General features: G+C 69.4%; 103 protein-coding genes, 3 rRNA genes, 10 pseudogenes and 1 riboswitch (1 of these 117 running past the window's edge). Of the genes and pseudogenes, 63 read left to right on the top strand and 53 right to left on the bottom strand.

Annotation, left to right across the window (positions count from 1 at the left end; genetic code table 11):
• The 9 genes from V1460_RS22205 to V1460_RS22165 form a co-directional block, all read left to right on the top strand.
• Window positions 1-453: the 3' end of a hypothetical protein gene (locus V1460_RS22205; RefSeq protein WP_338675377.1), read on the top strand. The gene continues 1,074 nt to the left of window position 1, outside the view; 453 of the gene's 1,527 nt are visible here — the last part of the coding sequence; its start codon lies off the left edge, out of view; the stop codon is at window positions 451-453.
• A complete protein-coding gene (locus V1460_RS22200) occupies window positions 450-587 on the top strand; it encodes a hypothetical protein (RefSeq protein ID WP_338675376.1) in 138 nt (45 codons plus the stop codon). Before V1460_RS22205 ends, V1460_RS22200 begins: the two co-directional genes overlap by 4 nt.
• The gene (locus V1460_RS22195) at window positions 584-1,498 is read left to right on the top strand and encodes a hypothetical protein (protein ID WP_338675375.1); all 915 of its coding nucleotides are present in this window, start codon (window positions 584-586) and stop codon (window positions 1,496-1,498) included. The genes V1460_RS22200 and V1460_RS22195 overlap by 4 nt, the downstream gene beginning before the upstream one ends.
• 84 nt (window positions 1,499-1,582) lie before the next feature.
• Window positions 1,583-6,856: a hypothetical protein gene (locus V1460_RS22190; RefSeq protein WP_338675374.1), complete on the top strand. Its 5,274-nt coding sequence runs from the start codon at window positions 1,583-1,585 to the stop codon at window positions 6,854-6,856.
• 4 nt (window positions 6,857-6,860) lie between these two features.
• Window positions 6,861-7,058 carry a hypothetical protein gene (locus V1460_RS22185; RefSeq protein WP_338675373.1) on the top strand — a complete coding sequence of 66 codons (198 nt, stop codon included), beginning with the start codon at window positions 6,861-6,863 and terminating at the stop codon, window positions 7,056-7,058.
• A gap of 517 nt (window positions 7,059-7,575) precedes the next feature.
• Complete coding sequence (locus V1460_RS22180; RefSeq protein ID WP_338675372.1) at window positions 7,576-10,425, top strand: nitrate- and nitrite sensing domain-containing protein; 2,850 nt, start codon at window positions 7,576-7,578, stop codon at window positions 10,423-10,425.
• Entirely contained in the window at window positions 10,422-10,856 is a 435-nt protein-coding gene (locus V1460_RS22175) for a roadblock/LC7 domain-containing protein (RefSeq protein ID WP_338675371.1), read from the top strand. The genes V1460_RS22180 and V1460_RS22175 overlap by 4 nt, the downstream gene beginning before the upstream one ends.
• Before the next feature lie 11 nt (window positions 10,857-10,867).
• On the top strand, window positions 10,868-11,326 hold the full coding sequence (locus V1460_RS22170) for a DUF742 domain-containing protein (protein ID WP_338675370.1): 459 nt from the start codon (window positions 10,868-10,870) through the stop codon (window positions 11,324-11,326).
• Window positions 11,307-11,918 (top strand): ATP/GTP-binding protein, encoded by a 612-nt coding sequence (locus V1460_RS22165; RefSeq protein WP_338675369.1) that lies wholly within the window; start codon window positions 11,307-11,309, stop codon window positions 11,916-11,918. Before V1460_RS22170 ends, V1460_RS22165 begins: the two co-directional genes overlap by 20 nt.
• A 56-nt stretch (window positions 11,919-11,974) precedes the next feature.
• Here V1460_RS22165 and V1460_RS22160 read toward each other — a convergent pair whose 3' ends face one another.
• Both V1460_RS22160 and V1460_RS22155 read right to left on the bottom strand, forming a co-directional pair.
• On the bottom strand, window positions 11,975-13,165 hold the full coding sequence (locus tag V1460_RS22160) for a lipid-transfer protein (protein WP_338678150.1): 1,191 nt from the start codon (window positions 13,163-13,165) through the stop codon (window positions 11,975-11,977).
• Window positions 13,162-13,638 (bottom strand): zinc ribbon domain-containing protein, encoded by a 477-nt coding sequence (locus V1460_RS22155; RefSeq protein WP_338675368.1) that lies wholly within the window; start codon window positions 13,636-13,638, stop codon window positions 13,162-13,164. The genes V1460_RS22160 and V1460_RS22155 overlap by 4 nt, the downstream gene beginning before the upstream one ends.
• 407 nt (window positions 13,639-14,045) lie before the next feature.
• Here V1460_RS22155 and V1460_RS22150 point away from each other — a divergent pair, with 407 nt between their 5' ends.
• Complete coding sequence (locus tag V1460_RS22150; protein WP_338678148.1) at window positions 14,046-14,576, top strand: NUDIX domain-containing protein; 531 nt, start codon at window positions 14,046-14,048, stop codon at window positions 14,574-14,576.
• Window positions 14,577-14,663: 87 nt separating this feature from the next.
• Here the strand turns inward: V1460_RS22150 and V1460_RS22145 are convergent, their stop codons facing one another.
• A complete protein-coding gene (locus tag V1460_RS22145) occupies window positions 14,664-17,063 on the bottom strand; it encodes a TIM-barrel domain-containing protein (protein WP_338675367.1) in 2,400 nt (799 codons plus the stop codon).
• 258 nt (window positions 17,064-17,321) lie between these two features.
• On the opposite strand from V1460_RS22145, the gene V1460_RS22140 reads away from it, so the two are divergent.
• Window positions 17,322-19,310 carry an acetoacetate--CoA ligase gene (locus V1460_RS22140; RefSeq protein ID WP_338675366.1) on the top strand — a complete coding sequence of 663 codons (1,989 nt, stop codon included), beginning with the start codon at window positions 17,322-17,324 and terminating at the stop codon, window positions 19,308-19,310.
• Between the two features lie 93 nt (window positions 19,311-19,403).
• Window positions 19,404-20,347, top strand: a pseudogene (locus tag V1460_RS22135) (hypothetical protein).
• Between the two features lie 69 nt (window positions 20,348-20,416).
• Here the strand turns inward: V1460_RS22135 and ptsP are convergent.
• The 3 genes from ptsP to V1460_RS22120 all read right to left on the bottom strand — a co-directional run bounded on the left by ptsP (window position 20,417) and on the right by V1460_RS22120 (window position 23,078).
• On the bottom strand, window positions 20,417-22,087 hold the full coding sequence (ptsP, locus tag V1460_RS22130) for a phosphoenolpyruvate--protein phosphotransferase (RefSeq protein ID WP_338675365.1): 1,671 nt from the start codon (window positions 22,085-22,087) through the stop codon (window positions 20,417-20,419).
• 1 nt (window position 22,088) lies between these two features.
• Window positions 22,089-22,538: a PTS glucose transporter subunit IIA gene (locus tag V1460_RS22125; protein WP_338675364.1), complete on the bottom strand. Its 450-nt coding sequence runs from the start codon at window positions 22,536-22,538 to the stop codon at window positions 22,089-22,091.
• 258 nt (window positions 22,539-22,796) lie between these two features.
• Entirely contained in the window at window positions 22,797-23,078 is a 282-nt protein-coding gene (locus V1460_RS22120) for a hypothetical protein (protein ID WP_338675363.1), read from the bottom strand.
• Between the two features lie 117 nt (window positions 23,079-23,195).
• On the opposite strand from V1460_RS22120, the gene V1460_RS22115 reads away from it, so the two are divergent.
• The 13 genes from V1460_RS22115 to V1460_RS22055 all read left to right on the top strand — a co-directional run bounded on the left by V1460_RS22115 (window position 23,196) and on the right by V1460_RS22055 (window position 38,774).
• Window positions 23,196-24,721 (top strand): 16S ribosomal RNA (locus V1460_RS22115).
• A gap of 304 nt (window positions 24,722-25,025) precedes the next feature.
• Window positions 25,026-28,147, top strand: a 23S ribosomal RNA gene (locus V1460_RS22110).
• A gap of 79 nt (window positions 28,148-28,226) precedes the next feature.
• A 5S ribosomal RNA gene (gene rrf, locus V1460_RS22105) occupies window positions 28,227-28,343 on the top strand.
• The 16S, 23S and 5S rRNA genes sit together here, the layout of an rRNA operon.
• Window positions 28,344-28,474: 131 nt before the next feature.
• A complete protein-coding gene (locus V1460_RS22100; protein WP_338675362.1) occupies window positions 28,475-29,083 on the top strand; it encodes a CDP-alcohol phosphatidyltransferase family protein in 609 nt (202 codons plus the stop codon).
• A 114-nt stretch (window positions 29,084-29,197) separates the two neighbouring features.
• Window positions 29,198-31,693: a mannose-1-phosphate guanyltransferase gene (locus tag V1460_RS22095; protein ID WP_338675361.1), complete on the top strand. Its 2,496-nt coding sequence runs from the start codon at window positions 29,198-29,200 to the stop codon at window positions 31,691-31,693.
• A 120-nt stretch (window positions 31,694-31,813) separates the two neighbouring features.
• Window positions 31,814-32,746 (top strand): DUF881 domain-containing protein, encoded by a 933-nt coding sequence (locus V1460_RS22090; protein ID WP_338675360.1) that lies wholly within the window; start codon window positions 31,814-31,816, stop codon window positions 32,744-32,746.
• Window positions 32,743-33,075 carry a small basic family protein gene (locus V1460_RS22085; protein WP_242332811.1) on the top strand — a complete coding sequence of 111 codons (333 nt, stop codon included), beginning with the start codon at window positions 32,743-32,745 and terminating at the stop codon, window positions 33,073-33,075. Before V1460_RS22090 ends, V1460_RS22085 begins: the two co-directional genes overlap by 4 nt.
• 23 nt (window positions 33,076-33,098) lie before the next feature.
• Window positions 33,099-34,043, top strand: a complete 945-nt coding sequence (locus V1460_RS22080) for a DUF881 domain-containing protein (protein WP_338675359.1) — start codon at window positions 33,099-33,101, stop codon at window positions 34,041-34,043.
• Window positions 34,044-34,124: 81 nt separating this feature from the next.
• Window positions 34,125-35,063: an FHA domain-containing protein gene (locus V1460_RS22075; RefSeq protein ID WP_338678147.1), complete on the top strand. Its 939-nt coding sequence runs from the start codon at window positions 34,125-34,127 to the stop codon at window positions 35,061-35,063.
• Between the two features lie 17 nt (window positions 35,064-35,080).
• Window positions 35,081-35,824 (top strand): MerR family transcriptional regulator, encoded by a 744-nt coding sequence (locus V1460_RS22070; RefSeq protein ID WP_338675358.1) that lies wholly within the window; start codon window positions 35,081-35,083, stop codon window positions 35,822-35,824.
• A 64-nt stretch (window positions 35,825-35,888) separates the two neighbouring features.
• Window positions 35,889-36,362: a bifunctional nuclease family protein gene (locus V1460_RS22065; RefSeq protein WP_026281837.1), complete on the top strand. Its 474-nt coding sequence runs from the start codon at window positions 35,889-35,891 to the stop codon at window positions 36,360-36,362.
• A gap of 180 nt (window positions 36,363-36,542) precedes the next feature.
• Window positions 36,543-37,142 carry a MerR family transcriptional regulator gene (locus tag V1460_RS22060; RefSeq protein WP_407077508.1) on the top strand — a complete coding sequence of 200 codons (600 nt, stop codon included), beginning with the start codon at window positions 36,543-36,545 and terminating at the stop codon, window positions 37,140-37,142.
• Between the two features lie 72 nt (window positions 37,143-37,214).
• A complete protein-coding gene (locus tag V1460_RS22055) occupies window positions 37,215-38,774 on the top strand; it encodes a DNA polymerase IV (RefSeq protein ID WP_407077507.1) in 1,560 nt (519 codons plus the stop codon).
• Between the two features lie 173 nt (window positions 38,775-38,947).
• Here the strand turns inward: V1460_RS22055 and V1460_RS36485 are convergent.
• A pseudogene (locus tag V1460_RS36485) lies at window positions 38,948-39,214 on the bottom strand (PRC-barrel domain-containing protein); the annotation flags it as partial.
• A riboswitch (glycine riboswitch) is annotated at window positions 39,181-39,286 on the top strand. (Overlaps the previous pseudogene by 34 nt.)
• Window positions 39,287-39,462: 176 nt before the next feature.
• On the opposite strand from V1460_RS36485, the gene gcvP reads away from it, so the two are divergent.
• Window positions 39,463-42,348, top strand: coding sequence for an aminomethyl-transferring glycine dehydrogenase (gene gcvP, locus V1460_RS22045; RefSeq protein WP_338675355.1), 2,886 nt, complete (start codon window positions 39,463-39,465; stop codon window positions 42,346-42,348).
• Window positions 42,349-42,433: 85 nt separating this feature from the next.
• Here the strand turns inward: gcvP and V1460_RS22040 are convergent, their stop codons facing one another.
• The gene (locus V1460_RS22040) at window positions 42,434-42,631 is read right to left on the bottom strand and encodes a DUF5999 family protein (protein ID WP_338678146.1); all 198 of its coding nucleotides are present in this window, start codon (window positions 42,629-42,631) and stop codon (window positions 42,434-42,436) included.
• Window positions 42,632-43,016: 385 nt separating this feature from the next.
• Complete coding sequence (locus V1460_RS22035; RefSeq protein WP_338675354.1) at window positions 43,017-43,607, bottom strand: hypothetical protein; 591 nt, start codon at window positions 43,605-43,607, stop codon at window positions 43,017-43,019.
• 503 nt (window positions 43,608-44,110) lie between these two features.
• Here V1460_RS22035 and V1460_RS22030 point away from each other — a divergent pair.
• Window positions 44,111-45,613, top strand: a complete 1,503-nt coding sequence (locus V1460_RS22030) for a glutamate-cysteine ligase family protein (RefSeq protein WP_338675353.1) — start codon at window positions 44,111-44,113, stop codon at window positions 45,611-45,613.
• Between the two features lie 139 nt (window positions 45,614-45,752).
• Window positions 45,753-46,562 (top strand): type II CAAX endopeptidase family protein, encoded by an 810-nt coding sequence (locus V1460_RS22025; RefSeq protein ID WP_338675352.1) that lies wholly within the window; start codon window positions 45,753-45,755, stop codon window positions 46,560-46,562.
• Between the two features lie 109 nt (window positions 46,563-46,671).
• Here the strand turns inward: V1460_RS22025 and V1460_RS22020 are convergent, their stop codons facing one another.
• The 3 genes from V1460_RS22020 to V1460_RS22010 all read right to left on the bottom strand — a co-directional run bounded on the left by V1460_RS22020 (window position 46,672) and on the right by V1460_RS22010 (window position 48,831).
• Window positions 46,672-47,493: a PhzF family phenazine biosynthesis protein gene (locus tag V1460_RS22020; RefSeq protein ID WP_338675351.1), complete on the bottom strand. Its 822-nt coding sequence runs from the start codon at window positions 47,491-47,493 to the stop codon at window positions 46,672-46,674.
• Between the two features lie 140 nt (window positions 47,494-47,633).
• Window positions 47,634-48,068, bottom strand: coding sequence for a VOC family protein (locus tag V1460_RS22015; protein WP_338675350.1), 435 nt, complete (start codon window positions 48,066-48,068; stop codon window positions 47,634-47,636).
• A gap of 88 nt (window positions 48,069-48,156) precedes the next feature.
• Window positions 48,157-48,831: an SUMF1/EgtB/PvdO family nonheme iron enzyme gene (locus tag V1460_RS22010; protein ID WP_338675349.1), complete on the bottom strand. Its 675-nt coding sequence runs from the start codon at window positions 48,829-48,831 to the stop codon at window positions 48,157-48,159.
• Window positions 48,832-49,109: 278 nt separating this feature from the next.
• Here V1460_RS22010 and V1460_RS22005 point away from each other — a divergent pair, with 278 nt between their 5' ends.
• Window positions 49,110-49,715, top strand: coding sequence for a PadR family transcriptional regulator (locus V1460_RS22005; RefSeq protein WP_338675348.1), 606 nt, complete (start codon window positions 49,110-49,112; stop codon window positions 49,713-49,715).
• Between the two features lie 54 nt (window positions 49,716-49,769).
• Here V1460_RS22005 and V1460_RS22000 read toward each other — a convergent pair whose 3' ends face one another.
• On the bottom strand, window positions 49,770-50,198 hold the full coding sequence (locus tag V1460_RS22000; protein WP_338675347.1) for an SRPBCC family protein: 429 nt from the start codon (window positions 50,196-50,198) through the stop codon (window positions 49,770-49,772).
• 202 nt (window positions 50,199-50,400) lie between these two features.
• Between V1460_RS22000 and V1460_RS21995 the strand changes: the two genes are divergently transcribed.
• The 3 genes from V1460_RS21995 to V1460_RS21985 all read left to right on the top strand — a co-directional run bounded on the left by V1460_RS21995 (window position 50,401) and on the right by V1460_RS21985 (window position 53,319).
• Window positions 50,401-50,940 carry a Clp protease N-terminal domain-containing protein gene (locus tag V1460_RS21995; RefSeq protein ID WP_338675346.1) on the top strand — a complete coding sequence of 180 codons (540 nt, stop codon included), beginning with the start codon at window positions 50,401-50,403 and terminating at the stop codon, window positions 50,938-50,940.
• Window positions 50,941-50,971: 31 nt separating this feature from the next.
• Entirely contained in the window at window positions 50,972-52,009 is a 1,038-nt protein-coding gene (locus V1460_RS21990; RefSeq protein WP_338675345.1) for an EamA family transporter, read from the top strand.
• Window positions 52,010-52,251: 242 nt separating this feature from the next.
• Entirely contained in the window at window positions 52,252-53,319 is a 1,068-nt protein-coding gene (locus V1460_RS21985) for a DMT family transporter (protein WP_338675344.1), read from the top strand.
• 101 nt (window positions 53,320-53,420) lie between these two features.
• Here V1460_RS21985 and V1460_RS21980 read toward each other — a convergent pair whose 3' ends face one another.
• Window positions 53,421-54,131: a pyridoxamine 5'-phosphate oxidase family protein gene (locus tag V1460_RS21980; RefSeq protein WP_338675343.1), complete on the bottom strand. Its 711-nt coding sequence runs from the start codon at window positions 54,129-54,131 to the stop codon at window positions 53,421-53,423.
• 39 nt (window positions 54,132-54,170) lie between these two features.
• Between V1460_RS21980 and V1460_RS21975 the strand changes: the two genes are divergently transcribed.
• Window positions 54,171-55,502, top strand: a complete 1,332-nt coding sequence (locus tag V1460_RS21975; RefSeq protein ID WP_338675342.1) for an aminotransferase class I/II-fold pyridoxal phosphate-dependent enzyme — start codon at window positions 54,171-54,173, stop codon at window positions 55,500-55,502.
• Here the strand turns inward: V1460_RS21975 and V1460_RS21970 are convergent.
• Window positions 55,493-56,485, bottom strand: coding sequence for a DMT family transporter (locus tag V1460_RS21970; RefSeq protein WP_407077506.1), 993 nt, complete (start codon window positions 56,483-56,485; stop codon window positions 55,493-55,495). The two genes, V1460_RS21975 and V1460_RS21970, sit on opposite strands and share 10 nt — an antisense overlap.
• A 72-nt stretch (window positions 56,486-56,557) precedes the next feature.
• Between V1460_RS21970 and V1460_RS21965 the strand changes: the two genes are divergently transcribed.
• On the top strand, window positions 56,558-57,466 hold the full coding sequence (locus V1460_RS21965; protein WP_338675340.1) for a LysR family transcriptional regulator: 909 nt from the start codon (window positions 56,558-56,560) through the stop codon (window positions 57,464-57,466).
• 56 nt (window positions 57,467-57,522) lie between these two features.
• Here the strand turns inward: V1460_RS21965 and V1460_RS21960 are convergent, their stop codons facing one another.
• Window positions 57,523-57,990: a pyridoxamine 5'-phosphate oxidase family protein gene (locus tag V1460_RS21960; protein WP_338675339.1), complete on the bottom strand. Its 468-nt coding sequence runs from the start codon at window positions 57,988-57,990 to the stop codon at window positions 57,523-57,525.
• A gap of 145 nt (window positions 57,991-58,135) precedes the next feature.
• On the opposite strand from V1460_RS21960, the gene V1460_RS21955 reads away from it, so the two are divergent.
• Complete coding sequence (locus V1460_RS21955; RefSeq protein WP_338675338.1) at window positions 58,136-58,786, top strand: cysteine hydrolase; 651 nt, start codon at window positions 58,136-58,138, stop codon at window positions 58,784-58,786.
• Between the two features lie 29 nt (window positions 58,787-58,815).
• On the opposite strand, the gene V1460_RS21950 is transcribed toward V1460_RS21955, so the two are convergent.
• A complete protein-coding gene (locus tag V1460_RS21950; protein WP_338675337.1) occupies window positions 58,816-59,289 on the bottom strand; it encodes a Rieske (2Fe-2S) protein in 474 nt (157 codons plus the stop codon).
• A gap of 318 nt (window positions 59,290-59,607) precedes the next feature.
• On the opposite strand from V1460_RS21950, the pseudogene V1460_RS21945 reads away from it, so the two are divergent.
• Window positions 59,608-59,831: pseudogene (locus V1460_RS21945) on the top strand (hypothetical protein); the annotation flags it as partial.
• A gap of 619 nt (window positions 59,832-60,450) precedes the next feature.
• On the opposite strand, the gene pspAB reads toward V1460_RS21945, so the two are convergent.
• The 8 genes and pseudogenes from pspAB to V1460_RS21905 all read right to left on the bottom strand — a co-directional run bounded on the left by pspAB (window position 60,451) and on the right by V1460_RS21905 (window position 66,600).
• Window positions 60,451-61,029, bottom strand: coding sequence for a PspA-associated protein PspAB (gene pspAB / locus V1460_RS21940; RefSeq protein ID WP_338675336.1), 579 nt, complete (start codon window positions 61,027-61,029; stop codon window positions 60,451-60,453).
• A gap of 15 nt (window positions 61,030-61,044) precedes the next feature.
• A pseudogene (locus tag V1460_RS21935) lies at window positions 61,045-61,272 on the bottom strand (zinc metalloprotease HtpX); the annotation flags it as partial.
• Between the two features lie 81 nt (window positions 61,273-61,353).
• Window positions 61,354-61,632: a PspA-associated protein PspAA gene (gene pspAA, locus V1460_RS21930; protein WP_338675335.1), complete on the bottom strand. Its 279-nt coding sequence runs from the start codon at window positions 61,630-61,632 to the stop codon at window positions 61,354-61,356.
• Window positions 61,629-62,405 (bottom strand): PspA/IM30 family protein, encoded by a 777-nt coding sequence (locus V1460_RS21925; RefSeq protein ID WP_338675334.1) that lies wholly within the window; start codon window positions 62,403-62,405, stop codon window positions 61,629-61,631. The genes pspAA and V1460_RS21925 overlap by 4 nt, the downstream gene beginning before the upstream one ends.
• Window positions 62,406-62,582: 177 nt before the next feature.
• Window positions 62,583-64,196 (bottom strand): multicopper oxidase family protein, encoded by a 1,614-nt coding sequence (locus V1460_RS21920; RefSeq protein ID WP_338675333.1) that lies wholly within the window; start codon window positions 64,194-64,196, stop codon window positions 62,583-62,585.
• 112 nt (window positions 64,197-64,308) lie between these two features.
• Window positions 64,309-65,412, bottom strand: a complete 1,104-nt coding sequence (locus V1460_RS21915; protein ID WP_338675332.1) for an ATP-binding protein — start codon at window positions 65,410-65,412, stop codon at window positions 64,309-64,311.
• A complete protein-coding gene (locus V1460_RS21910; RefSeq protein WP_338675331.1) occupies window positions 65,412-66,131 on the bottom strand; it encodes a response regulator transcription factor in 720 nt (239 codons plus the stop codon). The genes V1460_RS21915 and V1460_RS21910 overlap by 1 nt, the downstream gene beginning before the upstream one ends.
• A 142-nt stretch (window positions 66,132-66,273) precedes the next feature.
• Window positions 66,274-66,600 (bottom strand): hypothetical protein, encoded by a 327-nt coding sequence (locus tag V1460_RS21905; RefSeq protein ID WP_338675330.1) that lies wholly within the window; start codon window positions 66,598-66,600, stop codon window positions 66,274-66,276.
• Between the two features lie 44 nt (window positions 66,601-66,644).
• On the opposite strand from V1460_RS21905, the gene V1460_RS21900 reads away from it, so the two are divergent.
• From V1460_RS21900 to V1460_RS21890, 3 genes and pseudogenes are all read left to right on the top strand, one after another.
• The gene (locus V1460_RS21900; protein WP_338678145.1) at window positions 66,645-67,079 is read left to right on the top strand and encodes an MFS transporter; all 435 of its coding nucleotides are present in this window, start codon (window positions 66,645-66,647) and stop codon (window positions 67,077-67,079) included.
• Between the two features lie 87 nt (window positions 67,080-67,166).
• Window positions 67,167-67,829, top strand: a complete 663-nt coding sequence (locus V1460_RS21895; protein ID WP_338678144.1) for a TVP38/TMEM64 family protein — start codon at window positions 67,167-67,169, stop codon at window positions 67,827-67,829.
• 50 nt (window positions 67,830-67,879) lie between these two features.
• Window positions 67,880-67,969 (top strand): annotated as a pseudogene (locus tag V1460_RS21890) (multicopper oxidase domain-containing protein); the annotation flags it as partial.
• Here V1460_RS21890 and V1460_RS21885 read toward each other — a convergent pair.
• The 15 genes from V1460_RS21885 to V1460_RS21810 form a co-directional block, all read right to left on the bottom strand.
• Complete coding sequence (locus V1460_RS21885; protein WP_338675329.1) at window positions 67,963-68,220, bottom strand: DUF1326 domain-containing protein; 258 nt, start codon at window positions 68,218-68,220, stop codon at window positions 67,963-67,965. The pseudogene V1460_RS21890 and the gene V1460_RS21885 overlap by 7 nt on opposite strands.
• A gap of 78 nt (window positions 68,221-68,298) precedes the next feature.
• Window positions 68,299-68,706, bottom strand: coding sequence for a four-helix bundle copper-binding protein (locus V1460_RS21880; protein WP_338675328.1), 408 nt, complete (start codon window positions 68,704-68,706; stop codon window positions 68,299-68,301).
• Window positions 68,707-68,714: 8 nt separating this feature from the next.
• A complete protein-coding gene (locus tag V1460_RS21875) occupies window positions 68,715-68,954 on the bottom strand; it encodes a DUF3105 domain-containing protein (RefSeq protein ID WP_338675327.1) in 240 nt (79 codons plus the stop codon).
• A gap of 162 nt (window positions 68,955-69,116) precedes the next feature.
• On the bottom strand, window positions 69,117-69,518 hold the full coding sequence (locus tag V1460_RS21870) for a cupredoxin domain-containing protein (RefSeq protein WP_338675326.1): 402 nt from the start codon (window positions 69,516-69,518) through the stop codon (window positions 69,117-69,119).
• A 245-nt stretch (window positions 69,519-69,763) separates the two neighbouring features.
• On the bottom strand, window positions 69,764-69,994 hold the full coding sequence (locus V1460_RS21865; protein ID WP_338675325.1) for a hypothetical protein: 231 nt from the start codon (window positions 69,992-69,994) through the stop codon (window positions 69,764-69,766).
• 13 nt (window positions 69,995-70,007) lie between these two features.
• Window positions 70,008-70,871, bottom strand: coding sequence for a prolipoprotein diacylglyceryl transferase (lgt, locus tag V1460_RS21860; protein ID WP_338675324.1), 864 nt, complete (start codon window positions 70,869-70,871; stop codon window positions 70,008-70,010).
• An 18-nt stretch (window positions 70,872-70,889) separates the two neighbouring features.
• Window positions 70,890-72,494: an apolipoprotein N-acyltransferase gene (gene lnt / locus V1460_RS21855; protein ID WP_338675323.1), complete on the bottom strand. Its 1,605-nt coding sequence runs from the start codon at window positions 72,492-72,494 to the stop codon at window positions 70,890-70,892.
• Window positions 72,476-72,931, bottom strand: coding sequence for a hypothetical protein (locus V1460_RS21850; protein WP_338675322.1), 456 nt, complete (start codon window positions 72,929-72,931; stop codon window positions 72,476-72,478). Before V1460_RS21850 ends, lnt (V1460_RS21855) begins: the two co-directional genes overlap by 19 nt.
• Window positions 72,932-73,067: 136 nt before the next feature.
• Window positions 73,068-74,126, bottom strand: a complete 1,059-nt coding sequence (locus V1460_RS21845) for a hypothetical protein (protein WP_338675321.1) — start codon at window positions 74,124-74,126, stop codon at window positions 73,068-73,070.
• 388 nt (window positions 74,127-74,514) lie between these two features.
• Entirely contained in the window at window positions 74,515-75,717 is a 1,203-nt protein-coding gene (locus V1460_RS21840; RefSeq protein WP_338675320.1) for an Ig-like domain-containing protein, read from the bottom strand.
• Window positions 75,718-75,807: 90 nt separating this feature from the next.
• Window positions 75,808-75,987 carry a hypothetical protein gene (locus V1460_RS21835; RefSeq protein WP_338675319.1) on the bottom strand — a complete coding sequence of 60 codons (180 nt, stop codon included), beginning with the start codon at window positions 75,985-75,987 and terminating at the stop codon, window positions 75,808-75,810.
• 17 nt (window positions 75,988-76,004) lie between these two features.
• Window positions 76,005-76,403: a hypothetical protein gene (locus tag V1460_RS21830; RefSeq protein ID WP_338675318.1), complete on the bottom strand. Its 399-nt coding sequence runs from the start codon at window positions 76,401-76,403 to the stop codon at window positions 76,005-76,007.
• Between the two features lie 163 nt (window positions 76,404-76,566).
• Entirely contained in the window at window positions 76,567-76,983 is a 417-nt protein-coding gene (locus V1460_RS21825) for a hypothetical protein (protein ID WP_338675317.1), read from the bottom strand.
• Between the two features lie 577 nt (window positions 76,984-77,560).
• Window positions 77,561-78,472: a M56 family metallopeptidase gene (locus tag V1460_RS21815; protein ID WP_338675316.1), complete on the bottom strand. Its 912-nt coding sequence runs from the start codon at window positions 78,470-78,472 to the stop codon at window positions 77,561-77,563.
• Complete coding sequence (locus tag V1460_RS21810; protein WP_338675315.1) at window positions 78,469-78,837, bottom strand: BlaI/MecI/CopY family transcriptional regulator; 369 nt, start codon at window positions 78,835-78,837, stop codon at window positions 78,469-78,471. The genes V1460_RS21815 and V1460_RS21810 overlap by 4 nt, the downstream gene beginning before the upstream one ends.
• Window positions 78,838-79,062: 225 nt before the next feature.
• Between V1460_RS21810 and V1460_RS21805 the strand changes: the two genes are divergently transcribed.
• The 3 genes from V1460_RS21805 (at window position 79,063) to V1460_RS21795 (ending at window position 81,832) form a co-directional block, all read left to right on the top strand.
• Complete coding sequence (locus V1460_RS21805) at window positions 79,063-80,349, top strand: aminotransferase class V-fold PLP-dependent enzyme (protein WP_338675314.1); 1,287 nt, start codon at window positions 79,063-79,065, stop codon at window positions 80,347-80,349.
• A 355-nt stretch (window positions 80,350-80,704) separates the two neighbouring features.
• Complete coding sequence (locus V1460_RS21800) at window positions 80,705-81,100, top strand: DUF6153 family protein (protein WP_338675313.1); 396 nt, start codon at window positions 80,705-80,707, stop codon at window positions 81,098-81,100.
• Window positions 81,101-81,193: 93 nt separating this feature from the next.
• Window positions 81,194-81,832: a DUF305 domain-containing protein gene (locus V1460_RS21795; RefSeq protein ID WP_338675312.1), complete on the top strand. Its 639-nt coding sequence runs from the start codon at window positions 81,194-81,196 to the stop codon at window positions 81,830-81,832.
• A 64-nt stretch (window positions 81,833-81,896) separates the two neighbouring features.
• Here V1460_RS21795 and V1460_RS21790 read toward each other — a convergent pair whose 3' ends face one another.
• From V1460_RS21790 to V1460_RS21780, 3 genes are all read right to left on the bottom strand, one after another.
• Window positions 81,897-83,123, bottom strand: a complete 1,227-nt coding sequence (locus tag V1460_RS21790) for a DUF1015 domain-containing protein (RefSeq protein ID WP_338675311.1) — start codon at window positions 83,121-83,123, stop codon at window positions 81,897-81,899.
• 79 nt (window positions 83,124-83,202) lie between these two features.
• Window positions 83,203-84,498, bottom strand: a complete 1,296-nt coding sequence (locus V1460_RS21785) for an MFS transporter (protein WP_338675310.1) — start codon at window positions 84,496-84,498, stop codon at window positions 83,203-83,205.
• On the bottom strand, window positions 84,498-85,649 hold the full coding sequence (locus V1460_RS21780; protein ID WP_338675309.1) for a PLP-dependent cysteine synthase family protein: 1,152 nt from the start codon (window positions 85,647-85,649) through the stop codon (window positions 84,498-84,500). The genes V1460_RS21785 and V1460_RS21780 overlap by 1 nt, the downstream gene beginning before the upstream one ends.
• A 285-nt stretch (window positions 85,650-85,934) precedes the next feature.
• On the opposite strand from V1460_RS21780, the gene V1460_RS21775 reads away from it, so the two are divergent.
• Entirely contained in the window at window positions 85,935-86,117 is a 183-nt protein-coding gene (locus tag V1460_RS21775; RefSeq protein ID WP_338675308.1) for a hypothetical protein, read from the top strand.
• Between the two features lie 715 nt (window positions 86,118-86,832).
• Here the strand turns inward: V1460_RS21775 and V1460_RS21770 are convergent.
• The 3 genes from V1460_RS21770 to murJ are packed head-to-tail and all read right to left on the bottom strand — an operon-like array spanning window position 86,833 to window position 89,922.
• Complete coding sequence (locus V1460_RS21770) at window positions 86,833-87,657, bottom strand: hypothetical protein (protein ID WP_338675307.1); 825 nt, start codon at window positions 87,655-87,657, stop codon at window positions 86,833-86,835.
• Complete coding sequence (locus tag V1460_RS21765; RefSeq protein WP_338675306.1) at window positions 87,650-88,225, bottom strand: SigE family RNA polymerase sigma factor; 576 nt, start codon at window positions 88,223-88,225, stop codon at window positions 87,650-87,652. Before V1460_RS21765 ends, V1460_RS21770 begins: the two co-directional genes overlap by 8 nt.
• Complete coding sequence (gene murJ / locus V1460_RS21760) at window positions 88,225-89,922, bottom strand: murein biosynthesis integral membrane protein MurJ (RefSeq protein ID WP_407077505.1); 1,698 nt, start codon at window positions 89,920-89,922, stop codon at window positions 88,225-88,227. Before murJ ends, V1460_RS21765 begins: the two co-directional genes overlap by 1 nt.
• A gap of 146 nt (window positions 89,923-90,068) precedes the next feature.
• Here murJ and V1460_RS21755 point away from each other — a divergent pair, with 146 nt between their 5' ends.
• Window positions 90,069-91,247 carry a peptidoglycan bridge formation glycyltransferase FemA/FemB family protein gene (locus V1460_RS21755; RefSeq protein ID WP_338678142.1) on the top strand — a complete coding sequence of 393 codons (1,179 nt, stop codon included), beginning with the start codon at window positions 90,069-90,071 and terminating at the stop codon, window positions 91,245-91,247.
• A 211-nt stretch (window positions 91,248-91,458) separates the two neighbouring features.
• A pseudogene (locus V1460_RS21750) lies at window positions 91,459-92,181 on the top strand (CbtA family protein); the annotation flags it as partial.
• 59 nt (window positions 92,182-92,240) lie between these two features.
• On the opposite strand, the gene V1460_RS21745 reads toward V1460_RS21750, so the two are convergent.
• A complete protein-coding gene (locus V1460_RS21745; protein ID WP_338675305.1) occupies window positions 92,241-93,281 on the bottom strand; it encodes an NlpC/P60 family protein in 1,041 nt (346 codons plus the stop codon).
• 449 nt (window positions 93,282-93,730) lie between these two features.
• On the opposite strand from V1460_RS21745, the gene V1460_RS21740 reads away from it, so the two are divergent.
• The 9 genes from V1460_RS21740 to V1460_RS21700 all read left to right on the top strand — a co-directional run bounded on the left by V1460_RS21740 (window position 93,731) and on the right by V1460_RS21700 (window position 101,113).
• On the top strand, window positions 93,731-94,828 hold the full coding sequence (locus V1460_RS21740) for a site-specific integrase (protein ID WP_338675304.1): 1,098 nt from the start codon (window positions 93,731-93,733) through the stop codon (window positions 94,826-94,828).
• Window positions 94,801-94,998, top strand: coding sequence for an integrase (locus V1460_RS21735; RefSeq protein ID WP_338675303.1), 198 nt, complete (start codon window positions 94,801-94,803; stop codon window positions 94,996-94,998). The genes V1460_RS21740 and V1460_RS21735 overlap by 28 nt, the downstream gene beginning before the upstream one ends.
• Window positions 94,999-95,074: 76 nt before the next feature.
• Window positions 95,075-95,938: a HipA family kinase gene (locus V1460_RS21730; protein ID WP_338675302.1), complete on the top strand. Its 864-nt coding sequence runs from the start codon at window positions 95,075-95,077 to the stop codon at window positions 95,936-95,938.
• Window positions 95,935-96,327, top strand: coding sequence for a DUF3037 domain-containing protein (locus V1460_RS21725; RefSeq protein WP_338675301.1), 393 nt, complete (start codon window positions 95,935-95,937; stop codon window positions 96,325-96,327). Before V1460_RS21730 ends, V1460_RS21725 begins: the two co-directional genes overlap by 4 nt.
• A 186-nt stretch (window positions 96,328-96,513) precedes the next feature.
• A complete protein-coding gene (gene fabG, locus V1460_RS21720; RefSeq protein ID WP_338675300.1) occupies window positions 96,514-97,275 on the top strand; it encodes a 3-oxoacyl-ACP reductase FabG in 762 nt (253 codons plus the stop codon).
• 13 nt (window positions 97,276-97,288) lie between these two features.
• Window positions 97,289-98,056, top strand: a complete 768-nt coding sequence (locus tag V1460_RS21715) for an SDR family oxidoreductase (protein WP_338675299.1) — start codon at window positions 97,289-97,291, stop codon at window positions 98,054-98,056.
• A 120-nt stretch (window positions 98,057-98,176) separates the two neighbouring features.
• Window positions 98,177-99,760, top strand: a complete 1,584-nt coding sequence (locus tag V1460_RS21710; RefSeq protein ID WP_338678141.1) for an ABC transporter substrate-binding protein — start codon at window positions 98,177-98,179, stop codon at window positions 99,758-99,760.
• A 101-nt stretch (window positions 99,761-99,861) separates the two neighbouring features.
• On the top strand, window positions 99,862-100,545 hold the full coding sequence (gene ung / locus V1460_RS21705) for a uracil-DNA glycosylase (RefSeq protein ID WP_338675298.1): 684 nt from the start codon (window positions 99,862-99,864) through the stop codon (window positions 100,543-100,545).
• A 163-nt stretch (window positions 100,546-100,708) separates the two neighbouring features.
• Window positions 100,709-101,113, top strand: a complete 405-nt coding sequence (locus tag V1460_RS21700; protein ID WP_407077631.1) for a hypothetical protein — start codon at window positions 100,709-100,711, stop codon at window positions 101,111-101,113.
• Between the two features lie 16 nt (window positions 101,114-101,129).
• Here the strand turns inward: V1460_RS21700 and V1460_RS21695 are convergent, their stop codons facing one another.
• Complete coding sequence (locus tag V1460_RS21695; RefSeq protein WP_338675296.1) at window positions 101,130-101,642, bottom strand: DinB family protein; 513 nt, start codon at window positions 101,640-101,642, stop codon at window positions 101,130-101,132.
• Window positions 101,643-101,878: 236 nt separating this feature from the next.
• On the opposite strand from V1460_RS21695, the gene V1460_RS21685 reads away from it, so the two are divergent.
• Window positions 101,879-102,253 carry a hypothetical protein gene (locus V1460_RS21685; protein WP_338678401.1) on the top strand — a complete coding sequence of 125 codons (375 nt, stop codon included), beginning with the start codon at window positions 101,879-101,881 and terminating at the stop codon, window positions 102,251-102,253.
• Window positions 102,213-103,118 carry a Gfo/Idh/MocA family oxidoreductase gene (locus tag V1460_RS21680; RefSeq protein ID WP_338675295.1) on the top strand — a complete coding sequence of 302 codons (906 nt, stop codon included), beginning with the start codon at window positions 102,213-102,215 and terminating at the stop codon, window positions 103,116-103,118. The genes V1460_RS21685 and V1460_RS21680 overlap by 41 nt, the downstream gene beginning before the upstream one ends.
• Here V1460_RS21680 and lnt (V1460_RS21675) read toward each other — a convergent pair.
• From lnt (V1460_RS21675) to V1460_RS21665, 3 genes are all read right to left on the bottom strand, one after another.
• A complete protein-coding gene (gene lnt / locus V1460_RS21675; RefSeq protein WP_338675294.1) occupies window positions 103,042-104,682 on the bottom strand; it encodes an apolipoprotein N-acyltransferase in 1,641 nt (546 codons plus the stop codon). The genes V1460_RS21680 and lnt (V1460_RS21675) overlap by 77 nt on opposite strands.
• A gap of 139 nt (window positions 104,683-104,821) precedes the next feature.
• Window positions 104,822-105,283 carry a nuclear transport factor 2 family protein gene (locus V1460_RS21670; protein ID WP_338675293.1) on the bottom strand — a complete coding sequence of 154 codons (462 nt, stop codon included), beginning with the start codon at window positions 105,281-105,283 and terminating at the stop codon, window positions 104,822-104,824.
• 48 nt (window positions 105,284-105,331) lie between these two features.
• Window positions 105,332-107,347, bottom strand: coding sequence for an APC family permease (locus tag V1460_RS21665; protein WP_338675292.1), 2,016 nt, complete (start codon window positions 107,345-107,347; stop codon window positions 105,332-105,334).
• A gap of 594 nt (window positions 107,348-107,941) precedes the next feature.
• On the opposite strand from V1460_RS21665, the pseudogene V1460_RS21660 reads away from it, so the two are divergent.
• From V1460_RS21660 to V1460_RS21635, 6 genes and pseudogenes are all read left to right on the top strand, one after another.
• Window positions 107,942-108,160 (top strand): annotated as a pseudogene (locus tag V1460_RS21660) (ISAzo13-like element transposase-related protein); the annotation flags it as partial.
• A 303-nt stretch (window positions 108,161-108,463) separates the two neighbouring features.
• Window positions 108,464-108,691, top strand: a complete 228-nt coding sequence (locus tag V1460_RS21655; protein WP_338675291.1) for a hypothetical protein — start codon at window positions 108,464-108,466, stop codon at window positions 108,689-108,691.
• Between the two features lie 503 nt (window positions 108,692-109,194).
• The gene (locus V1460_RS21650; protein WP_338675290.1) at window positions 109,195-109,986 is read left to right on the top strand and encodes a MarR family transcriptional regulator; all 792 of its coding nucleotides are present in this window, start codon (window positions 109,195-109,197) and stop codon (window positions 109,984-109,986) included.
• Window positions 109,987-110,025: 39 nt separating this feature from the next.
• Window positions 110,026-110,400 carry a roadblock/LC7 domain-containing protein gene (locus tag V1460_RS21645; RefSeq protein WP_338675289.1) on the top strand — a complete coding sequence of 125 codons (375 nt, stop codon included), beginning with the start codon at window positions 110,026-110,028 and terminating at the stop codon, window positions 110,398-110,400.
• A gap of 4 nt (window positions 110,401-110,404) precedes the next feature.
• A complete protein-coding gene (locus V1460_RS21640) occupies window positions 110,405-110,833 on the top strand; it encodes a hypothetical protein (protein WP_338675288.1) in 429 nt (142 codons plus the stop codon).
• A 461-nt stretch (window positions 110,834-111,294) separates the two neighbouring features.
• Window positions 111,295-111,408 (top strand): annotated as a pseudogene (locus tag V1460_RS21635) (transposase); the annotation flags it as partial.
• Window positions 111,409-111,592: 184 nt separating this feature from the next.
• Here V1460_RS21635 and V1460_RS21630 read toward each other — a convergent pair.
• Window positions 111,593-113,176: an IS1182 family transposase gene (locus tag V1460_RS21630; RefSeq protein ID WP_338673703.1), complete on the bottom strand. Its 1,584-nt coding sequence runs from the start codon at window positions 113,174-113,176 to the stop codon at window positions 111,593-111,595.
• A 97-nt stretch (window positions 113,177-113,273) separates the two neighbouring features.
• On the opposite strand from V1460_RS21630, the pseudogene V1460_RS21625 reads away from it, so the two are divergent.
• A pseudogene (locus V1460_RS21625) lies at window positions 113,274-113,465 on the top strand (IS110 family transposase); the annotation flags it as partial.
• A 17-nt stretch (window positions 113,466-113,482) separates the two neighbouring features.
• Here the strand turns inward: V1460_RS21625 and V1460_RS21620 are convergent.
• A pseudogene (locus V1460_RS21620) lies at window positions 113,483-113,821 on the bottom strand (transposase); the annotation flags it as partial.
• Window positions 113,822-113,884 lie beyond the last annotated feature (63 nt).

Here is a 113,884-nt window from a genome sequence, read left to right as displayed (position 1 = left end):
GGCACCGGACTGCGCACCCCGGCGTCGGTGCGCCTCGGCGACCTTGTCGAGATGCTCCTCACCCCTCCGGTGGAGCGCGAGCACCTCGGCGCGGAGATGCCCGAACCCGATCTGATCGCCACCCCCGACGACAGCCGCTTCAGCGAGGAACAGCTCGCCCGAGCGATGGAACTGCTCGACCTGGAGCACGACGCGCCCCGCAGGCTCTCCGGTCTGCTGGCGGAGGCACGCCGCCGCGATCCGGACCTCCCCTATCTGGTCGCTCTTCTCGCCGTTCACGCGGCGAGCCCTCCGGTGGGCACCGCCTACCGCCAGGGCGAGCAGCGGCTGCTGTTCGCCGTCGACGACGGCACGGAGCTGGACGACCCCGAATTCGGCGGAGCCGACCTGATCGTGGGCACGGCCCTGCTGGACGCGGCCGGAATGGCCGCGGACCGCTCGGAGGCGGCATGAGAGCCGCCGTCCGCCCGGCGGGTCCCGTACTGCCGCCGGCCCACGCAGGTTCCGGAACACCGACCGGGCCGGTCCACGCCGAGCGCCGACACCACATCACCACACGCGAGAGCAGCGAGGAGCAGCAGTCGTGAGCGACCAGCACGCGGGGCACACCACCGCGTGGAGCGAGCCGGGAGCAGCGCCGCAGGGCCCGCCGGCCGGGCCGATGCCGGTGCCGTCCGGAGTCACGCCCGCGGACGCGGCGGACGCCGCACGGCTCGTCTCCTTCGGGCTCCAGCCCAAACTGCTGCCCGCACGCGACGCCGAATACGCCGACCTGCTGCGCCGGTACCGTGAAGAACCCGCCTTCGGACGCCTCGCCGACGCCGTCGCCACCGGACTCGGGCTCGTCGTGCTCGAAGTGTCCCCGCGCGCCGGGATGGCCGTGACCGCGGGCGAGGAGTCGGTCTTCGCCGTCCGCATGGGCGACTACGCCCGACGCGCCTCAACCGACTCCGCCGACCGTTTCCTGCACGGCCTCGCCCACCTCGCGGTCGCGGCCATGGCGTTCCCACGCCCCGAAGACCTCGCCGACGACGGCTACATCGGCAGGATCACCGTCAACGGCGTCGACGCCTTCGTCCGCCAGGCGTGCCGCCGGTTGGAGGAGCGCGCCGAGGAGCAGGGCGAGAACACCGACCCCGCGTCGGACGCCCCGGGGCTGGAAGCAGCCTGGCGGATCTACGCCCGCCGCAGCGCCACCGGGGCGACCAAGGACGCTCGACGGCTCGCCGGGTCCACCACCGGCATCATCGGCAAGGCCGTCGCCTTCCTCACCGACTCCGGCTTCCTGCAGCGCACCGGTGACGACGCCGGCGGCACCTACCGCACCACCGCCCGCTACCAGCTCCAGGTCCGAGACATGGCGGGCAGCGCCGCCATGGCCGAGCTGCTGGACCTCGGCGTGGTCCCCGTCACCGACGGCGTCGCCACGCTCGTGCCCGCGCCCGACGCCGACGATCTGGATCTCGCCGCCGACGCCGGCCTGCCCTTCCACGCCTGACCGACGCAACACCGGCGCCTCCGGGCGCCCGACCGACTTCCTGAGCACTCCGAGCATTCAGAGAAACGACGAGAGCCCTCCGCCATGTACGAGCTGTCCCGGGTACGCCTCTACTCCATCGGGCCTGCCGGTGCTCGCTACGCCGACACCGTGCTGGACCTGCGCGGGGTGGGCGGGCCGGTGCCCGACCCGGCCCCCACCCAGGCCGAGTTCTTCGAGGAGGAGCCGCTCGGCCCGCCGCGCCGGCCCGCTCCCGCCGGCGTCCTCTTCCTGGAGAACGGCGGCGGCAAGTCCGTACTGCTCAAGCTGATCTTCTCGGTGATGCTGCCCGGCCACCGCAACACCCTGGGCGGCGCCAGCTCCGGCGTGCTGCGCAAGTTCCTGCTGGCCGACGACTGCGGCCACGTCGCCCTGGAATGGCAGCACACCCTCACCGGTGAGCTGGTCGTCGTCGGCAAGGTCAGCGAGTGGCGCGGACGCCAGGTCTCCAACGACCCCCGCAAGTTCGCCGAGGCCTGGTACTCCTTCCGGCCCGGTGCCGGACTCAGCCTGGACTCCCTGCCCGTGGCCGAGGCCGGCACGGTCCGCCCGGCGGCCGAGGGAGCCTCCGGCGCCCGGGGCCGCCGCCGCACCATGAAGGGCTTCCGGGACGCGATCACCGACGCCGGAAAGGCGTACCCGCACCTCGACGTGTACTGGGAGGAGATCCACGACCGCTGGAACGAGCACCTCGGGGACATCGGGCTCGACCCCGAGCTCTTCCGCTACCAGCGCGAGATGAACGCCGACGAAGGCGAGGCGGCAGGTCTCTTCGCCGTCAAGAAGGACTCCGACTTCACGGACCTGCTGCTCCGTGCCGTCACCGACACCCGCGACACCGACGGGCTCGCCGACCTGGTCAGCGGTTTCGGCAACAAGCTGGGGCGGCGCGCCGAACTGACCGCGGAGCGCGACTTCACGGCGGGCTCCGTCGACCTGCTCGGACGGATCGTGGAGGCGGCCGAGACACGGGCCAGGGCGCGGGACATCCACGCCGGCGCCGAGCGCCGCACCCGCACGCTCGCCCGCAGGCTCTCCGCCCGCGCGGGCACCGAGCGCGCCCGCACAGCCGAGCTCGCCCGCCAGGTCACCGCCGCCGGCCACACCGTCACCGGGGCCGAGCAGGAGCGTGCCCGCAGCGCCATGATCGCGGCCGAACTGGCCTACCGGCACGCTTCGCTGGCACTCACCGCCGCCGAGAAGGGCGCCGCCGCGCAGCGCCGCGAGCTGACCGATGCCCGCACCCTGCACTCCGCCTGGCAGGCGGCCGAGGCCGTATTGAGGCACCGGGCCGCCGCGGACCGCTCCGCGCGGGTGGCCGCCGCCATCCGTGAGGCGGAGCGGGACGCCGCGCCCGCGCTGGCCGCCCGCGGCAAGGCCGCCGCCGACCTGGTCCGCGCCCTGCACACCGCCGCCGCGGACGGCGAACGCCTCGCCGACGAAGAGGAGGCGCGCTCCGCCACCCTCCAGGCAGCCGGCGAATCCGCCCACCGCGACGCCACCGCGGCCGCCACCGAGGCCCAGCGTGCGCGCAGCGAGGCAGGCCATCTTCGCCAGCGCCTCGTCGAGGTCGAGCAGGAGATGGCGGAGGCCGTCCGCGCGGGCTGGCTGGACGACACGGCCCCTGACGCCGACCCCGCCCGCGCCGCCCTTGCCGCGAGCGATGCGGAGAAGACGGCGGTCGCCGCGTGGGATACGGCCCGCGACGCGGCCAGGATCGCTGCCGACGGCGCCCGCGATGCCGCGGCCTCCGAAGCCCGTGCGGAGCTGGCCGCCGCCCGCGCGGCGGACGCGGCCCAGGCCGCCGAGCGCGCCCACGCCGCCGAGCGCCGCGCCGCCGCGTCCATCGCCGAGTCGGAACGACTCTCGGACCTGCTCAGCCTGCCCGCGGCGCCCGTGCCGGCCCCCGTCCCAGGCCCCCGGCGCGCCGACGGCACGCCCGGCGACCCCGCCGAGACGCCCGCGGGATCAGGGTCCGCCGATTCCGCTGCCGGTGCCCTTCCGGGCGAGGGGGTTCCGGACGGCGAGGGGGATGCCGGGCACACCCTCGACGACGCCGACACCACCACGGACTCGGTCCGGTCCGCCGGGAGCTTGTCCGCCCGGGACGACGCGGGCGACCCGGACGGCTGGGCACACCGGGTGCGCGTGCCAGGCCAGGGCGCGTCCACGGACCGACACCCCGGGGCGGCGGACGGGGCCGCCCCCGCAGGACGTGGCACCCGGCGGGGCCCGACGCGGTCCGCCGAAGGGCCGCTCAGCGCCGAGGAGCTGGACCGGTACGCGGACGAACTGAGCGCGCTGCTCGAACAGAGCGTCGCCACGGCCGAGCGCCAGCTCTTCGACCTCAGGACGGCCGCCGCCGACGACGCCCGAATCCTCGGCGCGCTCGGTGACGGAGGTCTGCTCCCTCCCGGCCCGGACGTGCTGGCGACCGTTGAGCTCCTCGGCGAGCACGGCATCCCGGCCCTGCCGGGTTGGCGGTACCTCGCCCAGGCCGTCGATCCCGCCGACCACTCGACGGTGCTCGACGCACGCCCCGAACTGGTCGACGGCGTCGTGATCACCGACCCCCTCTCGCACGCACGGGCGCGCGAGACGCTCTCCGCAGCGGCTCTGCTGCCGCGTTCCGCCGTCGCCGTCGGCACCGCGGCCGCCCTGCTCGCGCCCGTACCCGGGCCGAGCACGGGAACGGACAATCAGGTGTTCCTCGTACCACCGAACCCGGCCATGCACGACGAGCACGCCGCCGACGAGGAGCGCCAGGCGCTGCGTGCCCGGGCGACCACGCGCGACGAGGAGATCCGCGAGCTGGCGGCGCGCCTCGCGGAGGACCGGGCGCTCGCCGCGCGCCTCGCGTCCTGGCGCGTTGACTGCCCGACCGGGATGCTCGCCGATCTCGCCGAAGCCGCCCGGCGCGCCGGGCAGGCCGCCGAGGCTGCCGAGCAGGCGCTGACCGAGGCCCGGGCGGCGCGGGCCGAGGCTGACGAGTCCGCCGGTGAGGCCGCGACCGTACGCGATGAGCTCCAGGAGGCGGCACAGCGTGCCCGCCGTGCCGCCGATGCCCTGGCCGGGCTGGCGTTCCGGCTGAGGGAGCGGGCCGGTTGGCAGTCGAAACTGCGGGAACTCGCCGACGACGCCGCCGAATCCGATGCGCGGGCCGCCACCTGTCTGGAGCGGGCCCGAGCCGCGGACGAGGACCGCAGAGCCGCGCAGCGCGCCGCCGACGACGCCCACCGCACCGCCCGGGTGCTGCGCGCCGAGCGTGCTGAGATCGCCGGTGCGCCCGAGCAGCTACCCGACGCGGACCCCGACGCCCCGCGTGTCCCGCTGCCCGCGTTGCGCGAGGCCTACCGAGCCGCGTCCCAGCTGTACGAGAAGGTCGGCGTCGGCGCCGATCTGCGGGCCGAACAGGCCCGCGCCGAGAGCGACGAGAGCGCGGCTCTCGGCGAGCTGGACCGCCTCACCAACAAGGTCCGCACCAGGGCCGCCCAGCTCCTGGAAGGCACCGACGGCGCCGACGGACCATCCCGGCTGGCCGCGGCCGCCCGCGCCGAGGCTCTGGTGCAGATGCTGGAGACCCGAGCCTCGGAGGCGAGCGAGAAGCTCGGCAGGCTGCGCGGCGAGGCCGAACGCCTGGCCCCGGTCGACGGTGACGCTCACACCGAGCTGCCCGAAGAGCTGGTGCCCGCCGACGCCGAGCAGGCCCAGGCGCTGCTGCGATCCGCGACCTCCGAACTCGCCGTCCGCACGGAGGCGCTGGACACCGCACGCGAACGGCACAGCGAGCTGCTGCGTTCCCACCGCGCCGCCGAGGACGCCGCGGGCGGCTTCGACGAGACGGCGGCGCTGCTGCGCGATCTGCTCCGGGACCACGCGGACGAGGAGCACGACGAGCCCGAGCCCTACCCCGGCGGCCTGGACGAGGCCCGGCAGTCGGCCGCCGAGGCACGTCGTTCGCTGCGCGGCTGCTCATCCGATCTGACGGCCGCCGAGTCCGCCGTACGTGAGGCGAGCGACGTGCTGGTACGGCATGCAAACTCCTCCCGCTACGAGGCGGTCCGCACGCCCGCACGCCAGCAGATTCGGGAACTACCGGCTTCGGCCCTGCCCGAGCACGCGGCCAAGTGGGCGGACGCGTTCGCGCCGCGGCTGCGGGTGCTCACCGACGAGCTCGCCCAGCTGGAGCGCAATCGGGACTCCATCGTGGATCGGCTGCGCGGTCTGGTGGAGTCCGCTCTGACCACACTCCGCTCGGCCCAGCGGCTGTCCCGGCTGCCGGAAGGGCTCGGGGAGTGGTCAGGGCAGGAGTTCCTCCGTATCCGCTTCGATGAGCCCGACCAGGCGACTCTTGTCGAACGGCTCGGCGAGGTCATCGACGAAGCCACCAGGGCGGCGCTCAAGAAGAACTCCGATCTGCGCCGTGACGGGATGTCGCTGCTGCTGCGGGGTGTCCAGGCCGCGCTGCAGCCGAAGGGCGTCGCCGTGGAGATCCTCAAGCCGGACGCGGTGCTGCGCGCCGAGCGCGTGCCGGTCGGGCAGATGGGAGACGTGTTCTCGGGCGGGCAACTGCTCACCGCGGCGATCGCGCTGTACTGCACCATGGCGGCGCTGCGCAGCAACGACCGCGGCCGGGACAAGCACCGGCACGCCGGCACGCTGTTCCTGGACAACCCCATCGGCCGTGCCAACGCCACCTACCTGCTGGAGCTCCAGCGTGCCGTCTCGGATGCCCTCGGCGTGCAGCTGCTCTACACCACGGGTCTGTTCGACACGACGGCCCTCGCGGAGTTCCCTCTGGTGATCCGGCTGCGTAATGACGCGGACCTGCGGGCGGGGCTGAAGTACATCAGCGTCGAGGAACACCTGCGGCCCGGACTGCCGCAGCAGCGTGCCGACGGCGAGGCCGTGCACGGCGAGATCACAGCCACCCGTATGTTCCGGCGCGCACCGGAACAACGGGCAGACGCCGCCGACCAGTCGCGCCGGGCCGTGGACCGGCAACGGCAGGGCGTCGCCGACCAGCCGACGGAAGCGGACCGCCCCGAGGGGGGGGCCGGACGCAAGTCAGGCCTGAGACAGCCTGCCGCCCGCGCGCCCGCGCCGCCGTATCCGTGCGGCGGCACGGGCTGCGGTGCGTGCCGTCCGCTTGGCCTGGCGGCGCTCACGCCGCAACTGCCGTGCCGTGCTGCTCGGTACGGAGACCACTCCGTACCGCTGGTGCCACACCTGCCGTGTCACCCAGACATCCAGCACGGCCCAGGTCGCCACGACGGTACTGCCCACGCTGCTCAGCACCAGCGGGAACGCCAGCCATGAGCCCGTGACACTGAACAGGAACGCCATCACCGCCTGGGTCAGCGTCACCGCTGTCACGATCATGGCGCGCACCGCCGCGGTCCGCACCGGATCCGGCATCCGCCTGCGCGCCAGCGGATCCTCGACCCAGATGCTCCGCGGCGCACCCGACCCGTTGCCTGTATTCATCGTTCGCGCTCACTCCCCACCGCTGTCGGACTAGAGGGTGGCTGCCCGGATCCGGCCCGGTTAGGCAGGGGCACTCAGGCCCGTGCACCGGAACACTTCCTGCTCGGAAATCCCCCGTAACTCCTGTTCCCCATACGGAAAGACGTACGACGCGCCGGAAAGATTCCCCACAGAGGGGAGGATTCGAGTCATCCGCCAAGTAGCGGAACATTGCGTTCTACCTGGTGTCCTAGGCCACATCCGGGAAGCCCAACTCCTCGAATACCAGGACAAGCCATGATCAACACATCGTCACGCGGCCGAAAAAGGTCCGGACGCATCTTCGAGTTGTCACTCTGTCGGTAGTAGGCTCGCGCCGTTTCGTGACACAGACACTCGTGCCAGGCACGCGCTCGGTTCATGTCGCGGAGACGCGCGGACCTGCGTGAGCACACCGCCGCGCACGGACAAGCATGTCGGCGTACACAGCCGAATGTAGACGTACACAACCGTGCGCGGACACGAGCGGAACCACCACCCGCCCCCTCGTGGGCGCCGATCTGGGGGAGGCCATGCGCTTTCGCGGGACGTCCATCCGCAGGAAGATCGTGGCCTTGCTGCTGGTGCCGCTCTTGTCGCTCACCGCGCTCTGGGGATTCGCGACCGTCATCACCGGCCAGGAAGCCCGGCAGCTCATGGACATGAGCCGCCTCATCGACGATCTCGACACCCCGGTCGAAGCCACCGTCCGAGCCATCCAGCACGAACGCCGTCTGACACTGGTCTATCTGGCCGACCCGCGCGCTTCCGACAGCCTGGTGACACTGCGCCGCCAACGCGCGGCGACCGATGCCGCGGTCTCGTCGCTGCGCGAGCGCGCGCGCCAGGCCGACTCGCGCGACGTGATGCGCCCGGACGTGGCGCAGCGACTGGACTCGCTGCTCGGTGCGTTCGACGGTCTCGACTCGCTGCGCGTCCATGTCGAGCAGAACTCCATCACCCGGTTCGACGCGCTCGACTACTACGACGGAGTCGTCGATCCCTGCTACACCTTCCTCACCTCGCTCCACGCGCTGGAGGACGTGGAACTCGAGAAGCAGGGCCGTGCCCTCGTCGGTGTCTCCCGCGCCCGCGAACTGCTGTCCCGCGAGGACGCGCTGCTGACCTCTGCACTGATCACCCGCAAGATCACCGCCGACGAGATCCGCGCTGTCACCGACATGGTCGCCAACCGCACTCTGCTCTACGAGATCAGTCTTGAACTCCTCCCTCCATCCCAGCGTGAGGGCCTCGCACGGTACTGGAGTGACCCGAACGCCCAGTCCCTGCGCGAAGCCGAGGAACGGCTCATAGCCGACGGGCCCGCCAAGAACCCCCGGGCCGTCGACGCGCAGAGCTGGGAGGAGCTGAGCGGTGCCGTGCTGAGCGATCTGGCCCGGCTGAACACGGATGCGGGCGATCGATACCAACAGCGGTTCGAGCCCGTCGCCTACGGCGTGTTGCTCAAGGCGGGCGTCGCCGGCGTGGCGGGCTTCCTCGCCCTGCTGATCTCCGTCGTCGTGTCCGTCCGGATCGGCCGCGACCTGGTGCGCTCGCTGTCCAGGCTCCGCAAGGAAGCGCACGAGGTCTCCGGAGTCCGACTGCCCAGCGTGATGCGCCGGCTTGCCGCGGGCGAGAGCGTGGACGTCGAGACCGAGGCACCGCGCCTTGAGCAGGGCATCGACGAGCAGGGCGCCAAGGGTGCCAGGGACGAGATCCGTCAGGTCGCGCAGGCTCTGAACACCCTTCAGCGGGCCGCCGTCGAAGCCGCGGTCAAGCAGGCCGACATGCGCCGCGGCGTCTCCGAGGTCTTCGTCAACCTCGCCCGCCGCAACCAGGTGCTGTTGCACCGCCAGCTGACCCTCCTCGACACCATGGAACGGCGCACGGAGGACACCGAGGAACTCGCGGAGCTCTTCCGCCTCGACCACCTCACGACCCGTATGCGCCGGCACGCCGAGGGCCTGGTGATCCTTTCCGGCGCCGCGCCCTCCCGCCAGTGGCGCAAGCCCATCCAGCTCATGGACGTGGTCAGGGCCGCGGTCTCCGAGGTCGAGGACTACGAGCGAGTGGAGGTGCGCAGGCTGCCCCGGATCGGCGTGGCAGGCCCGGCCGTTGCCGACCTCACCCATCTGATCGCCGAACTGCTGGAGAACGCCACCGTCTTCTCACCACCGCACACCGGCGTCCAGGTGCACGGCGAGCGCGTCGCCAACGGCTTCACCCTGGAGATCCACGACCGGGGCCTCGGTATGACCCCTGAAGCACTCCTGGACGCGAACCTACGGCTCGCTGAGACCCCGGAGTTCGAGCTCTCCGACACCGACCGCCTCGGTCTGTTCGTGGTGAGTCGGCTCGCTCAGCGGCAGAATGTGCGGGTGTCCCTCCAACCGTCCCCGTACGGCGGGACCACGGCAGTGGTCTTCATCTCGGCCGCCCTGCTCACCGATGCCCCGGACACCGAGGGCACCGGCTTCCGCCTGGACCGCAGGAACGATCGCCAGCCCGTCGGCCCGGGCCGGGACCACGCACGCCGCCGAACGGACGACGGCAAGGTCACAGCACTCTCGCGTGGCACCGCGGGTCGCATCGGCCCCGTGGTGCTCGACGGACCCGTCGAACTCGAAGCCCCGGTGGGCACCTTGGGCGACGAGGACCGACCGATCCGCACAGGCGACGACGCGAAGTCGGGCACCGGGGTGAACACCGGCACCGTGAACGACACCGGTATCGGAAACGGCGACATCGAGGACACCGAGAGCGAGCGCGGCGGGCTGTTCCGTGCCCGTGGCTTCCTGCGGCCGTCCACCGGCGAACAGCACCAGCAGGCCGCGGACCAGCTTCCGCAGCGCCATCGCGCTCAGGGTCGGCGTCTCACAGGGCCGACGCCGCTGCCACGGCGCAAGCCACCGACACTCGTCACCGACCATGGACGCAGGGTGGACGAGCCGGGCCGGGGCCACCCGCCGCTGGGGCGCCCCGCGGATCCGACGGCGAACGGTTCGGCGGCTGACCGGGCACCCCACCCGGACCCGGTCAGGGAACAGCGGCAGCAGCCCGCCTCCCCGGCCACCCGGCGTCCGCCGTCCCCGATCACGGGCCAAGAGGCGGTGTCGCTCGGCGGGCTGCCCCGTCGGGTACGGCAGGCAAGCCTCGCTCCGCAACTGCGCCGGGAAGCGGACCCGTCTGGTGGCACAGAGAGCGGGGACCTCAGTACCGGACCGTCCGGAGGTGCGCCGGATGTCGAACGGGACGCCGAAGAAGTACGCGATCGCATGGCCTCGTTGCAACGCGGCTGGCAGCGCGGACGTCGCCAGAACGCCGAGGACGCCGCCACCGGCGGGCCGGCGCAGGGAACCACATCGGAGGGGAACGGTCGATGACCGCACCGAACGCCGCAGCGAACGACATCACCAGGGGCAGCGGGCTCGACTGGCTCCTTGACGAGCTGGTCGACCGGGTCGGATCCATCCGCAAGGCGCTCGTGCTCTCCGGCGACGGCCTCGCGACCGGTTCGTCCAGGGACCTCACGCGTGAGGACAGCGAGCACCTGGCGGCGGTCGCCTCCGGGTTCCACAGCCTCGCCAAGGGCGTCGGCCGGCACTTCGACGCCGGAGCGGTCCGGCAGACCGTCGTCGAACTCGACGATGCCTTCCTCTTCGTCACGGCGGCGGGTGACGGAAGCTGCCTCGCCGTGCTGTCCGACGCCGATTCCGATGTCGGACAGGTCGCCTACGAGATGACGCTGATGGTGAAGAAGGTGGGCGCCCACCTTGCCACGGCACCCAGGAGCGGGCTGACTTCCGGAGGGTGAGTGCAAATGAGATGAACGACGCCGGACAGCACATCCAGGGGCTCGGGAGGCCCAGACCGACCGAGCCGGGCGCCGAAACCCCGGAAGCGCGGCAGCGACACCACTGGTTCGACGACGAAGCCGGACCAGTGGTGCGTCCGTACGCGATGACCCGGGGCCGCACCAGCAGCACGACCAGGCAGCGGCTCGATCTGATCGCACTCGTCGTCCCCGAGGCGGGTGCGAACGATCCGGGCACGGACCAGACGCTGTCGCCCGAGCACGTCGATATCATCGACCGCTGCAGCATCATTCCCCAGTCGATCGCCGAGCTCGCGGCGGGTCTTGACCTGCCCGTGGGCGTGGTCAGGGTCCTCGTCGGCGACCTTGTCGAGGGCGCACTGGTCCATGTAACCCGTCCCGTTCCACCGGCCGAGCTGCCGGACGTAAGCATTCTCCGTGAGGTGATCGATGGTCTTCGGGCGCTCTAGCCGTGAAGAGATGCCGCTGCCGGTCGAACCGGTGACTCTCAAGCTCCTGGTGGCGGGCGGCTTCGGGGTCGGCAAGACGACTCTCGTCGGTGCGGTCAGCGAGATCAAACCGTTGCGCACCGAGGAGACCCTCAGCGAGGCGGGACGTCCCGTCGACGATCTGGACGGGGTGGAGTCGAAGAGAACCACCACCGTCGCCATGGACTTCGGCCGGATCACCCTGCGCGATGACCTGGTGCTCTACCTCTTCGGCACACCGGGCCAGGACCGCTTCTGGTTCCTCTGGGACGAACTGGCGCATGGCGCGCTCGGGGCCGTCGTGCTCGTGGACACCCGCCGGCTTGAGGACTCGTTCGCGGCCATCGACTACTTCGAGCGCCGGGGGATTCCGTTCACCATCGGCGTCAACTGCTTCGAGGACGCCGACCGCTTCTCCACGGAGACCGTACGGGCGGCGCTCGACCTCGATCCCGAGGTGCCGCTGATGATGTGCGACGCACGTGACCGTGAGTCGGTCAAGTCGGTGTTGGTGTCGGTGGTCGAGCACGCCCTGGTCTGGTCCACGCGCCGGCACGAGGCAGCCACTACCTGAGTGTCACGGGCCCGTATCCCGCTGCCGCCGGAGGTACGGGCCCGTGGCGCGGAGGGTCAGCGCACGGCGACGACTGCCGAACCGTGCCCGAACAGCCCTTGGTTCGCGGTGATACCGGCCCGGGCACCGGCCACTTGCCGGTCACCCGCCGCGCCGCGCAACTGCCAGGTCAGCTCGCAGACCTGGGCGATCGCCTGAGCCGGCACCGCCTCACCGAAGGACGCGAGGCCGCCGCTCGGGTTCACCGGGATGCGCCCGCCGATGGCCGTGGCGCCCTCTCGCACCAGCTTGGCACCCTCCCCTTCCGCGCACAGCCCGATGTCCTCGTACCACTCCAGCTCCAGAGCGGTGGACAGGTCGTACACCTCGGCCAGTGCAAGCTCCTCGGGCCCGATTCCCGCCTCCTCGTAGGCGGCGCGGGCGATCGAGGCACGGAAGCCGAGTGCCGGTGGAGCGACCGCGGCGGCCGAGTCGGTGGCGATGTCGGGCAGATCGATCACGGTCCGGGGATACACCGGTGTCACGGTCGAGACGGCGCGGATCCGCACCGGATCGGGGACCCCGTGCCGACGGGCGTAGTCGAGGCTCGACAGGACGAGTGCCGCTCCTCCGTCCGATGTGGCGCAGATGTCCAGCAACCGCAGCGGGTCGGCGACGACGGCCGACGCCGCGACTTCCTCGGCGCTCACCGCGGTCCGGTACCTGGCCAGCGGATTGAGCGCTCCCGCGGCCGCGTTCTTCACCTTGACCTGTGCGAAGTCCTCCGGAGTGTCGCCGTACACCGCCATGCGGCGGCGGGCGAAGAGGCCGAAGTACGCCGGATTGGTCGCGCCAAGCACACGGAAGCGCAGCCAGTCCGGATCGTCCGGGCGGTCGCCCCCGGCAGGGGCGAAGAACCCCTTGGGAGCGGAGTCGGCCCCCACGACCAGGACCACATCCGCGAGTCCCGACAGGATCTGGGCGCGGGCCGTGCCGATGGCCTGGGCCCCGGAGGCGCACGCCGCGTACACACTGGTCACCCTGGCGCCCTGCCAGCCCAGTGCCTGTGCGAACGTGGCACCGGCGACGTAGCCCGGATAGCCGGCTCGCACGGTGTCCGCTCCGACCACAGACCGGACCTGCCGCCAGTCGACACCCGCGTCCGCCAGGGCTGCCCTGGCCGCGACACTGCCGTACTCCACGAAACTCCGGCCCCATTTGCCCCAGGGATGCATTCCGGCTCCGAGGACCGCGACATCGCCCGTCATCGGGTACCCACCGGACGCCACCACCAGGTCGTCCATACGGTCCGCTCGTCCTCGTTCAGGATCCCGGGCACCACCTCGACCTCCGTTCCGACGGCGAGATCGGCGATCGTCACCCCGGGAGCGGCCTGGCCGAGTACGACCATCCGCTCCTCGGCGAGTTCGACCGCGACGAGTGTGTACGGCCGCCACTCCTCCGAGGCATCGGAGACATACGGCGCGGGTGGGCGGTATCGCCCGTCCGTGCAGGACCAGACCAGTCCGCTTTTGGACAACGGCACCTCCGTCAAGTCTCCGCCCCGGCAGTCCGGATTGCGGCACGCCGTGTCCTCGCGTGGGAAGAACACCGAGGAGCAGGCGGTGCATCGGGTGCCGAGCAGCCGGAACGAGCGCCGGGCGGCCTCCTCGTCCGCACTGCCGTCGGCGCCGGCGTCGGTGAACCATCCAGCCACCACCGGTGTGCGTGTGCGTGCCACGGTCCGACTCCTTCCCGTGAACGTCCTTCTCTCATTTCATTTCTGATGGAGTGTCAGAATTCTGCCATGAAAAGACGCCTGCGGACAGACAGGACCTGGTGCCGCGTCAGGCGACGTTTGCGCGTGAGGGAGCGGCGTCCGGCGCACGGGGTCTCCCCGGGTTCTCGCAGGCGAAGCTCTGGGGGAGTCGCGACGGGGTGGACCTTGCCTGACGTGGCACCAGCCCTCCCAGCGGTGGGAATCGTCAACCTCCGCGAGGAATCGTGGCGTTTCACCCTCGCAGCGGAACGGTTCCCTGACACCGACCACGACTTCCCGGTGTGCTGGATCTCGCCGATCCGGCCCTGAGAGCCCGGTCCCGCGTTACAGTCCGGCATGTGACCGAGCCTCGCGAGCCTCAGGCAGCCGTGTCCCGCACGGGCAGCGCCGTGCCCGTCCGGGACTCCCACTGTTCGAGCTGTGGGACCCGCTATCCGCAGGACATCACGGGTTGGCCCCGTCTCTGCGTCCACTGCGGCGACACCATCTACCGCAACCCTCTCCCGGTCGCCGTCGCCCTCCTCCCGGCCACCACGGCACACGGCACCGGACTCGTCGTCATCACACGGACCATCGAGCCCCGGTGCGGCGAGATCGCGCTGCCGGGCGGTTTCATCGACCACGCCGAGGAGTGGCAGCGCGCCGTCGTCCGCGAGCTGCGCGAAGAGACCGGCATCGAAGCCGACGACCGGGACGTCCGGCTGGCCGACGCGCTGAGCTCCCCCGGCGGCCACCTGCTGCTGTTCGGGCTGCTCCCGGAGTGCCGCGCGGACCGGCTCCCGCACTCCGCGCCGACCGACGAGACCGAGGGCTGGCACCTGCTCCACAAGCCCGCCGAGCTCGCCTTCCCACTGCACACGCTCGCCGTACGCCGCTGGTTCGCAGGCGACTACGCCTAGCGGCAGCCGTAGGTCCTTCGCTTGGATCTCGCCCGGACCCGGGCCCGCGCGTCCTGGAACCGCTCGCTGATCCGATCTGGCAAAGCACTACCGGGTCTGCCCCCTCAGCCGCACCGGCCGACTCGCCTCCACCACTCCGTGCGCCGTCACGAGCTCCACCACCACCCGTTCACCGGCCAGCCGCGAGGTGTACCGCTCCACGTCGAGCCGCTCCGCCTCAGGCCGCTCGCCCTGAGGACGTCCGGCCTCGGCCCGTGCGGACACACCGCCGCAGTCCCCGGCCACAGGCCCGCCGCCGGGGCGCCCCGCCACCGGCGCCCATACCTCCAGCTCGACACCGCCGTCCGCACCGCGCACCGGAAGCACCGCACCCGCCCGTGCCAGCACCGGAATCCGCGACAGCGGCGCGTCCAGCAGCACCTGTCCCGGCCCCTCGTGCGCCCTCCCCGTCACCGTGTCGTACCAGCGCCCGCGCGGCAGCCGCACCGCCCGCCGGTCCGCCCCCGGTTCCAGCACCGGCGCGACCAGCAGCGCGTCGCCCAGCAGAAAGGCGTCCTCGCAGTCCCGCAGCGCACGGTCCCGCGGCGCGTTCCACCACACAGGGCGCACATACGGCGCGCCTGTCAGCCGTGCCAGATGAGCCAGGGTGACGAAGTACGGGCGCAGCCGCTCCCGTTCCAGCAGCGCCGCCCGCGCATGACCGAGTACCTCAGGACCGAACTCCCACGGCTCCCTGCGGCCCGCGTCGATCGCCGAATGCGTCCGGAACAGCGGCAGGTACGCGCCCAGCTGGAACCAGCGCAGATACAGCTCAGGCGATGGGCTCCCATCGAAACCGCCCACGTCAGGACCCGAATACGGCACCCCGCACAGCCCCAGTCCGATCACCAGGGACAGCGCGGCCCGCAGCCCCGGCCACCCGGTCGACACATCCCCGGACCAGGTCCCGCCGTACCGCTGCATCCCCGCCCAGCCGGAGCGCGAGAACAGGAAGGGCCGTTCTTCGGGCCGCAGCCGTCGCAGTCCCTCGTAGCCCGCACGCGCCATCGCCAGTCCGTACACATTGTGGCCCTCGCGATGGTCGCCGCCACGCCCCTCCATGGAGTGCCGGGCCGAGCAGGGCAGCGTCGTATCGCCGAAGGCCGCGAAGGAGACGGGCTCGTTCATGTCATGCCACACCCCCGCGAAGCCCTGTGCCAGACGCTCCGCGTAGAGCCCGCCCCACCAGTCGCGCACCCGGGGGTCCGTGAAGTCCGGATAGACGCACTCACCCGGCCACACCACCCCCCGCACCCGCCTGCCCCGGGTGTCCCGCACGAAGGCGTCGGCCGCCGAACCGCTCTCGTATACCGCGTTCCCCGGCTCCTCCTTGACCGCCGGATCGACGATCGACACCAGTTTCACGCCATCCTCGTCCAGGTCCCGCGCGAGCCCCGGCAGATCGGGGAAGCGCTCCCGGTCGACGGTGAACACCCGATGACCGTCGTAGTGGTCGATGTCGAGATGCAGCGCGGACAGCGGAAGCCCGTGGTCCCGGTAGCCCGCCACCACCCGGCGTACCTCCCTGGCACTTCCGAAACCCCAGCGGGCGTGCTGCGGGCCCAGCGCCCACGACGGGGGCACCGCGGGGGCGCCGGTGAGGCCCGTCCAGGTGCGCAGCAGACGCGTCGGCGTCCCCACCACCACCCAGCAGCGGAGCGGACCACCGCTCGCCCGGACCTCCAGCGTGCCCGGCAGGTCATGACCCGAGCCCGCACCCTCCTCCCCCTCGCGCAGCACGATGCTGCCGTCCCAGGTGTTGTCGTAGAACGCCAGATGAGTGCCCGCGTCCGCGACCACCACCTGCACGGGCATGGTGATGTACAGCGGATCGTCACCCGGCCCGAAACCACCCCCGGGGTCCGTGTTCCACATCCGGTACGTGCCGTCCCGCAGCCGTGGCCCCGCCGAGCGCCCGCCCAGCCCGAAGAACCGAGCGTCCGCACCCACCTCGGCGCGCTGCGACCAGCGCGCCGAGCCCCCTGCCACCGGTTCCCACCAGCGCGGCGGCAGGTCCCTGCGCAGCACCACCCCACCCGGAGTGCGGACCTCCACAGCCCCGTGGCGCGACACCGCCACAGTCACCCGCTGGGAAACGACCCGCCAGCCGCCGTCCTTGTCCGGCTCCAGCTCGGCGCGCGGATCCACGGCCGGCGGAGGACCCGCCAACGCGTACGAGGGCTCGGGCTCCGCGCCGTCCCAGCCCCAGAAAACACTGCCGTCCACCGCCACCCGCACCCTCAGCCGGGAGCGCGCGAAGCGCACCACCCCGCCGCCCGGCAAAGGCTCGGCACCGACGCCCGTACCCGGCACCCGTGCCCGCTCGGCACCTCGCGGCGGCAGACCCCAGGCGTCCGTACGTCTGCGGCGCCATGCCGAACGCACCGCCCGCAGGCCCCGCACCGCCCCGAACACCTTCACCGAGCGCACCAGCTCCCGACCGTCCATGCCGCTCACCCTGCCATCCGCCGGGGCGACGGCGAGGACGGTTCAACTCCCGTTCACCCACGCCAGGAGAGCGGGGCAGGCGCACCGTGCCCCGTCCGCCACCGGCCCACCACGAGCGGGGAACCCTGGCGCGCAAGACGATCACATGGCATCGTCCCTGTCAGCAGCAGCCGCGTCACGCGCACACCCATGCCCGTGTGCGGGACACACGCCCACACGCGTACACGCACGACAGACACAGCCGCCGGGAGACGCCCCATGACCGCAAGCCCTGCCCCGCTCTGGCAGCCCGACGCCGACCGCGTCGCGGCAGCCCGGATCACCCGGTTCCAGACCTGGGCCGCGGAGCGGTACGGAGCCCCGGCCGGCGGAGGCTACGCGGCACTGCACCGCTGGTCCGTGGACGAACTGGAGACCTTCTGGCGGGCGGTCGCCGACTGGTTCGACGTACGGTTCTCCACCCCGTACGAGCAGGTCATCGGTGACCGCTCCATGCCCGGAGCCCGATGGTTCACCGGCGCCACCCTCAACTACGCCGAGCATGCACTGCGCGCCGCCGAAGACCCCGCTCGTGCCCATGAGCCGGCGCTGATCCATGTGGACGAGACCCAGGAGATGTCCCCGATCAGCTGGTCCGAGCTGCGCCGCCAGGTCGGTGCGCTCGCCGCGGAGCTGCGCGCCCTCGGCGTACGCCCGGGCGATCGGGTCAGCGGCTACCTACCCAACATCCCGGAGGCGGTGACCGCTCTCCTCGCCGCCGCCGCCGTCGGCGCGGTCTGGACCTCCTGCGCCCCCGACTTCGGGGCCCGCAGCGTCCTGGACCGCTTCCAGCAGGTCGAACCGGTCGTCCTGTTCACCGTCGACGGCTACCGCTACGGCGGCAAGGAACACGATCGCCGCGAGACGGTCGCCGAACTGCGCCGCGAACTGCCCACCCTGCGCGCCGTCGTCCACATCCCCCTGCTCGGCAGCCCCGCCCCCGACGGCGCCCTGTCCTGGGCCGACCTGGTCTCCGCGGACTCCGAGGCCGACCGGTCAGCCGAACCGGTCTTCGAGCAGGTCCCGTTCGACCACCCGCTGTGGGTCCTGTACTCATCCGGTACCACCGGCCTCCCCAAGGCCATCGTCCAGTCCCAGGGCGGCATCCTGCTCGAACACTTCAAGCAGCTCGGCCTGCACTGCGACCTCGGCCCCGGTGACCGCTTCTTCTGGTACACCTCCACCGGCTGGATGATGTGGAACTTCCTCGTCTCCGGCCTGCTCACCGGCACCACCGTCATCCTGTACGACGGCAGTCCCGGCTACCCCGGCACCGGCGCTCAGTGGGCCATCGCCGAACGCACCGGCGCCACTCTCTTCGGTACGTCGGCCGCCTATGTGATGGCCTGCCGCAAAGCCGGACTGCACCCAGGGCGCGACCACGACCTCTCCCGCGTCCAGTGCGTCGCGACCACCGGCTCCCCCCTGCCACCCGACGGCTTCCGCTGGCTACACGACGAGGTCCGTGAAGACCTGTGGATCGCGTCCGTCAGCGGCGGCACCGACGTGTGCAGCTGCTTCGCCGGAGCCGTACCCACCCTTCCGGTCCACATCGGCGAACTCCAGGCCGCCTGCCTCGGCACCGACCTCCAGGCCTGGGACCCGCAGGGCAAGGCCGTCACCGGCGAAGTCGGCGAGCTCGTCGTCACCAACCCCATGCCCTCCATGCCGATCCACTTCTGGAACGACCCGGACGGCAGCCGCTACCGGGACAGCTACTTCGAGACATACCCGGGTGTCTGGCGGCACGGCGACTGGATCACCATCACCGACCACGGTTCGGTCGTCATCCACGGCCGCTCCGACTCCACACTCAACCGCCAAGGCGTCCGCATGGGCTCCGCCGACATCTACGAAGCCGTCGAACGGCTCCCCGAGATCCGCGAGTCCCTCGTCATCGGCCTCGAAGAACCGAACGGCGGCTACTGGATGCCGCTCTTCGTCCATCTCGCCCCCGGCGCCACCCTCGACGACGACCTCCGCGAGCGCGTCAAGCGCACCATCCGCGAACAGCTGTCCCCGCGTCACGTCCCCGACGACATCATCGAAGTCCCCGCCATCCCGCACACCCTGACCGGCAAGCGGATCGAAGTCCCCGTCAAGCGCCTCCTCCAGGGCACACCCCTCGCCAAGGCGGTCAATCCCGGATCGGTCGACGACATCGACCTGCTCCGGTTCTACGAGGATCTGGCTCGTACCCGCGCCTGACCACGGTTCGCCCCGGTCCCGCCCTGTTTGTCAGTGCTCACGGTTACGGTGAGTGAGCACTGATCAGCAGGGCTCACGGGGACCAGGGGAACCATGACCAGCACCGGACACCACCGCACGCACAAGCGCCGCGCCCGCGACACGGCCGAAGCGCGCTCACCGAAGCCATCACCGCGCCGCGCCCTGCGGCGCGACGTGCCGACCACCGTGGGCCTGCTCGTGGACGAGCGGGACTTCACCGCCATGCGGAACTACCGCAGCTTCACCTTCGCCGACCATGCCGACTATCTGCACCACGTCGAGGGCCTGCTCAGAGCGCTCTCCGAACAGGGCGGCCACACCGCCGTGGCGCTTTTCGACCCGGAGGAATTCGCCCACTACTGCACCGAGACCGGTCTCGACCCGGACAGCTCCGCCAGCCGCAGCCGCTTCACGGCGGAAGTCGCTGCCCGGGCCCCACCGTCGCCTACACCGGCCAGCCCATCCAGCACCTCGTGCCCCTGCTCATCGACCACTCTGCCCGGCAGGCCACCTGGGAGTACGCGACCTCCCTGCTGAACGATCTGGGAGCCTGCGCCGGCTGCGGCGATGACATCGGACGCGCCGCCTTCGACCAGGCCTCGGAGCTGCTGCTGCGACTGCTCGCGTACGCGGGCCCCGGAACACACCACCTGGTGTGCAGTGTGCCCGCCGACGGCGAACAGCTCTTGGCCGCCCTCGACGTCGTGTCCGATCGGGCGAGCCCGGCCGTATTCGACTCCTCCCGAGGAGCGGAGTTCGTCGCCGTGCTCGCCGCGGGCCTCGCACTCGAAGGCCCCGGGGGACTGGTGCTGAGGACCTGCACCGACGACGCGCCTGACCAGCTGCGGGGCTGGCGCCTCCGAAACGGCGGGCTGTTTCCGCTGACAGAGGGCGAGGTCTTCAGCGCCTACTGCACGGACGCCGACACCGGGGAGCCGATCTCCCCGGATCCGCATGCCGAATACCGAGCCGGCTTCGACCTCGGCGACCCACCTGGCAGCAGCCCACACGACTGAACCGGAGGCAACGACACCGGGGGCTCCCCGTCGGCGCGGGCAGCCCCCTGGAAACCCCGAGCGGCCCGGCTACTCCCCGGAGAGCACTCCTTGGGCCGCTGCCCTGGCCTCAGCTGCACCATCGGCGGCCCGGGCGGCCGATGCGGCCCGCTCACACTGCGCCAACGTGTACTTCGCCAGTGCCGCACGCACATAGGGGATCGACGCCGCACCCATCGACAGAGAGGAAACCCCGAGGCCCGCAAGCACACACGCGAGCAGCGGGTCCGAAGCCGCCTCGCCACACACACCGCAGCCCTTCCCCCCGGCCCGCGCCGCCTCCGCCGCCACAGAGACCAGATCGAGCAGCGCGGGCTGCCACGGATCGTGGAGCCGCGACACCGCACCCACCTGCCGGTCGGCTGCGAACGTGTACTGCGCCAGGTCATTGGTGCCCAAGGACAGGAACTCCACTTCCTTGAGCACCGAACGCGCCCGCAAGGCGGCCGAGGGGATCTCGACCATCACGCCGAACTTCGCCTCCAACCCCACCTCACGGCATGCCCGCGCGAACGCCCTGGCATCGGCGCGGTCCGCCACCATCGGCGCCATCACCTCCAGGTACACCGGCAGGCCCTCGGCAGCCTTCGACAACGCCCTCAGCTGCGTCCTCAGCACCTCGGGGTGATCAAGCAACGCGCGCAGCCCGCGCACGCCCAGCGCCGGATTCGGTTCGTCGGACGGCGTCAGGAAGTCAAGCGGCTTGTCCGCACCGGCGTCCAGTACCCGCACGACCACCCGACGCTCGGGGAACGCCTCCAGCACCTCGCGGTACACCTCGACCTGCCTCGCCTCCGACGGCGCCGCGGTGCTGTCGTCCAGGAACAGGAACTCGGTCCGGAACAGCCCGACCCCTTCGGCCCCGGCCGCGACAGCAGCCGGCACGTCGGCCGGTCCGCCGATGTTGGCCAGCAGCGGCACCTTGTGTCCGTCGGAGGTCGCGCCCGGACCCGTTGCCGCACCCAGCGCGGCCTTACGCTCCGCAGCCACCCGCGCCAGCTCCGCACGCTCATCGGCACCGGGTTCCACGAACACCTCGCCCGTGCTGCCGTCGACCGCGATGACCGTGCCCTCGCCCAGCTCGCAGGCCCCGGTCAGCGCCACCACCGCCGGCACCCCCAGTGCCCGCGCCAGAATCGCGCTGTGACTCGTCGGGCCACCTTCCTCGGTGACGAATCCCAGCACCAGGCCGGGATCGAGCAATGCCGTGTCGGCCGGCGCGAGATCCCGGGCGATCAGCACATACGGCTCGTCGCTGTCCGGCACACCCGGCATGGGCACACCGAGCAGCCGCGCGACGATCCGATTGCGTACGTCATCCAGGTCGGCGACCCGCCCGGCCAGGTACTCCCCGGCGCCCGAAAGCAGTGCCCGGTACGCGGAGAGCGCGTCGTAGACCGCACGTTCGGCCGTACTTCCGACCGCGATCCGACGCTCCACATCGGCCATCAGTTCGGGATCCTGCGCCATCAGGGCCTGTGCCTCCAGGACATGCTGGGCCTCGCCCCCCGCCAGATGCCCACGCGCGTTCAGATCGGCAGCCACCGCTTTGACGGCCTGGCGAGCCCGTCCCTGCTCCCGCTGCGCCTCCGCCACCGGAATCTGCTTCGCCGGCGGCTCCAGCAAGGCGGTCCCCATGTGCCGTACCTGCCCGATCGCCACCCCATGGCTCACGCCGAGGCCCCGCAGCGTTGTCTTCATCTCAGCTCCAGCTGAACAACTCGTCGCCGATCTTCACATCCCCATCTTCGCGGAGCCCGTCCAGAGACCCGGCAGCACCCTCGAGCGCCACCACGGGGCAGATGGGCGACTTGCCTGCCTCTTCGACCGCCTGCGGGTTCCAGCGGATGACGGCCTGGCCCCGGGCCACCGTGTCTCCCTTGTTGATGAGCAGCTCGAAGCCTGCCCCGTTGAGCTGGACGGTGTCGATGCCCAGATGGATCAGCACGCCGTGCCCTTCGCGGTCCACGACGACGAAGGCGTGCGGATGAAGAGAGACGACGATGCCGTCCACGGGTGACACGGCCTCGGAAAGCTCACGTGGGGGGTCGATCGCCATTCCTGGACCGACCATCGCTCCGGAGAACACCGGATCTGGCACGGCAGCCAAACCGATCACACGGCCGGGCAGCGGCGACGTCACGACTGTCATGGGGAGCCTCCCAGGATGGACGGCGTGCTGCCTTCGAGCGTATGCCACCGGAAGTTCAGGTTCCGCCTGAGCGCCGGTAGTTGACGGTACGGCTCGCATGACGGGGCCGATTTGCCTCACTCGTGGGTGGCATGTACTGTCGTAGATCTGCCTGGCCGCGAGCGCCACTATGAGCCCGCAGGTGGGCAGCACCTTTGAAGCTTGATCCTCATCACTGATCGAAACCACTGATCTCAAGCAGGGCACAGTTTTGTGTGCTCACACGCTGACGAAAGTGGATCGGTCAGAGAGCAGGGAAAAGGCTGATATGGTTTGACCGCCGGAAAGGGAAATCGCGAAAGCGAAAGAACGGTCCGGCAGCCCGCTCCAGCGGGTGGCGGAAACGGAAATCGGATCTGCTAAGCTGGAAACACCGAAGGGAAGCGCCTGGAGGAAAGCCTCGGAGAATGTTCCGTGGGTGAGTACGAAGGAAGCGTCCGTTCCTTGAGAACTCAACAGCGTGCCAAAAATCAACGCCAGATTAGTTGATACCCCGTCCATCCGGTTCGGATGGTCGAGGTTCCTTTGAAAAAACACAGCGAGGACGCTGTGTGCGATCGGGACTATTCCTCCTGGTCGCACCGCTCTCGTGGTGTTCGCCCCGATTACGGGGAAGCATTCACGGAGAGTTTGATCCTGGCTCAGGACGAACGCTGGCGGCGTGCTTAACACATGCAAGTCGAACGATGAAGCCTTTCGGGGTGGATTAGTGGCGAACGGGTGAGTAACACGTGGGCAATCTGCCCTGCACTCTGGGACAAGCCCTGGAAACGGGGTCTAATACCGGATACCACTCTCCTCCGCATGGGGGAGGGTTGAAAGCTCCGGCGGTGCAGGATGAGCCCGCGGCCTATCAGCTTGTTGGTGGGGTGATGGCCTACCAAGGCGACGACGGGTAGCCGGCCTGAGAGGGCGACCGGCCACACTGGGACTGAGACACGGCCCAGACTCCTACGGGAGGCAGCAGTGGGGAATATTGCACAATGGGCGAAAGCCTGATGCAGCGACGCCGCGTGAGGGATGACGGCCTTCGGGTTGTAAACCTCTTTCAGCAGGGAAGAAGCGAGAGTGACGGTACCTGCAGAAGAAGCGCCGGCTAACTACGTGCCAGCAGCCGCGGTAATACGTAGGGCGCGAGCGTTGTCCGGAATTATTGGGCGTAAAGAGCTCGTAGGCGGCTTGTCGCGTCGGATGTGAAAGCCCGGGGCTTAACTCCGGGTCTGCATTCGATACGGGCAGGCTAGAGTGTGGTAGGGGAGATCGGAATTCCTGGTGTAGCGGTGAAATGCGCAGATATCAGGAGGAACACCGGTGGCGAAGGCGGATCTCTGGGCCATTACTGACGCTGAGGAGCGAAAGCGTGGGGAGCGAACAGGATTAGATACCCTGGTAGTCCACGCCGTAAACGTTGGGAACTAGGTGTTGGCGACATTCCACGTCGTCGGTGCCGCAGCTAACGCATTAAGTTCCCCGCCTGGGGAGTACGGCCGCAAGGCTAAAACTCAAAGGAATTGACGGGGGCCCGCACAAGCAGCGGAGCATGTGGCTTAATTCGACGCAACGCGAAGAACCTTACCAAGGCTTGACATATATCGGAAACGGCCAGAGATGGTCGCCCCCTTGTGGTCGGTATACAGGTGGTGCATGGCTGTCGTCAGCTCGTGTCGTGAGATGTTGGGTTAAGTCCCGCAACGAGCGCAACCCTTGTTCTGTGTTGCCAGCATGCCCTTCGGGGTGATGGGGACTCACAGGAGACTGCCGGGGTCAACTCGGAGGAAGGTGGGGACGACGTCAAGTCATCATGCCCCTTATGTCTTGGGCTGCACACGTGCTACAATGGCCGGTACAAAGAGCTGCGAAGCCGCGAGGCGGAGCGAATCTCAAAAAGCCGGTCTCAGTTCGGATTGGGGTCTGCAACTCGACCCCATGAAGTCGGAGTTGCTAGTAATCGCAGATCAGCATTGCTGCGGTGAATACGTTCCCGGGCCTTGTACACACCGCCCGTCACGTCACGAAAGTCGGTAACACCCGAAGCCGGTGGCCCAACCCCTTGTGGGAGGGAGCTGTCGAAGGTGGGACTGGCGATTGGGACGAAGTCGTAACAAGGTAGCCGTACCGGAAGGTGCGGCTGGATCACCTCCTTTCTAAGGAGCATTTCTTACCGGCTTCGGTCGGTCAGAGGCCAGAACATCGGCGAACGTCCGATGCTGGTTGCTCATGGGTGGAACGTTGATTATTCGGCACGATCAGGTAGAGGGACTGCTAGTACTGCTTCGGCGTGGAACGCAGGGTCTCGATCGGGTCGGGCCGGGCGCGCTGTTGGGTGTCTGAGGGTGCGAGCGTTGCTCGTCCTTCGGGTTGCCGGCCCCAGTGAACTCGCTGTTGCTCAGCGGGGTGGTGGGTGGCTGGTCGTTGCTTGAGAACTGCACAGTGGACGCGAGCATCTGTGGCCAAGTTTTTAAGGGCGCACGGTGGATGCCTTGGCACCAGGAACCGATGAAGGACGTGGGAGGCCACGATAGGCCCCGGGGAGCTGTCAACCGAGCTTTGATCCGGGGGTGTCCGAATGGGGAAACCCGGCAGTCGTCATGGACTGTCACCCGCTGCTGAACACATAGGCAGTGTGGAGGGAACGAGGGGAAGTGAAACATCTCAGTACCCTCAGGAAGAGAAAACAACCGTGATTCCGGGAGTAGTGGCGAGCGAAACCGGATGAGGCCAAACCGTATGTGTGTGAGACCCGGCAGGGGTTGCGCATGCGGGGTTGTGGGATTTCTTTTGACCAATCTGCCGGTTGGTCGGCGAGTCAGAAACCGTTGATGTAGGCGAAGGGCATGCGAAAGGCCCGGCGTAGAGGGTAAGACCCCCGTAGCTGAAACATCAGCGGCTCGTTTGAGTTATTCCCAAGTAGCACGGGGCCCGAGAAATCCCGTGTGAATCTGGCGGGACCACCCGCTAAGCCTAAATATTCCCTGGTGACCGATAGCGGATAGTACCGTGAGGGAATGGTGAAAAGTACCGCGGGAGCGGAGTGAAATAGTACCTGAAACCGTGTGCCTACAAGCCGTGGGAGCGTCGGAGTGTGTTTACACATTCTCGTGACTGCGTGCCTTTTGAAGAATGAGCCTGCGAGTTTGCGGTGTGTTGCGAGGTTAACCCGTGTGGGGAAGCCGTAGCGAAAGCGAGTCCGAATAGGGCGTTGGAGTAGCACGCTCAAGACCCGAAGCGGAGTGATCTAGCCATGGGCAGGTTGAAGCGGAGGTAAGACTTCGTGGAGGACCGAACCCACCAGGGTTGAAAACCTGGGGGATGACCTGTGGTTAGGGGTGAAAGGCCAATCAAACTCCGTGATAGCTGGTTCTCCCCGAAATGCATTTAGGTGCAGCGTCGTGTGTTTCTTGCCGGAGGTAGAGCACTGGATAGGCGATGGGCCCTACCGGGTTACTGACCTTAGCCAAACTCCGAATGCCGGTAAGTGAGAGCGCGGCAGTGAGACTGTGGGGGATAAGCTCCATGGTCGAGAGGGAAACAGCCCAGAGCATCGACTAAGGCCCCTAAGCGTACGCTAAGTGGGAAAGGATGTGGAGTCGCAGAGACAACCAGGAGGTTGGCTTAGAAGCAGCCACCCTTGAAAGAGTGCGTAATAGCTCACTGGTCAAGTGATTCCGCGCCGACAATGTAGCGGGGCTCAAGCGTACCGCCGAAGTCGTGTCATTGCAGTATGTACTCCTAACGGGGACTGTGATGGGTAGGGGAGCGTCGTGTGCCGGGTGAAGCAGCCGCGGAAGCGAGTTGTGGACGGTTCACGAGTGAGAATGCAGGCATGAGTAGCGATACACACGTGGGAAACGTGTGCGCCGATTGACTAAGGGTTCCTGGGTCAAGCTGATCTGCCCAGGGTAAGTCGGGACCTAAGGCGAGGCCGACAGGCGTAGTCGATGGACAACCGGTTGATATTCCGGTACCCGCTTTGAAGCGCCCAATATCGAATCCATTAATGCTAAGGCCGTGAAGCCGCCGGGTGCGTCTTCGGACAATCTCGGAGTGGTGGAGCCGCTGATCCAAGGTGGTAGTAGGTAAGTGATGGGGTGACGCAGGAAGGTAGTCCAGCCCGGGCGGTGGTTGTCCCGGGGTAAGGGTGTAGCCCGAGAGATAGGTAAATCCGTCTCTTGTCGAGGGTGAGACCTGATGCCGAGCCGATTGTGGTGAAGTGGATGATCCTATGCTGTCGAGAAAAGCCTCTAGCGAGTTTCATGGCGGCCCGTACCCTAAACCGACTCAGGTGGTCAGGTAGAGAATACCGAGGCGTTCGGGTGAACTATGGTTAAGGAACTCGGCAAAATGCCCCCGTAACTTCGGGAGAAGGGGGGCCACGTCTGGTGATCCGATTTACTCGGTGAGCTGGGGGTGGTCGCAGAGACCAGCGAGAAGCGACTGTTTACTAAAAACACAGGTCCGTGCGAAGCCGTAAGGCGATGTATACGGACTGACGCCTGCCCGGTGCTGGAACGTTAAGGGGACCGGTTAGCTCCATTTCGGTGGGGCGAAGCTGAGAACTTAAGCGCCAGTAAACGGCGGTGGTAACTATAACCATCCTAAGGTAGCGAAATTCCTTGTCGGGTAAGTTCCGACCTGCACGAATGGCGTAACGACTTCTCGACTGTCTCAACCATAGGCCCGGTGAAATTGCACTACGAGTAAAGATGCTCGTTTCGCGCAGCAGGACGGAAAGACCCCGGGACCTTTACTACAGTTTGATATTGGTGTTCGGTTCGGCTTGTGTAGGATAGGTGGGAGACTTTGAAGCGGCCACGCCAGTGGTTGTGGAGTCGTCGTTGAAATACCACTCTGGTCGTGCTGGATGTCTAACCTGGGTCCGTGATCCGGATCAGGGACAGTGTCTGATGGGTAGTTTAACTGGGGCGGTTGCCTCCTAAAGGGTAACGGAGGCGCCCAAAGGTTCCCTCAGCCTGGTTGGCAATCAGGTGTTGAGTGTAAGTGCACAAGGGAGCTTGACTGTGAGACCGACGGGTCGAGCAGGGACGAAAGTCGGGACTAGTGATCCGGCGGTGGCTTGTGGAAGCGCCGTCGCTCAACGGATAAAAGGTACCCCGGGGATAACAGGCTGATCTTCCCCAAGAGTCCATATCGACGGGATGGTTTGGCACCTCGATGTCGGCTCGTCGCATCCTGGGGCTGGAGTCGGTCCCAAGGGTTGGGCTGTTCGCCCATTAAAGCGGTACGCGAGCTGGGTTTAGAACGTCGTGAGACAGTTCGGTCCCTATCCGCTGTGCGCGTAGGAGTCTTGAGAAGGGCTGTCCCTAGTACGAGAGGACCGGGACGGACGAACCTCTGGTGTGCCAGTTGTCCTGCCAAGGGCATGGCTGGTTGGCTACGTTCGGGAGGGATAACCGCTGAAAGCATCTAAGCGGGAAGCCTGCTTCGAGATGAGGACTCCCACCCACTTGATGGGGTAAGGCTCCCAGTAGACGACTGGGTTGATAGGCCGGATATGGAAGCACGGTAACGTGTGGAGTTGACCGGTACTAATAGGCCGAGGGCTTGTCCTCAGTTGCTCGCGTCCACTGTGTTAGTTCTGAAGTAACGAACAGGCCGTTTGCTGGTTTGTGTTGGATATCTTCATAGTGTTTCGGTGGTCATAGCGTTAGGGAAACGCCCGGTTACATTCCGAACCCGGAAGCTAAGCCTTTCAGCGCCGATGGTACTGCAGGGGGGACCCTGTGGGAGAGTAGGACACCGCCGAACAATTCTTCAGCCGTGACCCCGGACATAGTCCGGGGTCACGGCTTTTTTGCATTACCCCTCTTTACGGGCACGCCAGGCCTGAAGGTAAGGTCAGGGGCATCATCGACACGTTCACCACAGGAGGCCCCCGGGTGGAGGTCCAGGAGACTCGCGTTCAGACGGACCGGGTGCTCACCATCCCCAACATTCTCAGCATGGCGCGCCTCCTCGGCGTGCCGCTGTTCCTGTGGCTGATCCTCCTGCCCGAGTTCGGGGGGCCGAAGGCCGATGGCTGGGCACTGCTCGTGCTCGCGCTCAGCGGCATCAGCGACTACCTCGACGGAAAGCTCGCCCGTCGCTGGAACCAGATCAGCAGCCTCGGGCGCATCCTCGATCCCGCTGCTGACCGTCTCTACATTCTTTCCACCCTCGTGGGCCTCACATGGCGTGGGATCCTGCCGCTGTGGCTTACCGCGGTCCTGCTGGCCAGAGAGGTGATGCTGCTTGTGATGGTGGCAATCCTCCGCCGGCATGGGTATCCCCCGCCGCAGGTGAACTTCCTCGGGAAAGCTGCAACCTTCAACCTGATGTACGCGTTCCCATTGCTCCTCTTGAGTGATGGAAACAGCTGGCTTGCATCACTTGCCCAGATTTTCGGATGGGCGTTCGCTGGATGGGGTACAACTCTGTATTGGTGGGCAGGGATCCTCTACGTGGTCCAGGTCCGCCGACTCGTCAAGGCGGATCGCATGGCCGATTGAGCCATCTGCCCGGAGTCGTGCAGAATCCCGCCGGCCCGTACAAGACCTACAGGGGCCTGCCCGGATGGGTGAAGTCGGCTAGACCGTCGTCTCTTCAAGGAGGACGCTTCCGACATGAAGGCCGTCGTGATGGCTGGTGGCGAAGGAACACGGCTTCGCCCCATGACCTCGAGCATGCCCAAGCCGCTCCTGCCGGTGGTGAACCGGCCGATCATGGAGCATGTGCTGCGCCTGCTGAAGCGGCATGGGCTCACTGAGACCGTCGTAACCGTCCAGTTCCTCGCATCCCTCGTCAAGAACTATTTCGACGATGGTGAAGAACTGGGGATGGAGCTCACCTACGCCCATGAGGAGAAGCCGCTCGGCACTGCCGGGAGCGTGAAGAACGCCGAGGACGCACTCAAGGACGACGCGTTCCTCGTCATCTCCGGAGACGCTCTCACCGACTTCGACCTGACCGACCTCATCGCCTTCCACAAGGAAAAGGGCGCGATGGTCACGGTGTGTCTGACGCGTGTGCCGAACCCGTTGGAATTCGGCATCACGATCGTCGACGAGCACGGAAAGGTTGAGAGGTTTCTTGAGAAGCCCACCTGGGGGCAGGTCTTCTCCGACACCGTGAACACCGGTATCTACGTCATGGAGCCCGAGGTCTTCGACTATGTCGAAGCCGATGTGTCCGTGGACTGGTCAGGCGATGTCTTTCCGCAGCTCATGAAGGAAGGCAAGCCGATTTACGGCTATATCGCGGACGGCTACTGGGAGGACGTCGGCACCCACGAGAGCTATGTCAAGGCGCAAGCCGACGTTCTCGAAGGCAAGGTCGACGTGGATATCGATGGCTTCGAGATCTCCCCGGGCGTATGGGTCGCCGAGGGGGCCGAGGTGCACCCCGACGCGGTACTCCGCGGGCCCTTGTATGTCGGCGACTACGCCAAGGTGGAAGCGGACGTGGAAATCCGCGAGCATACCGTGGTCGGCTCCAACGTCGTGGTCAAGAGCGGCGCTTTCCTCCACAGAGCCGTCATCCACGACAACGTCTACATCGGGCAGCACAGCAACCTGCGCGGCTGTGTGATCGGGAAGAACACCGACATCATGCGGGCCGCGCGCATCGAGGACGGCGCTGTGATCGGCGATGAGTGCCTCATCGGTGAGGAATCGATTGTCCAGGGCAATGTGCGGGTCTACCCGTTCAAGACGATCGAGGCGGGCGCCTTCGTCAACACCTCCGTGATCTGGGAGTCGCGGGGCCAGGCGAACCTGTTCGGCGCCCGCGGAGTCTCGGGGATCCTGAACGTGGAGATCACCCCGGAACTGGCCGTGCGGCTCGCGGGCGCGTACGCCACCACCCTGAAGAAGGGCGCGACCGTCACCACGGCACGTGACCACTCCCGTGGCGCGCGGGCACTCAAGCGGGCTGTCATCTCGGCGCTCCAGGCCAGCGCCATCGACGTACGCGACCTCGAGAACGTGCCGCTCCCCGTGGCACGTCAGATGACGGCGCGCGGCAGCGCCGGCGGAATCATGATCCGCACATCGCCCGGGGTGCCCGACTCCGTGGACATCATGTTCTTCGACGAGCGAGGGGCTGACCTGTCCCAGGCCGGGCAGCGCAAGCTGGACCGGGTCTACGCACGCCAGGAGTACCGTAGGGCCTTCCCCGGTGAGATCGGTGACCTTTCCTTCCCGGCCAGCGTCTTCGACTCGTACACGGGCACCCTGCTGCGGCAGCTCGACACGACGGGGATCTCCGACGCCGGCCTCAAGGTCGTTGTCGACGCATCGAACGGAAGTGCGGGCCTCGTCCTTCCCAGCCTTCTCGGTCGGCTCGGCGTGGACGCGCTGACGATCAACCCGGGGCTGGACGAATCACGGCCCACCGAGACCACTGACGCGCGCAGGAGAGGCCTGGTGAGGCTCGGGGAGATCGTCGCATCGGCTCGGGCCGCCTTCGGAGTGCGCTTCGACACGGTGGGTGAGCGGCTGTCGCTCGTCGACGAGCGTGGCCGGATCGTGGAGGACGACCGGGCCCTGCTCGTGATGCTCGACCTCGTCGCCGCGGAGCGGCGCAGCGGGCGGGTCGCGCTGCCGGTGACCACGACGCGTATCGCCGAGCAGGTCGCCGCCTACCACGGGACCCAGGTCGAATGGACCACGACATCGCCCGACGACCTGACCCGGGTCTGCCGGGAGGACTCCACGATCTTCGGCGGAGACGGACGTGGCGGGTTCATCATCCCGGAGTTCAGCAGCGTCTTCGACGGCACGGCGGCCTTTGTCCGGCTGCTGGGGCTGGTCGCACGTACTCAGCTCACACTCAGCCAGATCGACGCCCGGATTCCGCGGGCGCATGTGCTGAAGCGTGATCTGGCGACCCCGTGGGCGGTCAAGGGGCTTGTCATGCGCAGGGTGGTCGAGGCGGCGGGAGACCGTTCCGTCGACACCACCGACGGAGTGCGCGTGGTCGAGGCGGACGGACGCTGGGTCATGGTGCTGCCCGACCCGGCTGAGGCCGTCACCCATCTGTGGGCCGAGGGCCCTGATGACGCCTCTGCTCAGGCGCTGCTCGACGAGTGGTCGCGTGTCGTGGAGAGCGCCGGGAACTGAAGCCGCTGCCGTAGCCCCAGGCAGGCAGCTGTGTGCCGGAAGGCGGCGGCGAGGAACGCCTTCCGGCACACAGGTGGGGCCATTCGGCGGTAGCGGGGGCGACGTGCGACGATGTGCGGCATGCCGCAGCAGCCCCCCGTTCGGAGCACAGCCCCGCCAACTCGTCCTGATGCGTCGATGTCGCTGCTGACCAACGTGATGGACCACAGCCTGGATGACGGCTATGCGGAGGCGGCTGCTCGCAGGGACGCGGAGGGCGCAGTCCTGTCGAAGCCGCTGCGGGCCAAGCTCGGTCTTGCCGCGGGCCTGGTGCTGGCCGCACTTGTGGTGACGTTGGGCGCGGCTCAGGCGCGGATATCGGCACCGGTGGTGGCGAAGGAGCGTGAGGAGCTCATCGACCGCATCGATGCCGAGACGGCGGCCGCCGACACACTCGAAGCCGATGTGGAGCGCCTTCGTGACGAGGTGGGGGAGCGGCAGCGCAAGGCGCTGGAGAAGCACGGCGGTGACCGGGCCGAGCTGGTCGGTCTGCTTTCCGGCGACACGGAGGTGCACGGTCCGGGGGTCAAGCTCGTCGTGGACGACGCCAAGGGCACCGAGGCCGACGGCGGCGGGCCCCGTGAGAGCTCCGGGTTCTCCGACACGGGCCGAGTACGCGACCGGGACATGCAGCGCGTCGTGAACGGCCTGTGGGAGTCGGGTGCCGAGGCCGTCGCCATCAACGGCCAGCGGCTGACCGCCCTGTCCGCGATCCGGGCGGCGGGTGACGCCATACTGGTCGACAACAAGCCGCTGGTGCCGCCCTACACGGTCCTGGCCGTCGGGAACGCCAAGAAGCTGGGGACGGTCTTCCAGGACAGCGTCGACGGACAGTATCTGCACGCGCTGGAAGAGAACTTCGGCATCCGAAGCACCATCTCTCCCCAGGAAGAGGTGCGCCTGCCGGCTGCGCCGAGCCTGATAGTGCGTACCGCACAGCCGAGGACCGCTGATGCCCGGGCAGGCACGCGTCCGGGCACGGAAGACTCAGAGACAGGGAAGGGCACATCGTGATCGCCGTACTGGGCCTCGTCGTGGGAGTCGTGGCGGGACTGTTGCTCCGCCCCGAAGTACCGGCGGTGGTCGAGCCCTACCTGCCGATCGCCGTGGTCGCGGCCCTGGACGCGGTATTCGGCGGTCTGCGCGCCATGCTCGACGGGATCTTCGTCGACAAGGTCTTCGTGGTCTCCTTCCTGTCGAACGTCGTGGTCGCCGCCCTGATCGTGTTCCTCGGCGACAAGCTGGGCGTCGGTGCCCAGCTGTCGACGGGTGTGGTGGTGGTGCTGGGTATCCGGATCTTCTCCAACGCGGCTGCCATCCGCCGCCATGTCTTCCGGGCGTGAGACCGATGCAGGAGCACGAGCCGATGACCGCGCGGAACGCCGAGCACCCCGAGAACCACGGGCACCCTGGGAACCGCGAGCGCCACAAGCACCCCGAGAGCGCCGACCGCGTAGCGAGCACCGGGAGAGCTGGGCAGCCCGGGCCTGAGAGCGCCCACGAGCCGGTGAGTCCGGCGCGGGCCGCTGATGTGCCCGAGAGCGCCGATGGTCCGGAGGCCGCGGAGGAGCCGGGCACTCCCACCGATGCAGAGATGACCGGCCGTCAGCGGCTGATCGCCGGCCTGTGGCCGCCGCGTGTCACGCGCGCGCAACTGGTGGTCGCGCTGCTGCTGTTCGTCCTGGGGCTCGGTCTGGCCATCCAGGTCCAGTCCACGAGTGACAACAGCGCCCTGCGGGGAGCGCGCCAGGAGGATCTCATTCGCATCCTCGATGAACTCGATGACCGAACCAAGCGTCTGGAAGATGAGAAGCAGCGTCTCGAGGACCAGCGGACCGAGCTGGAGACCAGTTCGGACCAGGCCGAGGAGGCGCGTCGTCAGACCCAGGAAAAGGAGCGTCAGCTGGGGATTCTCGCCGGTACGGTGAAGGCTGAGGGCCCGGGCATCACCCTGACGATCGACAATGCCGGAGCCGTGGAGCCTGACATGCTGCTGGACGCCATCCAGGAGCTGCGCGCCGCGGGCGCCGAGGCTGTCCAGATCAACGACGTCCGGGTGGTCGCCGACACCTACTTCTCCGGCAGCGGTGGCGACATCCGGATCGACGGGACGAAGATCAGTGCTCCGTACGAGTTCAGGGTCATCGGCAAGCCGCAGGACCTCGAACCGGCGTTGAACATCCCCGGAGGCGTGGTTCAGACCCTGGAAAAGGAGCAGGCCACGGCTACGGTGACCCGGTCGGAGAAGATCGTTGTGGACGCCTTGCGATCGGTGGAACGGCCTGACTACGCTCAGTCGTCCTCTTCATGAGACGGGAGAGCATGAGGGGACCGGACAAGGGCATGAGGTTGCGGGGGGTCGGCGCATCGTAAGGGTGCTGAGTGGTGGAAACTGTCCGGAGGGTACGGACGTTGTGAAGTTGTCCGGGTCGGCAGGCGTGGTCAATCGGGATTCCTGCCTTACGGGCGGGTCTGTTTCGGTCAAGGGGAATCGCCCGTGAAGTTGTTTGCGAAGTTGTTCGGCAAGAGCGCACGCGAGGACGGCGGCTCCGCCCGTCATCGTGCACCGCGCCATGGCCAGGAGGCGGAGCAGGAGGGCGAGCGTCCGCTGTTCCGGGACGAGGCCCCCGGTGGAGCCGGTGACATTCCGGGCGGCCAAGGCGCGTCTGGTGTTGACCCTGCCGGTCCCGGCCGCATAGGTTTCGGAGAACCGTCAACCTCAAGTACGGGTGGAGGGTTTCCCTCGGATCCGTACGCCTCACAGGCCCCCGCGGGGCAGCCGCGGCAGGAGGATCCGTCCATGCCGGTATGTACGCGGTGCGGGCACCGCAACGCCGAGACCAGCCGTTTCTGCTCGAACTGCGGGGCACCGCTGCGGGCCGGGGCTCAGGCGGAGCGCGCGGCGGAGACCACGTCGACCATCTCCATCTCGGGTCTCGAGGCATACGACGCCGAGGTGACGGGCCAGACCGCCGTTCCCTCGCTGTCGCCCGAGGCGCAGGCCGCGGTCGACGCGCTGCCCATGGGCTCGGCGCTGCTGGTGGTACGGCGTGGGCCGAACTCCGGTAGCCGCTTCCTGCTGGACGGTGAGCTCACCACGGCGGGCCGGCATCCGCAGAGCGACATCTTCCTGGACGACTTCACCGTGTCCCGGCGGCATGTGGAGTTCCGCAGGACGCCTGACGGCAGCTTCACCGTCACCGACGTCGGCAGCCTGAACGGTACCTATGTCAACCGGGAGCCGATCGACTCGGTCCTGCTGTCGAACGGTGACGAGGTCCAGATCGGCAAGTACCGGCTGGTCTTCTACTCGAGCCAGCGGGGCGTGTGACCCCTCAGGGAAGGTCCATGCTGCGAACAAAACCGGCGGGCGGTGCCGCGCGCGGCACCGCCGGTGGCGACCGGCTGGTCAGCATCGGCTCGGTGCTGAACCAGCTGCGGGACGAGTTCCCCGAAGTCACCATCTCCAAGATCCGCTTCCTGGAGAGCGAGGGTCTGGTCGAGCCGCGGCGCACCGCTTCTGGCTATCGCAAGTTCAGCCCGGAGGATGTCGAGCGGCTCGCCCAGGTCCTGCGGATGCAGCGGGATCACTATCTGCCCCTCAAAGTGATCCGTGAGCAGCTCGATGCCCTGGAGCGAGGCGACCCGCCCGCTCATCGATCCCAGAGCACTCCGGACGGCATCTACCAGCCAGGGGAAGACCCGGAGCGCGAGGGGCCGACCGCGGCGCGGGTGGGCAGGTCGGAGCTGCTGGCCGCCGCTGAGATCACCGAGGACGAGCTGGCCACCTGGGAGTCGTACGGCCTGATCACCTCCGCTGCGGACGGTGCTTATGACGCGCAGTCCGTGACGGTGGCCAAACTGGTGGCGCACCTGGGTCGTTTCGGTCTGGAACCCCGACACCTGCGGGCCATGAAGGCTGCCGCCGACCGCGAGGCCGGATTGGTCGAACAAGTGGTCGCACCGTTGCGACGGCATCGCAATCCCCAGACCAGGGCGCATGCGGAGGCCACCACCAAGGAGCTCGCCGACCTCTCCGTCAGGCTGCACGCCGCCTTGGTGCAGACGGCCCTGGGTGTCAGGTTGCGCTGAGCTCGGGCTGATCTTGGGGGAACCCGACTACCCAAACCTGCCGGGCACGTCCTAGGGTTGCTGTGTGAACGAGCTCGATGTTGTGGGTGTCCGGGTGGAAATGCCTTCCAACCAGCCGATCGTGCTCCTGCGCGAAGTGGGAGGCGATCGTTACCTCCCCATTTGGATCGGCCCCGGCGAGGCGACCGCGATCGCCTTCGCCCAGCAGGGCATGGCCCCCGCCAGGCCGCTGACCCATGACCTTTTCAAGGACGTACTGGAGGCGGTCGGGCAGGAACTCACCGAGGTCCGCATCACTGACCTGCGTGAGGGTGTGTTCTACGCCGAGCTGGTCTTCGCCAGCGGGGTGGAGGTGAGTGCGAGGCCGTCCGACGCCATAGCGCTCGCGCTGCGCACCGGCACGCCGATCTACGGCAGTGACGGTGTGCTGGACGACGCGGGGATCGCGATCCCGGACGAGCAGGAGGACGAGGTGGAGAAGTTCCGCGAGTTCCTCGACCAGATCTCGCCCGAGGATTTCGGCTCCAGCAGTCAGTGAGCGGGCAACGCCGGTCACCGGTTCGAGTGGGGTCGCATAACCGGTGATTCCTTCCCGATGAGGGGTCATCGAAAACCACTCTTCGGGTGATTATCACTCGGCGTGCCGAGTGTGGCGATCGTTGACGCGCCCCGGGCGACTGCCTACCGTCGAGTTTGCAGGTCAAGGACGGAGGTCGGCGTGAGAACCAGCGGCGACGGTGCGGCAGGGGGGTCCCTCGGAGTCAATCCGGGGCACGGTGGGCCGTATCCGCTTCACATGAACGCGGCGTATGACGCCACGTCCGAGACCGTCGGCTACCGGGGGCCGACCGCCTGCGCCGCCGCAGGCATCACCTACCGGCAGCTCGACTACTGGGCGCGTACCGGTCTGGTGGAGCCGAGTGTCCGAGCGGCATACGGTTCGGGCACCCAGCGTCTCTACAGCTTTCGCGACGTGGTCGTCCTCAAGATCGTCAAGCGCTTCCTGGACACGGGGGTCGCCCTGCAGAACATCCGCGCGGCGGTGCAGCACCTGCGGGCACGCGGTTTCGCGGACCTTGAGCGGTTGACCCTGATGAGCGACGGCGCGACCGTCTACGAGTGCTCATCGCCCGATGAGGTGGTGGACCTCCTCCAGGGCGGGCAGGGCATCTTCGGGATCGCCGTGGGTGTGGTGTGGCGCGATGTGGAAGCGGCGCTGTCGGAGCTGCACGGTGAGCGTGTCGACACCGGTGAGACGCTGGTCGGGCACCATCCGTCGGACGAACTGGCCAGACGTCGTCGGGACAGGGCCGGCTGACCGGTCGGCGCGCGTACCCCGTTCGTACGCCTGTGCGGGCGATTGTCAGTGGCGTAGGGCAGCATCTGGGGTGTGAGATCCGCGCCGCTGATCCTGCATCTGGACATGGATGCGTTCTTCGCCGCCGCCGAGCAGGCGGCGAAGCCGAGCCTGCGCGGAAAACCGGTGGTCGTGGGTGGTCTCGGGCCCCGTGGGGTCGTGGCCACCGCGTCGTACGAGGCGAGAAGTTTCGGCGTGCACTCGGCGATGCCCATGGCGCAGGCGAGGCGCCGCTGCCCCAATGCCGCGTACCTCGTCCCGCGCTTCTCGCTCTACCGCTCGGTGAGCGACCAGGTGATGGGATTGCTCGCCCGCCTGTCACCGCTGGTGGAGCCGCTGAGCCTGGACGAGGCGTTCGTGGACCTGGAGGCGGGTGGTGCGGCCGATGGCTCCGGATCCGCGCGGGAGGCCGGTGAACGGCTGCGCAGGGACATCCTCGCGGTCACGGGACTGACCGGCTCCGTGGGCCTCGCCGGTTCCAAGATGCTCGCGAAGATCGCATCGGAGCAGGCCAAACCCGACGGCTTGGTGCTGATCGAACCAGGCACCGAACGCGAGCTGCTGGCGCCCATGCCGGTGCGCATCCTGCCCGGCGTGGGTCCGGCGACCGGGGAGCATCTGAGGCGGGCCGGCATGACCACCGTCGACGACCTCGCCGAAGCCGGCGAGGACGAACTCGTGCGGCTGCTGGGGAAGGCCCATGGCGCATCGCTGTTCAGGATGGCGCTGGGGCACGATGATCGCCCCGTGGTGGCCGAGCGTGACGCGAAGTCGGTGTCGGTGGAGGACACCTTCGACGTCGACCTGCACGACAGGGTCCGTATCAGGCTGGAAGTGGAGCGCCTGGCCGACCGCTGCGTCCGGCGGTTGCGGACCTCCGGGCATTCGGGGCGGACCATTGTGCTGAAGGTGCGCCGTTTCGACTTCTCCACCCTGACCAGGTCGGAGACCCTGCGCGGGCCGACGGACGACGCGGCCGTGGTGCGGGAGGCGGCGGCCCGGCTGCTGGACGCGGTGGACACCACGGGCGGGGTGCGACTGCTCGGGGTGGGTGTGAGCGGTCTCGCCGACTACACCCAGGAGGATCTGTTCGCCCAGGCCGCTGCCGAGGCCACCGGCGGCCAGGCCGGTGGGGACGAGGGAGTCCCGCGCGACACCGCCGACGAGGAGGCCGATCCGGGTCGGACACCGATCGAATCGCCGACGGAGCGGCACTGGCAAGCGGGGCACGATGTCCGACACGCCCGCTTCGGTGTCGGCTGGGTGCAAGGCAGCGGCCTCGGACGGGTCACGGTCCGCTTCGAGGAACCGTGGTCGACCGCTCCGGGCCGGGTGCGCACCTTCGCCGTGGACGATCCCGAACTGGCTCCGTCGGAGCCGCTGCCCCTGGTCATGCCCGGAAGTCCCCCCGCTGTTCCGGCGGAAGGAGCGTCACCGGGCGATGCGCGTGCTCAGCCCTCCCGGTCGTCGTTGCCGGCCAGCCGGCCGAAGTCGCGGTCGCCCGGAGCGCCGGGGGCCGGTGACCCACCGCCGCTCGGCGCGGGCGGCGGAGGTGTCGGGTTCTCCGAAGGCGTGGGGAGGTCGAGACCGTAGTGGTGGTACAGCTGGAGTTCCTGCTCCGGGGAGAGATGCCGGCCGACGCCGAAGTCCGGTGCATCCTTGATCAGAGCACGTTCGAAGGGGATGTGCAGTCCGTCGGTAGCCAGCTCGCTGGGTTCCAGTGGGACGAACGCGTCCCTGCTGAAGAGGCCGGTGCGCACGGCTGCCCACTCCGGGACACCGGTCGCGTCGTCGAGGTACACCTCGTCCACGGTCCCGATCTTGGTGCCGTTGCGGTCGAATGCCTTGCGGCCTATCAGGCTGCGCGGATCGATATCGGTCTGCACGGTCCCTCCACATGGTCGCACTGCTCCGTAAGTACTACGAAAGTGCACTTTTGTGGGGTCGGCCACTCGACCTTTCCGGTGAAGACCGCGCTGGTAGGCTGGCAGACGGCTGTTGACCCCGCGCGGGAGAGCGCCCCGGACATGCATGACGCGTACCGGAGCCGCCGAAGGAGCAAATCCTCCCCGGAATCTCTCAGGCCCAAGTACCGCACGGGTGAGGTCACTCTGGAAAGCAGGGCGGATGCCGCACGGCATACGCACTCACCGACGGTGAAAACCGGAATGCCAGTGAGCGGGCGGACCGGTGAAGCTCTCAGGTCAGATGACAGAGGGGGAGGCCGTCCGGGCACTCGCCGTGGTGCCCCTCGCAGGTCGCATCGACCAGGAGGCCTCACATGACCGCCAACCGCATTCCGCTCGTCCAACTGGAGCGGGGCATCCCCTTCGAGCAGCGTCACATAGGGCCCGACGCGGAGGCCCAGGCGAAGATGCTGGCGCAGGTCGGCTTCGGCTCGCTCGACGAACTCACCGACGCCGCCGTACCCGACGTCATCAAGAGCGCCGAGGCACTCGGATTGCCCGAGGCTCGCACCGAGGCCGAGGTCCTGGCCGAGCTGCGCACCCTCGCCGACCGCAACGAGGTCCTCGCCCCGATGATCGGTCTCGGCTACTACGGCACCTTCACCCCGCCGGTCATCCTGCGGAACGTCATGGAGAACCCCGCCTGGTACACGGCTTACACGCCCTACCAGCCCGAGATCTCCCAGGGCCGGCTCGAAGCCCTGCTCAACTTCCAGACGATGGTCGCCGAGCTCACCGGTCTGCCCACCTCCGGCGCCTCGCTGCTGGACGAGGGCACCGCGGCAGCCGAAGCCATGTCCCTGTCCCGGCGGGTCGGCAAGGTCAAGGGCGGTGTCTTCCTGGTCGACGCCGACGCTCTGCCGCAGACCATCGCCGTGATCGAGACCCGAGCCGAGCCCACCGGTGTCGAGGTCGTCGTCGCCGACCTCAGCGACGGAATCCCGGCGGAGATCGCCGAGCGGGGCGTCTTCGGCGTGCTGCTGCAATACCCGGGAGCCTCCGGTGCCGTCCGGGACCTCAAGCCGACCGTCGACCAGGCCCACGGGCTCGGCGCGATCGTCACCGTGGCGGCCGACCTGCTGGCGTTGACCCTGCTCACCTCGCCCGGTGAGCTCGGTGCGGACATCGCCGTCGGCACCACCCAGCGCTTCGGTGTCCCGATGGGCTTCGGCGGCCCGCACGCCGGTTACATGGCGGTCCAGGACAAGCACGCCCGCAGCCTGCCCGGCCGCCTCGTCGGTGTCTCGGTCGACGCGGACGGCAACCGGGCCTACCGTCTGGCGCTCCAGACACGAGAGCAGCACATCCGCCGTGAGAAGGCCACCAGCAACATCTGCACCGCGCAGGTGCTGCTGGCGGTGATGGCCGGGATGTACGCCGTCTACCACGGTCCTGACGGCCTGCGGACCATAGCGCGCCGCACCCACCGCTACGCCACGATCCTGGCCGCCGGTCTGCGCGCGGGCGGAGTGGAGCTCGTCCACGGCGCCTACTTCGACACGCTCACCGTCCGGGTCCCCGGCAAGGCCGCCGAAATCGCCGCCGCCGCCCGTGCCAACGGCGTCAACCTGCACCTCGCCGACGCCGACCGTGTATCGATCTCCTGTGACGAGACCACCGGCCGTGCCCAGCTCGCCGCGGTCTGGGCCGCCTTCGGCGTCGAAGCCGACGTCGAAGCTCTGGACGCGAGCGCCGAGGACACCCTCCCGGCCGCGATGCTGCGCACCGACGACTACCTGACCCACCCCGTCTTCCACCAGCACCGCTCCGAGACCGCGATGCTGCGCTACCTGCGCCGTCTCGCCGACCGCGACTACGCCCTCGACCGCGGCATGATCCCGCTCGGCTCCTGCACCATGAAGCTGAACGCGACCACCGAGATGGAGTCCGTGACCTGGCCGGAGTTCGGTCAGATCCACCCCTTCGCCCCGGTCGACCAAGCGCAGGGTTACCTCACGCTCATCCACGAGCTCGAGGAGCGCCTCGCCGAGGTCACCGGCTACGACAAGGTGTCGATCCAGCCCAACGCCGGCTCGCAGGGTGAGCTCGCCGGCCTGCTCGCCGTGCGCGCCTTCCACCGCGCCAACGGCGACGAGCAGCGCACGATCTGCCTCATCCCCTCCTCTGCGCACGGCACCAACGCCGCCAGCGCGGTCATGGCGGGCATGAAGGTCGTCGTGGTCAAGACCGCCGACGACGGTGAGATCGACATCGAGGACCTGCGCGCCAAGATCGAGCAGCACCGCGACGAGCTGTCCGTACTGATGATCACGTACCCGTCGACGCACGGTGTCTTCGAGGAGCATGTCGCCGACATCTGCGCGCAGGTGCATGACGCCGGCGGCCAGGTGTACGTCGACGGCGCCAACCTCAACGCGCTGGTGGGTCTCGCCAAGCCCGGCCGGTTCGGCGGCGACGTCTCGCACCTCAACCTGCACAAGACCTTCTGCATCCCGCACGGCGGCGGTGGCCCGGGTGTCGGTCCCGTGGCGGTCCGTGAGCACCTCGCTCCGTACCTGCCGAACCACCCCCTCCAGCCCGCCGCAGGACCGGAGACCGGCGTCGGACCGATCTCGGCCGCGCCCTGGGGTTCCGCGGGCATCCTGCCGATCTCCTGGTCCTACGTCCGGCTGATGGGCGGTGAGGGGCTGAAGCGCGCGACCCAGGTCGCCGTGCTCGCGGCGAACTACATCGCAAAGCGCCTTGAGCCGCACTACCCGGTGCTGTACACGGGCCCGGCGGGACTCGTCGCGCACGAGTGCATCGTCGACCTGCGTCCGCTCGCCAAGGCAACCGGCGTCAGTGTGGACGACATCGCCAAGCGGCTCATCGACTACGGCTTCCACGCCCCGACCATGTCGTTCCCGGTGGCCGGCACGCTGATGATCGAGCCCACCGAGAGCGAGGACCTGAACGAGCTCGACCGGTTCTGCGACACCATGATCGCCATCCGTGCGGAGATCGAAAAGGTGGCGTCGGGCGAGTGGCCTGCCGACGACAACCCGCTGCGCAACGCCCCGCACACCGCTGCCGCGCTCGGCGGCGATTGGGACCACCCCTACAGCCGTGAGGACGCGGTCTTCCCGGCCGGAGTGCAGGCGGCGGACAAGTACTGGCCACCCGTGCGCCGCATCGACGGTGCCTTCGGCGACCGCAACCTCGTCTGCTCCTGCCCACCGCTGGACGAGTACGACGCCTGACATCGCGGCGGCTGCGCTCTGATGCGCAAAGTGGCCGGTTCGGAGCGTGCACTTCTCCGAGCCGGCCCTCAGCCGTTTCGCCCGCTCAGGCGGCTGTGGCCACGGTCTGCGGCCGGTGCGGAGCGATGATCTGCCCGTCCGGGAGCAGCTCACCGGTGTCCTCGAACAGCAGGACGCCGTTGCACAGCAGGCTCCAGCCCTGCTCCGGGTGGTGCGCCAGGAGACGGGCGGCCTCCCGGTCGGGCGAGTCGGCTGAGGGACAGGGTGGCTGGTGCTGGCACATGGAGGGGTTCTTTCGCTGCGGTGTGGTGAGGAGTGTGCTGTGGCTTGATGCGGTGTTCATGACCGCCCCCGTATTCATCGGTCCGATCCGATCCCAGTGTTGCCCCACAGGCGTCGATCCGCAGGGATTTCACGGCAGCTCGTCTTACCACTTAATGACGTATCACCCGCGCGGACGGTTCAGCCGAAGCACACCATCCCTTCGGGTGGTTCGTGGGTACCGCTCTGACTAGTTCTTCTGGCTTCGCCGGGGCCCTCGGCCGCCATCGGGGACTATGCGGGCGGACTGGTATCCGACGCGGCAATGCCCCGTGGCCCGAGGGCCACGGGGCGTCGTGCGCTGTGCCGTCGCAGGTTCAGCCGTGGGCTGTCACGGTGCGAGAGCCTCAGGCAGGGGAGCCCAGGAGCGGTGCGCGTGTCGCCCGCAGGGTGAGGACGGGAAGCAGCTCGGCGGCCCGGTGGGGGCGGTGGGCCGCGATGCCCGGTGGGGCCGGTGCGAGCGGCACCAGCAGGTCGTCAGGCGCGGGTGCGCCTGACGAGGCGTCGGCAGTGATGTCCCCGTGCAGCCACAGCGTGAGCATGTAGAGCTCCGGTACGGACAGCAGCCGCGGCTGGTAGTCGGAGGTCAGGGCTTCCGCCTGGACCAGCGCCTGTTCCGTTGCGACGAGGTAGGGGCCTTCGAAGAAGTGCGAGAAGGCCCAGCCATCCTGGGTCAGCATCGTGTCAGCTGCGGCCACGGATCTCTCGCCGGCGCGGATCAGAAACCTCCAGCCGGCGAGCCTGGTGCGGGGAGCCTGGCCGGGCCGGGGCACGACCTGTTCCAACACGTACACGGGCAGGGGGAGTTCGGCACTCACCGCGCCCTGGACGGAGCGGAGGGTGGGTGTGGGAGCCTGGCGCACCGCGGCGGGGGAACCGAGAGCCGTGAGGACGCTGCGCAGGGCAGGCTGAGGGGCCGGGGGGGCATTCAGCGGCATGGTGGGTCGCCTCTCACTCAAGAGACACGGTGATGCGAGGGCAGATGCGGACGGCACTGTGATCGTGGTGCAGAGGGGGCTGGAAGGCCATGCCCGGGCGTCAACTCTCGCCCTCGTTTGCCGAGTTTATACGACGCGTGTTCACGCGGTGTTTCAGCTAGCTCTGCCCGATATTGCGGGCAAGGCCGAATCAGGACCTTTTTCGCCGGACGTTTTCCTGGCTCTTTCGTGAGTGCTGAGGTGTCACCTGGGGAGCGATCCCGGCAGTGGTCGGCCGGATCTCATCGGCGATTCTCACCACATCCGGGCGACTCCCGCGGTACGTCTGCATGAGAGTAACTGCGCGTTGCTTCATGCCGACGGAATGTGCCCCGTGAATGCCGCATCAACACTATCGCGTCGTCATCACTCCCGGGGCGTTATGGATCAGTGGGTCTGGGCATTATCGTCCGTGACGCGAACGGCCTGTGCCGCAGGCCGCCCACTCGAGGAAGGGTGCTTCGATGGGGGAGAAGGTCGTTGCAGGCACGTTCGACCTGTCGGATCGCCAGAGGTACCGGAGGAAGCTCCAGCAGTGTCTCGCGGGGCTGGGGAGGCTCCTGGCGGAGCAGAGGTTCGACCGGCCGAAGAACTTGATGGGACTGGAGATCGAGCTGAATCTCGCGGGTGCCGACGGTATGCCGCGCATGAGGAACGGTGAAGTGCTCGACCGGATAGCGAGCCGTGATTTCCAGACCGAACTCGGAATGTTCAACCTGGAGGTCAACATAGCCCCGCACCGGCTTGAGGGACGCGTCTTCGACCAGCTCGCCGAGGAACTGCACACCAGCCTGGGGTATGCCCACCGCAAGGCCGCCGAGCTTGATGCCGGAATCGTGATGGTCGGGATCCTCCCGACCATAGAGCCCAATGACCTGGTCTCCGCGAATCTCTCGGAGGTCGACCGGTATGTCCTGCTGAACGACCAGATCGTCGCCGCGCGGGGCGAGGACTTCACCCTCGACATCGACGGGGTGGAGCATCTCACCTGTTCGTCGACGTCGATCGCGCCCGAGGCCGCTTGCACCTCGGTGCAACTGCACCTCCAGGTGACGCCCGCCCGGTTCGCCCAGGTGTGGAACGCCGCGCAGGCCATCGCACCCGTCCAGATCGCGGTCGGTGCCAACGCGCCCTTCCTCTTCGGCAAGGAGCTCTGGCGCGAGTCACGGCCTCCCCTGTTCCAGCAGGCCACGGACACCAGGCCGCCGGAACTCCAGGCGCAGGGCGTCAGGCCCCGCACGTGGTTCGGTGAGCGCTGGGTGGAGTCGGCGTACGAACTCTTCGAGGAGAACCTGCGCTTCTTCCCCGCGTTGCTGCCTATCTGCGACGAGGAGGACCCGCTGCGAGTGTTGGACGACGGCGGCATCCCGCGGCTCCAGGAACTCGTGTTGCACAACGGAACCGTCTACCGCTGGAACCGTCCGGTGTACGGACTCGCCGACGGCGTACCCCACCTGCGCGTCGAGAACCGGGTGTTGCCGGCCGGACCGACCGTCAACGACGTGGTGGCGAACGCGGCCTTCTACTACGGGATGGTGCGCGCGCTGGCCGAGGAGTCCCGTCCGGTGTGGACCCGGATGCCGTTCGAGGTCGCCGCGGAGAATTTCGACGCCGCCTGCCGCCACGGCATCGACGTCGAGTTGATGTGGCCTCGTCCGGGCCGCGGAGGTGGAATGACACGGGTGCCGGCCGTCAAGCTCGTACGGGACGAACTGCTGCCGCTCGCCGCGGCCGGGCTCGAAGCGTGGAACGTGGAAGCCGTGGACCGCGACTTCTATCTCGGGATCATCGAAGGGCGCTGCCGCCGCAAGGTCAACGGCGCGTCCTGGCAGGTGGATGCCTTCCACCGGGCGATGGAGTCGGGGCTCGGCAGGGAAGCCGCGCTCGCCGCCGTGACACGGAGCTACACCGAGCTGATGCACCAGGGCGATCCCGTACACACCTGGCCCACTTGGTCGGCCGCCTGACGTCACCGTACCCGCCACCTGACCGCCACCGTCACCGCCCCGGCTACCGGACCTGCTCCGCTGTTCGGGCCCCGCCTTCGTGTCAGGCGCCCTCGTCGGGCAAGCTGTGATCCGCTGGACGAGGCAATGGGAGGCGCATGTGCAGGCGGAGGCGGGACGGGTGCCCGGATCGCTCCCTGAGGGGAGTCTGTCGCCCAGGACCCTGAGGTCCGAAACGCTGCTGGTGCTCGCGCTCTCGCTCGGCGCCAGCGCTCTGTCCTCGCTGATCAGCTTTGTGGGTTCGCTGACCAAACCGGGTGGGCTGAGGGACCAAGCCGCCACGCTCAACAGCTCCCACGCCCCGGGGCGGCCCTGGCTCGATCTGGCCTGGCAGCTCTTCGGTATCGCCAGCGCGCTGGTGCCCGTCCTGCTGGTCGCCCATCTGCTCTTCCGGGAAGGCGCCGGGGGACTGCGGGCCATCGGTTTCGACCGGACGCGGCCCTGGCCCGACCTCTGGCGGGGCGCACTCGTCGCGGCAGGGATCGGCAGCGCCGGTCTTGCGTTCTATCTCATCGCCAGGGCCGCGGGGTTCAACCTGACCGTGGTGCCCGAGGCACTGCCCGACGTGTGGTGGAAGCTTCCCGTGCTGATCCTCTCCGCGGTGCAGAACTCCGTGGTGGAGGAAGTGATCGTGGTCGGCTATCTGCTGCGCAGGCTGGGGCAACTGGGATGGACACCCATGGCCGCGCTGGCGGCGAGTTCCGTGCTGCGCGGCTCCTACCACCTCTACCAGGGGATCGGCGGGTTCATCGGCAACATGGTCATGGGTGCCGTCTTCGTGCTGCTGTACCGGCGCTGGGGCCGAGTGGGACCGCTGGTGGTCGCGCACGCGCTGCTCGACATCGTGGCGTTCGTCGGATACGCCCTGCTGGCCGGTCGGGTGAGCTGGCTGCCGACTCCGGGGCGGTGACCGGGGCGGAGCGTCAGGCCGAGCGAAGGCTGCCTCGGGGATTCGTCGGCAGAGCGCCCGAGGCGGCCGTACCACTTCGTGTTCCCAGTGGCGTCCGACGGCGAGTGCGTCAGGGAGTGCTGAGGAGTTCTCCGTCGATCACGGTCACGGCCCGCCCGGTGAGCAGGACGCGGTCACCGCGAAGAGCCGTGTGCACCAGTCCGGAGCGGGCCGAGGCCTGGAAGCCGATGAGTTCGTTGCGGCCGAGGCGAGCGGACCAGTACGGGGCGAGCGCGGTGTGGGCGCTGCCGGTGACGGGGTCCTCGTCGATTCCCACGTTCGGGAAGAAGCCCCTGGACACGAAGTCGTAGCCGCTGCCCGGGTCGTCGGCAAGGGCGGTGACGATGACGCCGCGCTGTGAGCACCGGGCGAGTTCCGCGAGATCGGGCGCCAGATTCCGTACTGACGCCTCGTCCTGGAGTTCCACGAGGAGATCGCCGATCTGCTCGCCGGTGTCCTCGACTGTCAGCGGCGCGGAGCCCAGAGCCGTGGCGAGCCCGGTCGGTGCTTCGGTGCGAGAGAGCGGGGCCACCGGGAAGTCGAGGGTGATCGTGCCGTCGTCGTGCGCCGTCGCCGTGAGGATTCCGCACCGTGCCAGGAAACGCACCGTGCCGGTGGCGGCACCGGTGGTGTGCAGGACATGCGCCGTCGCGAGGGTGGCATGGCCGCACATGTCGACCTCGGTCGAAGGCGTGAGCCAGCGCAGTGCCCAGTCGGCACGGCCGCCGGGCGGCAGCCGATGGGCGAAGGCGGTCTCCGACAGATTGACCTCACGTGCCACGTTCTGAAGCCATGAGTCCTCGGGGAACGTCGGTGTGTCGAGCACGAGCACCCCGGCCGGGTTGCCGGTGAACGACCGGTCGGCGAAAGCATCCACGATTCGTATCCGCATGCCGATGACGGTAGGGCCCGGTCAAGTCCGCGGGCCAAGGCCAATCCGATGACGGTGGATCGATCCTTGGCCTCCCGGATGCCGTGGACCGGCAGCTTCCAGGGGAGGGCCGGAGCTGCCGCCGGTCCGTCCGCGGCGTCTCAGTCGATGCAGAACTCGTTGCCCTCGACGTCGAGCATCGGGATGCACGACTCGTCGTAGCCATCGGCATACAGCGTTTGCACGTGGACGGCACCGAGCGCGACCAGTCGTGCGCATTCGGCCTCGAGTGCGGCGAGGCGCTCTTCACCCACCAGGCCTGTGCCGACCCGAACATCGAGATGCAGCCGGTTCTTGACGGCCTTGCCCTCGGGAACGCGTTGGAAGAACAGTCGCGGGCCCACACCTGAGGGATCGACGCAGGCGAACGCCGACCCCTGACGCTCGGGCGGCAGCGAGCGGTCGAAATCGTCCCAAGTGGTGAACCCCTCCGGGGGCGGCGGCACGACGTACCCCAGCACCTCGCACCAGAAACGAGCGACGCGCTCGGGGTCAGCGCAGTCGAAGGTGACTTGGAACTGCTTGATCGTTGTCATCCGGCCACCGTAGTGCGCCGGTGCCTGCGTTCGCCCGCGTACGCCGGGACAAGCCGGCGGCGACCTGTGCCAGTGATCACGAGGTGGATCAGCTCATGACGGAACGCGCTACGCGGAATCCCACGTCGTCGACCTGGAAAGTCGGGTGGCTGCGGCGCCGCGCCGAGGCCCGGCAACTCCAGTGCTCATCGAACCAACCACCGCCACGGAGCACCCGGTAGGCGCCGTAGACCTCGGCGTCGTAGACGTCCCAGCACCAGTCCCAGACGTTGCCGAGCATGTCGTGGAGTCCCCACGAGTTGGGGAGTTTGCCGCCCACCTCGTGGACGCGCTCGTGCGAGTTGCCGCGGTACCAGCCGATCCCGTCGAGATCCCCGTAGCGCGGCCCGGTCGTCCCGGCCCGGCAGGCGTGCTCCCACTCGGCTTCGGTCGGCAGTCGATACCCGTCGGAGGACGTGTCCCACTCGATGTCTTCGGTCTCGGCGCGGAAGTGGTACGCCGGTGTGAGGCCGGTGGACTGGGACAAGGCGTTGCAGAACCGCACCGCGTCCCACCAGGAGACGCACTCGACGGGGAATCGATCCCCGGGGGTGGTACTCGGCCGCTGGCCTGTGATCTGTGCGTACAGCCCCCCGGTGACGGGGAATGCCGCGAGCTGGTAGGGCGCAAGCTCGACCGACCAGCTGCGCTGTGTCCGCCGGTCCGACAGCGTCACCTGCCCCGGCGGGATGGCGATCATCTCGTTGCCCGTCATCACATCCATGATCAGGAGATCCTAACGAGACCTGTCAGTGCGGAACGACAGAGCCACCGATGGCCGACCTTGGCTGACACGAATCCGCAAGTCGTCACCCTTCACTGACACAGACAGCCATCGACCGTCCTTCAGCGGCAATCGATCAACGTTCGCCGTCACAGGTCAGCGGACTGCTGTGCTCGGCACTTGTCAAGCGATGTGTTCCGATATATCGTCGAGCCATCGCGACATTGCAACGATGGTGTCGCGTGGGAGCGCGGATCACCGATGGAAGGAGCAGAGCGATGCGTTCACATGGACATGGGCACGGCTATTGCGGGCCCGGCCATCACGGACCCGGCCACCAGGAGCGGGGTGAGTTCGAGGGGCGGCGTGCCGCCTTCGGGCCGTTCGGGCCGGGCTTCGGGGGGCCGTCGTGGGGTGGACGAGGGCGCGGTGGCGGTCGGGGGAGGGCGCGGCGCGGCGATGTGCGCGCCTCGATCCTGGCACTGCTGAAGGACCGGCCGATGCACGGTTACGAGATGATCCAGGAGATCGGCGAGCGCAGTGCCGGGGCGTGGAAGCCCAGCCCGGGGTCGGTCTATCCCACTCTCCAGTTGCTGGAGGACGAGGGGCTGATCACGAGCGAGAGTGACGGGGGCAAGAAACTGTTCACGCTCACCGACGCCGGACGTGCCGAGGCCGAATCGGTCCCGGACGCCCCCTGGGAGGGCGCGGGCCGCGGTGTCGACTGGGATGCCATGCACGAGATACGAGCGGCCGGCATGGGGCTGATGGAGGCGTTCGGTCAGGTCTGGAAGACCGGAACCGCCGAGCAGCGGACGAAGGCGATCGCCGTCATCAACGACGCCCGTAAGAAGCTGTATCTGATCCTGGCCGACGAGGGCTGAGGCGCGTACCGGCGTACCGGCTGCCCTGCATGGGTACGCCGGTCCCGGCGCTTGTCAGGAGACCAGTGAGCCCAGCTTCCTGAGTGATTCATTGAGTGCGGCGGTGGCGGAGTCCTTGAGCTTGCCGGCCATCAGGGACACCGCGGCGCCGGTGAACTCACCTTCGATGCGCACGGTCGTGGCGTCCCCGTCGGGGATGAGCGCGTACCGTGTGCCGACGGTCACTCCCATCGGGCCCTTGCCGGTGATGGCGAGGACCCGTTCGGGTTCGAGCTCGGCCACCGTCCACATCACCTCGGCCGGAAAGCCCATCAGCTTCATGCTCTCGGCGAAGGTGGCTCCGGTCTCCAAGGTGTCCGGCCCGCCCTGGGGGAAGTTCGTGTGGGTGGCATTCCAGCGGCCGTAAGCGGGGAAGTCCGTCAGCTGGGCCCAGATCTTCCCGGCTGGCGCATCGATGCGTGCCTGTGCGCTGACCTCGGCCATGGGGCCACCCCTCCGTGTCGGAAACCGGTGTCGCGGAACGTAGTGGCGCAGCCTTGAACATTCAATACTGATGAACAGTCAGATCTGCTCTCATCTCCTCCCCAAGGAGGAGATGAGAGAGACCTCGCCCACCTTCCGCGGGATGCCGAGATGATTCCGTGTGTCGATGACTCAGGCGCCCCCGGACTGATGGGGTGGCAGGGTGCACCTTCCTGTCCCTCGCCCGCCGCGCCAGCCTGCTCCGCTCCATGCGTCGACGTACGCGCGACTCACGGCGGGGCTGGCGTCGGTCGTCGCGGTCGCCCGTCGGCGTGCGCTGCGCGACGGCGACCGGCAGATCGACACCGCCCACCTGCTGCACTCCCTGCTGGAAGAAGACGCCGGTGTGCGCGCCGCATTCGAGGACGCGGGGCAGACGGCCCGGGTGCTCGGCTATCTCGTCCAGCGGAGCATCGGATACGGGCTGCGCTGGCAGGGGTCCGTCGAGGACTCGGGTGCTGTGCCGCTGCTGCGAGATGTCGAGTCCGCGGGATGGTCCCCCTCGGCGTCCGCTGCCCTCGACGGGGCTCTGGAGCGTGCGGCAAGGCGCGGCGAGGCGCGGGCCACCGGCCTCGACTTGTTCGCCGCGATCATGGCGGACCGGGACTGTCGGGCCGTCGAGGTGCTCAGGCGCGCGGGCGTTGACACCGGGCTGCTCGACGTGCGGATTGCGAAGCTGTCTCAACAGGTGTCACCGCCATGACGGTCCTGACATTCCCTGCCATGATGGGCCGATGCGCATGTCAGAGGGAAAGAACGCCGGCCTGGGCCTCGCCCTGGCCTCGGCGTTCGCGTTCGGTGGTTCGGGCGTCGCGGCCAAGCCGCTGATCGACGCGGGGCTCGATCCGCTGCATGTGGTCTGGCTCCGTGTGGCCGGCGCGGCGCTGCTGATGCTGCCCCTCATGTGGCGCCATCGTGACCTGCTGATACGCAAACCGGCGCTGCTCGCCGGGTTCGGACTGCTCGCCGTCGCGGGTGTCCAGGCGTTCTACTTCGCCGCGCTCTCCCGGATTCCGGTCGGGGTCGCCCTGCTCATCGAGTACCTCGCCCCCGCCCTGGTACTCGGCTGGGTCCGATTCGTCCAGCGGCGACCCGTCACCCGGGCCGCGGCGCTGGGGGCGGTGCTCGCAGTCGGCGGTCTCGCCTGTGTGGTCGAGGTCTGGGCCGGACTCGGCTTCGGCGCGGTCGGCATCCTGCTGGCGCTCTGCGCCGCCTGCTGCCAGGTCGGCTACTTCGTCCTCTCCGACCAGGGCAGCGACGGCGAGGACGCACCCGATCCGCTGGGGGTGATCGCGTACGGACTCCTCATCGGCGCTCTGGTGCTCACCGTCATCGCCCGTCCCTGGACCATGGTCTGGTCGGTGCTCGCGGGCGACGCCCGAATGGACGGCGCCGCCGTACCGGCCGCGCTGCTCATCGGCTGGATCGTACTGATCGCCACTGTCGTCGCCTACGTCACCGGCGTCGTCTCGGTCCGCCGGCTGTCACCTCAGGTTGCCGGAGTCGTCGCTTGTCTCGAAGCTGTCATTGCCACCGCCCTGGCGTGGGTTCTGCTGGGCGAGCACCTGTCGGCGCCGCAGATCGTGGGCGGTGCCGTGGTACTCGCCGGTGCGCTGATCGCGCAGTCCTCCACGCCGAAGGCCCCGTCAGGGCCGGTGGCGGGCGGGCCGGGCCCGGGAGTTCCCGGGAGCGTACCGGGGAGCCGGGGTGTCGAGGAGCCCGAGGACGCCGTCGCCGGAACACGGTTGTCCCAGGCTGCGGCCCGGACATAGGGTGATGACCGTGCATTCCACCGTGCTTCCCCCGCCCGCGCCGTAGCGCGGGCGGGCGACCGCTGATGAAGACCGGGCCCGGGGCGTGGTGTCCCCCCGGGCGGTTCGTCGCTGCCTGCGCGTGAAGCCCAGCGGCCACCAGTCCTGTCTTCAGTCGGCCCTTCGTGGACCTCCACGCCCCCCGTGACCCGGGGGAGGGCCTCTCGGGGCTACGCCCCGGACATTCAGCACGGAGAAGTCACGTGTCGAACCCTTCAACCGCCGCTGCCCTCGGCCTGACCGCCGGACGCAGCCTCTTCTATCTCGCCGTGGCGGGTGTCGCCTGGGGGACGGCGGGAGCCGCCGCGTCCCTCGTCTACACGGCCACCGATCTCGGGCCGCTCGCCCTGTCCTTCTGGCGCTGCCTGGGCGGCCTTGTCCTGCTCGCCGCTGTGTTGGCGCTGCGCCCGCGCCGGGTCCGCACGAGCGCGTCGGCATCTTCATCGCGCCGTGTATCGCACGTCCTCGTCACCGGTATCTGTCTGACGGTGTTCCAGAGCGCCTACTTCGCGGCGGTCCAGCAGACCGGTCTCGCCGTCGGAACGGTCGTCACACTGGGCGCGGGCCCCGTACTCATCGCACTCGGCGCCAGGCTCACGATGGGCGAGAGGCTCGGGCGCGGCGGATCCGCAGCCGTGGCCGGCGCGCTCGCCGGGCTGGTCGTGCTGGTGCTCGGGGGCGGGGCCGGCACCGTCCGGCCCGTCGGAGTGGCCCTCGCGATGCTGTCCGCCACGGGATACGCGGCGGTCACTCTCCTCACCCGGTGGCTGGGAAGGGAAGGCGCGGGCGGCGATGCGCTTGCCACCACTGCCTGGACGTTCGCCGTGGGCGCTGCCGGGCTACTGCCGATCGCACTCGTGGAAGGGCTGCTGCCGCACACGGCTGAGCCTGCTCGTGTGTTCTGGCTGATGCTCTACATCGCCGCGGTGCCGACAGCGCTCGCCTACGCGCTCTACTTCGCGGGGGCCGCGGTCGTCAGGGCCGCGACCGTGTCCGTGGTCATGCTGCTGGAGCCGGTCAGCGCGGCTGTGCTCGCGGTGACCGTGCTGGACGAGCGGTTGTCCGCGGCGACAGCGGCCGGGATCCTGCTGCTGCTCACCGCGGTCGTCGCGCTGGCTTGGCAGGAAGCGCGTCTGCCCGTGTCGCGGCACGACCTGACCGCTGAAACCGACGACACCGCTGAAACGCCCGTGGCGGTCGAAGCATCCGAGGCGGTTGGAACACCGGAGGAAGCCGAAACGCCCGAGGCAGCCGAATCGGCCACTGTCTGAGGGGCTGCGCCCCACCCGCCGACGCGGGGGCGGGCTCGCGCTTCGCAGCGCGAGCCCGCCTGTCCCGTGGCCGCGACCCCCGTGCGCCGCCACGGTGGCCGTCAGAGAGCCGACAGGTAATCCGGCAGCGAGACGGCCGGGTCCAGGTCGTCGGCCGGGATCGGGTCGCCGTGCTGCGGCGCCAGCGGGATCACTCCGGTCCAGTACGGCAGGGCGAGGTCCTCCGGTTCGTCATCGGGGCCGCCCGTACGGATCTTGGCCGACGCCTCGTCCAGGTCGAGCCGGAGTACGGCGGTGGCGGCGAGCTCCTTGTCGTTCGCCGGGCGGGAGTCGCGGGATCGCCCGGGGACGACATGGTCGACGAGTGCGTCCAGCGCCACTCGCTTCTCTTCGGGGTCGACCACTTGGTGGGCGGTGCCGTGGACCACGACGGAGCGGTAGTTGATCGAGTGGTGGAACGCCGACCTGGCGAGTACGAGCCCGTCGACATGGGTCACCGTCAGGCAGACCCGCAGTCCCGGGGCGTCGTCCGGGCCGTTCGGGCCCGGTCGCCCCGCCATGCGCAGCGGGCGGGAGCCCGTCGAGCCGTGGACGTACAGGCGCTCGCCGATCCTGCCGTAGAGCGTCGGCAGTACCACCGGCGCACCGTCGCGAAGGAAACCGAGATGGCAGACGTAGGCCTCGTCGAGGATCGAGTGCACCACGGCCCGGTCATAGGAGGCACGCTCGCGTCCACGTGTGGGGTGGTTGCGCTCGGTCGTTGCGTAGGGCGCGGAGTCGTCCTGGGGCGGTGACGGCGGCTGCGGGACCATGGATTGACATCTCCATTGCATTAGTACAAAATAGGTTTTGTGCTAGGAGAGTATCGGATTGTTGGGCGTCGTGCATCGGAGATCGCTGCGAGCGTGGAGCAGGGAGTCGGATCGGGCGCACTCCCGCCGGGTCGACTTCTGCCACCCATGCGCGAGTTGGCCGCAGCTCTCGAGGTCAACCCCAATACGGTCGCCGCCGCCTACCGCACCCTGCGCGAGCGCGGTGTGATCGAGACCGCGGGACGTCGGGGCAGTCGGGTGCGCTCACGCCCGGCGAGCACCATCCGCGACTCGCTCGGCTTCGAAGTCCCACCCGGTGCCCGGCAGGTCGCTGATGGGAACCCCGACCCCGCTCTGCTGCCGCCGCTGTACGACGCGTTCGCCGCCGCCGCGCGCGAGCAGGACCGCAGTCCGATGCTCTACGGCGCATCGCCCGTGGATCCCGATTTGGCGCGTCTTGCCAGGGCCGCGCTGGACGCCGACGGGGTGCCGGACGGTTCGATCGCCGTCACCTCAGGCTCACTTGACGCCATCGAGCGGGTGCTCGCCGCCCACCTTCGCCCGGGTGACGCCGTCGCCGTCGAGGATCCCGGCTGGGGACGGGTGTTCGACCTGCTCGCGGCGCTCGGGATGCGGCCCGTTCCGGTCCCCGTGGACGACGACGGGCCCCGCCCCGACGGGGTCCGGGACGCTCTCGCCAAGGGGTCCAAGGCGCTGATCGTCACCTGCCGGGCCCAGAACCCGACCGGGAGCGTGATCACCGCCGCACGGGCAGGGGAGCTGCGGGATGTCATCGCCGCGCATCCGGACCTGCTGCTCGTCGAGGACGACCACGGCTACGCCATCGTCCCCGACCCACTCCACCCGCTCGCCGGTACGGTACGGCACTGGGTGCTCATCCGGTCCGCCGCCAAGGTCTACGGTCCCGATCTGCGGCTCGCCTTCATGACGGGCGACCCCCTCACCCTCGACCGGGTGGGGGGCCGGCAGCAACTCGGCCCCGGATGGGTCAGCCGCCTCGTGCAGCGTGCCGTGGTGGAGTTGTGGTCCTCGGGCGCCGTCGACCCTCCGGCCGTTGAGCGGGCGTACGGGGAGCGGCGCGACGCGCTGATCGCCGCGCTCGCGCGGCGGGGAATCGCGGCGTGCGGACGGAGTGGGATGAACGTGTGGGTGCCGGTCGCCGATGAGACCGGCACCGTGGCCAGGATGCTGCATGCCGGGTGGGTGGTGGCACCCGGGGCGCGCTTCCGGCTGGCGGCGCCCCCGGGGATCAGGCTCACCGTGTCCATGCTCACCGCTGAGGACATCGAGCCGCTCGCAGAGGCGGTGGCCACGGCGACCGCGGCCGCGCCCCGGCGCAGCTACGGCTGACGTCTGCTCTGGGTGAGCGCCGCGCCTGCCAGTACGACGAGCGCCCCGACCGGAGTGTTCCACCCGAGCCGCTCGTCCAGGAGCAGCACACCCGCGGCGGTCGCGATGACCGGGATGAAGTACGTGACCATGGTCGCGGTCGTCGGTCCGACCTCGGCGACCAGACCGTACTGAAGAAGCATGGCCAGGCCGGTCCCGAGCGCGCCCAAGGCGACGACGGCGAGTAGTGGCATCACGGGAAACTCTGTTGGCATGGCGGTGAAAAGCGGTGTCACCACGCCCAGTTGGAGCGTGGCGAGCAGCAGCTGCGCGCCGGTCAGCGAGAGGTGCGAGTGGGACGATCCCGCGAGTGTCCTGCGCACGTATATCCAGCCGACCGGATAGCTCAGGGAGGCGAGCAGTGCCAGCGCGGTGCCCGTCGCGTCGAGTCCCGAGAAGCCCTGCCAGGCACCGAGCACGGTCAGCACGCCGATGAAACCGATACCGAGACCGGCGACCCTGCGCCGGGTCGGACGGTCCTCCGAGAGCGCGACCAAGGACAGCGCCATGCCCCAGAGCGGGGACGTGGCATTGCAGATCCCGGCGAGCGTGGACGGAATCGTCAGCTCCGCGTAGGCGAAGAGCGAGAACGGCAGGGCGTTCAGGAAGAAGCCCGCGACCAGTAGATGGCCCCAGGTGCGCAGCCCGCGCGGCAGGTGCTCGCGCCGAACCGCCATGGCCACCGCCAGTACGGCCGTACCGAAGAACAGTCGGCCGAATGTCACCTGGAACGGCGCGAAGCCATGCGTACCCACCTTGATCAGCAGAAAGCTGAAGCCCCAGATCAGGGCGAGCGCCGCGAACCTGATGCGCCAGTCGAGTCCGCGGCGGCGGCCGGACTGTGGGGCCGGTGCGGAGTCCGCCATGGTCGGATGGGTCGTTGTCGGAGGGGGAGCCGGAGTGCGGTTTCGGCGAGTGGTCGGGGGCGGGGAGGCGGCGCTCATGCCACCACTGTGGACCGCTCAATCGCTAAGGACCAGCGATAATTCCTTCCGTGTCGGATTAGCATTGCTTACATGTTGAATCTGGAGCGGCTACGCACCCTGCACGCACTGGCACGGCACGGCTCGGTCAGCGCGGCGGCAGAAGGCCTGCACGTGACCACATCGGCCGTGTCCCAGCAGATGGCGAAGCTGGAGCGGGAGATCGGACAGCAGCTTCTCGCCAAGTACGGCAGGGGCGTGCGACTCACCGACGCGGGGCGTCTGCTCGCCGACCACGCCGCCAGAATCCTCTCGCAGGTGGAGCTCGCCCAGGCCGACATCGAGGCACAGCTCGGACGGGTCGTCGGCGAGGCGCGTATCGGCGCGTTCCCGACCGCCGCACGCGGACTGTTCCCCGAAGCGCTCGCCGCCCTGCGCGACGCCCATCCCGAACTGCGCGTGCGTGCCAGCGAGGTGGAGCCGGAGGACGCCGTACGGCAGGTGGTCGGCGGTGACCTCGATCTGGCCGTGGTCCTCGACTGGAGCAACAAGCGACTGCCCGTGCCCGGTGGCCTGGCCCGTGCACAGCTTCTCGACGACGCGGCGGATGTCGCCATGCCGGTGGACCATCCGCTCGCGAGGAGCGCCGAAGTGGACCTCGAGGACTTCGCGGACGACCCGTGGGTGTCCTGGCCCGAGGGCGAGTTCTGCTACGAGTGGCTGGTCTTCACGCTTCGCTCGAAGGGGGTCGAGCCCCGGATCGCGCACATGGCGGGGGAGCACCATACGCAGCTGGCGCTGATCGCCGCGGGACTCGGGGTGTGTGTCACCCCGCGACTCGGCCGGGGGCCGGTGCCGGAAGGTGTCACCTTCGTGCCCGTACGCCAGCAGATGCGCCGGCATATCTACGCCGTCTGGCGCGGTGACGCGGACCGGCGCCCTTCCATCCGGGCGGCGGTCGAAGCGCTGCGCCGGGCCGCGGCGAGCGTGGCTGCTTCCTGAAGCGCATCCTTGGGCCGGGCTTCCGAGGGCGTGCCATGTCGCCCGTCGCGCTCAGCTCACGGCGTGGCCAGTTTGCGGAAGTCCCAGGACGCGATCGACTCGGGGGTGAGCCTCACCCAGGCGTGCCGGCCGTCGTGTGGCATCTCGTCCAGGCCGAAGTTCTTCTGGGCGAACAAGCGCTCGACCTGTTCGAGGGAGGAATTCGGCTCGCCGGTTCGCGGGGCCTCGCCGACGAACTCGACGCTGCCTGACAGCTCGGCACCCCGCAGTTCGCCGTACTCCTCACCGGAGTCCACCACCACCGCGACCCGCGGATCGCGGCGCAGATCCGCCCAGCGGCGGCTGCGGGTGATGGAGTACAGCCAGAGGGACGTGCCGTCCCAGGCGAACCACAGGGTGCTGGCATGCGGTCGTCCGTCGGTGGACACCGTCGCCACACGGCAGGTGCGCTGCTCGGTGAGAAAGACGTCGAGTTCGTCGGAGGTCATCATGATGCGGCGGCCACGGCGCTGAGTGGCGGGCATGTTCGCTTCCCCTCCTGGCAGTTGACGGCGTGTCGCACATCATGCGGACTCTTCCCTCCGCACGCAATGCCCGCTACTGTCACGCGCCCGCGGAGCGACGGCTGTGGCCCGCGCACCGACCGCCAGGGGAAGTGGAGGCCGGAGGATGCCCACCCACGAACGACTGGCCGAGCAGATCGACCCGGACAGCACCGCACTGCTGACCGTCGAGTGCCAGAACGGCGTCATAGGACCGGACAGCGCCCTCCCCGAACTAGCCGCCGAGGCACGGTCGTCCGGAGTGACGGCGCGGATCGCCCGCCTGGTCGCCGGGGCACACGAGGCGGGGGTCCAGGTGCTGCACGCGGTGGCGGAGCGGCGGCCTGACGGGCGCGGGTCGAACCGCAACGCACGCCTCTTCCGGGCGGCGCGGCGCCTGCCGGTGCAGCAGCACCCCGGCACCGCGGCGGTCCGTGTCGCAGCGCCCATCGAGGTCGCGGACGAGGACATCCTCGTTCGCAGACTGCACGGGCTGTCCCCGATCGCGGGCACCGACGTGGACGCCCTGCTGCGGAATCTGGGCTGTCGGAGCCTGGTCGTCACGGGAGTCTCAGCCAATGTGGCGATTCCGAACGCGGTCTTCGACGCCGTCAATCTCGGCTATACGACCGTCGTACCCGCGGACGCCATCGCGGGAGTGCCCACCGAGTACACCCACGAGATGATCAGGAACACGCTCGCTCTCGTGGCCACCGTCACCACCACCGACGATGTGCTCGCGTGCTGGAAGGGGCCGGGGCGGATCGCCCGGACCTGATCACACGGCGTGAATCGGCCAGGCCGGATTCACGCCAGCCTGATCGTGTCCCCGTCCACCACGATCGGCGTGGCCGGCAGCGGGGTGGTCGCCGGACCCTTGTGTACCGTGCCGTCGGATGCGTCGAACAGGCTGTTGTGGCACGGGCAGTTGATCATATTGTCGGATACACCCTTCACGGAGCAGCCCTGATGGGTGCACTTCGCTGAGAATGCCTTGAACTCCCCGGCCTTCGGCTGGGTCACCACCACATCGCCGATCACCTTGCCACCGCCCTCGGGGATGTCCGTGGTCTTGGCGAGTGCCTTCCCACCGCCACCGCTACCGCCGCCCGTGCTGCCGGCGGGGTCCTTGGCGCTCTGGTCGGCGGCGGGTTCCCCGGCGGCGCCTGACTCGTTCGATCCACCGCAGGCCGCGAGGGCCAGACACATCCCCGCTCCGCCCGCCGCCGTGACGACGGTGCGGCGTGCCACGGTGTGCGCCGGTCCCTGTGTTCCGCTCATGCGGGCCTCCTCTTCGTCGGCGGCCCGGGATCGGGCCCGTTCGTTCTGTTGTACGGGACCTGGCCCCTCGACGTTCAAAGACCACGCCGGGAGAGCGGATACTGTCGGCCCGCCGGCTCCGGTCAAGGCTGCGCGGTGAGTCCGTACGCCCGTGACAGGGCGGTCAGGCGCGCCAGTAGACGTTGGCCGCCGCGAGGCCCGCTGGACTCGCGCGCAGTGGGCTGAATGGGCGGACTCCTCTGGCTGCCCTGGCTACGCGGGGATGCCGGTGGGCTGTGGCGGGGCCCCTGACTTTCCACCGACGGATTCGATGGCGCCGCCCAGATCGTGCGCCTCGGCAGCAGGCCCAGGCGTCCATGGCCCCCATCCAGCGGCTCGCCGACGCCGTCTCCGCCTACTTCGTGCCCGCCGTCATCGCCATCGCGATCGTCACCTTCGCGCTGTGGTTCACGATCGGTCCCGCCCCCGCGCTCACCCTGGCGCTGGTCTCGGCCGTCTCGGTCCTGATCATCGCCTGCCCGTGCGCGCTCGGCCTGGCCACCCACTCGCCGCCGGCGACTGGCCGAGCTCGCCCCCGTCCTGCGCCGTGCGCTGCGCCTCTGACGCGCCTCGCCGACCAGCGCGGAGGGTCAGGCCGGCGAGGGCCACCGCAGTGAGGTGGTGGCAAGGGCGCCGTTCCGATGGCGACGTAGGTCAGGATCTGCCCCCTGCGTAGTCTCCGGCTGACCGGGGCCAGTTCGGCACCGGCATCCCCACGGGCCTGCGTCGGAACGCCGCCGCCCGGCAGCGGCCACGCGACACGGCCGACGAGGAAGGCAGCCCAGCAGGCGATGCCCAGAGCCACGAGTGACAGGACGCCAGAGGCCAGCTGCATGCCGGACGGCGCGGGGGACTCGGTACGGGACTTGAGCACGCCGAAGAGGGCCGGTGCCCCGAGTACGGCCAGCTGTGCCTTCTGCCACCTCCGGGCCGATCGCCGTACGCGTTCGAGCGGGGTCAGATCCTCCGGGTATCCGGCGGACTCGTCGGCCATGATGTCCATTTCGGGTTCCGCGCCGGCCGCCGACTCGGCCGGACGTGACAGACGCAGGGCAGCGCCCATGGGCGCGCCGGGTCAACGGGTCACGCCGTTCGGGTACTGCGGAGAACCCGTGCGGCTGGTCACAGGCCGGGCGCGCCCCAGAGGGGGAACCAGCGGGTCAGGTCCTGCTCGATGCGGAGGTCGTCCTTGAGAACGGCCTTGACCTGGAGTTCGAGCGGGTTGTCGCGCTTCTCGCCGGGCAGGGGAGCGAACGGGTAGAACGAACCGCGTTTGTAGAGGTAGATCAGGGCGAGCGGCCGGAGCTCGGCGTCGTGGAAGGCGACGAGCGAGCAGAGCAGTTGGGGTCCGAAGCCGCTGTCCTGGAGGGTGGTGTTCACTGCGTGCAGGTCACCCACGAGGCCGGGCAGATCGTCCGGGCTCCGGCGGGTGAGCAGCCACGAGTATCCGTAGTCGTCGCGGCTGAACTCCACTGGCGTGCCGCCCCGTTGGGAATCGGCGTCGAGCAGTGCGCGTACCTCGTCCTGGACTTGGGCGAAGGCGCCGCCCTCGATGCTCGCGAAGCACACGGAACCGGTCCCGGTCGGGCGGAAGCCGATCGCTGCCTGGAGGGTGATCGCCGCCGACGGCAGGCCGAAGAGCTGGTCGAGGTCGGGCTTGACCGGTTTGCTCCGACCGAACAGCGCGTCGAGGAAACCCACGGACCATCGACCTCCTCAGCCGCCTTCGCCCAGCCGCGCGGAGATCTCCGCGAGCGCTTCCAGGCGGCGTTCCAGGGTGGGGTGGGTGGAGAACAGGTTGGCCAGCGTGGTGCGGGGACCGAGTGCCGGGGTGAAGAAGAAGGCGTTGAACGCCTGGGCGGTGCGCAGGTCCTCGGTGGGGATGCGGGCGATGTCGCCCGTGACCTTCGTCAGGGCCGATGCGCACGGCGACGAACGCCACGTACAGCAGTCCGAGCAGGAACATGGTGACCAGCATCCGGGCGGTCAGCTGCCGGTCCGGTTCGAAGCGGCTGCGCATCGTCGTCACCCCGGGATCAGGCCCTCGTCCGAGAGCAGCGCCCGCACCCGCGTGAGGCTGGTGTCCGCATCGGGAAGCATCAGGTCGGACGGCGTGATCGTCTCGTCCGGCAGTCGGGTGCCGAGGGCGCGTACGGCGTCCAGCAGGGCCGACAGCGCGGTGGCGAAGGCGGTCTCGTCGCCCGCGTCGGCGGCCGACTGCAGGTCGGAGTCCAGCTCGTTGAGATGGTCGAGGTGCTTGTCGTCGATCTTATACTGGCCCTCGCCCAGGATGCGCATGATCATGATGTCGCCTCCTGGTCCGGCGTGCTCGCCGCGGTGCCCTTGCCTTCCACGGCGGGTGGGGTGGCGGAGGCCGGGAGCTGGGCCTTCATCCGGGCCAGCTCGGTCTCCACGTCCTGGCCGGCGGTGACGCGTTCGAGTTCGGCCTGGATGTCGTCGCGTCCGGCCGGCAGGGTGGCGTCCTCCAGGGCGCCGGAGGCGATCAGCTCGTCCAGCGCGCCCGCGCGGGCCTGCAGCTCCTCGGTCTTGTCCTGGGCACGCTGCATGGCCAGGCCGACATCGCCCAGTTCCTCACCGATGCCGGTGACGGCCTCGGTGACACGGGTCTGGGCCTCGGCCGCGGTGTAGCGGGCCTTGATGGTCTCCTTGCTGGTACGGAAGGCGTCCACCTTCGCCTGCAGGCGCTGCGCGGCGAGGGTCAGCTTCTCCTCCTCGGCCTGCAAGGTCTCGTGCTGGCCCTGGAGGTCGGCGAGCTGGGAGGCCACGGCGGTGCGCCGGGCCAGGGCCTCGCGGGCGAGGTCCTCGCGTCCGGCGGCCAGCGCCTGCTGCGCCTGCCCCTCCAGCTTGCCGCTGGACTGCTCCAGTTGCCCGATCTGCAATTCGACGTGCTTGCGGCTGGTGGCCACGTCGGCCACGCCACGCCGTACCTTCTGCAGCATCTCCTGCTGCAGGACGTAGGAGTAGTCCAGTACCTCGCGCGGGTCCTCGGCCTTGTCGAGGGCCTTGTTCGCCTTGACCCGGAACAGGGTGGTGATGCGGCGGGTGATGCTGGTCATCGCGGCCCGCCTCCTCTCGGCCGGGTGAAGCACCGGCCAGGCGATGTCGTGGGCGGACACCTTCAGGCTCCAGTGCCGTCGTACGGGCCGCAACCCCGGTCCTGCTGGGCGCCGGTTCCGTAACGGACGGGGGCGGCGCGGGCGGGCCCGCCGCCCGTTCCCGCACCGCGGAGGGAGCTACTTCACGTAGGAGAGCATGGTCTGCATCCCTGCCTCCGCGTGGTAGGCGTTGTGGCAGTGCAGCGGCCACTGGCCGGGGTTGTTCGCGTCGAGCTCGACGGTGACCCTGCCCATGGGCGGCACGATGACCGTGTCCTTGCGCGGTCCCGGGGCGCCGTCGCCTTCCACCTGGAAGGTGTGGCCGTGCAGGTGCATCGGGTGCCACATCATGCTCCGGTTCTCCAGCACCAGCTTGATCCGCTCGCTCTGCCGGACCGGCAGCGTGGTGCCCTGCTCCGCGGGGGCGGTCACGCCCCACTTGTAGGTGTTCATGTCACCGGTGAGGCCGACGGTGTAGGTACGGTCGGGCTCGCGTGCGGGCAGTGTGACGGCCGGGGTGGCGTGCAGGTCGCCGGGGGCCAGGAGCCGGCCGCTCAGTTCCTTCGGCTTGACGTCGGGCATGGGGTTCGGCCCGGGCGCGGCGCGGAGCACCGCGAGTGCCTGCGCCGACTCGTCTTCGGCGCCCTCGGCGGCGGCGACCAGCGGGAAGACTCCGGACCCGGGCACGGTGACCTCCGCGTCGTACCGTTCGCCCATGCCCAGCAGGACGGCGTCCGCTGCGGCGGGCCGGACCGGGAAGCCGTCCGTGGCGGTGACCGTCAGGGGGCTGCCGCCGAGCGCGACACGGAACGGGGTGTCCGCGGCGGCGTTGATGATCCGCAGACGGATGCGCTCACCCGGCTTCACGGTGAAGGCGGCCGGGGAGGCTGGCGGGCGTCCGTTGATCAGGTAGTACGGGTACGTGACGTCACTGGTGTCGCCGCCCAGCGGATTGTCCCCGGTCGGCGTGTCGCCGCTCATCATCGAGCTGTCCGATGTCGAACCGTCTTCCGAGCCGTTCATGCCGGGCATGGAACCCATGTCGTGGCCCTCCATGCCGTCGCCCGCCATGCCGGGCATGGTGCCGGCGCTGCCGGAGCGGAGCCGGTCGAGGACCTGGTCGGGGGTGCGGCCGGTGCCGTCGAGCCAGTCGTCGAGCATCACGGTGATGTCGCGGCGCGGGGCGGCGGTGTCGCTGGGGTCGTCCACGATCAGCGGCCCGTACAGTCCGCGGTCCAGCTGTGTGCCGACGTGCGAGTGGTAGAAGAAGGTGCCCGGGTCCGTGACGGTGAACCGGTAAGTGAACGTGCCGCCGGGCTTGATCGCCTTCTGTGTCACGTCGGGCACGCCGTCCATGTCGTTGCGCAGCGCGACACCGTGCCAGTGCACGGTCAGCGGGTCGGGCAGCCCATTGTTGACCCTGGCCTGCAGGACGTCGCCGGCGCGCAGACGGATCTCCGGTCCGGGGACCTTGCCGTTGAAGGCCCAGGTGCTGACCTTCTTCCCGCCGAGCTGCAGTGTCGTGGGAGCGGCGTTCAGGGTCACGTCCCGCACCCGCGCGTCCGGGTTCTGGCGGGCGGCCTCGGCCGCGTTCACGGCGGGGTCGTCCGGTTTGACCGGGGTGGATGCCGTGGCGGACGACGACCCGGTCGTCCACAGGCCGATGCCGACACCGGCAGCGGTGATGAGGGCGACCAGGGCGATCAGCCAGCGCGGGCGGAACCATCTGTTGCTCATGGAACTGTTGCTCATGGAATGAAACCTCCTGGCACCGATGGTTCCGGGCGTTTACGAAGATTCCGTCAAGGTTCGACGCTGCTTGCCTCAAGCCGCCGGGCCGCCCCGAACGGACGGCGTTCACACGTCACGGAGCGGCCGGCAGGCTGATCCGGAAGACGGCGCCGGTGCCGGGTCCCTGGCTGCTCGCGGTGATCGTGCCTCCGTGGGCCTGGACGAGAGCGCGGGCGATGGCCAGGCCGATGCCGGAGCCGCCGTGCGCACGGTCGCGGGCGGGGTCGGCTCGGTAGAACCGCTCGAAGATGTGCGGCAGGTGTTCCGCGGCGATGCCCTCTCCGGTGTCGGCCACACTGAGCAGCAGCGCGCCCGTCTCGGCGGGTTCGGCGGTGATGGTGACCGTGCCGCCGGTGGGAGTGTGGCGCAGCGCGTTGGTGAGGAGGTTGACGAGCACCTGGACGACCCGGTCCTCGTCCACGTCCACAGCAGGGGCGTGGGGACTGACGGCGAGGCGCAGGTGCACGCCCTTGGCCTGGTACGCGGGACGGGTAGCAGACGCGGCGGCCTCGACCAGCCGCCCGGCAGGGACGATCGCCCGCGCCAGCGCGAGCTGCTGTTCCTCGGCGCGGGAGACCAGGGAGATGTCCTCGACCAGCCGGTGCAGCCGGGCGGTCTGCGTGCCCAGCACGCTCAGGGTCTGTGCGTCGAGCGTGCGCACCCCGTCGGCGAGCCCCTCCAGATACGCCTCGATGGTCGCCAGCGGGGTGCGCAGTTCATGCGCCACGTCACCGAGCAGTCGTCGGCGGGTCTGTTCGGTGCTTTCCAACGCGGTGGCCATGGTGTTGAAGGCGTCGGTGAGGGTGTCGAAGTCCGCCCCGAGCCCTGTCGGACCCAGGCGGGTGCTGTGGTCGCCGGCGGCCAGGCGGGCCGCCGCGTCGGCGAGGGCCCTGACGGGACGGGAGATCCTGCGGGTGATGAGCAGGCCGGCGGTGACGGCGGCGAGCAGGAAGGCGGCCATGCCGATGCCGACGGAGATGCCGCCTGCGGCGAGGAAGGCGTCCTGCAGGTGATCGGACAGCTGTGGGGAGACGGCGCCGACCGCACGGCGGACGTGGCTGCGGAACAGGGGCGGGCCGATGGCGAGGGCGACGGCGGCGAGGGCGGCGGCTCCGGCCAGGACCGCGAGCAGCTGGGCGAGCACCAGCTGACCGGTCAGGCCCAGCCGTCGGGGCATCAGCCGGGCCCCATCCGGTAGCCGACGCCGCGCACGGTCATCACATAGCGGGGCGCGGACGGGGCGTCTTTGAGCTTGCGCCGCAGGTGCGCGATGTGGACGTCGACGACGTGTTCGTCGCCGCCCCAGCCCTTCGCCCAGACCTGCTCGATCAGCTGCCGGCGGCTGAAGGCCATGCGTGGGCGGGCCGACAGCGCTTCCAGCAGGTCGAACTCCAGCCGGGTGAGCTCCACCCGGCGGTCCGCGACGGTGACCTCCCGGGCCTCGGGGTCGATCGTCAGCTCGCCGAACCGGCGCACCGGTGGCGCGTGCTTCGCCCCCGCCTGCGAGGCCCGGGGCCGGCGCAGCATCGCCTTGACCCGGGCGACGAGCTCCCTGGGGCTGAACGGCTTGGTCAGGTAGTCGTCGGCGCCCACCGACAGGCCGACGATCTTGTCGACCTCCTCGGCCCGCGCGGTCAGCATGATGACGTAGGCGTCGGTGAAGGTGCGCAGCTGTCGGCACACCTCCATGCCGTCGATGCCGGGCATCATCACGTCGAGCACCACCACGTCCGGCGCTGCGGCTCGGGCCAGCCGGAGGGCGTGCTCCCCGTCGTGCGCGACGTCGACCGCGAACCCCTCGCGGGACAGGTAGTCACCGACCAGCCGGGCCAACTCCACCTCGTCGTCGACCACCAGGGCACGCTGGGACGGCGCCGCGACCAGGCCCTCGCTCATCTCGACGTCCTTATGTGTCCGTGGGCGTCTCGTCGGACTCCGCGTCGGCCCTCGCCCTGGCGAGGAGCCGTTCCGCGTGAGCCGCCTTCCACTGTCCCACGGGTCGACCCCGTGGCCGGGAAGCGTGGCCGTCCCGGTGTTCCTATCCGCGCAGACCCTGACGCAAGGGCTGTTCGGCCAGGGCCCGACGCAGTTGAGCGGCGGCGTCCTCGGGAGGGACGGGATTGACGGCCATCCCGCTGCCGAGTTCGAATCCGGCGATGGCAGACAGCCGAGGCACCAGCTGAAGGTGCCACGCGAAGTAGGCGGTGGCCTCTTCGCCGTTGGGTGCGCTGATGAGCGCGTAGTTGTAGGGGACGTCTCCGAGCAGGCCGCGCAGGGCGACGAGCGGACGGCGCAGCACGGCTGCGGTCTCCTCGATGATCTCGTCGGGCGCGTCGGCGAAGGAAGCCTGGTGGCGGCGGGGCACGATCCAGGTCTCGTAAGGGGCGCTGCGCGACCGGCGCCCGGCCCCTGATCACCGTCGGCATGGTTCTGACGGCGGCGGGGCTCCTCGTCCTGGCCGGCATCGACCCGGGGTGGGGAGTGAGTCAGCTGCTCCCGGGGTTCCTCATCACCGGCATGGGCATCGCACGGACCACCACCCCCGTCACGACGGCGACGATGGGCAACGTGCCACCGGCACACGCCGACACCGCCAGCGGCACCCTGAACGCCTCCCGGATGCTCGGCCTCTCGCTCGGGATCGCCGTCATGGGCGCGGTCGTGGCCGCGCAATGGCCAGGTGACCTGGCGGATTCCGTCGACCCCAAGGCGTTCGCGGACGGCATCGCAGCCGGCTTCCAGGTCAACGCCGCGATCGCGCTGGCCGCCGCGGTACTCGCGGCGGTGACCATTCACGACGAACCCCGGCAGCGGCGACAACGAGCCTCGAGCCGCTCACACTGAGCTCCCCGGTTCCGGCCCGGCGTGGTTACGCGCGTCCGTCGCCACCGGCCCGGCCTGACGCCGGCCACGTACACTCGGCGTGTGCGTATGACACCGTCCGTCCGGCTGGGTCTGCTCGTCGCGATCCTGGCAGCGGCGGCCGGTTCCCTCCTCCTGTGGAGCCCCCAGCGCGTCCTCTCGCAGGAGCTCACCTCCGAGGTTCCGCCCGTCTGGGCGGGGCTCGCCTTCGTGCTCGTGTTCGCGATCGCCACCCTGGCGTTCTTCCCGAAGCCCGTGCTCAACGTGGCGGCCGGGGTCCTCTTCGGCGCCCCGGAGGGGCTGCTGCTGGCGGTGGCAGGGACGACGCTCGGCGCGGTCCTGGCCTTCAGGCTGGGACGGGGCCTCGGGCGCGAGGCGCTGCAGCCGTTCCTGAAGGGGAAGGTGCTGGCGGCCCTGGACCGGCGGCTCACCCAGCAGGGCTTTCGTAGCGTGTTCCTGCTGAGGGCGGTGCCCGGCGTCCCCTTCCCGGCGGTCAACTTCGCCGCTGCCTTCTCCGGCGTACGGCTGCGCTCCTTTGCCGCCGCCACGGCGCTGGGTGTTTTGCCCGGTACGGCTGCCTACGTGGTCGCCGGAGCCTCCGCCTCGTCGCCGACCTCGCCGGCGTTCCTGATCTCGGCCGGCGTCATGGTCGCGCTGACGGCGCTCACCGTCGTCTCGATGTGGCGATCCCGGCGTGCGGTCGCCGCGACGACCGCCCACGGTGTGGCCTGACGAGGCAGATCAGCTGGTCATTTCCCGTACCTCGTCGCTCGCACTAGAGGTGGCACGGGCTCGCCCTCCGCAACGACATGGACGGCGTCCCGGGCCTCACCCAGCGCGACATCAAGCCCGGCGGCTCGTTCGACTACCGTTTGATCGGCGCGTACCGTCCCTCGCGCACGTCGCAGATCAGCGAAACGAAGGTGCCGGGCCATCCTCTGACATCGCCCCGGAAGATGTGTTCCAGCGCGTCGCGCTGCGAGGGAGTTCCCTTGGCGTCCGCATAGGACATCACGCTCATAAGGGAATCAGTGTTCTCCGCCCACATGCTGCTGGCGAACTCGCCCGGCGCTACGAGCGCGAGGCCGTCGAGCCGCACGTCCCCGAAGTGCCCCTCGTGCATTTCCCACACCAGAGTGAGGAGACAGGAACCGTCCCGGCGCCGCCGTGCGGAGCGGACAGCCTGGGCCCCTGTCGTTAGTCAGCCCAGGGCCGCGAGGAGTTCGTCGCATGCTGCTTCGCAGGCCCGGCACGCCTCCGCGCACAGGCGGCAGTGGTCGTGCATGTCCGCGTGTGACGCGCATTCGTCGCCGCACGCCTTGCAGGCCACCGCGCACGCCTTGAGCAGCGCGGCGGTGACGTTGGCGTCGTAGCCCGTGTGACGGGACAGCACCGAAGCGGTGACGTTGCAGATGTCGGCGCAGTCCATGTCGGTGCGGATGCACTTGATCAGGTCGCCGACCATTCCTTCGGACAGACACGCGTCCGCGCACGCCGTACACACCTGGGCGCACATCGTGCATGCCTCGACGCAGCGTGCGAGCTTGTCCTGGTCGATGTTTCCGAGATCGGCCGGGTAGGTGGCGAGGATGTCCTTGGCCGTGGTCATGGGGTGCCTCACTTTCTGATGGTGCGATCGCAGTTCTGCCAGCCAGGGTCGTGATCACCACCGGCGGGCGGGGTCATCGGGTAGGTGACGCCACCGGTGACGTGGTTCCTGCCCAGGTCGGACCATGTGCGCTCGCCCGCGATCGGAGCGGCCCGACTCCCGCCCGAGTCGTCACTCGTCGACACGAGGTACCCGACACCGCCGACGGCCGCCGCCAGAATCGCCGCCGAGACGGCGAACGTGGTCACCCGCCTACGGTGCTCCCGCGCGCTCCGCTCGGCGCGGCTCCTCCGCCTGTGCACGACGAGCGGCCGACTTGTCGTCCGAACCCGGATATCCCATGAGCGGCACACCTCCTGGGGCCGCGGTCATCCCTTCCATCGTAGGGACGGCGGCGCCGCTCACGCGATTCAGGCGACTGTGAGTGTCGCCTTCATGTTCGGGTGGATCGAGCAGAAGAAGGGGTACGTGCCGGGCCCGTCCGGGGCGGTGAAGGTGGTCGACTTCCCGCCCGCGATCTCGCCGGTGTCGAACGCCTCGCCCTCCGTGGCCGTGACCGTGTGAGGAGCCGAGTCCTGGTTGACCACAGTGATGGTCGCCCCGGGGCGGACCATCAGATCCGCCGGCTTGAAGGCGAAACCCTGGATGGCGATCCGGTCGATGGCGGCCACTGTGGGGCTCGCGGACGGCGTGCTGGGCGCGGTGGGAGACGTACCGCCGTCGCCGTCTCCACAGCCGGTGACGAGCGGCGCGAGACACAGGAAGCCGAGTACGGCGACGCCGACCCCGTGCGAGCGGGGGAGAAGAGGCATGGAAATCCCTGGTGAGGCGAGCGAGAGGGGCCGGGCGGTCAGACCGCGGCTCGTAACCAGCCTCCCCTGCGGGCCGGTCCGGCACGTCGGAACTCGGCCGGTCGCCCCGTCGCTCACCCGCACGTGCGCACGGCGGCTCGGTAACCTCCTCCGGCCTCGTGCGAGGCCGCCCATCCGCTGCCGGTCTTCACCACGGCGGTACGAAACCGGATGTTGCTGCCATTCCCGGCCGGCTCCGGTGCCGGCTAGTGCTTGGCGTCCATGACTCCGGCGCGCCAGAGGCCGATGATCGCGGCCAGGATGCCGCCGGCCAGGTAGAACGGGGAGTGGCCGCCGGGCAGGACGTCCAACTTGCTGAACTCCTCGATCCAGTTGAGCGCGAGGACGATCAACCCGAGCCAGAACAGGGTCCAGCCGACGATCCGGTTCGGTACCGAACGGGCGTGCATCTTGCTGATCTTGGTCTTGTCGCTCATGTCCGCCTCGGGGTCAGGCTGCGGTGGTCTGTTGGGTTGGGGTGTCACTCGGGCTCTCCGGCCGCGACACGTCTTCGACGCCCGGCCGCCGGCGGGCCGAGATCACGAGGTAGGTGACGGTGCCCAGGAAGACCACGACGGAGGTCCAGTTGTTGAGTCGCAGGCCGAGGAACATCTGGGCCTCGTCGATGCGCAGGTATTCGATCCAGAAGCGCCCGACGGTGTACGCCGCGACGTACAGGGCGAACGTCCTGCCGTGTCCGAGCGCGAAGCGGCGGCCCGCCCAGATGACCAGCACGGCCACGCCCACGTCCCACAGGGACTCGTAGAGGAAGGTGGGATGGTACGTCGCCACGTCGAGCATGTCGTCCGGGCGGTTGGCGCGGTCGATCTCCAGGCCCCAGGGGAGTGTGGTGGGGCGGCCGTAGAGCTCCTGGTTGAACCAGTTGCCCCAGCGGCCGATCCCCTGGGCCAGGGCGATCCCGGGCGCGACCGCGTCCGCGAAGGCCGGGAAGGAGATGACGTACTTCCGGCAGCCGATCCAGGCGCCGACGCCGCCCAGGGCGATCGCACCCCAGATGCCGAGGCCACCCTCCCAGACGTACAGGGCGCGGATCGGCTCGCCGCCCTCGCCGAAGTACGCGTCGGGGCTGGTGATCACGTGGTAAAGCCGCCCGCCGACGATGCCGAAGGGCACAGCCCAGATGGCGACGTCCGCGATGACGCCCTTCTCTCCGCCCCGCGCCACCCAGCGCCGGTTGCCGAGCCAGACCGCGACGAAGACGCCGACGATGATGCAGAAGGCGTACGCCCGCAGCGGAAGGGCCCCAAGGTAGAGGACCCCGGTCGACGGGCTGGGCAGGTAAGCAAACTCCATGATTTCACCCTAAAGCCTTCATCTAAGGAGATTAGTAAAAGCCTGCTCGTCATTCGGCAGGCAGGCCGACGTGGCCGACAGCGTGTGGGCCCGCTTGCGCCGCCGAATCAGGCCGAGCAGAGCCGGGGCGCCGAGCAGAGCCTCCGGCCACCCGCCCAGGCTTGCTGCGATGGTCCGCTCGCCCAGGAGCGGGACCCGCTCCACCAGGTAGCCCCCGCGCCACGTTCCGAGCCGGTCCGAGACCGTCCCGTCCGGCCTCACGATGGCGCTGACCCCGCTCGTCGAGGCGAGGGCGACGGCACGGCCGTGTTCGATGGCCCGGATGCGGGCCATCGCCAGCTGCTGCTCCGACTGTCCGCCCTGGAAGCCCCGCTCATACGTCGCGTTGTTGGTCTGGACGACGAGGAGGTTCGCGCCGGCCCGCACGGTGTCCCGCACCCGGCCGTCGTACGCGATCTCGTAACAGATCACGTCACCGAGCCAGACGGGGCCGGCGGGCAGCGGGGCCTGGGACGAGCCGGGGGCGAAGTCCCGGGGGATGAGCTGCAGAGCGCCGAGCCCGCCGAGGACAGACCGGGCCGGGATGTACTCGCCGAACGGGACCAGCTGCCGCTTCGCGTACGCGGCCACAGGTCCCTGCCCGGGAAGCCAGAGCTGCCCGGCGTTGTACGAGCGGTCCCCTGGCCCATCGAGGATCGCGCCGATCAGCAGCGGCGCCTCCAGCTCGCGGACCGAGTCCGCGACGAGCCCGCCCAGCTCGGGGTCGGCCTCGGGGTCGCTGTCCAGCGCGTTCTCCGGCCACAGGACCACGTCCGGGCGCGGAACCCTGCCCGCCCGGACATCGTCGGCCAGCTTCCTGGTCTCACGGGCATGGTTCTCGGCGACACCGCGTACACGCGCCTGCTCCTCCAGAGTCCGCGCGCGTTCCACGTTGCCCTGCACGACCGCGACCACAGCGCTCCTGCCGCTCGCCGCCGCGTCGGGGATCAGGGACGAGGACAAGGCGAGAGCGACCGTGCCGCAGGCGGTGATCGCCCAGGCGCGCACGCGCGCGGCCCGGCGCGCCGTGATGCCGTACATCAGCAGCGAGCCGATGAGCGCTGTGACGAAGGTGAGCGCGGGAGCGCCGCCGACGGCCGCCCAGTCGACCCACGGCGCGTCGGCCTGGCCGAAGGCGAGCCGCCCCCAGGGGAAGCCGCCGAGCGGAGCCCGTCCGCGCACGGCCTCCACCGCCACCCACCAGGAAGCGGCGAGCAACGGCCAGCCGGGCAGCCGCAGCAGACGCGGCAGCAGCATGGTCGCCAGGGCCACGATCAGAGACTGTGCCGCGGTCAGGGCGAGCCACGCGACCACGGCGAGGTTGGCGAGCCAGGCGATCAGGGGGCCGAAGAAGAAGGCGCCGAAGACGGCTCCCACGGTGAAGGCGGACCGGGCGGACCGCCCCCGGACCGCGATCAGCAGGAGCGCCGGTCCCACCGGTGCGAGAAACCACAGGCCGATCGGCGGGAACGAGACGTAGAGCGCGATCCCCCCGAGGCCGGCCAGGCCCCACGCCTGCTTCAGCGGGGGCCGCCCCGGCCGCCCGATGCGCTGTACGTCGAGCGTCACGCGGGTACGGGGCACTTCTCGGCGGTACGGAGCCGGCGGACCAGCGCGTACAGGAGCAGGCCCACGGAAGCGAGCGCCAGGACGGGCTGGAGCGGGGCCCAGAAGGACAGGGCGCCGCTCACGCCTATGGCGAGCACGACGAGCTTGTTGCAGATGGGGCAGCCGACGGCGAAGGCCGAGAGGAGGCCGGCGCCCAGGGCGCGCGCGGTCACCGGCCGCTCCTGCGGGGCGGGCTCGACGGCAGGGCGGGGACCCACACGGACGTACGTCGCCACCAGTAGTCCCTCGAGAACCGAGCTGGCGATCCACACGGGGTAGTTCCACCAGAGGACCGGCGTCATCCGGGTGTAGAACGGTGACGGGACGACGCCCGTGGGCACACCGATCACGATCGCCGCGAGCAGGGCCACCGCCACGGCGACGGCCCATCTCCGCAGAGGCCAGCTGCCCATGGACGTACTCCTTCGAAGAGGGAAGCCGCCGGCCGGGTGAGCACGCCACTGCGGGGGAGCCTGCTCAGAGGGACCGGCCGACGGCGGAACCGATCGTAGTCTACGAAACTTCTTAGAAGAGCAGCGGCGATCTCCGTCACTCTCCCACGGCCGGCTGGGGCCGTCGACGCCCCGACCGGGCCGTGAGCAGGAGCAGCGCCCCCGACAGGCCGTACAGCGCGACAGCCGCGGCGGTCCGGCCCGCCTCCCGCTGTTCCGGCGCCGCGGGGACGTAGAGGGCTCGCGTCCCGCGTACGCTCCCGCCCGCGGACAGGCCTACGGGGACCCAGGACTCGACCGTGCGGTTCCCTGGATCCCGGAAGACGGCGTACACGAACCAGCGCCCTGTATCGCGCAGCGTGATCGCGCCCCGGAACCTCCCGGCATCATCGGGGGCCAGCGCACTCGTGACCTCGCGGCCCGCGCGCCGGGCGACGAGGGAGGGGGTGTGGAGAGCTTCCCGTCCGGTCGCCTCGACCTGGACCTCGACGACGGAGCCGCGTACCGAGACGTCCCAGCGCACCTCGCCCACCACATCTCCCTGGCCGGGATCGTGGGCCAACGCCCGACCTGGCGAGAGGAGAGACTGAAGCGTGGCGACGGTGGCGACAACGGCGATCGCCGCCACCCGAGCTCCCTGTCCTTGGCCCCGAGGCGGCCCTTCCGCCGCGAGAACGGCCAGCGCGGACCCCGCCAGCGACAGAAGCAGTGACGGGATCGCGCGGTCGAGCGGCACTGCCGTCACGTGCGGCAGGAGAGGCGGCAAGGGCAACGCGATCGCGTGCGACACGAGCGGCACGACGACCGGGAGCGCCCAGGGCGAGGCGAACCGGCGCCGGGCCAGGTCTGCCGCCACGGCCACGCCCAGGACCGGCGGCACCATCGGCGTCGAGTACCCCAGAAGCGCGAGGACCGGAACCACGAGGGGCCGTACGCCCATCACCAGCAGGGCGGCCCGAGTCGCCGCCCACGGGTGCGGATCGAACCGGCGGATCAGCAGGACCGCGAGGGTGACCCCGCCGGCGGCGACCGGCAGGAACCACACCTCCGAGAACTGCGGCACATCCGACTCGTACTCCATGACCGGCGCGAGCGAGGCAGCCAGCACGAGCGCCGAGCCGAGGACGATCGCGGTTCCTCCACCTTCCCGCGCCATCGCCCGTAGAAGGACCACCGAGAGCGTGAACGTCGCCGTGATGGCCAGCAGGTGCGGCGGGCTCCAGAGGAGTCGCGGCCGAACGCCGTGTGCCAGGCGGCATCAGCCGGAGCCGCGATCCCGATCCCCGCACCTGCCGCCGCGGCCCAGGGCAGCAGTGGATCGGCGACCGCCGCGCGCACCCCCTGCCGGCGGAGAGGAGGGTGCTGGTCAGGGAGCCGTACAACAGGACGTGCGGGGCGCTCCAGAAGGTGTCCCGGCCTTCGTCGGTGTGCGGTGAGTCGTCCCAGTACATGCTGAACAGGGCCAGCAGACCGCTGGTCGTGCCCGCGACAAGCCATCTCACGTCGCTTGCTCCTCTGTGTTCGTCGGACTGGCGGCGGAGGGGTCAGGAGAGTGCGCTGCCCTTCTTCCAGGTCTCCCAATCCACGTTCCAGGCGCCGTAGCCGTTGTTCACCGCGACCGTGTCCGTGGAGTTCACGACGGTGACCGGGTCACCGAAGCGCACCTGGTCGAAGAACCACTTGGCGTCCTCCGTGCTCATCCCGATGCAGCCGTGGCTGGCGTTGACGCGGCCGAACTTGCCCTCGTTCCAGGGCGCGGCGTGCGCGTACGTGCCCGACGGGGTGAGCTGGACGTCCCACTTGACGTCCTCCAAGTCGTACGCCTCGGGGCCGAAGATGCCGACGGTGGAGGAGTTCATCCGGATCGAGGGGACCTTGCCGAGGACGACCATGGTGCCGTTCCAGGTCTCGAAGGTCTCCTTGCCGGTGGAGACCTTGAGGGTCCGCAGCGCCTTGCCGTTCCTGGAGACGGTCATGGTCTTCTTCACGACGTCCACGGTGCTGGTCACCGCGTCGCCGACGCGGAAGTTCACGACGCGCTGCTGCGTGCCGTAGACGCCGCCGCCCGCGTCCACGCCGGCGAGGTCCATGCGGAGGGTGACGTCGGTGCCCGGCTTCCAGTACTCCTTCGGCCGGTAGTCGATCCGGTCCTTGCCGTCCCGGTCCTGCATCCAGCTCCAGGCGCCCTCGACCGCCGGGGCCGAGGTCACCTTGAGCTTCCGCTCGACGGCGGCCTTGTCGTGGATGGGCTTGTTGAAGGTGATCGAGACCGGCAGGGCCACGCCGACGGTGGACCCCTTGTCGACGTTGTACGTGCCGACGAAGGTCCTGGTGGCCGCCGGGGTCGTGTAGCTCGACGACTTGGTAAGCGGCGCGCCGTCACCGCCGGTGCCCTGGACGGAGATCGTGTACGTGGTGCCGGGCGTCAGGGGTGTGGTCGAGGCCCAGACGGACTTGTCGTCGGAGAGCGCCCCTTCGACCTTGCCAGGTCCCGGCGCGCTCACGCTCACGGAGGTCAGCACGCCGCCGTCGGCCTTGATCGTGATCTTCCCCGACGTCCCGGAGTCGATGGCTATCGAGGACGGTCCGCCACTCTGAGCGGCCTCCTGCGCCGTCTTTCCGGCTTCCCCGGCGCCGGAGCCGGTCGCCCCTGCGGAGCTGCATCCGGCGATGAGGAGAGCGGCGGCCGAGGTCAGCGCGAGCATGGGTACGGCACGGCGCTGGTTGCGGGATCTCGTGTTCTTCATGACACCTTCCAGCTAATTATCTAAGTGACTTAGAAGACGAATAGGGGCGCGGTCCGGTTCCCGCTCGACTGACGGAAGCGGACCGGGAGTTCAGTGGGCGTGGCCGTCGTCCGCGTGCTCGGGCTCGGCGCTCGTGGTTGCTTCTCCGGCCGTGCTGGGTTCGGCGGTCGAGGAAGACTTCGACGGTTCGGGCTCGGCTCCGTGGTCGTCGGTCTCCGGATCGCCGCCGCCGTGGCTGTGCCCGCCGCCCTCGGCAGCTTCGCCGGCCATCCCGGCCGCGATCGGGTTCAGACCGAGGTAGCTGCCGCCCGCGACGAGCAGCACGACCAGCCCGAGCGGGCTGAGGATGTGGCGAGAGGAGGTCTCCGCGTCCTTGAGGACGAAGGCGACGAAGGCGACGATGATCCCCAGCGGAACGAAGGGGGTCCGCGTGCCGGGAAGTCGTCGAAGTGCTGGAGGCCGCCGCTGAGCATGCCGATGCCGAATGAGAGCAGGAGCGACGCGCCGATCACCACGAGAGCGCGGGCGAACGGCGGCCGGTCCGTGGCCAGCAGGAACTCGTTGACGAGGGTGGCGACCAGGAACACGCCGACGCCGATGATCCCCACCGTGGTGTAGCGGGCGGGGTCCAAGGGATGGTGCACCACGGCACCGCTGATCAGACCCGCGCCGACGAAGTAGAGCACGTAGCCGATGTAACGGCCGGCCAGGGGCGTCTTGCGCTTGCGGCGGTGTGACCGGGCGGCGCGCCGGGCGGCGGCACGTCCGCCGGGTACCGGGAGCTGACCTGGTGATGAGGCGGATGAGAGGGCTTGGCCCCAAGGGGCGGCCCGTCGCCTCGATCGCTCGCTAGATGCGCAGAACGACCGATGCCGGGCAGGGTGCCGCCGTGGGAGGAACCGTCCCCGACGGGCTCGTGGTGCCGACCGCGCCGTCGAGAGCGAGCTCCGCGTCAAGCGGGGACAGGGCGGGCGGAAGGATGTCGAACCCTGCCCAGGGCTGTCCGGTCGCGCAGTCTGGTATGGCGTGCGTCGGCGATCCGTCGGTGTCGTGGTCGTTGACGGACGTCTGAAGCCGCTCGTGGACGTGGCCGACGAGGGCTGTGGCGACACCGCCGGGTGTCGTGTGCCCGGCACTGCTGTCGGCGTGGAGGCCGTGCGCGTACAGGAGCCCGAAAAGAAGGGCGCCGAGCCACAGCAGACGCGACCACGGCGGAACCAGAGACCGCGTGCGGGGCTTCCTCGCCGCCAAAGGTTCCGTGACCACGGCGTGATCATAACCAGCTCGGGTGACCTGGTCGGACCGGGGTGCCGAGCAGAGAGTAAACATCGTCGAGATCGTCCGGACTCGGTTCACGCTTCGTCGCGGTGGGTGAGGTGGCCGTCGGTGAGCCGCCAGTAGTGCTGGTGAGGAGTCAGCTGCCAGGTCTCGTCGGCAGCGATCGCCTGCGTGATCCATTCGCGGAGTTGCGGGAGGCATGCGCTCGTAGAACAGCGCGCGCGGCAGCACGGTCAGTGGCATCGACCGGATGGACGTCTATGCGGAAGCCGACCATGTCCGGGTGGACGCCGCGGCCGTAGCTGCGGGGGTGCGGAGCAACCCACGCCGCTCCCAGGACGATGGTCCCGCTGCCAGGCCCGGTAAGGAACTACAGGTCCGTGACGCGGTCCATGTGGGAGCCGAGACACTCGTTGATGTCGGTGGTGGTCAGGGTCCAGGCACGGTGCCGGGGCAGTCTTCGATTTCGCGCGGACATGGCAGGCAGAATGGCAGAAGGTGACTGTCAGGGGCCCGGCCGTTGCAGCCTGCGGCCTGCGTGGGGCTCCCTCCCGTGGGAGTGCCGTCACAAGCCAGGTGGGCAGGCGACCAGCAGTGGCAGCAGCGGGACGGCTAGGGCGACGGAGGCCACCGAGCCCCAGAGGGCCGGGTGAGGGGCCCGGCGCGGGCCCAGGATGCGCTTCATGCGGAGGAGGGCCGTCGAGCCGCCCGCGCCGAATGCGCCCTTCGGTGCCCGGCCGGCGGCCATCTCGTACATCGCGGTGGCCAGGACCTCGTGCGAGTGGCTTCGCAGGGCGCGGTCGTCCGCGATCATCTCGAGGAGTACTGCCAGCTCCTCCCGCGCGCGGCGCGCGAGCGGCACCCAGGGGAAGACCGTGGCGAACGCCTGCGCGGCCGCGATCAGCAGATGATGGCGGCCGGCGATGTGCGCCCGCTCATGCTCCAGGACGGCGTCGAGCTGCTCTTCCGTGAGCAGTCGTACGGCGGCGTCGCTCACGACGATGCGGGAGCGGAGGCCCGGAAGGCAGTACGCCGCGGGGGTGCCGTGCGGTAGGACGGTGGCGCGCAGGCGGTCGGAGCGCACGCCCACCATGTCGAGCCGGTCGCGGTGCCGGGCGCGCATGAGTCCCGCGCGCGTGAGGTGGAAGAGGAAGGCACCGGCGAAGGCGGTGACAACGGCGAGGGGCATCGCCAGGGCGAGCTGGTCGGCGGTGGTCGGGTTGGGCACCACCGGGGTGCCCGCAGCGAGGCCGCAGGCGTGCAGCAGCCCCACGAGTCCGGCGTGCAGATGCTCGGTACGGGTTGCGAGCTGGGAGGCGGCGAGCGCGGTCGCGAGCGTGAACGACACCATGAGGGCGAGCCATACGACTGCCGCGAGGGCCGGTGCCCGGTGTGGCCAGGCACTGCGCACCATCAGGCGTGGGGTGGCGACGCCCACGACAGCCGCGTATCCCAGGAGGGTTGGGGCCGCGTTCACTGCTTCGCCCGTCGCCCGACGGTCCGGAGGGCGTTGCGGAGAGCCGCGATCTCGTCGTCGTCGAGGTTCTCCACGAACTGGACCAGGGCCGCCGGCCGGTCCTCGCTGACCTCCAGGCCGTCCTCCATGAGCGCGGCCGAGTACGCCTCGCGGGTGTCCGCGGCCTTGTACAACCAGATCCGGCCGTTCCTGGCCCGTGTGAGGTGGCCCTTGTGGAAGAGGATGGTCGTGACAGTGGTCACGGTGGTGTAGGCGACGTCGCGGTGCAGGTTGATGTCGTCGACGACCTCACGCACGGTCGCGGGGCGGCCCCATCTCCAGAAGCGGTCCATGATCTCCGCCTCAAGCTCCCCCAGCCGTCGCATGGGCCCGTGTCCTCTCCGCTGATCCCGCATTCGAATTCATAGTAGACGGGCAACTCACGGTGCAGCCCCGGCCCACGTGGAGCGGCTGTTCCGACGGGCCCGGCTCAGGCCGTTCGGGCGATGGCGCTGTGGGCACCCGCGGCCACCTTGCGTAACGTCGTCACGAGAAGGGCACCGACAGCCAATTCGCCACCGCTTCGCCGGTCGCGGTGCAAAGGGGTGCTGATGTCGATGACGAGTCGGCGTGATCTGCTGGCGAGATCCGCGGGAGCGCTGGCGGTCACCGTCGCGCCCAGCTCCTGCGCGGTAGGGGCGAGCACATCGCGGGAGCGGCCGGTCACTACGCCCGAGGGGCGAGTGGACTGGGACGCCTTGCGGGCGCAGTTTCGTCTGGAGCCGGGATGGGCGAACCTCGCGTTGTTCTACCTGGCCTCGCATCCGAAGGTCGTGCGAGACGCGGTGGATCATCTGAGCGCACAGGTCGACGCCAACCCTCTGTCGGTGCCCGCGGGGTTGGCGCTGCCCGACGGCCCGACCGGATGGCCCCGGGTACGCCAGGCGCTCGCGGCCTATCTGGGAGGCCGGGCCGAGGAGATCGCGATGACGGCCAGCACGAGTATCGGGCTCGGTCTCGTCCACAACGGCGTCGTGACCCGTCCGGGACAAGAGTTCCTGTTGACGGAGCTCGACCACATCTCTCATCGCACCGCTGCCCGGCTGGCCGCCGAAAAGCACGGCAACACGGTGCGGCTGGTCTCCTGGTTCGCGGATCCGGCCACCGCGGCGGCGGAAGGCATCGCGGCGGCGGTCGGCGAGGCGATCCGCCGGAACACCAGAGTCGTGGGGATCACCTGGGTGCAGTCCAGCACGGGGCTTCGGATGCCGGTGCGGGCGGTGGCCGAGGTAGTGCGCCGGGCCAATGAAGGGCGCAGCCCCGCTGACCGGTGCCTTCTGGTCGTCGACGGCGTGCACGGGCTGGCGGCGGTCGACGAGGATGCCGCCGGCCTGGGCGCGGACGTGGTGATCGCCGGAACGCACAAATGGCTGTTCGGTCCCAGGGGAACAGGGCTGATCTGGGTGGCGCCGGACGTCCTCGACCAGCTGCGGCCCACCTTCGTGAGCTTCATCGGGAGCGGGGGAGCGGCGTCCCTGTCACCCGGCGGGTTTCTGGCGTTCGAGCATGCCTTCGCCCTGCCGGTGGCCGTAGCGCTGCATGAGCAGCTGGGCCGAGCACGCGTCGCCGCCCGCATCACGCAGCTGTCGACACGGGTGAAGCAAGGGCTGAGGCGCATCCCCGGGGTCACCGTGCACACTCCCGCCGACGCGGGGCTGTCAGCGGGCATCACCTGTTTCAGCGTGGCCGGATACACCCATCAGCAGGTCGTCGACCACGCCGCCGCCCGCCACGTGCGGCTGTCCACCCTGAACTACACCCGCATCGGCACCGCCGTCATCAACACTCCAGCAGAGATCGACACCGCGCTCAACAGCCTGGCTGACCTCACCCGCTGAAAGCCGCTCCAGGCTTCCCGGGGCGTCGCTGGGGCGCTCGGCACGGGGCCCGGCGACGCTGGAGGTGGTTCGGTGGGCACAGGCCGGGCGAAGGCCAGGCCGATACCGCCGCCAGCCGATCCCGCGACAGCTCCACCGGGCACAGCTGAACGCCCCACCAGGCGGAAAGCAGCTTCTGGTCCTCCTCGGTGTCCGTCCGGCGCCCGTACGCCGACGGGACTCCCGCCCTCTCCCACCAAGACTGCTCGCTCAGCTCAACGAGACCCCGGGCGGGGAAGCGAAGACCAGGGCGGTCACGCAGCGTTACACGCCACCCGGCCACAGCTCTACGAAAGCAGGACCTACGATGAGGCCCGTGAGTGCCGACAAGAAGTGCCCAGAGCCGCCGAAGAGGCTGCGTCCGCATGGGCTTCTTGTCCTGGCCGTACTCCTCGGGCTGCTGGGCATGCACGCCATGGCGCCCGTATCTGCGATCGCGCAGCCGAGCGGCTCGAACCAGCCTGCGGCTGTGATGCTCGACGCGACCGGGCACTGTGATCACGACTGCTCGGGTCACGAAGGACAGGGCGACCACGCCGATCCGACGTGCGCCTCCGCCGCTGTCGGGGCCTCGGTCTCGCTGCCCGCGCCCCAGCCCACGGTGATCTGCCCCGCCGAGCCGACCGCGGGCCTCGCCACCCCGCACACCTTCTCAGCCGGCCGAGGCCGTACCCCTCCGTCGCTGTCCGAACTTCAACTCCTGCGGATCTAGGAAGCGCCCGCGGCGCCGTACCCCGTGTGGCCCGTCCACCGGGCGAGGCGGCGCGCACCGGCATACCTTCCAGAACAAACGCAGGAGTCACGCATGAACACGCACCGCAAGCTGATCCGCCGTACCGTCCTCGTCGCCGCCGCCACCGGCGTCGCCGCCCTGGTGCTCGCCGCGTGTGGCGGCAGCGCCGGCGGACACGACATGGGATCCATGGGAACGGGGTCCTCGGCTCCCGCCACCAGCGCGCCCGCGACGGCCGGTGACCACAACGCGGCCGATGTCTCCTTCTCGAAGGAGATGATCCAGCATCACCGCCAGGCCGTGGAGATGGCCGAGCTGGCCGACACCAGGGCCTCGTCCGCGGAGGCGAAGGACCTGGCCGCGAAGATCAAGGGCGCCCAGGACCCCGAGATCAAGACCATGTCCGGCTGGCTCACCTCGTGGGGCGAGGAGGTCCCGGCCGACATGACGGGCATGGGCCACGACATGTCGAACGGCATGCCCGGCTCGATGAGCAAAGCGGACATGGACGAGCTCATGCAGGCCAAGGGTGCCGAGTTCGACAAGATGTTCGCCGAGATGATGATCAAGCACCACGAGGGTGCCATCGAGATGGCCAAGAAGCTGAAGGCGGAGGGCAAGTACGGCCCCGCCCTCAAGATGGCCGATGACGTGATCAAGGCCCAGACGGCCGAGATCGAGCAGATGAACAAGATGCTCGGCAAGAGCTGACCGAAGCCCGGTCGGCACGTGCGGGGCACGGCAGGAATGTTCCGGCCGTGCCCTGCAGTCGTGCCTACGTGCGTGGAAGAACGCGCATCACGAGTCCGGCGGCGGGTTTCGGGCCGAACGAGGTGGACTTGCGGGGCAGGAGAACGCCCTGCTCCGCGAGGCCTCGTACGCCGTCCTCGGTGGGGGCCGGCAGGAGTACGGCGGTGCCGGTGCCCTGGGAGGTCACGGCGGCGAGAGCCCGATCGGCGTCGTGCATGTGGACGACCGTGCCGGGCAGGTCGGGTATGGACCAGCAGCCCTGGATGAGGAGTCGGTCGGTGACGGCTGCGGGCTGGGCCTGCCACTCGGTCGGCAGTCCGGCCAGCGCCTCGGACAGAGCGGACGGCTGCGGTTGCGTCACGATCCAGGCGCGTCCTTCGCCGACGAGCAAGAGTTCGCCGGTCCGGGGTAGACGTGGCCCGGACGGAAGAGGCCGGACGCGCGCGACGCCGGACGCCGCTCGCGCGGCCTTCTCCGCGTCCAGACCCGGCAGGACACGATGGATCGCCTGCAGACGCAAAGGTGTTGATGTCGAGTCGATGAGCAGCGCCAGGCTGCGATGCCAGGACAGGCCGTCGTGCCACCGGCTCATTCGTCGGCAGGCCGCCAGGCGATGGTGGCCGTCGGCGAGGAGCGGGGCCCGGTCTCCGCCGAGGCCGGCGGTGAGGAGGGCCTGGTCGGCGGGGTCGGTGCACTGCCAGAGGCAGTGTGTGACGCCGCCGAGTTGGGCGGCGGCGACGCGTGGGTGTTCGGCGACCCACTCCGCCAGTCGGCGGCCGGTCCCTTCGACGGAACGGTGGGTGAGCAGCAGCGGCTCCAACTGGGCTCGCAGGCCGGACATGTGGGCGGCGCGCTGCCGCACGACGTGTTCCCGCACGTCCTCGTGGGGGATGACGGGACCGGCGTGGGCACCGGAGACGGCGAGTTCGCCGATGAGGCCGCGCTGGAGGATCCGGGGGCCGAGCCGTTGCTCGTAGACGTACAGGGAGGGCTCGGGGTCGCGGCGCAGGACTCCGCGCTCCAGCCAGCGTTGCAGCTGGCCGGCGGTGTCCTGGGGATCGGGGGAGTAGAGCAGGCGGGCTATGTGGTGGGGCCGGGCCCGCTGGGCGCGGGCGTGGGCGGGGCTCATGTCGTCGTACGGGGCGCTGAGGACGGCGGAGAGCCGGCCGGCCTGCGCCGGGTCGTATCGGACGGCGCGGAACGGAAGGAGCCGCACGGTGGTTCGTGCCTTCCGCGACGGGACGGTCGTCAAGGTTCACTCCCGAATGGGGGCATGGCGGTAGAGGGGGCGGGCGCTTCGTGGGCGCCCGCCCCCTGCCGTTGGTGTCAGGTCAGACGGCCACGGGTTCCGGCCGGGTCTTGGTCGGTGGCTCGGCGAGGCGGCCGGTGCGGTGCAGGCCGTACAGGGCGGCGGTGCACGCCAGGCCCAGCACGGTCAGCGCCAGCCAGGGCAGTGCGGAAAGGCCGGCCTTCCGGGCGGCGTCGAGCGCGGCTCCGGTCAGCAGGTTGCCGAGGGTGATGCCGACCCCGCAGATGGTGTTGTAAAGGCCGTAGTGCGTGGCGACGAGGCGGTCTCCGGAGAGACGGACGATGGTGTCCATCTCGAAGGGGTACGCGATCATCGTGCCGATCGCCAGGAGCAGCGCCGCGAGCGTCGGCGGCACGGAGGCGAGGAGCCACAGGCCGATGCCTTCGCCCGGCACGGGCACCGCCGTGGCGACGAGCAGGGGCACGAACGCCACGCCCATGGTGAGCAGACCCCAGGTGAGGGCGCGCCCCGGCTCCATGCGGGCCTTGCACCAGGCGGTCACCTTGGTCTGGAAGAGGATGGTGCTCAGCCCGGACACCGCGAACAGGACGGCGACGGCCGCCGTGCCGAAGGTGCCTTCGCCGCCGATCCGTCGCACCTCCAGGGGAAGGGCCAGGTAGACCTGGAAGGACATGACGTACGAGCCGATCATGGCCACGGAGAAGAGCAGGAACGGGCGGTTGGCGAGAATGCCGCGCCACTCGGCGAGCACACTCGCCCCCTCCTTCTCCTTCGTCACCTTGGCCCGGCGGGCAGGGAGGGCGCGGATCTGCACCACGCTCAGCACGGCGAAGGTGCCGGCGGCGACGAGGCACGTGACGCGGAAGTCGACCCCGGTCAGCACCATGCCCACGAGCGGCCCGAGCAGGATGCCCGCCTGGTAGAAGACGTTGAAGAGAGCGAACGCCTCCACCCTGCGCTCACCGGCGTCGGCGGCGAGGTAGGCGCGGGTGGCCGGGTTGAACAGCGCGCCGGCCAGGCCCGTCGCCGCGGAGGCGGCGATCAGCGCGGGCACGGAGTCCACCAGGCCCAGGGTCGCGAAGCCGGCCGTGCGCAGGACGAGACCGGCGATGATCATCGGCTTGTAGCCGAGCCGGTCGGCGAGGGTGCCGCCGACCAGGAACATGCCCTGCTGGCTGAAGTTGCGTACGCCGAGGATGAGGCCGACCAGCCAGCCGGCGAGGCCCAGGGGCCCGGCGAGGTGGGCGGCGAGGTAGGGCATCAGCATGTAGAAGCCGAGGTTGATGGTGAACTGGTTCACCATCAACAGCCGCACGCTGAGTTCGTACGAGCGGAACTGGGAGAAGGTGCCCTTCATCAGACCCGCTCCTCCGCGGCGTCCGCGAGGCCGGCGTCGTCGGCGTGGCCGTCCTCGGCTCCGGCCGAGCCCTCATCGGCGAGTGTGAGCGGGTCGACGACGGTGGCGCACCGGGTCCAGCGAGTGACCTCCTTCTCGTCCAGGCGGCCGATGACCTCCGGCTCGGGCGCGGGCGGGTTGTCGAGGAGTCCGTGGGCGGCGCAGTAGTCGTCGTCGTACACCGTGCCGAGGTAGCGCTGCGGCCCGTCGGGGAAGACCGCCGCGATCCTCGTCTCCTTCGGGAGCGAACGGGCGAGCCAGCCGGAGACGAGAGCGACGGCGCCGACGCTCCAACCGCCCGTGGCGTAGTGCGAGGTGGCGAGCTGCCGGCAGGTCCGCACCGCCTCGCTCGGCGCCACCCAGTGCACCTCGTCGAACCGGTCGTACGCGACGTTGCGCGGGTAGATGCTGGACCCGAGGCCGCGCATCAGCCGCGGCCGGGCCGGCTGGCCGAAGATCGTGGAGCCGATGGTGTCGACCCCGACCAGGGTCAGGTCCGGGTAGAGCTGGCGCAGGACGCGGGAGACGCCGGCCGAGTGCCCGCCGGTGCCCACGCTGCACACCAGGACGTCGATGTGTCCCAGTTCGGCGGCGAGTTCGAGGGCGAGCGGGGTGTACGCGGTGGTGTTGTCGGGGTTGTTGTACTGGTCCGGGCACCAGGACCCGGGGTGCTGTTCGAGGAGCTGGGCGACGCGGTCGCGGCGGGCCTGCTGCCAGCCGCCGGTGGGGTGCGGCTCGGAGACCACGTTGACCTGGGCTCCGTACGCGGTGAGCAGCCGGGTCATGGACATCTCCAGGCCCGGGTCGGTGACCAGGGTGACGGGGTGTCCGTAGACCATGCCGGCGAGGGCGAGGCCGAGTCCGAGCGTGCCGCTGGTGGACTCGATGATCCGTGCGCCGGGGCGCAGGTCGCCCCGGGCGCGGGCCCGCTCGACCATGTGGAGACCCGGGCGGTCCTTGATGCCGCCGGGGTTGAAGCCCTCCAGCTTCGCCCAGAAACCGCGGCCCGCCGGGGCGAGCGGCTCCGAGACGCGGAGGAGAGGAGTGTTGCCTACCAGCCCGGACAGGGCGGAGCGGGTGGGGGGTGTGACGTCGGTGGTCGAGGAATGCATGATTCCGCTCTCATTTCGGTGTGCGTATCGGGTACTCGTTCGAGGGCCGTCCGCGTCGTGCGCGGCCGGGAGTCGAACGGTCTAGATGCGCCACCGGCAGACGCGGATCTGCGTCGACCGACCGGAACTGGCTATGGGTGCCGCACCGTCGGCCGTCGGCTGTGGCTGAGGTCCGAGGGCGTGCGGGTAGTCGCCGAAGGAGGTGGCGAGTGCGCTGGTGTCAGGCGCGTGCCGTGCCGTGAAGAGGAGCTGAGGCGCGAGGCCCGGTGAAGAGCAGCCGGCCTGGTGGTCGTGGTGCTGATGCTGTGGGCCTCGGTGGTCGTTGTGGCCGAGGTCGACGTCGAGTTCGAGACCGGCTGTGACGGCCGTGACGGCGGCTCTGCCGACCTGGTGGTGTACGGCGTCGCCGAGGGGCGTGAAGCAGAGGGCTGCCGACAACAGGAGTGCGCCGACGACAGCGGCGAGTAAGGGGTTGCGGGGGCGGCGTGGCACAGTTCCTCCGGGCGGCAGTACCTCTGGGTCCCATGAAGGCAGGACGGAGCGGTATCCGCGGCAAATCAGGGGTGTGGGGGTGATGCGCGTCCTTTGTCTACTCCCGGGCGCGAGTGCGCGTGGCCGCAGGGAGCGAGACGCGGGGCGTTCTACACCTGAAGGACTGTCGAGGCTCTGGGCGCGGCCGTCGGCGCAGTGGTCGCCGCGGCCATGTCGGCATTGGTTCGGGGACAGGGCCCGGCAGAGCAGGGCGCATCGGCCTGTCGCGCGGAACACGGCGTATTGGGTGCCGGTGTTCCCTCTGGCGGCCTTGGCGAGCATTCATGTGCCGGGTGTACCGGACCGTGGTCGCCGGAGCTTCCCTCGATCTCAATGCTGTGGGAAAGGCTGGTCATGGCGGGCGACGCGGCAACCGCGGCCTCGTCCACGTTCACTCCGTGCCCGGCCAGGAGGCCGAACAGGAGTGCGGCCAGGCCGAGTAGACGCCGCAGACCCGCCGAACGGCGGGATTGCGGCGCACGCGAGCGCGACCGGGCTGTAATCACGCCGTTATCTTAACCATCCCTTCCGGGTGGTTCGGAATTCCATCCGAAACATGGCGTGAATAAGTCGTTGAGGACCTCGGTTGATTGTCCGATTTGGAGGGGCCGGTCAGGGTCTTTACTAAGAAACTAAGAAATAAATTTACGCCTCAACAATGTGCCCGTGGCGAGTTCTGCCTCGCCCCCAGGCAGCGCTCGGTGCGTGGATCGGTGTGTGTCGGGTCGGCACTGTGCGCCGCGCCCAGTGCCAGCACGGCGACGCGGTGGTCCGACTGGACGAGCGTGACGCGTAGCGGCGTTCCCGAGCCGCCGCTCAGGGCGTAGTCGTACACGACCGGCGAGTCCGGGCCGTGGCCGTCCCCGGAAGTCCGGGATCCGTGCCATCCGCACCGCGCCAGTGCCTTGGCCGCCTCGCCGACGCTCCGCCGTGCCGCGTCTTCGGTGGGGAAGCCGACGATCCGGTGCTGAGCCGTGGCGCGACCCTGGCCGCTGTACGTGCGGACGATCTGGTCCCTCGCGCTCGATCCGGAGAACCAGACGAGGGTGCACGGGTGGGTGCCCTGGCTCGGCAGGGTCGCGGTCGACCCGTCCCCGGTCATGACCGCCCGCCACCGGTACGTCGCGTTCCACGGCAGGGCCGCTGGGGAGAGCAGGGCTCTGGGTGCCAGCCCGCGATCCGCGCCGGAGGAAGGCAGGATGGAGGCCGCTGCGACCAGCTGGCCGTCTGCCAGCCCTGATTGCGCCGAGACGCGTGCGTCCGTGGGGTCGGGGAGGATCCACCAGCCGGCCGTGAGCGCCACGGCGACGGCGACGGTCCCCACTCCCGCGCGACGGCGGGCACGGCGCCGGACCGCGCGGAGGCGCACGTCCACGACTCCGCCGGCGGGGGCGACCAGGGGATCGACCTCGGTCGCGAACTCTTGGAGCCGCGAATCCAGTTCACTGGCGAGAGGTATGGACCTGCCGTCATTCATGGGGATACGCCTCCTGTCGAGGCCGGTACGGTGCGACCGCCCGCGGGCGGACCCGCGCTGGAGGTGCAGGCAGGGCGGTGTCGGAAAGATGGCTGTTCAGGATGCGCCGGGCGCGCATGAGGCGCGAGCGTACCGCCGTGCTGGTCGAATCGGTCTGCCGGGCCACCTCGTCCACGGGCAGGTCGACGAGATGATGAAGGACGACCGCGCGTCGCTGCTCGGGGGAGAGGCGCCGGAGCGCCGCGACCAGGGCCACGTGGTCCGGGTCGAGACCGGGAACGTCCGCGGGCGGGCCGTGTCGGAAGTGAGCCTTCACGCGGTTGCGGGCCCGTCGCCACGAACTCACCGCCAGCCGCAGGGCGACCGTCCGCACCCAGGGGGTGGGATCTCCTTGCTCGGCCAGCTCTTTCCAGCGCGGCCAGGCTCGCGCGTATGCCTCCTGCACGGCGTCCTCCGCCTCGGCGATGTCACCGGTGACCGCGTACACGACCACGACCATGCGCCGCACGCTGTCCGCGTAGAACCTCTCGAAGTCCCGCTCGGTGGAGTCGTGCAAGGGAGCGCTCATCAGCCGCCCGCTCCTCGTTCCCCTCGGCGTCGGCCGAGCACTCCCAGCCGCCGGCGCAGCGGTGCGAGCAGGGCGTCCACCTCGCGCACGCCGAGAGGGCGGGCGAGCAGCAGCACGGACAGACCGATGCACGCCGCACCCGCCAGCAGCGCACCGCCGTCGACGAGCGGCCCGCCGCCCAGCACACTGACGCTCAGCCGGTCGACGGCGAGCGCCGCCCCGGCACCCGGCAGGCACGCGACCGCGAGCCGTACGTGCGTACCGAGCGTGCCCTCGAAGCCCCGCCCCAGACGACGCCGTAGCACCGTTGCCGTACACGCGAGTCCGATCGTGCACGCGACGGCGTACGCCCCGGCGATCCCGACCACGGCCCAGCGCGCCGGCAGCAGTGCGTACGCGGCCAGCGACAGGCCCGTGTTGAGACCGGCGATCACGAGGGTGAGGAAGAACGGCGTACGGGTGTCACCCAGTGCGTAGAAGCCACGGGCGAGTACGTACTGCGCGGAGAACGCCGCGAGGCCGGGAGCGAAAGCGGCGAGGACCCAGCCGATCGCCTGCGCGTCGGCCTCGGTGACCTGTCCGTACTGGTAGGCCACGCCTGTCAGGCGAGGTGCGAGGAGCAGGAAGACAATGCCGGCGGGGACGATCGCCACCGCCGTGGTCTTCAGGCAGCGGGTGAGCTCCGCGCCGATCCGGCCGGGGTCGCCGTCGACCGCCGCGCGGCTTATGACCGGCAGCAGGGCCGTCACCAGGGAGACCGTGATGATGCCCTGCGGGACGACCCACAGCTGGTACGCGCTGCTGTACGCCGTGTACCCGACACCCGCCGCGATGCCCTCTGCGTCCGCCCGCAGCCCGGCCGTCGTCGTGAGCCGGGTCACCACCCAGTACGCGACCTGGTTCACGAGCACGAGCAGCAGCGTCCACACCGCGGCCCGCACCGGCCGGCCGAGTCCCGCCTGGCGCCAGTCGAACCGCGGGCGCCACCGGAATCCCGCCGACCGCAGGGCGGGCAGCAGGGCGAGCGCTTGCATCGCGATCCCCGCCGTGCTGCCGATCCCGAGCAGGAGCAGCTGTCCCTCGGTGACCGCGCCGGCTCCGGTCGCCGTCGCGGCCACCACCAGGTAGATCCCGAAGACGGCGATCACGACGACGTTGTTGAGGACCGGCGTCCACATCATCGCGCCGAGCCGGCCCCGGGCGTTGAGTACCTGACCGAGCACGGTGAAGGCGCCGTAGAAGAGGATCTGCGGCAGGCAGTAGCGGGCCAGGGCCACCGTGAGATCGCGCTGGGCGCCGCTGTAGTCCGTGTACGCCGTGACGATCCAGGGCGACGCGAGCACGGCCACCGTGGTGATCGCGGTGAGCGCGACCAGGCAGAGGGTGATGAGCCGGTCGGTGTACGCGACCCCGCCGTCCTCGTGTTCCTTCGCGGCACGCACCAGCTCGGGTACGAAGACCGAGTTGAGGGCCCCGCCCATGAGCAGGATGTAGACGATGTTCGGCACGGTGTTGGCGACGTTGTAGGCGTCTGCGAGCAGGGCCGTCCCCAGTGCTGCGACGACCACCGCGCTCCGTACGAAACCCGTGGTCCGGGAGACGAGCGAGCCGAGCATCATCGACGCCCTGCCCCGCCCGCTGCCCGCGTCCGCCTTTCGGGCATCGACACCGGCTCCCGCCGGCCTTGTCCGCGTCACGCCGCACCTGCCTGCGAGCCGGTTCCGCGGATCCCGGCGAAATCGTCTGCCACATTCCGGCGCCGCCGGGCGTGCATGAGACAGGCGGGCATCTCCCGCCGCCCTCCCGCAGGGGGCGCAAGGACCAGAACGAGGAGACCTTCGACATGGCTGTCGCCGAGGTGCAGATGACCCACCGTGCCGGTGCCCTTCAGATCGTGCCCACGACCGCTGAGCAGCACCTGGCCCACCTCGACTCCCTCTCGGGACGTGCGGAGGGCGACCAGGTCAGCTTCCTTCAGCTGCCGTCCTGGAGTGCAGTCAAGGACGGATGGCGGGCCGAGAGCCTCGGCTGGCTCGACGGCACGGGCGGCTTGCGCGGTGCCGTCCAGGTGCTGTATCGGCAGCTGCCGGGCACCCGGCGGTACTTCGCCTACATCCCCGAGGGGCCGGTGCTCGACTGGGCGGACCCGGCGCTGATGGACGTCCTCCAGCTGCTCCTTGACCACCTGCGGGCGGCCGGCGCCTTCGCCGTACGCATGGGGCCGCCGCTGGCGTACCGCCGCTGGAGGGCCGCGACGCTCAAGGCGGCCGTCGGCCAGGGGCGCCGGGTCGGCGACGTGCTGCCGGACGTGGTCGAGCCGGTCGGGGCCGCCGTCACGGACCGGCTGCGGGCGGCCGGCTGGCGGCGCTGCGGGGACGAGGGTGGTGCAGGCGACGCCCAGCCCCGCTACCTGTTCGAGCTTCCCCTGGCCGGCCGGAGCACGGACGACCTGTGGTCCGGCTTCAACCAGGAGTGGCGGCGCAACATCAAGAAGGCGACGAAGGCCGGGGTGGAGACCTACCTTGGCACCGGCGAGGACCTTCCCACGTTCCACGACCTGCTCCAGGCCACCGAGCGGCGTGACGGCTTCCGCCTCGGACGGTCGCTCCCGTACTTCCAGCGGCAGTATCGGGAGCTCAACGCGGAGGAGACCGGCCGCATGCGGCTCTACCTCGCGCGCCACGACGGCGAGGTGCTCGCCGCCCACACCATGATCGCGGCGGGTCGGCGCGCCTGGTACCAGACCGGGGCCTCCGCAGACCACCGCCGCGAGGTCAGGCCGAGCAACGCCCTGCAGTGGCGACTGATCCGCGACGCCCTCTCCCTGGGCGCCGCCGTCTACGACATGCGGGGCGTGCCGGACATCCTCGATCCCGCCGAGCGGTCCTTCGGGCTGATGCGCTGGAAGCTCGGCACCGGGGGCGAGGTGGTCGAGACCCTCGGCGAGTGGGAACTGCCCCTGCAGGGCGCGGTGAACAGGACCCTGCACCGAGCCATGCAGGCGTACCTGTCGCGCCGCTGAGGCCACCCCGGGGGTGAGTCGATCGGTCATGGGTGAACCCTAATCGATACTTCTAAGTCGTTTAGAAGCATGGTGGTGGGTTGGTGCGGCATTCGATACCTTGACCTGGACAAGTCAATCGACGGCAAGCGGAAGCCGGTGGGAATCCGGCACGGTCGCGCCACTGTGTGCCCGGCGGCAGCCGCTCATCTCCTGAGCGGCGCGGCTCGGCGCCGGTCTCGTGGCCGGCCTACTCGCCCTCGTCGTCGCCTACTTCCTCGGCGAGCCACCGACCGAGGCCGGCATCGCCTACGAGGCGGCGCACAGCCAGGAGGAGGGCGCGGAGCTGGTCAGCCGTGCGGCCCAGTCCACCACCGGCCTCGCGACCGGCGTCCTCGTCTACGCCGTCGGCATCGGCGGAATCGCGGCACTCGCGTACTGATTCGCCCTGGGCCGGATCGGCGCTTTCGGGCCCCGCGCGACGGCGGCGCTGCTGACCCTCGGCGGCCTGCTCGCCTTCTATGTCGTGCCGTTCCTCAAGTACCCGGCCAACCCGCCGGCGGTCAGCGACCCGGCCACGATCAGCCAGCGCACCACCCTTTACCTGCTCATGGTGGTGCTCAGCGTGCTGCTCGCCGTCTCCGCCGTGATCCTCGGCAAGCGGCTCGCGCCCCGTCTGGGCAACTGGAACGCGTCGGTCGTGGCAGGGGCGTTCTTCGTGCTCGCCGTCGGACTCGCGTACGCCTTCCTGCCCGCCGTCAACGAGATGCCGAAGGACTTCCCGGCCGCCGTCGTCTGGCAGTTCAGGATCTCGGCGCTCGCGATCCAGGCCACGCTGTGGGCCGGATTCGGCCTCGTCTTCGGCGTCCTGGCCGAGCGGCTGCTGCAGCCGCGCGAGTCCGGCGCGCGGACCGGGGCCGTGGAGCCGGGGGCGGCGGTCGCGCCCTCGTCCTGACGCCTGCCCACGTGAGAGGGGGCGCCGGTCTCGGACCCGCGCCCCCTCTGCTGTGTGCGTCAGCCGATGCGTACGCCCCACATGAAGGGCATGCCGCTGCGGGCGATGGACTCGTAGCGGACCTGTGCGCCGGGCTTGGGGGCGTGGAGGATCTGGCCGTTGCCGGCGTAGAAGCCGACGTGGCTGAGATCGCTGCGCATGATGATCAGGTCGCCGGGCTTCAGGGCGCTCAGGGAGTTGATGCGCGTTCCGGCACTGGCCTGGGCTTGGGAGGTGCGCGGTATCGTCACGCCGGCCTGGCGGTACGCCCAGGAGGTAAGGCCGGAGCAGTCGAACGAGGCCGGGCCGCTCGCGCCCCAGACGTACGGCATGCCGACCCGGCTCTTGGCGGCGGCGAACGCGGCGGCGGCGCGCTCGGAGGCACTGGCTTCGTTGCCGAGCTCGACGCGCGCGCTCGCGCGGTTGGCCCGGTCCTCCTCTTCCGCGATCCGGGCGCGCTCCTTCGCCGAGAGGGTGTTGAGGAGGCGCTGGGCCTCGCGCAGCTTGCCCTGGATCTCCGTCTTCCGGTTGCCCAGTTCTTTCTGTACGGAGTCGAGGTCGCGCAGTTTCTCGGAGGCTTCCCTGCGCTGCTGCTGGAGCGCCCGCTGCTGGGATTGGAACTGCTGTAGTACGGCGGCCTGCCGCTCGCCGGCCCGGTCCAGGGCGGACGCCTTCTCCAGGTACGTGTCGGGGTCCTCGGAGAGGAACAGCTGGAGGGCCGGGTCGAGGCCGCCCGAACGGTACTGGCCGGCGGCCACCGTGCCGATTCGGTCACGGAGTTCGTTCAGCTCGCCCTGCTTGCGCGCCGCCGCGTCCTGGAGGCCCGCCACCTCCTTCTTGAGCGCGTCGGCCTTCTCCTTGGCCCCGTTGTACTTCTCGGTGGCCTGGGTCGCCTGTTCGTAGAGGCGGTCGACCTGTGCCTTGACGCCCTTCTTGTTCGGGTCGGGCAGGGGGTCGGCAGAGGCCGCCTGCGTGGACAGGGCCACGGCCGCCGCGGCGGTGGCGGTCAGGACGCCCGTGTAGCGCGGACTGGACTGCTTCGGGCGGCGATGGGAGGCCACGGCGGAGCTCCTTCTTCCTCGACCGCCGACGGACTGGGCGTACAGCGGCCACGGCGGCGTCTCCGTCGCCGCCCCGGATGGGCGACCGGCTGTGCGAAGACTTCGGGAATACTAAGCTGCTTAGAGACTAAGGCTCAACGAGGGTGCCTCCGGCGAGGTGTGAGTGGCGCCACACCGAGGGTGGGGCGTGGTTGTGGAGTCGGTCCTTCGCGACATGGATGTGGGCACGTGGGCAGAGCGGACCCTCCACGAGGAGGCCGAGCGGGAGGGCAACGGGCTCGCCGCCTGGGAAGCGGCGTCAGGACGGGGTGGCTATAAAGGCAGCAGTTGCGGCTGCTTCGGCTCCAGGGGCTCGTCGGAGGGCCTGCCGAGCAGGTGCTGGCCGATCCAGGGCAGGAAGTGCTCCTTGGGGTCGCGCGCCGTTCGCATCTTCTTGAAAGGACAACCGTTTGGCCGGCTATATCGAGGATCGTTGGCTCAAAAAGAAGAAGGATCCGGTCACCGGGAGAAGGGAGAAGACTGCTCGCCACGGTAAGGGCAAGCGGTACAAGGTCGCCGGCATACCTGGGGTGCGAGACCGATCCTTTGATGTGCTGGAGGACGCCAAGGCGTGGCTACGCCGGGCAGCCACGGATGAGGAGCGAGGCGAGTTCGTAGACCCGCGCGACGGGTCCATCACGCTGGCCGAGTACATCGAGACGCACTGGGCGCCAGGGCGTGGAGGTGCTCCGAAGACCCCGGACAGTCAGGAGCGGAGAACACGTCTCCATATCGTCCCGCACCTGGGCCAGCTTCCGCTCAGGAGCATCGCCGCAACGGATCTGCGGGCGTTCATAACCAAGTTGGAGTCGACAGTCTCGTCAGTCGACTATCAGCGCGGCATCCTGTCCGAGCCTTCCTCCATTCTGGAAGCTGCCGTCGACGACAAGCGCCTCGCGCGCAACCCGACGCACGCGAAATCTGTGCGGTGGCCCAAGTCGCCACGGGAGCGGCGCGACGCGTGGCCGATGGGTACGGTACTGCGAGTCCGCGATGCCATCAGCGAGCGGAACAGGATCGCCGTCGTAGTCGGCCTGGGGTGCGGACTCCGCCAGGGCGAGGTGTTCGGGCTGAGTCCGGAGGACATCGACTATGAACGCGGCATGCTTCACGTTCGGCGCCAAGTGCAGGCGATTCACGGAAGGCTGTACTTCGCCCTGCCGAAGGGGAAGAAGATCCGAACGGTGGATCTGCCTCCGTCGGTGGCCGAGGAACTGAAGCGTCACATCGAAGCGTTCCCGCCGGTAGAGGTGGAGCTGCCGTGGGGGAAGCCGGAGGGGGAGAGGGAGAAGTTCTCCCTGCTGCTCACCACGCGCTTCGGCAACGCCGTCGCGGTGAACACATGGAACACCTACACCTGGAAGCCGGCCCTGGCCAAGGCCGGCGTCATCCCGCCACGCGCCGAGGGGCGAAAGCCTGGCAGTGGGCGGCGGCCCCGAAGGACGGTTTCCACGTGCTTCGGCACACCTACGCCTCGATCATGGTGGAAGCCGGAGAGTCCGTCGTGACCCTGGCTCGGTGGCTCGGACACTCCTCGCCGGCGATCACCCTCGGTTACTATGCTCACTTCATGCCGGAAGCCGGCAGCAAGGGGCGCGGCACCATCGACGGTCTGCTTGGGGAGTGGGGAGACCGGCCCGCCGGCCGAAACTCCCCAGATTCTCCCCAGCGCCGTTGACCGGTGATTCCCGCCTCTTCGCCCCGGAGAAGTCGTACTTGGATTGCAAGGCTGAAGAGATGGGTGGCCTGGGAAAGTGTTGGAAGAGGTCGTAGCGACCCGCTATGTCACGCCCTTGCGTGAGGGCGGCTCGCTCCCGGGGATCGTCGAGGCCGACGATCTCGGCACGTACGTCATGAAGTTCACCGGAGCCGGGCAGGGTCGCAAGACGCTCGTCGCCGAGGTCGTCTGCGGGCAGCTGGGCCGCAGTCTGGGGTTGCGGGTCCCGGAGCTGGTGGGGATCCAGCTCGATCCGGTCATCGGTCTTTCCGAGCCCGACCAGGAGGTGCAGGAGCTGCTCAAGGCGAGCGGTGGTCTCAACCTGGGGATGGACTTCCTGCCCGGGTCGCTGGGCTTCGACCCGCTGGCGTACGAGGTGGACGCCGCGGAAGCGGGCCGGGTGGTCTGGTTCGACGCGCTGATCAACAATGTCGACCGGTCCTGGCGGAATCCCAACATGCTGGTCTGGCACAGCGACCTGTGGCTGATCGATCACGGCGCCACCATGATCTGGCACCACAACTGGCCGGGAGTCGGTGCCTCGACGGCCAAGCCCTACGACGCGTCGGACCATGCTCTCGCTCCCTTCCGCCCCGATGTCGCCGCTGCCGCGGCCGACCTGGCGCCACGGGTCACCGAAGAACTGCTGACCCGGGTCGCCGCGGACGTGCCGGATGAATGGCTGGTCGACGAGCCGGGATTCGACTCCGCCGACGCCGTACGGCGCGCCTATGTCGAGGCGCTGCTCTCGCGCGCCACCACCATCCATGAGCGGATCACCCTGGGCGCGCCGTCCGCGTCACGGCCGTCGCAGGCGCCCGGCTGGCTGACCGAGCAGGTGAAACCCTGGCCGCACCCCACCAGGAAGGACAGCGACGGAGTGAAAGGCGGCGGGCGGTGAACGGCGCTGGAGAGCGGGACGTGTTCGAGTACGCGCTGCTGCGTGTCGTGCCCCGGGTCGAGCGGGGAGAGTACTTCAACGCGGGGGTGGTGGTGTACTGCCGTGCCAGGTCCTTCGTGTCGGCGCGTACCCATCTGGACGAGGTGAAGCTGAGAGCGCTCGACCCGCGGGCGGACGTCACCGGTGTCCGGGCCGCGCTCCAGGCCGTCGAAGGTGTGTGCCGGGGCGGCGAGGATGCGGGGCAGGCGGCCCGTGACGATGCCGGACGGCGTTTCCGCTGGTTGATCGCGCCGCGTTCCACGGTGGTCCAGCCGGGGCCCGTGCACACGGGTCTGACCGCCGACCCGGAAGCCGAGGTCGAGCGGTTGCTCGATGTGCTGGTGCGCTGAACGCCCGCGCGGTGGAGGTGAACCCGGAGCCGGAATGCGGGGGGTGCGTTGACACCGGGTGTCAGGGCTTCTAGCGTCTCGTCCAGCTGAAGGTACTAAGCGGTCGCTCATTCCTTCCGGGGCGTGCCGGGCGGCCGTGTGCATCGTTCATCGTTTTGCGGGATCCAAGGGCGAGGAGAGCCAACCATGTCCAGCACCGAGCAGCGCGTTGCCATCGTGACGGGAGCGGCGCGCGGCATTGGCGCCGCCACCGCCGTACGCCTGGCGGCCGAAGGCCGTGCCGTCGCCGTACTCGACCTCGACGAGGCGGCCTGCAAGGACACCGTCGAGAAGATCACCGCGGCCGGCGGCAAGGCGGTCGCCGTGGGCTGCGACGTCTCGGACTCCGCCCAGGTCGAGGCGGCGGTGGCCAGGGTGGCCGCCGAACTCGGCGCGCCCACCATCCTCGTCAACAACGCCGGGGTGCTGCGGGACAACCTGCTCTTCAAGATGAGTGAGTCGGACTGGGACATCGTGATGAACGTGCACCTGAAGGGCGCGTTCCTGATGGCCAAGGCCTGCCAGAAGCACATGGTGGACGCCGGTTTCGGTCGGATCGTCTCGCTGTCCTCCAGCTCCGCGCTGGGCAACCGCGGCCAGGCCAACTACTCCGCGGTCAAGGCGGGCCTCCAGGGCCTCACCAAGACCCTGGCCAAGGAGCTCGGCAAGTTCGGTGTGACCGCCAACGCGGTGGCCCCCGGCTTCATCGTCACCGAGATGACGGCGCAGACCGCCGCCCGCGTCGGCATGGGCTTCGAGGAGTTCCAGGCCGCCGCCGCCACCCAGATCCCGGTACAGCGGGTCGGCCGGCCGGAGGACGTCGCCAACGCCATCGCCTTCTTCACCGGCGACGACGCGGGATTCATCTCCGGCCAGGTCATGTACGTGGCCGGCGGCCCGCTCAACTGACCTGGAGGCAGCGATGACGACTCAGGTACTTCCGCCGCTCTCCGGAAAGGCCGCACTGGTCACGGGCGGCAGCCGGGGGATCGGCTACGGGGTCGCCGAGGCGCTGGTCGCCCGCGGTGACCAGGTGTGCATCACCGGCCGCAACGAGGACTCACTCAAGGAGGCCGTCGAGAGGCTCGGTGTCGAGCGGGTGATCGCCGTCGCGGGCAAGGCCCACGACGAGGAGCACCAGGCCGTCGCCGTCGAGCGGGTCATGGACGCCTTCGGGCGGGTGGACTTCCTCGTCAACAACGCCGGCACCAACCCTGTCTTCGGGCCGATGGCCGAGCTCGATCTCGCGGTGGCCCGCAAGGTGTACGAGACCAATGTGATCTCCGCGCTGGGTTTCGCCCAGCAGACCTGGCGGGTGTGGCAGAAGGAGCACGGCGGCGCGATCGTGAACATCGCCTCGGTCGCCGGAGTCTCTGCTTCGCCGTTCGTCGGGGCGTACGGGATGAGCAAGGCGGCGATGATCAACCTGACTCTTCAGCTGGCGCATGAATTCGCGCCGACGGTCCGAGTCAATGCGATCGCCCCCGCCGTGGTCAAGACAAAGTTTGCGGAAGCGTTGTACGAGGGCCGGGAGGCGGAAGCGGCAGCCGCTTATCCCATGGGCAGGCTGGGCGTTCCCCGTGACATCGGTGGCGCCGCGGCCTTTCTCACCTCGGATCAGTCGGATTGGATCACGGGGCAGACACTCGTGGTGGACGGCGGTATCTTCCTCAATGCCGGAGTCCATTGAGTCGTTTTATGTCTGAATGGACATGGATTGCCATAAGTGCCCCGCCGGACCACTCCGTTGATCCGGCGGGGCACTGCGGTATGGTTCGCCGACCCATGGCTGAACGAGGAGCGTGTGCACGTGTTCAACCGGACGATGCTGCGGGCCGCCGCGGCCATTGCGTCCATATCCCTGGTAGCGGGATGCGGTCTCTTCTCCGACGATGACGCCGATGGGGCGAAGCCGGTGGTCGTCGGCACCACGAGTGAGCCCAGCACGCTCGATCCCGCCGCCGCGTGGGACGGCTCCTGGGAGCTGTACCGGAACGTGTTCCAGACACTGCTGAGCTTCCCCACCGGAAGCACCAGCCCGCAGCCCGACGCCGCGGAGAGCTGCCAGTTCACGGATGACACCAGTACGACATACACGTGCACGCTCCGCGAAGGCCTCACCTTCTCCAACGGTCACAAACTGGACGCCGCTGCGGTCAAGTACTCCATCGACCGGATCAAGAAGATCAACGTCAAGGGCGGTCCTGCCGGACTGCTCGGATCGCTGAGCTCGGTCCAGACGGAAGGCGACCGGAACATCACCTTCCGGCTTTCCAAGTCCGATGCCACTTTCCCGTTCATCCTCGCCACCCCCGCGATGTCGCTCGTCGACCCGGCGGAATATCCGGCGGGTGCGCTGCGTGAGGACGGCAAACTCACCGGCTCGGGTCCTTACACCCTGGACTCCTACGCTGAGGGCGACCGGGCCGAGCTGAAGAAGAACGCGAGCTACCGCGGCTTCGCCGACCGCAAGAACGAGGCGGTCACCATTCGCTACTTCCAGGATTCGGAAGTGCTGGTGAACGCTCTCAAGAAGCAGGAGATCGATGTCACCAACCGCGGTCTGACCGCGGAGGAGGTCACCTCCCTCCAGGAGAAGAAGCCGGAGAACGACGGGATCCAGGTCGTCGAGACCGTCGGTGCCGACATCCGCTACCTGGTCTTCAATCCCAAGGATCCGGCCTCGGCGAAGCTGCCGGTACGCAAGGCGGTCGCCCAGCTCATCGACCGCGAGGCGCTGGTGGCCAAGGTCTACAACGGCACCGCTGAGCCGCTGTACTCCATGGTCCCGAAGGGCATCGCAGGCCACACCACCAGCTTCTTCGACACCTTCGGTGATCCGAACGTCGCCGAGGCACGACGGATCCTCGACAAGGCCGGGATCGAGACACCGGTCAGGCTGACGTTCTGGTTCACCACGGATCGCTACGGCTCCTCCACGGCTCTCGAGTTCGCGGAGATCAAGAAGCAGCTCGAAGAGTCCGGCCTGTTCGAGATCACCTTGCAGAGCAAGCCCTGGAAGGAGTTCCAGGAAGGCTACAAGAACGGTCAGTACCCGGTGTTCGGCCGAGGCTGGTTCCCCGACTTCCCGGACCCGGACAACTTCATCGCGCCGTTCGTCGGCAAGGAGAACGCGCTCGGCACTCCCTACGACAGCCCGGAGATCGCCGAACAGCTCACGCTGTCCCGCAAGGAGAGCGACCGCGGATCGGTGTCGGTGTCCAACCAGTTCGAGACGGCCCAGCAGGTCTTGGTGCAGGACGTCCGGCTGCTTCCGCTGTGGCAGGGCAAGCTGCACATCGCCGCCAGCAGCGAGATCGCGGGCTGTGAGCAGGCACTCGACCCGCAGACGATCATGCAGGTGTGGACGCTGGAGCGGAAGACCAGCTGGTAGCGGTCCCTGTCGGGTCCGGTTCCCCGGCACCGGGCCCGATTGTCAGTGGCCGACGGTAGGTTCTGTGGACGAGAACAGAACGCTCACCGGAGGTTGTTGACGTGACCGACACCGACATGCTGCCCGAGTCCTGGCGCGGCGTCCTCGGCGAGGAGCTCCAGAAGCCCTACTTCAAGGAGCTCATGGACTTCGTCGAGGACGAGCGCGCCAAGGGGCCGGTGTATCCGCCGCGCGAAGAGGTCTTCGCGGCGCTGGACGCCACGCCCTTCGACCGGGTCAAGGTGCTGATCCTCGGCCAGGATCCGTACCACGGTGAGGGCCAGGGGCACGGCCTGTGCTTCTCGGTCCGTCCGGGCGTCAGGACCCCGCCCTCGCTCAGGAACATCTACAAGGAGATGAAGGAAGAGCTCGGGCACCCCGTTCCGGACAACGGCTATCTGATGTCCTGGGCGCAGCAGGGCGTGCTCCTGCTGAACGCGGTCCTGACGGTGCGGTCCGGTGAGGCCAACTCCCACAAGGGCAAGGGCTGGGAGAAGTTCACGGACGCCGTGATCAGCGCAGTCGCCTCGCGGCCCGACCCGGCGGTGTTCGTGCTCTGGGGGAACTACGCCCAGAAGAAGCTGCCGCTGATCGACCAGGAGCGCCATGTGGTGGTGAAGGGCGCGCACCCCTCTCCGCTGTCCGCGAAGAAGTTCTTCGGCTCCCAGCCCTTCACCCTGATAAACGAGGCGGTGGCGGCGCAGGGGCATGAAGCGATCGACTGGCGGATCCCCGACCTGGGCTGAGGCGGCCGACGACGGCAGGCGCGCCGCCGTCCTGTCGACGGGCAGGCTCGGAGTCCGCTCCGAGCCTGCGCCGGGTATTGCGGGTAGCGTCGGGATCACCCGTGTCAAGGCGTTGGAGGCCCCAGTGAGCGAGCAGCAGGGTGAGACGCCGGATGACGCCGTCATGACCAGGATCGGGCAGACGGTCATGCTGCTCCATGCCGGAGACCGCGAGGAGGCGCGCAATCGCTTCGGGGAGCTGTGGCAGCAGATCGGGGAGTGCGGGCCCGCGCTGCACCGCTGCACCCTCGCGCACTACATGGCGGACACCCAGGACGATCCGGGCGACGAACTCGCCTGGGACCTGCGGGCGCTGTCAGCGGCGCGGGGGCTGGCCTGCGAGGCGGCGTTCCATCCGGCCCTGCACCTCAACCTGGCCGCCGACTATCTGAAGCTCCAGCGCCTTGACGCGGCCAGGGCCCATCTCGACCGGGCCAGGGTCGCCTCAGCCGTGCTGTCGGACGACCCATACGGTCAGGGGGTCCGTGCCGCGATCACTCGGCTGGAGGGCCTGCTGGCGGGGGATTGAGGGCGCAGTCGCCGACTCAGTCCCCCGTCGCTCCGTCGATCCGCTCGCGCAGCAGGTCGGCGTGCCCGTTGTGACGGGCGTACTCCTCGATCATATGGACATAGATCCAGCGCAGATTGAACTGCTCGCCGGACTTGCTGGTGCCGGCCGACAGGTCGTCCAGGGACCGAGGGGCGGTGTGCTCGCGGGCGCGGCTGATCTCGTTCTGCCACGCGCCGTGTGCCTGCTCCCAGGTGTCATCGGTGGTCACATGGTGGTCGCCGTCCGGGTCCTCTTCGGTGTAGAAGAGCGGAGATACGTCCTCGCCCACCAGGATCCGGCGGAACCAGTGGCGCTCGACCTCGGCCATATGGCGTACGAGCCCCAGCAGGTTGAGATCCGACGGCGGGACAGAGGGCTCCCGTAGCTGCTTGTCGTCGAGCCCGACGCATTTCAGGGCGAGGGTCTCACGATGGAAGTCGAGCCACCCTTCGAGCATGTCGCGCTCGCCGGCGGTGATGGACGGTTCGGTGCGTTCGGAGCTGGCCATGAGAGGCATCGTTGATCAGGGCACGTTCGATTGCAAGGCATTTCCAGCCCGGTCCAGCCCTTTCCTGGTCGGTATCCGTGCCGCCCTCGCTCCGGGCTCGCCCAGCTGCCCAGCATTCCGCTCAGCAACTCCCCGAAACCCTTTCCAAGCTCCTCCCGGCTCGGTACGGACGAGTGGCAGGAGCCGACCGCGCAGGAGAACATCAGTCCCTCGCACCAGGCAACCACCGACAGGGCGTGCCGTTCGGGTCCGGCCCTGGTGTGGCCGACTGCCTGGGTGCGTACACCCGCGACCGGCTTCCGCGCACCATGGGCATCGTGCGCCTGGCCACCAGGACCGGCCGGATGGCGCTGCACGACGGCGCCGTCGGGGTCGTCGTTCGCGACGCCCTCATCAGCGCGGTCCCACGCTTCGGGCCGGGACTCGTGCTGCGCGCCTTCGACGGCATCGCCGACCGGCAGCCCCCCGCGCGGCCGTATCCTGCGGGGGAGGCACCCCGGTACACGGGCGCGCGCGCCGACCCGAAGCCGGGCAGGTCGTGTGCCGCCGCCACAGACGAGGGAGACCACGGTGAAGGTCGGCTGCATCGGGCTCGGGGACATCGCGCGTAAGGCCTACCTTCCTGTGCTGACCACCCGGGCGGATGTCGAACTCCATCTGCACACCAGGACGGCCGCCACGCTCGATCGGATCGCGGCCGCCCACCACATCCCCGCGCCCCGCTGCCACACCAGCCTGGACTCACTCGTCGCGCAGCATCTCGACGCAGCCTTCGTGCACGCTCCCACTCCCGTGCACCCCGAGATCGTGACACGCCTGTTGGAGGCAGGTGTGCCGACGTATGTCGACAAACCACTCGCCTATCGGCTCGACGACGCCGCCCGGCTGGTGGAACTGTCGGAAGGGACCGGTACCTCGCTCGCCGTGGGCTTCAATCGCCGATTCGCGCCCGCGTACGTCCAGTGCCTGGACCACCCCCGGGAACTCGTCCTGATGCGCAAGAACCGCGTCGGGCTCCCCGAGGACCCGCGCACCCTGGTCCTGGACGACTTCATCCATGTCGCCGACACCCTGCGGTTCCTGCTGACGGGACCCGTCGAGCACATCGGCGTTCGGGCCAGGGTCAGGGGCGGACTCATGCACCATGTCGTGCTGGAGCTCTCCGGGGACGGCTTCACCGCGATCGGCATGATGAACCGGCGGGGCGGCTCCAGCGAGGAGATCCTCGAAGTGGCGGGACAGGACACCAAGCGGGAGATCCTCAACCTGGCGGACGTCATCGACCACAAGGGCCAGCCGACGGTGCGCCGGCGCGGAGACTGGGTGCCCGTCGCACGCCAGCGCGGAATCGAGCAGTCGGTGTCCGCCTTCCTCGACGCCGTGCGTTCAGGGAGGTTCCTCAGCGCCGAGGACGCGCTGCTGACCCATGAGCTGTGCGAGCGGGTCGTACGGGAGGCCCTGGAGCAGGCCTCCTGAGCACCGGCACCACCCGGCGGGCCACCCCGGTCAGACAGAGTGCCCCGAGGACCGCCAGCGCTCCGTACACGGCCCAGTCCCCGAAGCGCACGTACGGTGTCGTGCCGTGGACCAGCGGAACGCCGTACACGGCAGCGGCGCTGTCGTCCGTGCCCAGCCGTTCGCCCACCTGCCCGCCGTCGGGCCCGTATACGGCGCTGACGCCGGTGAGGGTGGCGTGCACCATCGGCCGCCCGGTCTCCGCGGCCCGCAGTGCCGCGAGCGAGGCATGCTGCGCAGGTGCCCAGCTCTCCTGGAACGTCGATGTCGCCGACTGGGCGATGAGCACCTCGGCGCCGTCCCCGGCCAGCCGCCTGCTCATATCGGGGAACGCAGACTCGAAGCACACGAGCGGCCCCACGCGGACCGCGGTGCCGGGCTGCCCGTCCGGCACCGCCATCACCACCTGGCGGTCGCCGCGCATGCGGTCCTCGCCCGCCGCCCGGCCCACCGAGGTGGCCCAGCCCAGCAGGCCGCGGGCAGGCACGTACTCACCGAAGGGCACCAGCCGCATCTTGTCGTAGCGGTCGCCGGTCGGGCCCGCGGGACCCACCAGCACGCTGCTCTTGAAGATGCCGCCCCGGTCCTCGCCCACCGGGGTGGTCCGCGCCCCCGCAGGGCGACGTGCGTCGACATTGACGAGAATCCCGGCATCCACCGTGCGGGACAGCGCCGCCAGCCGCGCCGACAGATCGGGCCGTGCGCTCAGGTCCATGCCGACGCTGCTCTCGCCCCACACCACAAGATCGACGTCCCGGCCTGACAACTCCCTGGTGAGCTGCTCGCTCCGGGCGAAGCGCCGTTCGGGCCCGGGGACCACCCCCGGCTGGACCACCGCGACACGGAACTCCCCGCCGGACGGCCCCGGCCCCGGCGACCAGATCCAGACCGCCCCCACCGCGACGGCGCACGCGCCCAACCCCACCGCGGAGGGGACGCGCGCGGGGCGAACGGCCACCAGCGCCGCTACCGCCGTGTTCACCGCCACCACAAGCAGGCTCACCAGCCACACCCCACCGACGGAGGCCAACCGCAGGGCGAACGGCACCTGCCACTGGCTCGCCCCGAGCAGTCCCCAGGGGCCGCCCAACCCCTCCCAGGACCTGACCAGTTCCACCATGAGCCAGCCCGATGGCAGCACGGCGAGGGACGCCGCCGCCCGTGCGGCGGACGGGTGCCCGCCGAGCATCAGCCGCACCAGCCAACCCCACGGCGCCCACAACAGCCCGAGCAGCGCCGCCACCAGGACGAGGAACACATGCAGATTCGGCAGCAGCCAGTGGTGGACGGCCAGCATGAAGCCGGTCCCGCCGAGCCATCCGTCGAGCAGCGCACGGCGCGCCGTCGGGGCCGTGCGGACCAGGAGCAGCCACGGGACGAGAGAGACATAGGCGAACCACCACAGCCCGGGGGCCGGGAACGCCAAGACGGGCAGCGCACCCGCCGCGAGCGCGGCCGCAGCACGCCACCAGTGCGACGACAGCAGCCTCGTCAGCCGCTCCCGCCGGCCTACCGGAATCCGCATGCCGCGCCTCCCCGAGAGCAGTGTGTGCCTCCAGTGTGAGTCAGCGGCCGGCCCGGGGGCATCCGGCGGTACCGGGACTGAGCCCGGGGCGGGTCGAGCGCGGGAGGCGGCGAGGCGCGGGGATTCGGCCGTGCCGCACTCACTCGGCGACCGCAGAGGGGAACGAGGCATGCCGCCACTTCTCCTGGACGGTGACCGAACGCAGCCGCCAGCCACCGTCCGTACGCGCCAGGCCGAAGGTGTACCGGCCACCGGACACGAAGCCGTCGCCCGACTCCAGCCGCATCGGATTGACGTAGTCGGCCCGCACTTCCGCCCCGTCACCCGGATAGCCGCCGAGGTCCTGGATCAGCACCCGTCGGTTGACGATCAGATGCTGCCGCACCGGAAAGAGCCTCAGCGTCTCCTCCAGCCACCCGGCGACTTCCGTCGCGGGACCCTCGATGCCACCGGCGCCGCGGTAGTCGGCGCGGCCGTCCGCGGTGAACAGGGCCCGGTAGCCCGCCCAGTCCGCGTCGTCCACCGCCATCGCGTACCCGGTGACCACGTCGTTGATCGCCAACCGGTCCATCACCGTCGCGAGATCCACGCGCTGCGTCATCGACCAAGTGTCGGACAGCGCGGTCGCCGCGCCAAGAGGCCCGCACCGTCAGCGGCGCTTGAACCGGCCGGTCGGCTCCCCGCGCCGAACCGCCCCAGGAGCACGGGCCGCGGGGTGGTCGGCCGCGGCGGAGGAGCTGAGCTGCCAGGGCACGCTGGTCACCGTGACCCCGGGGGTGAACAGCAGCCTGCTCTTCAGCCACAGCGCCGAATGGTTGTGCAGGATGTTCTCCCACCAGTGCCCGACCACGTACTCGGGGATGAAGACGGCGATCACGTCCCGAGGACTCTCCCGGACGATGGAACGGACGTACACCATCACCGCGCTGGTGATCTCCCGGTAGGGGGAGTCGACCACCTTGAGCGGCACGTCGATGCCGAACTCCTCCCACTGGCGCTGCAACTCGGCGGTGGAGTCGCGGTCCACGGCCACCGTCAGGGCCTCCAACCGGTCGGGCCGGAAGGCCCGGGCGTAGGCGAGTGCCCGCAGCGTGGGCTTGTGCAGGGTCGACACCAGCACGATGGCGAAGACCCGGGAGGGCGGCGCCAGCGCACCCTTGGGCTCCGTCACCGCCAGTTCGGCGGCCGTGGAGTCGTAGTGCCGACGGATGGCCCGCATCGTCACCCAGAGCACGACGGCGGCGACCACTGCCAGCCAGGCGCCCTGGGTGAACTTGGTGAGCAGCACGATCACCAGCACCAGACAGGTGATGGCCGCGCCGGTGGCGTTGATGATCCGGGCCGTCTGATGACGCCTGCGCAGCCCCGGGTCCCGCTCGGTGCGCAGCTCCCGGTTCCAGTGCCGGACCATGCCGGTCTGGGACAGTGTGAAGGAGGTGAACACACCCAGGATGTAGAGGTGGATCAGGCTGGTGACGTTCGCCTTGTAGGCCCACAGCAGCGCGCCCGCGACGAGGGCGAGGGCGAGGATGCCGTTGGAGAACGCCAGCCGGTCTCCCCGGTTGTGCAACTGCCTGGGCAGATAACGGTGCTGAGCGAGGATCGAGGCGAGCAGCGGAAAGCCGTTGAAGGCCGTGTTGGCGGCGAGGATCAGCACCAGAGCGGTGACCGCCTGCACGTAGTAGAAGCCGAAGCTGTGGTCGCCGGCGAAGACCGCGGCGGCCAGCTGGGCGATGACCGTGCGCTGGGTGTAGTTCGCGCAGTCGGGCAGGCCGATGAGGTCGCAGCTGTCTGCCGCGATGTGCACCTTGGCGACGATGGCGAGGGTGGTGACCCCGGCGAACATGGCGATGGCGATCAGTCCCATCGCCGCCAGCGTGGTCGCCGCGTTCCGTGCCTTCGGCTTGCGGAAGGCCGGTACGCCGTTGGAGATCGCCTCGACTCCGGTCAGCGCGGTGCAGCCGCTGGAGAACGCGCGCAGCACCAGCATCACCAGGGCCAGCCCCAGGAGATCAGCCTCACCCGGTTCGGGCTTGATGCCGTACTGGGCCGTCTCGGCGACCGGGGCATCCCCCAGGAGGTAGCGGACGAGCCCGGTGCCGCACATGATCAGCACACCGGCGATGAACAGATACGTCGGCGCGGCGAAGGCGCGACCCGACTCCCGTACCCCGCGCAGGTTGACCGCCGTGAGCAGGGCGACGAAGGCGAGGGCCATTGCCACCCGGTGGTCGGCCAGGGAGGGGATCGCCGAGATGATGTTGTCGACTCCGGAGGCGACCGACACGGCCACGGTCATCACATAGTCGACCATCAGGGCGGCGGCGACGACCAGACCCGCCGATTCACCGAGATTGGTCGTGGCCACCGCGTACGACCCGCCACCACTCGGATAGGCGTGCACCACCTGCCGGTACGACAGCACCACGACGGCCATCAGCAGCACGACCGCGGCCGCGATCCACGGAGTGAAGTGCAGATAGGCGAGTCCGCCGACGGTGAGCACCAGCAGGATCTCCTGCGTGGCGTACGCGACCGATGACAACGGGTCCGAGGCGAAGATCGGGAGCGCCAGCCGCTTGGGGAGCAACGTCTCGCCCAGCTCATCGCTGCGCAGCGCCCGCCCGATGACCAGCCGCTTCAAAACCGCCGTCAGGTTGAACACGGCGCGAGCGTATGCGGCCCCCCGTGTGACGACATCCCGCCGCGCCGGGGTGTCGTCACACGGCGGGACACATGGCGGGCCGGGGCCTCAGCCCGCGGACTCGCCCGCGTGCGGGCTGAGGGCGTCCGCACCCACCAGAGTGAAGATCACGATGCGAGGATGATCCGGTAGATCATGAAGGGCGTGAAGCTCCTGGCCATGATGATGAACCAGTTCAAGCATCGAGGTCCTGAGCAGCTTTGACCTGCTGTTTTCACCACTCCCCAAGATCGAACGGGAGAGCAGTGGGAGATGGCACTTTCCAGTGCTCTCCCTCGCTGGCCCGAAGCTCAGCCACCTGGTTTGCAGCGAATCGGCAATCCCCTGCTCCACGGTCAGGGGGAACGTGCGAGTGGAGACCTTCCACGCCGGCGACCCCGTGCGCTCACAGTCGTAGCTCGAGCCGACCCGGCCCGTACCATGCCGGATGCTGTGGCGGCGGCATACCTCGGCGAAGGCGGCCACGCTGTACTGGGCGGATTCAGTTGATCGTCGCAGCACCCCCCTGACCTGGGAGTATGTTGTGGCGCAGGGACGAGCACAGGCGGCGCCTCGGGCGGGGGCCGCAAACGGGTCGCCGATGTGGATCCGGGGCTGCGGCCGGCTCTGCCGGCGCTGGTCGAACCTGATGTGCGGGGTGATCCGATGTCGCCGCTGCGATGGACGGTGAAGTCGACCCGCGCACTCGCGAGGGAACTGACCCGGGCCGGACGCCGAGTCGGCGCGGACACCGTCGCCGATCTGCTGTGGGAGCAGGGGAACTCGACACCAGCACCTACCCGACCGGAGTACAGGTCAGTGACGCGCAGCCGGCGACCTTGCCACTGCCCCGCCACGGCTTCCACGGCTACTGGAACTACGTCCTGCACTCTCGGCCCAACCTCGCCATCCCGGTCTCCCGGACCTCACAAACACCGGCGTCGGAGTGCGACCAGGCCCTGCTGAGCGCCCCCGCGCTGACCGGCATGTCCCCGCCCGCAGCAACTGAACGACCTCACAGGGACTCTGGCTCCGGACGGGGACGACCGGCGCGGCCGTCCGCCCCGGTCTGCTTTCCCCGACCAGGTCCTGGCCACCGTGCTCCACCCGCACCTCGCCCTGGCCGCGGAACCCCTCGCCGTACTCTTCGGCAGCAGCCGCACCGCCATGCACCGCAACCTCCTGAAGATCAGGAAACTGCTCGAAGCGCACGGCATCGCCATCCCACCAGCGACCACCCCACCCGCCGCCCTCACACCCCTCCACGCCCGAGTCCTCGCCCAAAGCAGCGACCCCGAGAGCAAGATCAAGAGAACGGGTCAGTGATCTACACGCCCTTGGCGTGGTGGCCGGGTTTCGAGACGACCTTCCAGGCGCGGGTGCGGAGGGGGCGCCAACAAACTCACTCGCCTTGTGGTTGCCGACCTGCATCGGTAAACGTCGCAGCGCCTGTGCGGGGGTCTTCACGGGCCATCTCCCTTCGACGAGAACCGCAAGTATTCGATCGAATTAAGTTAGCGAACCGATCTGTGATCAGCGGAAGTTTACGGCTTCTGTCACATCTTATCGCTGACGTAAGAACCGACTTCACGGCTGATACACATAACCCGTTGGTGTCATCTGTCAGGCACCCGTGCGAATTCCACGCGTGATACGCACGAGCGGCTACCGGTCAAAGGGGTGTGGTGTCGGACATTCACGTATGCCTTCACCAGGCCGGACACGGTGCGCTCTCTGTTGCGCTGGCCCAGTGCAGGGCCGACAAAACCACCACGGCTCTTCAGGTGCGTGGCAGACCTGGCGGGGTGTTCTATCTACGTCAGGGAAGCGTGGTCGCTGTCGAGAGCTCTGGCGCCCCCGGGGTCGAGGCACTCCTGTTGCGCTCCGGCCGGTTGAGCGAGGCGGACTTGGCCGAGCTGTTTCCCGCGCGGACCCCTCCGGAGAACCTGGATGCCGGGCTCGTCACCCGTGGGCGCATCGGCGTGGCCGAGCTTCAGGTCGTCATCGCGATGGCCCTGCAGGACGCGGCATTTGCCGTGCTCGCGGGAGACGTGACCGACTGCGTCGCAGCCCACGGCAGCGGCCCGGAGGGCCCCCTCGCGCCTGGCGAGGACCCGCTGCGGCTGCTGGACAGCGCTGCCCGGAAACTCGCCGGTCTGGCCGCGCTGCCCCATGCAGTCCTGCCCGACCGCGAGCGGGTCATTGCAGGGCCGGGCGTCAACGGCGCGGCGAAGGAACTGACACCACACAGGCAGGAAATTCTCTTCCTTGCCGACGGCCGACGCACCCCACGGGACATCGCCTTCGCGCTCGGCCGCGGCGTCTACGGCGTGACCGTCGAGGTATCACGCCTGCTCGGTGAGGGGCTGCTGGAGCGAGCGCGTGGTGCGGCCGCGGTCGGCGTGCCCAAGGTATGGGCGGAGCGCGCCCCGGCGCCACGCCATGAAGTCGCCGCTGGGGACACCGGGCGCGGCGGAACGGCCCTTCCTCGCCGCGTTCCTGGAGCCAGCGGGTTCAGATCGAAGGCTCTCGGCACGGAGAAATCTGCAGAGAGCTGGAAAGGGCTCTTCCGCTTCAGGAGTCGAGCCCGACAAACGGACTTGAGGGTCGTCGACCCCTGAAGACCGGGAATCACACCCCATGTGCGAGGAGGTATATGAATGGATCACGAGGCGCTGGCGAATGAAATGAAGGGGCTTCGCGACCAGATTCCGGGAATCACCGATACGGTCATCGCCGCGGTGGACGGAATGCTCATCGCGGCCGACACAGACGCCGATATCGAACCGAACGGCCTCGCCGCACTCGCCGCGGCCAGCATGGGCATCGCCCAGCGCACGGCGGCGGCCACTGGCCGCGGACCCCTGCGGCGCACGGTGACTTGCGGAAGCAAGGGTTGCGCCGCGGTGTACGCGGTGGGGGACACGGCCCTCATGGTGATCGTCGGCGACGAAGGACTCGCCGTCGAGCATCTGCACCTGGAATCCCAGCCGATGCTGAAGCGCATCGGAGCCATCCTCTCCGAAGGGAACTGACTACATGGCCACCAAACGCATCACGGGATTCTCGGACCAGATCATGGCGCTGGTGAAGGCCCTGAGAGCCGAGACACCCGACTGTGTCGCGGCTGGTGTCGTCGACATGGCGACAGGCATGCTCCTGTCCTACGAGACCGTCGACACCCATCCCAACGAGGTCCTGGATCTGCTCGCGGGAGCGACTCTGGACCTGTTCCAGGGACGCACGGTACTGATGATTGAAGACGTGTTCAAGGAACGGCGGGGAGTCCAAAATGATCATCACTACTTCCAGGAAATCCTGGTGAACAGTGAGAATCTAACCCACTTGTTTATCCGGATGAACGACAGTCAGGACGTCGTTGCGGTGGCGGTATGCCGTAAATCGGTGAACGTGGGCATGCTCTTCGCCCAGGCCAGGCGCGTGATAAAGGAGTACGGAGGAATCTGAGCCGTAGGCGGTCCGGGGCTGGCCCCCGGACCGTCACCCCCGACTACTTGCCGCGACTCGCCAGGGCGGTTGGACACCGGCCGGATCACCGGCCTGCGCCCCTACTTCTACTCGGTGTCGGCCCCGCGCGTACCGCGGGGCCGGTGTTACCCACTCCCAGTTGCCTTCTTGACGGCCCTGCAACGGGGCTCCCGGCCTTCGGACCCGGCGTGACTGAGCCCCCTTGTCGATCAGGATCGAAAAAGTGGTGTCACCGGGACCGAAGGCATTGGCAGACCGCTGATGCAGACCGCTGATTAGGGGCACGAGCGCCGATCCCGGATGGGAGAGGCAGTCTCTTCGTAACGCGGATGCCGGCACGCTGATGCCGCAGGTGAGGCCGGGAAGAACGCGCGCACGGGAGCGGGCCCGTGGGTGGTCAAGGTGGCATCGACGTCTATCTGGGTCTGGACGTCGGCAGCGCTTTCGCCTCCGCCGAGCGCCTGGCTGCCTACGCCGGACTGGCTCCGGTCACACGCGCCTCCGGCCCCTCCATCCGCGGCGAACACCCCGCTCGGCGAGGTAACAAGCAGCTCTAGGTGACTGGTGTTAAGCGGGTCGTCCTGGGCGTGCGGTGTCGCCGTTGGGGGTGTCAGGGTCGTGGTTGCTGGCTGGTGGTCGGGCGGCGTGTGGGCGGTTCGTGGCCGTCGTGGGGGCTGTTGAGGGCTTGGCACGGCCGCGTGCGGGTCGTTTGCATGGTCCAGGGCGCCCTCGGGACGGTCAGCCGGCGGCGACCGCCCACTTGTCACTGCCTGTGGACATGATTCCGAGCACGCCGAGCCGCGCGACGTTGACGGCGGCGGCCAGCAAGGAGAAGTCGGCGGCGATCTTGGCCCGGCCCCGCACCCGGGCGCGGCGTCCGCCGTGTCGCCGCCGCATCAGGTGGGCGATCTTGCGTTCGACCTTGGGGCGGGTGGCCCGGTAGGCGGCCAGCCAGACGGGGTCCGCACTGCGAGCCCGGCCCCGGGCCAGGTGTTCTTCGTGAGGGCCGATGGTGATGACGCGTCCGTTCCTGGCGGTAGTGCACTGCGCCGCAAGGGGGCAGGCGGCGCAGGCGGTCTTGAAGCAGGCCGCCCCACCGCCATCAGACTTCGGGCGGATCGCGGCGGTCATCTGGTTCGGGCAGGTGACCTGCCCTGCCTCCAGATCGATGGTGAAGGCGTCCTTGGAGAACCGCCCACCGGGCGCGTTGGCCGCCTGCACCTTGACCATCACCCGGGCGCCCGCGTCGTCCAGCTCGGCCAGCAGCGGCCCGGTCCCGTAAGCGGCGTCGCCGTAGACTTCGGCCCGCGCCTGGTCTGCCTGCTCGGCGGCAGGTGGTTGGAGAACGTCGGCGAGCAGGTCGGCGGCGGGCTCGGCATCGCCGGCGTTGCCCGCCGTGACCTCGGTCGCGGTGATGACCTCGCTGTCGGGTTCCTCGGCCACATGACCCTTGTAACCGTCGAAGGACCGGCGGACGGTCTTGTGGCCGTGCCGGGCCTCGGGATCAACCGTGGAGATGACCCGGTCCGCGGCCACCTTGCGGGCGATCTTGAAGACGCCCCCGTCCTGCTCCAGGTCCTGGCCCAGCACGGTGGCCAGCAACCGCGCGGCCTGGCCCACATCCCCGGGCACGGCCCGGCCGTCCAGCACGGTCAGCAGCGCGAACCCGTCACGGGCCCGCGAATCGATGAGGGCTTCCCGCTCGGCCGCGTCCGTCCAGTCGATGACCGGCTTGTCCGTGCTGGTGTAGGCGTCCCCGCTGGAGATCACCGCCCGCAGCTCGGCCCGCAGCACGTGATCGGCCGCCCGCAGCAGGCCGCGGATGGCCGAACGGATCAGCGTGATGGTGTCCTGCGTGGCCACCGCGTCATAGATCGGTGCCGAGTCCAGCACCCTCCTGCGGCCGACCAGTCCGGCCTGTGCAGCAACCTCTACCGTCCGCTCGAAGATCCGGTTCGGCCGGGCGGAAGCGGCAAGCCTCGCCCGCATGTCGACCAGCACGGTGTGCACGAACCCCGGATGGTCGAAGTCCAGCCCGCCGGCGGCGTACTTCCAGCGCACATCGAACGCGAACCGCTCGACCGCCTCGCGATCGGACAAACCCTCCAGACGCTGCAGGACCATCACGACCGCCACGATCATCGGCGGCACCGACCTGCGGCCGTCCTCGGCGAACAGATCGGCGAACATCTCATCGGGGAACAACGCCCGGCACTCGCGGTGCAGCACCGCGTAGATCGAGTTCGGCGCCAGCCGACCCTCGCAGAAACCCACTGTGGAGGAGAGCAACCCCGGCTGCATCGGAGTCCGGCCCACTGCCATCGCTCAACCTCTCCCCACACCCAGCGACCAACACCCCGCAGCCTGACACAGGACGAAGACCCAGCGCGAGCTCACACGATTAACACCAGTCACCTAGCGCGCCGTCTACCTGGCTGCGTTCGCCTCGCTCTCGCAGCCAGGGGAACGGACCCACTACGACAGGAAACGCCGCGAGGGGAAACACCACGTCGCAGCGCTGATCGCTCTCGCCCGCAGACGCATCGACGTGCTCTTCGCCACGCTCCGCGACGGCACTTTCCACGAGCCACCGACCCCTATCGCGGCTTGACGAAGGCCTTAGGTGCACTTTTCGGCCCGCACGTGGGCCGAGTCGAGAACCGTGCGGGACAGGTCCAGTAGACCGCACTCGTCGATCCGGTCGAGGGCCGCTTCGTGTAACCGTCCCCAGACGCCGGCCCTCGACCGGATCATGAACCGACGATGGGCGGTGGACTTCGAGATGTCGAAGCACGGCGGCAGAGACCGCCAGGCACAACCGCTGACCAGCACATGGACGATCGCGGCGAACAGTGTCTCATCCGGTGTCCCGCCGCCCTTCGGCCGCACCTTCGACGCAGGGACCAGCGGCTTCGCGGTCTCCCGCAGTCCGCCCGGAACAATCCAACTCCACGTACCCCGCCCCATACCGAGGTCAGCGACGCCTCACCACTTAGGACACGGTCTGAGCCGTCCGTGATCATTCTCGGC

Source organism: Streptomyces sp. SCSIO 30461 (assembly GCF_037023745.1).
Taxonomy (GTDB): Bacteria; Actinomycetota; Actinomycetes; order Streptomycetales; family Streptomycetaceae; genus Streptomyces.
Note: the sequence above shows the minus strand (reverse complement) of the source record. Positions and strands in the feature narration are given on the sequence as shown.

Bases quoted from the DNA above. Each gene is read 5' to 3' on its own strand.
- V1460_RS22200 (WP_338675376.1), top strand. From the start codon at position 450: ATGAGAGCCGCCGTCCGCCCGGCGGGTCCCGTACTGCCGCCGGCCCAC.
- V1460_RS22190 (WP_338675374.1), top strand. From the start codon at position 1,583: ATGTACGAGCTGTCCCGGGTACGCCTCTACTCCATCGGGCCTGCCGGT.
- V1460_RS22180 (WP_338675372.1), top strand. From the start codon at position 7,576: ATGCGCTTTCGCGGGACGTCCATCCGCAGGAAGATCGTGGCCTTGCTG.
- V1460_RS22175 (WP_338675371.1), top strand. From the start codon at position 10,422: ATGACCGCACCGAACGCCGCAGCGAACGACATCACCAGGGGCAGCGGG.
- V1460_RS22170 (WP_338675370.1), top strand. From the start codon at position 10,868: ATGAACGACGCCGGACAGCACATCCAGGGGCTCGGGAGGCCCAGACCG.
- V1460_RS22165 (WP_338675369.1), top strand. From the start codon at position 11,307: ATGGTCTTCGGGCGCTCTAGCCGTGAAGAGATGCCGCTGCCGGTCGAA.
- V1460_RS22160 (WP_338678150.1), bottom strand. From the start codon at position 13,165: ATGACGGGCGATGTCGCGGTCCTCGGAGCCGGAATGCATCCCTGGGGC.
- V1460_RS22145 (WP_338675367.1), bottom strand. From the start codon at position 17,063: ATGGACGGTCGGGAGCTGGTGCGCTCGGTGAAGGTGTTCGGGGCGGTG.
- V1460_RS22140 (WP_338675366.1), top strand. From the start codon at position 17,322: ATGACCGCAAGCCCTGCCCCGCTCTGGCAGCCCGACGCCGACCGCGTC.
- ptsP (WP_338675365.1), bottom strand. From the start codon at position 22,087: ATGAAGACAACGCTGCGGGGCCTCGGCGTGAGCCATGGGGTGGCGATC.
- V1460_RS22125 (WP_338675364.1), bottom strand. From the start codon at position 22,538: ATGACAGTCGTGACGTCGCCGCTGCCCGGCCGTGTGATCGGTTTGGCT.
- V1460_RS22120 (WP_338675363.1), bottom strand. From the start codon at position 23,078: ATGGACGGGGTATCAACTAATCTGGCGTTGATTTTTGGCACGCTGTTG.
- V1460_RS22095 (WP_338675361.1), top strand. From the start codon at position 29,198: ATGAAGGCCGTCGTGATGGCTGGTGGCGAAGGAACACGGCTTCGCCCC.
- V1460_RS22090 (WP_338675360.1), top strand. From the start codon at position 31,814: ATGCCGCAGCAGCCCCCCGTTCGGAGCACAGCCCCGCCAACTCGTCCT.
- V1460_RS22080 (WP_338675359.1), top strand. From the start codon at position 33,099: ATGACCGCGCGGAACGCCGAGCACCCCGAGAACCACGGGCACCCTGGG.
- V1460_RS22070 (WP_338675358.1), top strand. From the start codon at position 35,081: ATGCTGCGAACAAAACCGGCGGGCGGTGCCGCGCGCGGCACCGCCGGT.
- gcvP (WP_338675355.1), top strand. From the start codon at position 39,463: ATGACCGCCAACCGCATTCCGCTCGTCCAACTGGAGCGGGGCATCCCC.
- V1460_RS22040 (WP_338678146.1), bottom strand. From the start codon at position 42,631: ATGTGCCAGCACCAGCCACCCTGTCCCTCAGCCGACTCGCCCGACCGG.
- V1460_RS22035 (WP_338675354.1), bottom strand. From the start codon at position 43,607: ATGCCGCTGAATGCCCCCCCGGCCCCTCAGCCTGCCCTGCGCAGCGTC.
- V1460_RS22030 (WP_338675353.1), top strand. From the start codon at position 44,111: ATGGGGGAGAAGGTCGTTGCAGGCACGTTCGACCTGTCGGATCGCCAG.
- V1460_RS22020 (WP_338675351.1), bottom strand. From the start codon at position 47,493: ATGCGGATACGAATCGTGGATGCTTTCGCCGACCGGTCGTTCACCGGC.
- V1460_RS22015 (WP_338675350.1), bottom strand. From the start codon at position 48,068: ATGACAACGATCAAGCAGTTCCAAGTCACCTTCGACTGCGCTGACCCC.
- V1460_RS22010 (WP_338675349.1), bottom strand. From the start codon at position 48,831: ATGGATGTGATGACGGGCAACGAGATGATCGCCATCCCGCCGGGGCAG.
- V1460_RS22005 (WP_338675348.1), top strand. From the start codon at position 49,110: ATGCGTTCACATGGACATGGGCACGGCTATTGCGGGCCCGGCCATCAC.
- V1460_RS22000 (WP_338675347.1), bottom strand. From the start codon at position 50,198: ATGGCCGAGGTCAGCGCACAGGCACGCATCGATGCGCCAGCCGGGAAG.
- V1460_RS21990 (WP_338675345.1), top strand. From the start codon at position 50,972: ATGCGCATGTCAGAGGGAAAGAACGCCGGCCTGGGCCTCGCCCTGGCC.
- V1460_RS21980 (WP_338675343.1), bottom strand. From the start codon at position 54,131: ATGGTCCCGCAGCCGCCGTCACCGCCCCAGGACGACTCCGCGCCCTAC.
- V1460_RS21970 (WP_407077506.1), bottom strand. From the start codon at position 56,485: ATGAGCGCCGCCTCCCCGCCCCCGACCACTCGCCGAAACCGCACTCCG.
- V1460_RS21965 (WP_338675340.1), top strand. From the start codon at position 56,558: ATGTTGAATCTGGAGCGGCTACGCACCCTGCACGCACTGGCACGGCAC.
- V1460_RS21960 (WP_338675339.1), bottom strand. From the start codon at position 57,990: ATGCCCGCCACTCAGCGCCGTGGCCGCCGCATCATGATGACCTCCGAC.
- V1460_RS21955 (WP_338675338.1), top strand. From the start codon at position 58,136: ATGCCCACCCACGAACGACTGGCCGAGCAGATCGACCCGGACAGCACC.
- V1460_RS21950 (WP_338675337.1), bottom strand. From the start codon at position 59,289: ATGAGCGGAACACAGGGACCGGCGCACACCGTGGCACGCCGCACCGTC.
- pspAA (WP_338675335.1), bottom strand. From the start codon at position 61,632: ATGATCATGCGCATCCTGGGCGAGGGCCAGTATAAGATCGACGACAAG.
- V1460_RS21925 (WP_338675334.1), bottom strand. From the start codon at position 62,405: ATGACCAGCATCACCCGCCGCATCACCACCCTGTTCCGGGTCAAGGCG.
- V1460_RS21920 (WP_338675333.1), bottom strand. From the start codon at position 64,196: ATGAGCAACAGTTCCATGAGCAACAGATGGTTCCGCCCGCGCTGGCTG.
- V1460_RS21915 (WP_338675332.1), bottom strand. From the start codon at position 65,412: ATGCCCCGACGGCTGGGCCTGACCGGTCAGCTGGTGCTCGCCCAGCTG.
- V1460_RS21910 (WP_338675331.1), bottom strand. From the start codon at position 66,131: ATGAGCGAGGGCCTGGTCGCGGCGCCGTCCCAGCGTGCCCTGGTGGTC.
- V1460_RS21895 (WP_338678144.1), top strand. From the start codon at position 67,167: ATGACACCGTCCGTCCGGCTGGGTCTGCTCGTCGCGATCCTGGCAGCG.
- V1460_RS21885 (WP_338675329.1), bottom strand. From the start codon at position 68,220: ATGCACGAGGGGCACTTCGGGGACGTGCGGCTCGACGGCCTCGCGCTC.
- V1460_RS21880 (WP_338675328.1), bottom strand. From the start codon at position 68,706: ATGACCACGGCCAAGGACATCCTCGCCACCTACCCGGCCGATCTCGGA.
- V1460_RS21870 (WP_338675326.1), bottom strand. From the start codon at position 69,518: ATGCCTCTTCTCCCCCGCTCGCACGGGGTCGGCGTCGCCGTACTCGGC.
- V1460_RS21865 (WP_338675325.1), bottom strand. From the start codon at position 69,994: ATGAGCGACAAGACCAAGATCAGCAAGATGCACGCCCGTTCGGTACCG.
- lgt (WP_338675324.1), bottom strand. From the start codon at position 70,871: ATGGAGTTTGCTTACCTGCCCAGCCCGTCGACCGGGGTCCTCTACCTT.
- V1460_RS21850 (WP_338675322.1), bottom strand. From the start codon at position 72,931: ATGGGCAGCTGGCCTCTGCGGAGATGGGCCGTCGCCGTGGCGGTGGCC.
- V1460_RS21845 (WP_338675321.1), bottom strand. From the start codon at position 74,126: ATGGCGCGGGAAGGTGGAGGAACCGCGATCGTCCTCGGCTCGGCGCTC.
- V1460_RS21840 (WP_338675320.1), bottom strand. From the start codon at position 75,717: ATGAAGAACACGAGATCCCGCAACCAGCGCCGTGCCGTACCCATGCTC.
- V1460_RS21835 (WP_338675319.1), bottom strand. From the start codon at position 75,987: ATGGCCGGCGAAGCTGCCGAGGGCGGCGGGCACAGCCACGGCGGCGGC.
- V1460_RS21810 (WP_338675315.1), bottom strand. From the start codon at position 78,837: ATGCGACGGCTGGGGGAGCTTGAGGCGGAGATCATGGACCGCTTCTGG.
- V1460_RS21805 (WP_338675314.1), top strand. From the start codon at position 79,063: ATGTCGATGACGAGTCGGCGTGATCTGCTGGCGAGATCCGCGGGAGCG.
- V1460_RS21795 (WP_338675312.1), top strand. From the start codon at position 81,194: ATGAACACGCACCGCAAGCTGATCCGCCGTACCGTCCTCGTCGCCGCC.
- V1460_RS21785 (WP_338675310.1), bottom strand. From the start codon at position 84,498: ATGAAGGGCACCTTCTCCCAGTTCCGCTCGTACGAACTCAGCGTGCGG.
- V1460_RS21780 (WP_338675309.1), bottom strand. From the start codon at position 85,649: ATGCATTCCTCGACCACCGACGTCACACCCCCCACCCGCTCCGCCCTG.
- V1460_RS21770 (WP_338675307.1), bottom strand. From the start codon at position 87,657: ATGAATGACGGCAGGTCCATACCTCTCGCCAGTGAACTGGATTCGCGG.
- V1460_RS21765 (WP_338675306.1), bottom strand. From the start codon at position 88,225: ATGAGCGCTCCCTTGCACGACTCCACCGAGCGGGACTTCGAGAGGTTC.
- V1460_RS21755 (WP_338678142.1), top strand. From the start codon at position 90,069: ATGGCTGTCGCCGAGGTGCAGATGACCCACCGTGCCGGTGCCCTTCAG.
- V1460_RS21735 (WP_338675303.1), top strand. From the start codon at position 94,801: ATGGTGGAAGCCGGAGAGTCCGTCGTGACCCTGGCTCGGTGGCTCGGA.
- fabG (WP_338675300.1), top strand. From the start codon at position 96,514: ATGTCCAGCACCGAGCAGCGCGTTGCCATCGTGACGGGAGCGGCGCGC.
- V1460_RS21715 (WP_338675299.1), top strand. From the start codon at position 97,289: ATGACGACTCAGGTACTTCCGCCGCTCTCCGGAAAGGCCGCACTGGTC.
- V1460_RS21700 (WP_407077631.1), top strand. From the start codon at position 100,709: ATGACCAGGATCGGGCAGACGGTCATGCTGCTCCATGCCGGAGACCGC.
- V1460_RS21695 (WP_338675296.1), bottom strand. From the start codon at position 101,642: ATGGCCAGCTCCGAACGCACCGAACCGTCCATCACCGCCGGCGAGCGC.
- lnt (WP_338675294.1), bottom strand. From the start codon at position 104,682: ATGCGGATTCCGGTAGGCCGGCGGGAGCGGCTGACGAGGCTGCTGTCG.
- V1460_RS21670 (WP_338675293.1), bottom strand. From the start codon at position 105,283: ATGACGCAGCGCGTGGATCTCGCGACGGTGATGGACCGGTTGGCGATC.
- V1460_RS21645 (WP_338675289.1), top strand. From the start codon at position 110,026: ATGGATCACGAGGCGCTGGCGAATGAAATGAAGGGGCTTCGCGACCAG.
- V1460_RS21640 (WP_338675288.1), top strand. From the start codon at position 110,405: ATGGCCACCAAACGCATCACGGGATTCTCGGACCAGATCATGGCGCTG.
- V1460_RS21630 (WP_338673703.1), bottom strand. From the start codon at position 113,176: ATGGCAGTGGGCCGGACTCCGATGCAGCCGGGGTTGCTCTCCTCCACA.